The sequence below is a fragment of the Paenibacillus senegalimassiliensis genome (assembly GCF_001486585.1).
Lineage (GTDB): Bacteria > Bacillota > Bacilli > Paenibacillales > Paenibacillaceae > Fontibacillus > Fontibacillus senegalimassiliensis.
This window is the reverse complement of the sequence record NZ_LN909042.1, coordinates 1-115,343: the sequence shown is the minus strand read 5'-3', so window position 1 is coordinate 115,343 and position 115,343 is coordinate 1. Positions and strand designations below refer to the sequence as shown.

General features: G+C 48.1%; 103 protein-coding genes, 2 pseudogenes and 2 CRISPR repeat arrays (1 of these 107 running past the window's edge). Of the genes and pseudogenes, 24 read left to right on the top strand and 81 right to left on the bottom strand.

The window, feature by feature from the left end:
• Positions 1-40: a CRISPR direct-repeat array (repeat unit 32 nt; unit sequence ATTTCAATCCACGCACCCGCGTAGGGTGCGAC); it reaches 1,325 nt to the left of the window's first position.
• A gap of 194 nt (positions 41-234) precedes the next feature.
• From cas2 to BN3279_RS02775, 8 genes are all read right to left on the bottom strand, one after another.
• A complete protein-coding gene (gene cas2, locus BN3279_RS02810) occupies positions 235-525 on the bottom strand; it encodes a CRISPR-associated endonuclease Cas2 (protein WP_059049305.1) in 291 nt (96 codons plus the stop codon).
• 9 nt (positions 526-534) lie between these two features.
• Complete coding sequence (gene cas1c, locus BN3279_RS02805; RefSeq protein ID WP_059049138.1) at positions 535-1,566, bottom strand: type I-C CRISPR-associated endonuclease Cas1c; 1,032 nt, start codon at positions 1,564-1,566, stop codon at positions 535-537.
• Positions 1,563-2,222 (bottom strand): CRISPR-associated protein Cas4, encoded by a 660-nt coding sequence (gene cas4 / locus BN3279_RS02800; RefSeq protein WP_059049137.1) that lies wholly within the window; start codon positions 2,220-2,222, stop codon positions 1,563-1,565. The genes cas1c and cas4 overlap by 4 nt, the downstream gene beginning before the upstream one ends.
• Entirely contained in the window at positions 2,212-3,075 is an 864-nt protein-coding gene (gene cas7c, locus BN3279_RS02795; protein WP_059049136.1) for a type I-C CRISPR-associated protein Cas7/Csd2, read from the bottom strand. The genes cas4 and cas7c overlap by 11 nt, the downstream gene beginning before the upstream one ends.
• 13 nt (positions 3,076-3,088) lie before the next feature.
• Positions 3,089-5,023, bottom strand: coding sequence for a type I-C CRISPR-associated protein Cas8c/Csd1 (gene cas8c / locus BN3279_RS02790; RefSeq protein ID WP_059049135.1), 1,935 nt, complete (start codon positions 5,021-5,023; stop codon positions 3,089-3,091).
• Positions 5,020-5,739 (bottom strand): type I-C CRISPR-associated protein Cas5c, encoded by a 720-nt coding sequence (gene cas5c, locus BN3279_RS02785; protein WP_059049304.1) that lies wholly within the window; start codon positions 5,737-5,739, stop codon positions 5,020-5,022. Before cas5c ends, cas8c begins: the two co-directional genes overlap by 4 nt.
• 62 nt (positions 5,740-5,801) lie before the next feature.
• Positions 5,802-8,225, bottom strand: coding sequence for a CRISPR-associated helicase/endonuclease Cas3 (locus BN3279_RS02780; protein ID WP_059049134.1), 2,424 nt, complete (start codon positions 8,223-8,225; stop codon positions 5,802-5,804).
• A 326-nt stretch (positions 8,226-8,551) separates the two neighbouring features.
• A CRISPR array of direct repeats spans positions 8,552-10,250; the repeat unit is 32 nt; unit sequence ATTTCAATCCACGCACCTGCGTAAGGTGCGAC.
• A gap of 186 nt (positions 10,251-10,436) precedes the next feature.
• Positions 10,437-10,649 (bottom strand): helix-turn-helix domain-containing protein, encoded by a 213-nt coding sequence (locus BN3279_RS02775; protein ID WP_059049133.1) that lies wholly within the window; start codon positions 10,647-10,649, stop codon positions 10,437-10,439.
• Between the two features lie 148 nt (positions 10,650-10,797).
• Here BN3279_RS02775 and BN3279_RS02770 point away from each other — a divergent pair, with 148 nt between their 5' ends.
• On the top strand, positions 10,798-11,085 hold the full coding sequence (locus BN3279_RS02770) for a hypothetical protein (RefSeq protein WP_059049132.1): 288 nt from the start codon (positions 10,798-10,800) through the stop codon (positions 11,083-11,085).
• A gap of 368 nt (positions 11,086-11,453) precedes the next feature.
• Here the strand turns inward: BN3279_RS02770 and BN3279_RS02765 are convergent, their stop codons facing one another.
• The 4 genes from BN3279_RS02765 to BN3279_RS02750 form a co-directional block, all read right to left on the bottom strand.
• A complete protein-coding gene (locus BN3279_RS02765; RefSeq protein WP_059049131.1) occupies positions 11,454-13,796 on the bottom strand; it encodes an ABC transporter permease in 2,343 nt (780 codons plus the stop codon).
• A gap of 3 nt (positions 13,797-13,799) precedes the next feature.
• Complete coding sequence (locus BN3279_RS02760) at positions 13,800-14,561, bottom strand: ABC transporter ATP-binding protein (RefSeq protein ID WP_059049130.1); 762 nt, start codon at positions 14,559-14,561, stop codon at positions 13,800-13,802.
• Between the two features lie 80 nt (positions 14,562-14,641).
• A complete protein-coding gene (locus BN3279_RS02755) occupies positions 14,642-15,925 on the bottom strand; it encodes a HAMP domain-containing sensor histidine kinase (RefSeq protein WP_059049129.1) in 1,284 nt (427 codons plus the stop codon).
• Positions 15,925-16,602: a response regulator transcription factor gene (locus BN3279_RS02750; protein WP_059049128.1), complete on the bottom strand. Its 678-nt coding sequence runs from the start codon at positions 16,600-16,602 to the stop codon at positions 15,925-15,927. The genes BN3279_RS02755 and BN3279_RS02750 overlap by 1 nt, the downstream gene beginning before the upstream one ends.
• A gap of 166 nt (positions 16,603-16,768) precedes the next feature.
• Between BN3279_RS02750 and mscL the strand changes: the two genes are divergently transcribed.
• Positions 16,769-17,164, top strand: coding sequence for a large conductance mechanosensitive channel protein MscL (gene mscL, locus BN3279_RS02745; protein WP_059049127.1), 396 nt, complete (start codon positions 16,769-16,771; stop codon positions 17,162-17,164).
• Between the two features lie 114 nt (positions 17,165-17,278).
• Complete coding sequence (locus BN3279_RS02740; RefSeq protein ID WP_059049126.1) at positions 17,279-18,367, top strand: DUF4303 domain-containing protein; 1,089 nt, start codon at positions 17,279-17,281, stop codon at positions 18,365-18,367.
• Between the two features lie 117 nt (positions 18,368-18,484).
• Here BN3279_RS02740 and BN3279_RS02735 read toward each other — a convergent pair whose 3' ends face one another.
• The 7 genes from BN3279_RS02735 to BN3279_RS02705 all read right to left on the bottom strand — a co-directional run bounded on the left by BN3279_RS02735 (position 18,485) and on the right by BN3279_RS02705 (position 30,817).
• Entirely contained in the window at positions 18,485-20,653 is a 2,169-nt protein-coding gene (locus BN3279_RS02735) for a pectate lyase family protein (RefSeq protein ID WP_059049125.1), read from the bottom strand.
• Between the two features lie 384 nt (positions 20,654-21,037).
• A complete protein-coding gene (locus BN3279_RS02730; RefSeq protein ID WP_187377726.1) occupies positions 21,038-25,270 on the bottom strand; it encodes a heparinase II/III domain-containing protein in 4,233 nt (1,410 codons plus the stop codon).
• A gap of 109 nt (positions 25,271-25,379) precedes the next feature.
• Positions 25,380-26,933: an extracellular solute-binding protein gene (locus tag BN3279_RS02725; RefSeq protein ID WP_059049123.1), complete on the bottom strand. Its 1,554-nt coding sequence runs from the start codon at positions 26,931-26,933 to the stop codon at positions 25,380-25,382.
• Positions 26,934-26,977: 44 nt separating this feature from the next.
• Complete coding sequence (locus BN3279_RS02720) at positions 26,978-27,844, bottom strand: carbohydrate ABC transporter permease (protein ID WP_059049122.1); 867 nt, start codon at positions 27,842-27,844, stop codon at positions 26,978-26,980.
• Positions 27,845-27,863: 19 nt separating this feature from the next.
• Positions 27,864-28,769: an ABC transporter permease gene (locus BN3279_RS02715; RefSeq protein WP_059049121.1), complete on the bottom strand. Its 906-nt coding sequence runs from the start codon at positions 28,767-28,769 to the stop codon at positions 27,864-27,866.
• A gap of 103 nt (positions 28,770-28,872) precedes the next feature.
• The gene (locus BN3279_RS02710; RefSeq protein ID WP_059049120.1) at positions 28,873-29,826 is read right to left on the bottom strand and encodes a Gfo/Idh/MocA family protein; all 954 of its coding nucleotides are present in this window, start codon (positions 29,824-29,826) and stop codon (positions 28,873-28,875) included.
• A complete protein-coding gene (locus BN3279_RS02705; RefSeq protein ID WP_059049119.1) occupies positions 29,816-30,817 on the bottom strand; it encodes a Gfo/Idh/MocA family protein in 1,002 nt (333 codons plus the stop codon). Before BN3279_RS02705 ends, BN3279_RS02710 begins: the two co-directional genes overlap by 11 nt.
• Positions 30,818-31,058: 241 nt before the next feature.
• On the opposite strand from BN3279_RS02705, the gene BN3279_RS02700 reads away from it, so the two are divergent.
• Both BN3279_RS02700 and BN3279_RS02695 read left to right on the top strand, forming a co-directional pair.
• Positions 31,059-33,329, top strand: coding sequence for a helix-turn-helix domain-containing protein (locus BN3279_RS02700; protein ID WP_187377725.1), 2,271 nt, complete (start codon positions 31,059-31,061; stop codon positions 33,327-33,329).
• Between the two features lie 46 nt (positions 33,330-33,375).
• Positions 33,376-35,244, top strand: a complete 1,869-nt coding sequence (locus BN3279_RS02695; protein ID WP_059049117.1) for a family 20 glycosylhydrolase — start codon at positions 33,376-33,378, stop codon at positions 35,242-35,244.
• 60 nt (positions 35,245-35,304) lie between these two features.
• Here BN3279_RS02695 and BN3279_RS02690 read toward each other — a convergent pair whose 3' ends face one another.
• From BN3279_RS02690 to BN3279_RS02660, 7 genes are all read right to left on the bottom strand, one after another.
• The gene (locus BN3279_RS02690; RefSeq protein WP_082672906.1) at positions 35,305-36,267 is read right to left on the bottom strand and encodes a GNAT family N-acetyltransferase; all 963 of its coding nucleotides are present in this window, start codon (positions 36,265-36,267) and stop codon (positions 35,305-35,307) included.
• Entirely contained in the window at positions 36,236-37,450 is a 1,215-nt protein-coding gene (locus BN3279_RS02685) for a M20 metallopeptidase family protein (protein ID WP_059049115.1), read from the bottom strand. Before BN3279_RS02685 ends, BN3279_RS02690 begins: the two co-directional genes overlap by 32 nt.
• Complete coding sequence (gene sdaAA / locus BN3279_RS02680) at positions 37,447-38,334, bottom strand: L-serine ammonia-lyase, iron-sulfur-dependent, subunit alpha (RefSeq protein WP_059049114.1); 888 nt, start codon at positions 38,332-38,334, stop codon at positions 37,447-37,449. Before sdaAA ends, BN3279_RS02685 begins: the two co-directional genes overlap by 4 nt.
• A complete protein-coding gene (sdaAB, locus tag BN3279_RS02675) occupies positions 38,331-39,014 on the bottom strand; it encodes an L-serine ammonia-lyase, iron-sulfur-dependent subunit beta (RefSeq protein WP_059049113.1) in 684 nt (227 codons plus the stop codon). The genes sdaAA and sdaAB overlap by 4 nt, the downstream gene beginning before the upstream one ends.
• Before the next feature lie 5 nt (positions 39,015-39,019).
• Positions 39,020-40,102 carry a dihydrodipicolinate synthase family protein gene (locus BN3279_RS02670; RefSeq protein ID WP_059049112.1) on the bottom strand — a complete coding sequence of 361 codons (1,083 nt, stop codon included), beginning with the start codon at positions 40,100-40,102 and terminating at the stop codon, positions 39,020-39,022.
• A gap of 1 nt (position 40,103) precedes the next feature.
• The gene (locus BN3279_RS02665; protein WP_059049111.1) at positions 40,104-41,120 is read right to left on the bottom strand and encodes an NAD-dependent epimerase/dehydratase family protein; all 1,017 of its coding nucleotides are present in this window, start codon (positions 41,118-41,120) and stop codon (positions 40,104-40,106) included.
• A gap of 96 nt (positions 41,121-41,216) precedes the next feature.
• Complete coding sequence (locus BN3279_RS02660; RefSeq protein ID WP_059049110.1) at positions 41,217-42,533, bottom strand: GGDEF domain-containing protein; 1,317 nt, start codon at positions 42,531-42,533, stop codon at positions 41,217-41,219.
• Between the two features lie 195 nt (positions 42,534-42,728).
• On the opposite strand from BN3279_RS02660, the gene BN3279_RS02655 reads away from it, so the two are divergent.
• Entirely contained in the window at positions 42,729-43,880 is a 1,152-nt protein-coding gene (locus BN3279_RS02655) for a DUF4261 domain-containing protein (protein WP_187377724.1), read from the top strand.
• An 84-nt stretch (positions 43,881-43,964) separates the two neighbouring features.
• Here BN3279_RS02655 and BN3279_RS02650 read toward each other — a convergent pair whose 3' ends face one another.
• Complete coding sequence (locus BN3279_RS02650; protein ID WP_059049108.1) at positions 43,965-44,849, bottom strand: LysR family transcriptional regulator; 885 nt, start codon at positions 44,847-44,849, stop codon at positions 43,965-43,967.
• A 178-nt stretch (positions 44,850-45,027) separates the two neighbouring features.
• On the opposite strand from BN3279_RS02650, the gene BN3279_RS02645 reads away from it, so the two are divergent.
• Positions 45,028-45,894, top strand: a complete 867-nt coding sequence (locus BN3279_RS02645; protein ID WP_059049107.1) for an alpha/beta fold hydrolase — start codon at positions 45,028-45,030, stop codon at positions 45,892-45,894.
• 68 nt (positions 45,895-45,962) lie between these two features.
• Here the strand turns inward: BN3279_RS02645 and BN3279_RS02640 are convergent, their stop codons facing one another.
• Complete coding sequence (locus tag BN3279_RS02640; RefSeq protein WP_059049106.1) at positions 45,963-46,754, bottom strand: nucleotidyltransferase domain-containing protein; 792 nt, start codon at positions 46,752-46,754, stop codon at positions 45,963-45,965.
• Positions 46,755-46,940: 186 nt separating this feature from the next.
• Between BN3279_RS02640 and BN3279_RS02635 the strand changes: the two genes are divergently transcribed.
• Complete coding sequence (locus BN3279_RS02635) at positions 46,941-48,257, top strand: helix-turn-helix transcriptional regulator (protein ID WP_059049105.1); 1,317 nt, start codon at positions 46,941-46,943, stop codon at positions 48,255-48,257.
• Positions 48,244-49,074 (top strand): WYL domain-containing protein, encoded by an 831-nt coding sequence (locus BN3279_RS02630; protein WP_059049104.1) that lies wholly within the window; start codon positions 48,244-48,246, stop codon positions 49,072-49,074. Before BN3279_RS02635 ends, BN3279_RS02630 begins: the two co-directional genes overlap by 14 nt.
• A 61-nt stretch (positions 49,075-49,135) precedes the next feature.
• Here BN3279_RS02630 and BN3279_RS02625 read toward each other — a convergent pair whose 3' ends face one another.
• Positions 49,136-51,721: a metallophosphoesterase gene (locus BN3279_RS02625; protein WP_059049103.1), complete on the bottom strand. Its 2,586-nt coding sequence runs from the start codon at positions 51,719-51,721 to the stop codon at positions 49,136-49,138.
• Positions 51,722-51,724: 3 nt separating this feature from the next.
• A complete protein-coding gene (locus BN3279_RS02620) occupies positions 51,725-52,990 on the bottom strand; it encodes a class I SAM-dependent methyltransferase (protein WP_059049102.1) in 1,266 nt (421 codons plus the stop codon).
• A gap of 230 nt (positions 52,991-53,220) precedes the next feature.
• On the opposite strand from BN3279_RS02620, the gene BN3279_RS02615 reads away from it, so the two are divergent.
• On the top strand, positions 53,221-55,443 hold the full coding sequence (locus tag BN3279_RS02615) for an AraC family transcriptional regulator (protein WP_059049101.1): 2,223 nt from the start codon (positions 53,221-53,223) through the stop codon (positions 55,441-55,443).
• Between the two features lie 18 nt (positions 55,444-55,461).
• Here BN3279_RS02615 and BN3279_RS02610 read toward each other — a convergent pair whose 3' ends face one another.
• Entirely contained in the window at positions 55,462-57,399 is a 1,938-nt protein-coding gene (locus BN3279_RS02610) for a family 43 glycosylhydrolase (protein WP_232436735.1), read from the bottom strand.
• A 404-nt stretch (positions 57,400-57,803) separates the two neighbouring features.
• Between BN3279_RS02610 and BN3279_RS02605 the strand changes: the two genes are divergently transcribed.
• From BN3279_RS02605 to BN3279_RS02590, 4 genes are read left to right on the top strand one after another with little or no spacing between them, the layout of a single operon-like run.
• On the top strand, positions 57,804-58,658 hold the full coding sequence (locus BN3279_RS02605; RefSeq protein WP_059049303.1) for an ABC transporter permease: 855 nt from the start codon (positions 57,804-57,806) through the stop codon (positions 58,656-58,658).
• Between the two features lie 18 nt (positions 58,659-58,676).
• On the top strand, positions 58,677-59,552 hold the full coding sequence (locus BN3279_RS02600) for a carbohydrate ABC transporter permease (RefSeq protein WP_059049100.1): 876 nt from the start codon (positions 58,677-58,679) through the stop codon (positions 59,550-59,552).
• A 26-nt stretch (positions 59,553-59,578) separates the two neighbouring features.
• A complete protein-coding gene (locus BN3279_RS02595; RefSeq protein ID WP_059049099.1) occupies positions 59,579-61,216 on the top strand; it encodes an extracellular solute-binding protein in 1,638 nt (545 codons plus the stop codon).
• Between the two features lie 25 nt (positions 61,217-61,241).
• Complete coding sequence (locus tag BN3279_RS02590; protein WP_082672904.1) at positions 61,242-62,174, top strand: family 43 glycosylhydrolase; 933 nt, start codon at positions 61,242-61,244, stop codon at positions 62,172-62,174.
• Between the two features lie 41 nt (positions 62,175-62,215).
• Here the strand turns inward: BN3279_RS02590 and BN3279_RS02585 are convergent, their stop codons facing one another.
• The gene (locus BN3279_RS02585; RefSeq protein ID WP_059049097.1) at positions 62,216-62,995 is read right to left on the bottom strand and encodes a response regulator transcription factor; all 780 of its coding nucleotides are present in this window, start codon (positions 62,993-62,995) and stop codon (positions 62,216-62,218) included.
• A 1-nt stretch (position 62,996) separates the two neighbouring features.
• Positions 62,997-64,619, bottom strand: coding sequence for a sensor histidine kinase (locus BN3279_RS02580; protein WP_059049096.1), 1,623 nt, complete (start codon positions 64,617-64,619; stop codon positions 62,997-62,999).
• 215 nt (positions 64,620-64,834) lie between these two features.
• On the opposite strand from BN3279_RS02580, the gene BN3279_RS02575 reads away from it, so the two are divergent.
• Positions 64,835-66,640, top strand: coding sequence for a flavocytochrome c (locus tag BN3279_RS02575; RefSeq protein WP_059049095.1), 1,806 nt, complete (start codon positions 64,835-64,837; stop codon positions 66,638-66,640).
• Between the two features lie 138 nt (positions 66,641-66,778).
• On the opposite strand, the gene BN3279_RS02570 is transcribed toward BN3279_RS02575, so the two are convergent.
• The 10 genes from BN3279_RS02570 to BN3279_RS02525 form a co-directional block, all read right to left on the bottom strand.
• Positions 66,779-68,854 (bottom strand): pectate lyase family protein, encoded by a 2,076-nt coding sequence (locus tag BN3279_RS02570; protein WP_059049094.1) that lies wholly within the window; start codon positions 68,852-68,854, stop codon positions 66,779-66,781.
• Between the two features lie 333 nt (positions 68,855-69,187).
• The gene (locus BN3279_RS02565; protein ID WP_059049093.1) at positions 69,188-70,084 is read right to left on the bottom strand and encodes a glycine betaine ABC transporter substrate-binding protein; all 897 of its coding nucleotides are present in this window, start codon (positions 70,082-70,084) and stop codon (positions 69,188-69,190) included.
• 323 nt (positions 70,085-70,407) lie between these two features.
• Entirely contained in the window at positions 70,408-71,103 is a 696-nt protein-coding gene (locus tag BN3279_RS02560) for a Na-translocating system protein MpsC family protein (RefSeq protein WP_059049092.1), read from the bottom strand.
• Positions 71,104-71,387: 284 nt separating this feature from the next.
• Positions 71,388-72,926: an ATP-binding protein gene (locus BN3279_RS02555; RefSeq protein WP_187377723.1), complete on the bottom strand. Its 1,539-nt coding sequence runs from the start codon at positions 72,924-72,926 to the stop codon at positions 71,388-71,390.
• Positions 72,927-73,535: 609 nt separating this feature from the next.
• Complete coding sequence (locus BN3279_RS02550; RefSeq protein ID WP_187377722.1) at positions 73,536-75,770, bottom strand: S-layer homology domain-containing protein; 2,235 nt, start codon at positions 75,768-75,770, stop codon at positions 73,536-73,538.
• 279 nt (positions 75,771-76,049) lie between these two features.
• Complete coding sequence (locus BN3279_RS02545; RefSeq protein WP_059049090.1) at positions 76,050-77,210, bottom strand: cobalamin-independent methionine synthase II family protein; 1,161 nt, start codon at positions 77,208-77,210, stop codon at positions 76,050-76,052.
• Between the two features lie 590 nt (positions 77,211-77,800).
• A complete protein-coding gene (locus tag BN3279_RS02540) occupies positions 77,801-79,117 on the bottom strand; it encodes a BaiN/RdsA family NAD(P)/FAD-dependent oxidoreductase (protein WP_059049089.1) in 1,317 nt (438 codons plus the stop codon).
• A 33-nt stretch (positions 79,118-79,150) separates the two neighbouring features.
• Positions 79,151-80,464 (bottom strand): BaiN/RdsA family NAD(P)/FAD-dependent oxidoreductase, encoded by a 1,314-nt coding sequence (locus BN3279_RS02535; RefSeq protein WP_059049088.1) that lies wholly within the window; start codon positions 80,462-80,464, stop codon positions 79,151-79,153.
• A 255-nt stretch (positions 80,465-80,719) separates the two neighbouring features.
• Positions 80,720-81,331 (bottom strand): DUF4352 domain-containing protein, encoded by a 612-nt coding sequence (locus BN3279_RS02530; RefSeq protein WP_059049087.1) that lies wholly within the window; start codon positions 81,329-81,331, stop codon positions 80,720-80,722.
• A gap of 161 nt (positions 81,332-81,492) precedes the next feature.
• On the bottom strand, positions 81,493-82,284 hold the full coding sequence (locus tag BN3279_RS02525) for a sensor domain-containing protein (protein ID WP_059049086.1): 792 nt from the start codon (positions 82,282-82,284) through the stop codon (positions 81,493-81,495).
• 205 nt (positions 82,285-82,489) lie between these two features.
• Here BN3279_RS02525 and BN3279_RS02520 point away from each other — a divergent pair, with 205 nt between their 5' ends.
• Positions 82,490-83,626 carry a stalk domain-containing protein gene (locus tag BN3279_RS02520; protein WP_059049085.1) on the top strand — a complete coding sequence of 379 codons (1,137 nt, stop codon included), beginning with the start codon at positions 82,490-82,492 and terminating at the stop codon, positions 83,624-83,626.
• Between the two features lie 59 nt (positions 83,627-83,685).
• On the opposite strand, the gene BN3279_RS02515 is transcribed toward BN3279_RS02520, so the two are convergent.
• A complete protein-coding gene (locus BN3279_RS02515; protein ID WP_059049084.1) occupies positions 83,686-84,270 on the bottom strand; it encodes a TetR/AcrR family transcriptional regulator in 585 nt (194 codons plus the stop codon).
• An 86-nt stretch (positions 84,271-84,356) separates the two neighbouring features.
• Positions 84,357-85,346 carry an SDR family NAD(P)-dependent oxidoreductase gene (locus BN3279_RS02510; RefSeq protein WP_059049083.1) on the bottom strand — a complete coding sequence of 330 codons (990 nt, stop codon included), beginning with the start codon at positions 85,344-85,346 and terminating at the stop codon, positions 84,357-84,359.
• Positions 85,347-85,735: 389 nt separating this feature from the next.
• On the opposite strand from BN3279_RS02510, the gene BN3279_RS02505 reads away from it, so the two are divergent.
• The gene (locus BN3279_RS02505) at positions 85,736-86,206 is read left to right on the top strand and encodes a hypothetical protein (RefSeq protein ID WP_187377721.1); all 471 of its coding nucleotides are present in this window, start codon (positions 85,736-85,738) and stop codon (positions 86,204-86,206) included.
• A 351-nt stretch (positions 86,207-86,557) separates the two neighbouring features.
• Positions 86,558-86,970, top strand: a pseudogene (locus BN3279_RS24430) (stress protein).
• A 142-nt stretch (positions 86,971-87,112) separates the two neighbouring features.
• Here BN3279_RS24430 and tnpA read toward each other — a convergent pair.
• Both tnpA and BN3279_RS02495 read right to left on the bottom strand, forming a co-directional pair.
• A pseudogene (gene tnpA, locus BN3279_RS23310) lies at positions 87,113-87,572 on the bottom strand (IS200/IS605 family transposase).
• 280 nt (positions 87,573-87,852) lie between these two features.
• Positions 87,853-88,101 (bottom strand): hypothetical protein, encoded by a 249-nt coding sequence (locus BN3279_RS02495; protein ID WP_059049081.1) that lies wholly within the window; start codon positions 88,099-88,101, stop codon positions 87,853-87,855.
• A gap of 140 nt (positions 88,102-88,241) precedes the next feature.
• Between BN3279_RS02495 and BN3279_RS02490 the strand changes: the two genes are divergently transcribed.
• Positions 88,242-88,463: a helix-turn-helix domain-containing protein gene (locus BN3279_RS02490; protein ID WP_059049080.1), complete on the top strand. Its 222-nt coding sequence runs from the start codon at positions 88,242-88,244 to the stop codon at positions 88,461-88,463.
• A gap of 240 nt (positions 88,464-88,703) precedes the next feature.
• Positions 88,704-89,060 (top strand): aspartyl-phosphate phosphatase Spo0E family protein, encoded by a 357-nt coding sequence (locus BN3279_RS02485; protein WP_059049079.1) that lies wholly within the window; start codon positions 88,704-88,706, stop codon positions 89,058-89,060.
• A 79-nt stretch (positions 89,061-89,139) separates the two neighbouring features.
• Here BN3279_RS02485 and BN3279_RS23305 read toward each other — a convergent pair whose 3' ends face one another.
• Positions 89,140-89,316 carry a ribbon-helix-helix domain-containing protein gene (locus BN3279_RS23305; RefSeq protein ID WP_082672901.1) on the bottom strand — a complete coding sequence of 59 codons (177 nt, stop codon included), beginning with the start codon at positions 89,314-89,316 and terminating at the stop codon, positions 89,140-89,142.
• Between the two features lie 128 nt (positions 89,317-89,444).
• Here BN3279_RS23305 and BN3279_RS02480 point away from each other — a divergent pair, with 128 nt between their 5' ends.
• The 3 genes from BN3279_RS02480 (at position 89,445) to BN3279_RS02470 (ending at position 90,509) form a co-directional block, all read left to right on the top strand.
• Complete coding sequence (locus BN3279_RS02480) at positions 89,445-89,672, top strand: hypothetical protein (RefSeq protein WP_059049078.1); 228 nt, start codon at positions 89,445-89,447, stop codon at positions 89,670-89,672.
• Between the two features lie 151 nt (positions 89,673-89,823).
• Positions 89,824-90,141, top strand: coding sequence for a hypothetical protein (locus BN3279_RS02475; protein ID WP_059049077.1), 318 nt, complete (start codon positions 89,824-89,826; stop codon positions 90,139-90,141).
• 113 nt (positions 90,142-90,254) lie between these two features.
• A complete protein-coding gene (locus BN3279_RS02470) occupies positions 90,255-90,509 on the top strand; it encodes a hypothetical protein (RefSeq protein ID WP_059049076.1) in 255 nt (84 codons plus the stop codon).
• A gap of 31 nt (positions 90,510-90,540) precedes the next feature.
• Here the strand turns inward: BN3279_RS02470 and BN3279_RS02465 are convergent, their stop codons facing one another.
• The 7 genes from BN3279_RS02465 to BN3279_RS02435 form a co-directional block, all read right to left on the bottom strand.
• Positions 90,541-90,987 (bottom strand): hypothetical protein, encoded by a 447-nt coding sequence (locus BN3279_RS02465; protein WP_059049075.1) that lies wholly within the window; start codon positions 90,985-90,987, stop codon positions 90,541-90,543.
• A gap of 250 nt (positions 90,988-91,237) precedes the next feature.
• Entirely contained in the window at positions 91,238-91,909 is a 672-nt protein-coding gene (locus BN3279_RS02460) for a peptidoglycan recognition protein family protein (RefSeq protein WP_082672900.1), read from the bottom strand.
• Entirely contained in the window at positions 91,906-92,316 is a 411-nt protein-coding gene (locus BN3279_RS02455; RefSeq protein WP_232436732.1) for a phage holin family protein, read from the bottom strand. Before BN3279_RS02455 ends, BN3279_RS02460 begins: the two co-directional genes overlap by 4 nt.
• A 74-nt stretch (positions 92,317-92,390) precedes the next feature.
• Positions 92,391-92,573: a hypothetical protein gene (locus tag BN3279_RS02450; protein ID WP_059049073.1), complete on the bottom strand. Its 183-nt coding sequence runs from the start codon at positions 92,571-92,573 to the stop codon at positions 92,391-92,393.
• Between the two features lie 54 nt (positions 92,574-92,627).
• Positions 92,628-93,173 carry a stalk domain-containing protein gene (locus BN3279_RS02445; protein WP_059049072.1) on the bottom strand — a complete coding sequence of 182 codons (546 nt, stop codon included), beginning with the start codon at positions 93,171-93,173 and terminating at the stop codon, positions 92,628-92,630.
• Positions 93,174-93,241: 68 nt separating this feature from the next.
• A complete protein-coding gene (locus tag BN3279_RS02440) occupies positions 93,242-94,780 on the bottom strand; it encodes a prophage endopeptidase tail family protein (RefSeq protein WP_059049071.1) in 1,539 nt (512 codons plus the stop codon).
• A 13-nt stretch (positions 94,781-94,793) separates the two neighbouring features.
• Positions 94,794-95,783, bottom strand: coding sequence for a tyrosine-type recombinase/integrase (locus tag BN3279_RS02435; RefSeq protein WP_059049070.1), 990 nt, complete (start codon positions 95,781-95,783; stop codon positions 94,794-94,796).
• Positions 95,784-95,902: 119 nt separating this feature from the next.
• Here BN3279_RS02435 and BN3279_RS02430 point away from each other — a divergent pair, with 119 nt between their 5' ends.
• A complete protein-coding gene (locus BN3279_RS02430) occupies positions 95,903-96,115 on the top strand; it encodes a helix-turn-helix domain-containing protein (RefSeq protein WP_059049069.1) in 213 nt (70 codons plus the stop codon).
• Between the two features lie 49 nt (positions 96,116-96,164).
• Here BN3279_RS02430 and BN3279_RS02425 read toward each other — a convergent pair whose 3' ends face one another.
• The 26 genes from BN3279_RS02425 to BN3279_RS02310 form a co-directional block, all read right to left on the bottom strand.
• On the bottom strand, positions 96,165-97,946 hold the full coding sequence (locus tag BN3279_RS02425; protein ID WP_059049068.1) for an SGNH/GDSL hydrolase family protein: 1,782 nt from the start codon (positions 97,944-97,946) through the stop codon (positions 96,165-96,167).
• A 4-nt stretch (positions 97,947-97,950) separates the two neighbouring features.
• Entirely contained in the window at positions 97,951-98,763 is an 813-nt protein-coding gene (locus BN3279_RS02420) for a distal tail protein Dit (protein ID WP_059049067.1), read from the bottom strand.
• Positions 98,760-101,588 carry a phage tail tape measure protein gene (locus tag BN3279_RS02415; RefSeq protein WP_059049066.1) on the bottom strand — a complete coding sequence of 943 codons (2,829 nt, stop codon included), beginning with the start codon at positions 101,586-101,588 and terminating at the stop codon, positions 98,760-98,762. The genes BN3279_RS02420 and BN3279_RS02415 overlap by 4 nt, the downstream gene beginning before the upstream one ends.
• 194 nt (positions 101,589-101,782) lie before the next feature.
• Positions 101,783-102,034, bottom strand: coding sequence for a hypothetical protein (locus BN3279_RS02410; protein ID WP_059049065.1), 252 nt, complete (start codon positions 102,032-102,034; stop codon positions 101,783-101,785).
• On the bottom strand, positions 102,031-102,369 hold the full coding sequence (gene gpG, locus BN3279_RS02405; RefSeq protein WP_059049064.1) for a phage tail assembly chaperone G: 339 nt from the start codon (positions 102,367-102,369) through the stop codon (positions 102,031-102,033). The genes BN3279_RS02410 and gpG overlap by 4 nt, the downstream gene beginning before the upstream one ends.
• Positions 102,370-102,421: 52 nt before the next feature.
• Positions 102,422-103,318, bottom strand: coding sequence for a major tail protein (locus tag BN3279_RS02400; protein ID WP_059049063.1), 897 nt, complete (start codon positions 103,316-103,318; stop codon positions 102,422-102,424).
• 11 nt (positions 103,319-103,329) lie between these two features.
• The gene (locus tag BN3279_RS02395) at positions 103,330-103,683 is read right to left on the bottom strand and encodes a hypothetical protein (protein ID WP_059049062.1); all 354 of its coding nucleotides are present in this window, start codon (positions 103,681-103,683) and stop codon (positions 103,330-103,332) included.
• Complete coding sequence (locus BN3279_RS02390) at positions 103,676-104,104, bottom strand: HK97-gp10 family putative phage morphogenesis protein (RefSeq protein ID WP_059049061.1); 429 nt, start codon at positions 104,102-104,104, stop codon at positions 103,676-103,678. The genes BN3279_RS02395 and BN3279_RS02390 overlap by 8 nt, the downstream gene beginning before the upstream one ends.
• Positions 104,104-104,451, bottom strand: a complete 348-nt coding sequence (locus BN3279_RS02385; protein WP_187377720.1) for a phage head completion protein — start codon at positions 104,449-104,451, stop codon at positions 104,104-104,106. The genes BN3279_RS02390 and BN3279_RS02385 overlap by 1 nt, the downstream gene beginning before the upstream one ends.
• A 2-nt stretch (positions 104,452-104,453) precedes the next feature.
• A complete protein-coding gene (locus BN3279_RS02380) occupies positions 104,454-104,738 on the bottom strand; it encodes a hypothetical protein (RefSeq protein WP_059049059.1) in 285 nt (94 codons plus the stop codon).
• Entirely contained in the window at positions 104,731-105,045 is a 315-nt protein-coding gene (locus BN3279_RS02375) for a hypothetical protein (RefSeq protein WP_059049058.1), read from the bottom strand. The genes BN3279_RS02380 and BN3279_RS02375 overlap by 8 nt, the downstream gene beginning before the upstream one ends.
• 53 nt (positions 105,046-105,098) lie before the next feature.
• The gene (locus BN3279_RS02370) at positions 105,099-106,385 is read right to left on the bottom strand and encodes a phage major capsid protein (protein ID WP_059049057.1); all 1,287 of its coding nucleotides are present in this window, start codon (positions 106,383-106,385) and stop codon (positions 105,099-105,101) included.
• Between the two features lie 21 nt (positions 106,386-106,406).
• Complete coding sequence (locus BN3279_RS02365) at positions 106,407-107,042, bottom strand: HK97 family phage prohead protease (RefSeq protein WP_059049056.1); 636 nt, start codon at positions 107,040-107,042, stop codon at positions 106,407-106,409.
• On the bottom strand, positions 107,032-108,270 hold the full coding sequence (locus BN3279_RS02360; RefSeq protein ID WP_198343563.1) for a phage portal protein: 1,239 nt from the start codon (positions 108,268-108,270) through the stop codon (positions 107,032-107,034). The genes BN3279_RS02365 and BN3279_RS02360 overlap by 11 nt, the downstream gene beginning before the upstream one ends.
• Positions 108,271-108,286: 16 nt before the next feature.
• Entirely contained in the window at positions 108,287-109,996 is a 1,710-nt protein-coding gene (locus BN3279_RS02355; protein ID WP_059049055.1) for a terminase large subunit, read from the bottom strand.
• Positions 109,993-110,319 (bottom strand): hypothetical protein, encoded by a 327-nt coding sequence (locus tag BN3279_RS02350; RefSeq protein WP_059049054.1) that lies wholly within the window; start codon positions 110,317-110,319, stop codon positions 109,993-109,995. Before BN3279_RS02350 ends, BN3279_RS02355 begins: the two co-directional genes overlap by 4 nt.
• Positions 110,320-110,423: 104 nt before the next feature.
• On the bottom strand, positions 110,424-110,576 hold the full coding sequence (locus tag BN3279_RS23675; protein WP_157686432.1) for a hypothetical protein: 153 nt from the start codon (positions 110,574-110,576) through the stop codon (positions 110,424-110,426).
• A 5-nt stretch (positions 110,577-110,581) separates the two neighbouring features.
• Entirely contained in the window at positions 110,582-111,265 is a 684-nt protein-coding gene (locus BN3279_RS02345) for an HNH endonuclease family protein (RefSeq protein WP_059049053.1), read from the bottom strand.
• Positions 111,265-111,987, bottom strand: coding sequence for a phage terminase small subunit (terS, locus tag BN3279_RS02340; protein WP_059049052.1), 723 nt, complete (start codon positions 111,985-111,987; stop codon positions 111,265-111,267). The genes BN3279_RS02345 and terS overlap by 1 nt, the downstream gene beginning before the upstream one ends.
• A 254-nt stretch (positions 111,988-112,241) precedes the next feature.
• The gene (locus BN3279_RS02335; RefSeq protein ID WP_187377719.1) at positions 112,242-112,757 is read right to left on the bottom strand and encodes a tyrosine-type recombinase/integrase; all 516 of its coding nucleotides are present in this window, start codon (positions 112,755-112,757) and stop codon (positions 112,242-112,244) included.
• A gap of 397 nt (positions 112,758-113,154) precedes the next feature.
• Complete coding sequence (locus BN3279_RS02330) at positions 113,155-113,526, bottom strand: hypothetical protein (RefSeq protein ID WP_059049050.1); 372 nt, start codon at positions 113,524-113,526, stop codon at positions 113,155-113,157.
• A 28-nt stretch (positions 113,527-113,554) separates the two neighbouring features.
• The gene (locus BN3279_RS23670; RefSeq protein WP_157686431.1) at positions 113,555-113,722 is read right to left on the bottom strand and encodes a hypothetical protein; all 168 of its coding nucleotides are present in this window, start codon (positions 113,720-113,722) and stop codon (positions 113,555-113,557) included.
• A 162-nt stretch (positions 113,723-113,884) separates the two neighbouring features.
• Positions 113,885-114,199: a hypothetical protein gene (locus BN3279_RS02325; protein WP_059049049.1), complete on the bottom strand. Its 315-nt coding sequence runs from the start codon at positions 114,197-114,199 to the stop codon at positions 113,885-113,887.
• A 41-nt stretch (positions 114,200-114,240) separates the two neighbouring features.
• The gene (locus BN3279_RS02320) at positions 114,241-114,444 is read right to left on the bottom strand and encodes a hypothetical protein (RefSeq protein WP_059048701.1); all 204 of its coding nucleotides are present in this window, start codon (positions 114,442-114,444) and stop codon (positions 114,241-114,243) included.
• Between the two features lie 36 nt (positions 114,445-114,480).
• Positions 114,481-114,828, bottom strand: a complete 348-nt coding sequence (locus BN3279_RS02315) for a hypothetical protein (protein WP_148466784.1) — start codon at positions 114,826-114,828, stop codon at positions 114,481-114,483.
• A gap of 53 nt (positions 114,829-114,881) precedes the next feature.
• Positions 114,882-115,316, bottom strand: a complete 435-nt coding sequence (locus BN3279_RS02310; protein ID WP_059048703.1) for a hypothetical protein — start codon at positions 115,314-115,316, stop codon at positions 114,882-114,884.
• Between the last annotated feature and the right edge of the window lie 27 nt (positions 115,317-115,343).

Below are 115,343 nucleotides of genomic sequence, written 5' to 3'. Positions count from 1 at the left end.
TGAGTGGGATTTCAATCCACGCACCCGCGTAGGGTGCGACTCCGATTTTTAACATAATAAGGGTATTATTCAGTTTAAATAGCCATTTTTAGCCCTTAGACAATAAATAATCGGTAAAATAATTACTTATTTTTACATATAATCAAATGAAAGTAACTTATTTTGGTGCGAATCCCCTAGGGGAATCATGTTCGCTTCACATTCGCACCAGCACATTTTATGCTATTCTGGCCGTTAGAGAATTAGTGGACCCTCCAAATCAAGGGATGATTTCGTACCCACATGCTCTATCTTGTTCTTGTACTGGTTACCCAATTGGTAGAAGCGGATACTATCCTGCTCCGGGTCAATGAGTTCTAGCAGACGTAGTCTCAAGGATGTCCATTCGGCGGCATCCACGATGCATTCAAACACAGAATTTTGCACCCGTTGCCCACAATTGAGGCAAGTCTTGGCCACCTGTCGTAATCTACGCTGTCCGGCCGAATCCGTTGTGCTTACATCATAAGTGACAAGTACCAGTATGATCCACACCTACTTCCAAAGAAATGGAGGATATTCATCCAGATCACCGCGCAAATACCTGGCGAGCAACAGAGCCTGTACATGCGGGAGCAGGCCCCATGAAATGTTTTCACCGAGATAGGGATGCTTGATCTTCTCTTGCTTGCGGTTCTGCCAAGCGGACAGAAAGGTTTTGCGGCCTTCGTCCGTCAGCAGCACCGCCCCATTCTCTTTATGAACGAAATCATTGGCACTGACAACCCTTTTATTGATGAGTGACAACACAAAGCGATCCGCATAAATGCCCCGCAACTCCTCCATCACATCAAGCGCTAACGAGGCGCGTCCAGGGCGGTCACGATGCAGGAACCCCACGTAAGCGTCCAGCCCAACCCCTTCCAGGGCAGAGGTCATATCATGTGCCAGCAAGGTATAAGCCAGCGATAGCATAGCGTTCACCTTATCAAGCGGCGGACGACGAGAGCGGGTGTGAAATTGAAAGTCTTCTTTTTGCTGCAAAATCATATGATCCCACAGCTTATTATAGCTAAGTGCCGCTTGTCCCTCTAGCCCACGCAAGCGTTCCAGATCATCGCATTCCCAAATGGCGTCCATCGCAGCAGATAACTGGGCTGAAGCCTCTTTGAACTGGTCAACATCAATACGCAGCGGGTAATCGCGCGTCATCCGTTCTAGCATCCATTTGTGATTATATATTTTGCCAAGAATGAAGTTACGAGCCACCCTGGCCGACTGCAACTCACTCTCCGATATCGCGTATTGCTTCTTACGCAGAACGACATTACCTCGACTGGCTCCAATGACGCGGGCCAGGAACCGTCCATTCATGGTCATAAATGTGATGGATATATTCCGTTCAGCACAATAACCCATCAATGCAGGGCTGGCACCTGTATAACCAAAGGCAACGATAGATTCCAGATTATGAAGCGGAAGACGGCCCAACGTCTCCTGATCCTTCAGCAGCACAATGTTATCTCCATCCAGAGACAGATAAACGTCCGGTTGATTCACGAAGAGCGTATTTAGCAGCTTTTTCATTCCTTGATTTTCCCTTCGATATAGCTTTTGACGGAACGTTTATTCAGCACTTCAGGCACACATACGGATTGTAAAGAGCATTTAGCGCAAAAAGCACCCGTCTTCACCTTCGGCGTATGTCTTCGGTGATAATATTCACGCATCTCTCCGAAAATAGAGCGAACCCGATCCTTCAACTCTGCTGTCAGTGGCACTTCAATTCTACGCTTGATTTCATTGTAGAACATGTAGCCTACGGGAACCGGACATAGCAGCATCTCCTCCAGACATATCGCTTGCGCAGCCAACTGGAGAATATCAGCTTCATCTTTCTTGGGCTTGCCCCGCTTATATTCAACAGGACAAGCCGTGTATTTGCCTTCCGCACCCTGGATTTGTACGCCATCGTCATCCCGTGTAAACTCAACAACGTCACAGATTCCCGTAATACCAAGTTCGGCAGATTTAACCGGTAATGCCCGAACGATCAGCTTGTCTCCACGCTTCTCCCGCACGAAGGGCTGATCCGCCTTCCGGTGCAAATACTGTCCTTCGATTGTGCCTACGTTCTCTTCCCATTGCTGCTCAATATGAATGAGCGCCCACTGCCGCTTGCAGAACTGAAAATGCTGGATGCCTGACAGCATCAGCTCATCTTCGTCCCGATTACCGTCCATCCAACACTTCGACCTTCAGGCCGTCAAGTTCAGATAATTCAATGACATAATCGTCAAAAGACTGTGGCTCGTCCGTTTTGGAGCTGACCGCCAGCGAGCGGTGTACTTGAGCCGAAGAATATTGCCCCAGCTTGGAGCTATGCTCCCACCAATACAGCTTGCGTACTTCCATGCTACCTTCTGGACGAGCTGAAGACAGATCATTTTCAAACAAGGTTAAGAGTGCTTGCTTGATTTTGTCCGCATCCTCGTTACTAAATCCGGTCTTCTCCGCTAGTTGTGTGTTGATACTTCCGTAGAAGACATACACGCCAAAGTCTACCCGGTGCTTCATCCCCATGGTGTCGGAGCTACGCTTTTCTCCTGGCTCGGAATTGACACTCTTGGTGATCTGCGTACTCGTAATATCAATAGGGGCTACGCTGCGAGCTGCGTGAATTGAGACAGGACCTCTTACCCCGACAGACACACCGCCACCACTTGCTGCTCCCTTAAAGGCAAATACTTGCCCAAAGCTGCGAACATCGATCCATTCCTGACAAGCAATTTCAGCAAAATCATCACTAGTTGCCTTCTTATTCTTGGCTACTTCACTAAGCCGTGCATTTCCTTCTGCGCGTTCTCTCAAACTACTATATACGTCATTCTTACGGTCATTGGATTGTACAAAAATGGCTTCTCCCAAATCCTGTAGACGATTACGAATTTTCCGCTTAATAGCGACATCTGAAATCTCACCATAGCCATCATAATTCTGGCGTGGACGATTGCCATTGAGTGGGTCACCGTTGGGATTAGCACCCGTTACGGACAGAACTACGGCAAAATCAATTTTATGATCCAAGCTACTCATTTTCGTTCACTCCTTATTCGTTGGATTGGTTCTCATCTTCTTGGGATTTATCTGTGTCAGTGGCATTATCCTGTTGTTTGCTTTGATATAACGCATGTCTTTGACTGTAAAACCCTAGCAAATACTTCCCGGTTAATGCCTGATTGTTGAACTCCTTCGGATCGAACTTAAAGGCGATTTCATCCATAATTCTGGTCAGACCGGTGGCTTTCCACCCCAATCGGGCCTGATAAGGCTGTAGGGCAGCCTGAATTACCTTCCAGGTACGTTCCGGATGCTGAGAGAATGTATTCATATAGCGGATCGCATTCGTTGCCCGGTCTTCCTTCCCTAACGCCCGTCTCTCCAGCACATCGGCTACGGCGAGCATTCTTCCAAATAAATAACTGCGATCATCGTTCTGTTCATCTAGTGGCATGCCGATTCCCTCCCGTCGATCATATAAGTGCTTGTCTAATAAAGCACAGGTAATACTAAGCGTCTTCTCCCATTCCCAGCGCTCTAAAGCTACCGGGTTAGAGGCCCGGTTCACCAGGCTCCTGATAATATCAAGCGGTACTCTGGAGCCATCAACGATACAGGGCAGCATCCGCTCCATGAGGCCCTTTACCACTTTGTCTCCTGCACGTGGACCATAGGCTGCGAAGGCAATGTCGCGTGTCGCCGGAGCGCCATAGAAGGTCGTGAATTCCCCCTGCTCATTTTTCCGATACCGATGGAGCCAGGCGCAGGTTGTATGCCAATGCTTAAGCCGATCCAGGTACAGCTCCTTGTCCATATTCCGGTAATACAGCACCGCCATACGTCCAGTTGTGGCAGAGTCGAGGATCAGGATGTTCACGCCTGTCCTTGCCGAACTTACCTCGCCTTGCACCATTTTGCTTCTATACCCATCAAGCGCCTTGTCCACTTCAGTAGCCAGCGTCTCGTACGTATTGGACTTAAGGACCACCTCTGGATTAAGCGAATAGGTGTCCTCGCCAGGATCAGGAATATACAGGGCAGCGTTGCCCCATACCAGGAAGACCCGATCATCAATCGTCTTCCCCTGACGCTGAATAAGCCATTTCAAGGCATTATGTGCCTTTTGTGAAACCTCGTAGCTTATACTCGCCGCATCGCGACTATCCGTAAAGCGACCACGATAGGTAAAGCCTGTCTTGTCGTTGGCTGAGATCAGTTTGGCTTTGTCACCCGCATTACGTATCTTATTGGCGTGCTTGTCGGTACTAGGGAGTCGCCCTCCCGTCACATAACAGAGGTCTTCATCTCCCAGCTTCTCTTGATAATAGTTGATGAAGGAAGCGTGAACCTCAGCGTCCTTCCAGACCTCTTCAAGTCGATCGTCCGGCGAATAGACGGTGAAGCGAACAAAGGCGCTGGTCTGATCCCCTGCAATCACGCTAAATATCTCAGGCTTCACCGCGTATCGATCGCTGTATTTGTTATCCCATTTGTCAATAAGTTGTTGCTGGTCATCCACAGCCAGAATGCGACTGACTTCGACGAGATCGCGAATTAACCTTCTTTTCCTCAAATAGCGGTAAATGCTCACTACCTTGGGATGTGTATAGGTGGACTCCGCCCAATTCTGTAAATCTTGTATGTAGGTTGCGAAGGGCTCTTCTCCTTTAATCTGTCCGCCATAAGCGACATAGTCCCCTGCGACATAGCTTAACTTGTCATGCAGCGGGTAAGGGGCGATGACGGAACCCGCCCGACTGGCCGATTTCTCTGTACATGGAATCAGGGTACTGGCTTCACTCTTGTCGATTACCTTTGCTGAGTGAAACTCTCCTGCCTCAGTTACAAGCACTTCAATATGGGCATTTTGCGTGGTATGCGATACCGGAAGCAGCGTATACTCACGGTTGTATCTTAATCCTATCTCGCCTACCCTATCTAAATTGGACTCATAGGTCTCATATAAGTTAAGCAGCCAACTCACTGAACCTCCTCCTCTCCCCAACCGGCCAGTAGTTGCTCGGCAGACTGGACATTACTGTCGTCAAACACCTTTGGTTTCATTGGTGAAATTACACGTATCTGAGTGCAGCTCTCTGGCCGATCAAACGTAATAATTCCATTCTTCATCACCGGCTGCCACAGCCGCACCTCCATCTGATCCCGTCCTGTCTCATCTGGATAGTTAATACCGTGTACCATCGTGCCTAGATGAATATCTCCGTATTGATCATAGAAGCTATCCCCTTCTCCAAATACACAAGGCTCTACGTAACCCTGACACTCGCGGGTGCCGAGAAAAATGTCCCGCCGCCCCCCTGCTTTGACGCTTCGCTTGAGGATATTGTGGTGCTTATGCTCGTTGCGATCAAATTCCATATCTGGACGATTGAGATTAAACTCAAAGTGGCATCTAACCTGATAATGGACATCCTTGAGGTAAGTGTAATTAGCCAGTGTATTGCCACCACTATAATCAATAGGTCTTACTCCCTTGGATTCCATCCGAATTGCGTTCATGATACGAACCTCATCCACAACCATCAGCAGCGTTGGCTTCCAGTAGATGCTCTCCACGATGCCCTTGAGAGCCTGATAGGTGGGCACCTGATAGCTTAGCTTCTCACCCCCAAGCTTGGTTAACGGGTCTGTAAACAAGGCGTAATCACCGTAAACAGCAAACTCCACAGCATTTCTTATCATCAGCATTCACCTCCTTTCCCATGGAATCGTTGTAAAAGTTTAAGTGACCAAATCGCAGACTAGAAAATAGAGGCGCTTCCCCAGCTATCATTCTCTAAATCCAGTCCAAACTCTTCATTATAGGCTCCCTCTCGCAGCACAAGGATTTGTCCGTCGAGACAGGCCTCCAGTCCTTGATTCTGATCCAGCTTGATTTTCTCATGAGGGAACAAATTAACGGTATATTGCTGTGCCTGGCGCAGTAAGCGACCCAAATCCTCAATGCGGCTTGCTCCGTTCAATTCAGCGATAATATGAGCACCTTCCCCATAAGGAGCAATGACCGGAGTGGTCAAATCCTCTATCACGCGAAAATGATCGGCCGCTGTTCGAGGGCTATTAAACTGCTTAAGCGGCGGTTGCTTGGCGTAACTTTGACAGTAGTCCTGGAAGTATCTATTTTCCAGAGGAGGGTCAAACAGCAGTTTCATCATGTTCAGCTTTAGCTTTGGAATATCAAATTTCAATAACGGCTTAACCTCGGCATAAAAGTGCTTGAAGTAAAGCCGCATGGCCTTGTCCGATAATAGGTAGCCGCCGTGAGCTGACTCGTCCCGCAACATGTCCGTAAGCATTCGTTTGGTTATGTCTTTCCCTTTGCGAATCTCGTTAAGATGCTTCAGGTTCTCCTCGGCATGATCAATCATGTACACCTGCTGAAGCGACTCTTCACCGTGACGGTTACAGCGCCCTGCCGCCTGCGCCACAGAATCCAGCCCCGCTAAAGAGCGAACAACGCACTGGAAGCTAACATCCACCCCGGCTTCAATGAGCGGTGTGCTGATGCAGATTATCTTTTCTTTTCTGTTCAGGCACCCTCTGATTTTGTCTAATTCCTGCTTACGATGAGCCGCACACATGGACGTGCTTAAGTGGTACACCACAGCACCGTGTTCAACTCCCTTTAAGCGCTCGTACAAGTCCTTAACTACAGGCTTCGTGTTCAAAATAATCAGCATATCCCGCTTCTCTTCCAGCCTATCCAGTACCCAGTCGGCCAGGCTCTCATTGGTGAACACCCTGGAGGTCGCCTGATCGCTTAACTCCACCCGCTTGAATGCCTTAATCACATCGTCCAGGTTGCTGACCATTTCAGCATTAGGGGGTAGATGCAATTCATGTTCTACCATGTCCAGAGCAGGCTGGGTAGCCGTGCATAACACCATGCTGGATTGTCCATAGTCATTCAGAAAGTTCAAGGCCTCATTAAATAGAGAGACACAGGACACCGGAACCTTCTGCACCTCGTCGAATATAATCACTGATCCCGCAAGGTGGTGCAGCCTACGAACATTTCGATTGCTTTTGGCGTAGAACACGTTCAGAAATTGCACCATCGTCGTAAAGATAATCGGGCAATCCCAATTGTCCTTGGCCAGCTTTAATTTTTGCCGAATATGAATCAATCCATCGTCCATCTCATCATCATTAAGCTCGTCAATCACATTGGAGTGATGCTCCAAAATGTGAACATCGTCCTGCAGAATTTCCCGTACCTCCGCAGCGTTCTGTTCTATGATGGTGGTGTATGGCAGGACATATATAATGCGCTTCTTATGGTGCTCTATCGCATGTCTGAGTGCATAACGAAGACTGGCTAACGTCTTGCCGCCGCCAGTAGGGATGGACAAGGTGTAAATACCGGAAGGCTTATACGCAGCCCGCTCGCACTGTTCCGACATTTCCCTTCTTAGTTGATTAACTCGGGAGGCAGCAGAAGTATGACCCGCCAATCCCCCCAGCTTATCCATTAATTTAGCGTAATAATTCTCGAACAGTTCCTCCGTATTGAGGGCTTGCTCTTCGTTCTCTGTGATTTGCTCCTCAAATCGCCGCGTATCCGTACGATCTGCATCGATTAGAGCACTAAATACAAATTTGGTCAGATAAAGGCATTTCATTTCCATGGTGAAAGAGGACGGAACGGCGAGATAAGCATTCATCTCTTGTACCGCTTGCTCCACGTATTGTTCAAATGCTTCACGGTCCATCACGCGCTCAAAGAATAGTCTGGTGCAGGCTTCGTATTCAGGAACATCCTCCTTATCTCGAACTCTACGTAAATAAGGAGTTTCCAGTTCTGGGCTAATGTAATCGTGCAAGCTGGAATGATGTGAAATGATGGCGTTGCCGACAATCTCAGCCAAGATCCCTTTCCCCCGCTGCTTATGGTAAAGATCATAGAGCAAGCGCCCCCCGGCTGTAGAATGATCTACACTTCCCCGCTTAGCAGGAGCTTCCGGATGAGCTACAGCTTCGCGCAAATAGTCTTGAAATGCTAACGCGTATTTCCCGAGATCATGAAGTAGACCTGCCAGACCCGTAATATGCCGAATACCAAGTGGCTCCCCGGCGAACTCAGCCAATCGCATGGCTCCTAGCAAGTGATACTCCAGTGGCTGTGGCTCCCCATCACTTTCCCGCACGTGTGCAATATAGTCCAACTACCTGACCTCCCAACCCTTTTCGGGTAGTTCTTGAGAACTATCTCCTTATATTCATGTATTTCTCCGAAAAATCTCCAATCCCTTCCATGATTCAACATTTTTTATGATTTGTGGGGTTGTTTTATGTGAACAGCAAAAAGCCTTCCCGATGATGGGAGGGCTTGACTCTATACTTCTGCAGAAAGAAATTTTGATGGACACGTCTGTCCAAGGGGAGCTTGACGTTACTAATTTTGAGGGGTGGCGGTGCATGCCTTAAATTGATTGATACACCTGTGTAAGGTGCGACCCCAATTGTTGATGATCAGCATTGGGGTGCCGAGATTTCAATCCACACACCTGCATAAGGTGCGACAGGGATGTTTCTTCCTATTACATTGTGCTGCCAATTTCAATCCACGCACCTGCGTAAGGTGCGACTTCTTCCTTTTTCCATCGATCAAGGCTAACCGAGCTATTTCAATCCACGCACCTGCGTAAGGTGCGACTGGTGAGCGGGCTTTTATTTTGTCGATAGACTTGTAATTTCAATCCACGCACCTGCGTAAGGTGCGACGGGATGTATCGGTGTCCGGCATCCGGGCTATGGCCCATTTCAATCCACGCACCTGCGTAAGGTGCGACGGCTACGTTGAGCCGGTGATACATAAACATCCAAATTTCAATCCACGCACCTGCGTAAGGTGCGACGTTAACCTTTTCAGTTGATCGTCCCAATATTTTATTTCAATCCACGCACCTGCGTAAGGTGCGACGATATCAGCATCATCCGGGTTGGTTTCCTCACTCTGCATTTCAATCCACGCACCTGCGTAAGGTGCGACAAATGAGATGTTTGACACCTTGGCTGTGGGCGGTATTTCAATCCACGCACCTGCGTAAGGTGCGACCAATTTGAGATTCAACCTCGGCCAAGGTAGCCCCTATTTCAATCCACGCACCTGCGTAAGGTGCGACCAGCGGCCAGCGGACTATTAGCCAGGCCAGCTTTATATTTCAATCCACGCACCTGCGTAAGGTGCGACTTGGAGGATATCAAAGCGTTTATGAAGTCGTGGAAATTTCAATCCACGCACCTGCGTAAGGTGCGACCGAATTCTCCGGTTAAGATGGGTAGGGATACCCCATTTCAATCCACGCACCTGCGTAAGGTGCGACTCGGTGTCCGATTGCTTGTCCAGCTCCACGAGCTTGCATTTCAATCCACGCACCTGCGTAAGGTGCGACGGTAATTGCGATACGATAAATCGTAATTAGAAATTAATTTCAATCCACGCACCTGCGTAAGGTGCGACGATTATCAATAACAATGCAACTGAACTGCAATATATTTCAATCCACGCACCTGCGTAAGGTGCGACTTCAAACTCGGAAAAAAGCTATTAACGACATATATTTCAATCCACGCACCTGCGTAAGGTGCGACTCGCTGCTGCTTGCGCTCGCAACGGCCCCGAGCATGATTTCAATCCACGCACCTGCGTAAGGTGCGACTGAATTAGTTCGTTTTGCTTGTTAGTGTCAGCAATTTCAATCCACGCACCTGCGTAAGGTGCGACATTGCTGGTTCTCCCCATTGGAAATGTCCTAAAATTTCAATCCACGCACCTGCGTAAGGTGCGACTAAAGGCCAATTGAAATTGATTCGGGAATCAACTATTTCAATCCACGCACCTGCGTAAGGTGCGACGCCACCATAGGCAGCTCCACCAGCAGCCATCATGATTTCAATCCACGCACCTGCGTAAGGTGCGACGTGGACAATTATCTCAAAGGCGTCAAGGATGCGCTATTTCAATCCACGCACCTGCGTAAGGTGCGACTGAAGCAGATTGCCGATGACTTTAACCTCAAGTGGGATTTCAATCCACGCACCTGCGTAAGGTGCGACTGCTTGTGAGCTTTTGCTACAACTGCGGCGCGGGATTTCAATCCACGCACCTGCGTAAGGTGCGACGGTGTTTAACGATGATCAAACTTGCGAAATGGTATTTCAATCCACGCACCTGCGTAAGGTGCGACTCCGATTTTTAACAGATTAAGGATATTTCCAGGCATAAACAGCCTCCTGTTCACCTATCGCTGCTAGAAATCATCTTTTTATTACCTTTTAATTACATAAATTAAAATGAAAGTAACTTATTTTGGTGCGAATCTCCCAGGGAAATCGTGTTCGCTTCACATTCGCACCAGTATAAATTACGGCTACTACTCTTCCGGTACATATTCAATTAAATCAGATAACTTGCAATTAAAGGTATCGCATAACTTAATTAGGGTCTCCAGCTTAGTTGTTTCTATATTCGTTTCCCTGTATAACTTATTAATTGAATTTCGGCTTAATCCAGATTTGACCATCAACTCGGTAATATCATCTATTCGATGTTCTGCCATAAGTTCTCTTAAATAGCATTTAATCATTGTTGCACCTCCATAATGTTTATCATTTAAAAATACAGTTCCCTGAGATTGCATCGATTAACTCTATAAAGTTAAAAATTGACTTTACATTTAAACTCATAAGGTTATATAATAACTCCGTAAGGTTAAATTAGAGGGGGTCAAAAGTGTGAATAATGAATTAAAAACTATAGTTGAACCTCTGATTCGTAAACGCTTAGAACTTATGTATAGTAAACTTTTAAAAGAAGATGCGCACTATAGCCAATTCTGTGCAGAAACAAATCAACATTTTAAATTACTACGCCAAGCCCTGCCACTAGAAAGTCAACATCAAATATTTTTATATGAGGATGCTCAGCTTTCCCTTCAATCGATTCTTGAAATAAATATCTATATACAGGGCTTTAAAGATGCACTTCATATAGTTGATGAAATATATCATACGTATCAATAGAACAAACTATCATCCATAGATTTTCGACCCCAAGGCACACAATTCCTCTTACAATAAACATAACTACCCTCAGTAAATAGACTTCTATTTGTGACGTGCGCTAACTCTGATTATACTGCATTATCATCAATCTTTGATTCGCCCACTATTTTAATAATTGATTAGATAATAAACGATCAAAGTTAAAAAAACGACCCCCGCATCATGCAGAGGTCGCCGATCCTATGGTTATAAGCTGTTTCACTTAAAGCTACGTACTGGCCAATGGAGGACATGGAATCCGTCCCTCAATGCTGAGAAATCGACCTTCATACGGATACACACGATAGACAGGCGATTGGCCGCCATGTCAGCCCACCTCATCCCCCCTACTCCGTAATCAACTCATACGTGCTGATATGCCGGATTCGGGAAGAGACGAGAAGCGAGACAGCATAGGAGAGGGCGGTGATGCCCAGACCCAGGATGATGATCCCCGCCAATGGAACATTAAAGTCAACATTGAAGATGCCCGCACTTGATAGCAGGAAGGCTAGCAAGGGGTTCGTGAAGATGTAGCCTATCACGCTGCCGGCGAGAATACCGGTCACAACGACAGGGACGAAGCTTAGTGCGATCTGGTTCGTCAGTTGTAGCGTCGTATAGCCAATGGCTTTATAGATGCCAAGCTCCCTGCGGCGCTTAAGAATCATCGTCTTGATGACGAGATACAGAATCAATATAACGACAACCGAGGTAATGGTCAAAATCAGCACCATGACGGAGAACAAAGCCGTGATATAGATGCTGCTCTGGCTGTTGAATACTTCCTCCAGGTCAGTCACCGAATCCAAACGCTCTCCCCATTGGGCATTAAGCTGCTTGATAAAGTTCACTGTCGATATCTGGTCCAGATAAATATTGAACACGCTGCTCTCATAGTCCGGAGCCAATTGCTCGATGCCTTCCTTGGTGATGGATGCGACTAAGCCCAGGAAATTAATCGATTGGCTTAACCCCGTCACCAAATAGGTTTTTGTCTCTCCTTGCACAGTTACGCTCACTGTGTCACCTATGCCTTTGCCAATTTCCTTGGAAATGGCACCGGAAATGACAATTTCATTATTGTATTTCGGATAACGCCCTTCATAAACCGTATTGTTCTCCAGGCGACTGAAATCCTCAGTTACTTGCGTGTAGTAGCGGTTGCCTTCAATCTCCATCATCGTTACATCCAAGATCGTAGCCTTGACGACGCCTTCCATCGCCTCGACCTCTTTGATGAATTCAGCACTATCGGTGCCTGGCTTCGTGATGGCAACTACCTCCGCAGTCTCTGAACCCACCAGTTGAATAAAGGTCGTTCTGTCTGCCCCCACATTGTAATACAGGACCACCGCAAAGACGGAGGCAAAAGTAACCGCCGCAATAATGCAGGCAATCAGCAGGTTTTGCTTCAGGCTACCCAACACCGCTTTCCAGGCCAGCATCCATGTGAGCCCCCCACTCGACTTATCCAGTGGAACGAAGTTCTTGCGGAAGCTATGAGCAGCCAGGCCACCGCGCAACGCTTCAACCGGCTGGAGAAAATGAATACGCCGAGAGCTCCACAGGGTTACCGCCAGGACCGTCACCAAAATCAACAGGATACTAAAAGCATGTAGTCCCACGTCCACCTGCATCGTCCAAAGCAGTCCCGCCAAAGAGGAAATAATACCGCCAAATACCGGCATGATCCAATAAGACAACACGATCCCTAACAGGCTCGATAGCAAGGCAATACCAGCAAACTGGACGAGCATCGATCCGCGAATTTCCCGGCTGGTATACCCGAGCGATTTTAATATACCAATATTCACAATCCCATCCTCAATGCTGTTAGCAATGCGGAAATGAATCACGATCAAGGAAACCAAGACAACAATGGCGGCAAAAGCAACCAGGATCATTGCCACGATATTGATGGTCATCGTATTGGCTGACTTCACCATCACCACATCGCCACTCCAATATAATTCCCCGCCCCGGCTGGCTCCTGTCTCGAACTGCTTGGAATACGCCTCAATCAACTTCGGCGAATCAGCACTGTGCTCCAGACGAACCGATAACAACGAGGCCTGCGCCTCTGCGCCCAGCTTTTGCTCCAATGAATCATAAGCTGCATCGGGAAGCATGAACTTAATCAAGCCTACATCAATATTGCCGAGCAGAGCCGATTCGAAAAATCCGGCAATCCGGTAGCTATAGGTCTGGTCAGCGTAGCTGAACTCGAAGGTGTCCCCCAGCTTGTAACCCGCACCCAACTTGAAGCGGTAAGGCAAATAAATATCCTGATCTGAAATAGCGTCCAATCGCTCCGTAAATTTCAACCTTGGAAAATCCCTATCCAGTTCGGCATTCAGCAGCGCAACATCCGAAGTCATCTCGCTGGTGCTGTACTGGAACTGAGCCGAAGGCAGCAGCAAAACGTCCTCCTGCAAGGCCCCCTCTATGCCCGGATAGCCCTGCAAGAAATTCAACGGCTCTGCTACATGGCTATCTTGCTTCATAATGATAGCCGCGTGGGCTTCCTGCAATTCCTCCACCTTCTCATCATAGAAGGTCTGGATGCTGAACATGATGGTGAGCCCCACGTTCAGCAGCACTGCTGAGATCAGAATCAGCAAAGCCAGCGAAGAAGCGGCACTCTTACCCTTACGAATATTGGCGATAACCAGCTTGAGTACATGCACTCGTTACCACCCCATCTCGGAAAGAAAAGCTTTCAGCTTCTCATTTCTGGCCGTCAGTTCATCAGTGGCATACGGCTCCAGACGTAAATCCCCGCAAATAATACCATCGCACAGGTAAATTACCCGGTTCCCCCGAAGCGCAGACTTAATATCATGGGTGACCATGATCAGGCTTTGGCCACTCTGATGCACCTCTGTCAGTACGTCCAGGACCAGCGTGCTTGTCGCTGAATTCAACGCCCCTGTGGGTTCATCGGCAAATACGATCTGGGGCCGATTAATGAGCGCCCGTGCAATCGCAGCCCGCTGCGCCTCTCCCCCGGAGATTTGTGAGGGAAATTTGCCCCATGCGGTTGCCGGCAATCCTACCTGAGCCAACAGCTTTCGCGCCTCAGCGGCCACGCTACGCTTATTCTTGCTGACCAGCAATCCCCCGGCCAGTACGTTATCCAGCACACTCATGTTGTCCAAGAGGTGAATCTGCTGAAAGACAAACCCGCAATGTTGCCTTCTGAATACAGCCAGTTGATCGTTGCTTAAGCCGGATAAAGAACGTTCTCCGAAATAAATGTCGCCCATCGTCGGCTTATCCATACCGGATAACGTGTAGAGTAGTGTTGACTTGCCAGAGCCCGAGCTGCCCATAATGACCGTGAAGTCCCCGGCTTGTATTTCCAAATCCAGATTCTTCAGCACATGCTGTTGCACTCCACTGCTGGAGAAGCTCTTGCACAATTTATCTGTTCTTAGTATCGAATTTCCCATCATATGCCCTCCGTTCGGGATGTTGTGTTACCATACCCTGATTATAATGGGGCAATTCTTAGCCGATCTTTGCGCATTCCTTAACCATTTCTTAATTCGATTCGGGAAGCTAGCGGAATTTGCAAAATGACTGAAAACCCATCCTCCCGGTTCTTACATTCCAGGGCTCCACCCATCTGCTCCATGAGATAGCGGGATATGTATAAGCCAAGTCCGGCACCACTGCGCCCGGCAGCTTGCTGTCCACGATAATATTTATTCGTTAGCAGCGGGAGCTCTTCCGCAGGAACACCAGGACCGTAGTCGTCGATTTGCAGCCTGAGATAGTCTGGCAGCAGCTCACTGTGAACGTGAATGGAGGTTCCGGCATACTTCAAGGAATTGCTGATTACATTGTCCAGCACCTGCTGAAGCCGAACCCTATCTACTAGCAGCATACTACGGGGAATGGGGTCGCTACTTATCCGTTCGTCAATGTTGGCATCAGCGATCATGCCTTGCAGTACGGTGCTGTAGGCTTCCACCGGCTCAACCCTAAGCTCGCTCAATTCCTCCAGGGTAGCATGGAACATGTCCGTAATCAGGACATTAATCTGTTCCGCCTTGGCATGGATTGTGCTGACTTGCTTCACCGTCTTCTCTTCCGTTAGCCGCAGAAGCAGCAATTCGCTGATGGCTTTAATAGAAGCAATCGGCGTCTTAATATCATGACTGAGCGTAGCCACCAGTTCCTTCTTGCTACGATTAGCCTCGTATTCGCCTTGTTTGGCGGTAGCCAGTTCCTCCCGTAGCAGATCAAAGCTCTCTGTAAAAGCCCCAAACCAATTATCCCGCTTCATCTGCAATGGGGTGTCCAATTGGCCGCGGGCTATACTGCGCGCAAAGCTCTGTAACTGTTGGAACGGCCGAATGACCGTCCTATAGAGAACAAGCAGGTAACATCCACCGATCAGGGCTATCGCTAACCCGAATATCCCGGTAAAACCAGCTAACCGCTGCTGGATGCTACGGATTCCCTCTTGCACATCGTTGTACATAATGACTTGCCCTACCCGCTCATCACTCACGCTAATGTCGGCTATCGGCATTCTCTGACGAAAAGCAGCCTCCCGGCTTGTATATAGCCCCTTCTCCGATTCCATCAACAGGCTGCCGGAAGCGTCCAGAATGGCAAACGGATAGGCGATGGCTTCGTAATCTCCCTCATGCACAGCAGGCCAGTTAGCTCGGGCTGTATGAATAAGCTCGTTCAACGCGACGGTATCCACTTCCGTCCGGAGCGGGGTCTGCAACTGTACTCCTACCGCCACCGTACCTAAGATCATAATAAGCAGCAGCATGACCATTAAAGTTTTCCATTTCATCAACCAAGGTCCTCCAGCTTATATCCGATTCCCCAAACTGTTTGGATGTACTGAGGTTGGTGCGGCTGGGCCTCAATCTTCTCCCGCAAATGCCGAATATGTACATTCAAAGTTCCATCCCCGGTAAAAGAGTCCTCCCACACGCTGCGGAACAGTTCTTCCTTGGGGATTACCCGGTTCTTGTTGCGTGCCAGATAGCATAGAAGCTTGAATTCCATGGTCTTTAGCTTGATTTCCTGACCTCGAACGGTCGCGTATCCCCGATGGACGTCGATGAACACATTGCCGAATTCCAGGGTTTCTGTCTGGCTTCCACCATAACGCTTAAGGACGGCCTTCACCTTGGCCAGCAACACACTTAGGGTGTACGGCTTCTGAATATAATCGTCTCCGCCGATATTCAGCGCAATGAGGATGTCGTCATCACTGGATCTGGCGCTAATGAACAAGATGGGGATATCCGTGGTTTGGCGCAGCTTTTTGCACAATTCAAAGCCCGAGGCGTCTCCCAAATTAATATCCAGCAGGATCAACGAGGCTTCATGCTCACGTAGAAAAGCCAGGCAGGCCTCTCTACTGGTGACATAGGCGGACCGCACATCAAACATATTCAAATATTCATTCGTGGTCTCTGCGAGCACTTCCTCATCGTCCACGATCAAGCAATCGTATTTCATCGCGATTCTCCCTGCCTCTTAGGTTTCATGGTCGGGCTATATTCCTTTCCATCATAACCTATATTGCTTTGCAACTTGAAGCTTGTCCTGCTCTGCTATATAATTTTACAAAATAGAGGGAGCCCGGCTACGGCTGCTTAAGCCCCCTACACGAAGGAGAGTTATCATGTGGAAAGAGTTTAAAGCCTTTGCGCTCAAGGGCAACGTTCTCGACCTCGCCATAGGGGTTATCATCGGTGCCGCCTTCGGGAAGATTGTCACCTCGGTGGTTGAGGATTTGATTACCCCGATTATCGGCTTGCTGCTGGGCGGCGTTAATTTGGGCGGACTTCAGTTTACATATGGGGATGCCGTACTGAATTACGGTAACTTCCTGCAAACGGTCCTTGATTTCTTCATTATTGCCCTGTCCATCTTCCTGTTCGTCAAGCTGATCAGCCGCTTCAAGCACGCGGAAGAGAAGAAGCCCGCTGCCCCGCCCGCTCCGAGCAAGGAAGAGGTTTTGCTGACAGAGATCAGGGATTTGTTGAAGGAGAAGGCTGGCTTGGAGAAAGATTTTTAAAAACACCTTTTGAAGGTGTTTTTTTCTTATTTAGGGGATAGCAGGAAAATTAAATGTTGATACAGAAAGATTTAAGGTATCTAACTAAATATAATTCTGCAAGGAGTTTTTAAGATGAATACTTGGTCCTCGATGCTAGGCAGGTTGCTTAAAGAAGAAACGCCAATACATAAAGAAGGATATTATATTCTGTGTGAAGACGATATTTTCAGATATAATCCTGATCTGCCCGAACAGATTCAATGCATTTATGCCGATGATTTTGTCGATGCACTGGTAGATGGTTGCCAAGAGGTTATCTCTGCCTTCGCGCAGACACCGGACAATCGGGAAGTTTATGTGTGGAGCTTATATGTCGACCATTACAAATCAATTATCATCTATATGAATACTGTCCAAAAGTCCAGAGAATCCAGGTCAAAGCATACACTACAAGTAGAGGATCTAGCCCCTGCCGAAGATTTACAATATAATCTTGGGGATTTCCACTATCAATTCTGGAATAAGCATATGGGGCGGGCCAGCAAATTAATTGCTCAGTTCGAGAGCTTGTGTGACACTCCCGCCTTGGAGCGAGACGAAGAACCTCTACAACCTTCCGACCGCCCCATTATAGCCTTTGAAGCTGGGGTTATTGATACCGGATATTACGTCCTTATTCTAAAAGCTGTAAAAAAATTAGTCGCATTAAATGCATTCGCCCCACTAAATCGAACTCATAATTTTATAGCATTTGCTTCTACAGAATACTCGGATTTTAGACTTACTATGCCTGAAACGATCTCCCAAGATATTTTGTATGAAACTTTCCCAGAGGCGCAGGATGAACTTATTCGATTTCAAGAATGGACACAACAGAAATCCCACCTTACAGCAGGTGAGCTTTTAGATGATCTACACGATATTTTTATAAATTCCTGGCCGTTCAATCCTTCGGAATATGATTTATTTAAATTCATGTCACATCACGGAAACAACTTGGCTGTCGAATGTCTACAGCGTTTGGACAAATTAGCTGAATTGGAAGACTGGGTAATCGACCAACACCACTTGGCTTCCTGTTACATTGAAGCCCTACATTTTGCAGGAAAATTAACAGCGCCCCAACAGAAGCAATGTACCTTGCTAGCTGAGCTATTTATAGTGAGAGACGAAGATTTCGTATTCTACGCTCAGGAACTGCGTAGCTTGTCTTCTTCATAGAATATGCCACCTCCATTAGCATACAACAAAACGGCACAGGGATAATTCCCGTGCCGTTTTGTAATTCGCATTATGTCTCAATCACTCTAGCTCGTACCGGATGTGCTAACCTATCCCCTATTTCAACTCCATATAATAGAGGTTCACAGGATTATCCTTTGAGATGGTATGCTCCCCAGGAGCCAGTGGTACGCTGACTACCCCATTCGTTAGGGTATAGCTAATTCCATCAACCTCGATCTTCTTGCCTTTGGCTGCATTCGTCACCAGCGTTAAGGTAGCTTCCTCCGTGCTGGTGAACTCGATGCGAGTGGAGGTCTCGACTTTGAGACATTGGTCCAGCAGAAGGCCATTAAATTCTACTGTGCCCTTCGTGGAAGAGAGATTCCCCTTGATTGCAAAGAATTCACTCTCCATCCCGTCCAAGGTAAAGTTGTGAATCTGCGCTCCGGCAACCGGCCCCGGTTCGGGTGCTGGCTCCGGCTCTGGTGTTGGTTCCGGTGTTGGTTCCGGTTGCGGCACGGGTTCCGGTTCCGGTGTTGGCTCTGGAGTCGGCTCAGGCTCGGGCGTTGGTTCGGGCTCTGGTGTTGGATTGGTCACGCTGGAGTTGCCGCCCACAGCAACAAGCTGCGTGGTGTAGCTTCTCACCTTGGCCATCAGAGCCGAGTTGATGCTGTAAGACTTGTCGTCGACAGAATTATCGAATGTCCAGGTAAAATCGCCACGATCCAGTCTTCCCGCCTCGGCCGTGACTACATATTCCACATTATTAACGTCATCTATATCGGCGATGGATGCTCCCATATCAACTCGCGTATCGAAATTATTATAGGCCGTTCCGCCCTTTAAGGCCTGATAAGAGCCTGGGACAAGCTCCTCGCGCGACGAAGCCAGATAAGCATCAAAGGAAGTGGCATGGGCCGAAGCCGTACCTTGATCCGTATTCGCATAAATCAGGCTGGCCGCATCAATGACGATATTATCGTAGGCTTTGATGATGCCCCCCTTTTCCCCAGAGAAAATGCCATTCCCCTGAGCATCCGTACCTTGCAGCGAGCTTAACATTGGGTACTTGGTGTGTCTGAACACATTGGCTTCAACAAAAGCAGAAGCCCCCATCGTTACCCCAACACCGTATTTGGAGACACCGTCGTAATAGTTGTTATACACGTGTACGGAAGCCACCCGGATACGCGGATGACGGGAGTCCGAATGGTCGAACCAGTTATGATGGAAAGTAACGAAGAACTCGGAAGGTTCGCTTAAGCCAACCAAGGCAGCTTTGCCCGAATCCCAATAGTGGTTGTACGAGATCGTAATATAAGATGAACCCTTCTTGAGGTCTGTGGAGCCGTCCCCCTTGGCCTGGTCTGCATCTCCTCCTGCCGTTCCGTAGAAGATATCATTGTGATGCACCCAGACATTAGCATTCCCGGTATCCATGGAGATTCCGTCGTCGGGGAACAACATGAATCCCAGGTTTCTTACCTCGACATTCCCCACATATCTCAGGAGCAATCCCCATCCATAGGCATAGGCATCGTTCCCAATTCCCTCCAGGGTAATGTTCATTTCCGTGTAGTCTTTCTTACCCTTGACCTGAAGGTAGCCACTGCTATTCAGTTCACCCAGCATGTCCTCCTTCGTAACCTTACCGATAAAACGGATTGCCAGAGGCGTTGTGTCATAACCCTTTTGCCGCAAATTGAGAATTGCCCCCAAGCCCACAGCCGTTTGCGTACGTCCAGAGCTGTTCGTGATGACATCCAGGCTTACGGTTTGCGCTGTATTCGAAGTAACGTACAGAACCTGAGCTCCTGCCTTCAATGTTCCGTTATCGTTATAAGCCCCTGACCCCGTGCCAAACACAGAGCTGGAAGAGAAGGCAAACCCCGAGCGATCATGAGCAGCCACCGATATCGGAGCAGATACCGCACTGGACGTCGAGCCGTCAGGCAATCTGGCCTCTACCTTCATAACATACTCTCCGGCAGCCAGACCTACCGCATCTGCTCTCCAGTAGGACGGATATTTGCGGATTAATTCATTATCCAATTGCTGATAAGAAGAATCTGGCGTGCTTAAGGACTTAACATATACGTTATATCCCTCCGCATCCCGCTCCGGTGTCCACGTTACATACGCCGTCTCGTTCCATCCTCCTTCCTCCATCAGTACAAGACCATTCGCATAAATGATATTGTTCGGCACCACGCCTATTAACAGGGAAAATACCAGGGAACAGACAAAGATCATACTCATCATTTTGGTACTAAGCTTGCTCATCAATATTCCTCCTACAAATGGGTTGTGAAATCTATCAAGCTAGCCCACCCTGCGTGGGGTTAACAACACCTCCATAGTCAAAATCAACAGGGACCTGTTGTATATTCGTTTCTTCTAAGTAAGTTACCAAGCATAAACACCGTTATTTACGGAAAGGACAGCTCTTGCCTTCCATGCGCTATGTATAAGAACCTGTACTATAGAGAAACGTGTAAAATCCCCTAAATCCGACTTGCATCGGACAGATTCGGCAATATCCCCCTCCTTTCGACATCCTAAATAGTATCATAAATTCCAAAGTATTCCTATTAAAAAGAGAAACCCATCATTTTAAAGATGTGAGTTTCTCCATAATTTTAGTATTCTTTCAGATACATTATCATTTTACAGTGGCAGACTAACCATCACAAAGCCGTTATCCTCTGTGAAATCTACCGCTACTCCGTTCCATTGAACCGTGGTCGCAGCAGGAGCATATACTACAGCAGTTATGCTATCCAAACCTTCAGGCTGCACGGCGTTAATGGTAAGCTCACCGTTCTCAAAACTGACTGCAAGCTGGATATCCTCTGCGGTATAGCCCTGACCATCGGTGAAGTAGTATTGCAGACTTCCGGCAGTCTCTGCCTCTTTCTTATAATAGAAGACCTGAGTCTGCCCATTCAGAAGCTTCACTTCAATCTGATCTGCCTCCGTCTTGCGTACAGCTTCAATTTGGCTGGAGCCACGATAGGGCTCAAGCACGCTGACGAACTGTACATTTTGCGCTTGTATGCGGTGAATAAGCGTTGGCGTATAGACGTCCGTAAAGTTACCGGGCCCTGGCGCCTCTCCGACAATCATTTGTGAACCCTCCGTAGGAGAACTCGTCAGACTAAACAGCTTCAATCCGTTGCCCGCAGGCGTGCTCCACACCCCTTCCCATGCACCGGATACCTGTTGCACGTTGCCGTTACGGAAGAAGGGATAAGCATCCTTGGTCCCAAGAGGCCCTTCATAAGGCTCCATCTCCGATCCCGGTACAAATGCACCCATTCCGTGAAGAATCCAGTCATACTGACGTTCTGTCTGTGAATTCACACTGAACAGATCAATCAAGTAGTCCTGCGTAACGGCAACCGTTCGCTCATACCGGTCTAACCCGGCATAGGCCTTGGTGGATGTGTTGGTCATGAGCTGAATTGGCGCAGATTGCAAGAATAGCTTGGTAGGTTCATAAATCTCAACATTGTTCTCACTAGGGATCTGTTGAGTGTCCCCATCAATCAGAACCGTATTATGAGCAAAGGACTTCTTATAATAAGATTCATACATCGAATTGCTGTAAGGGGGGATGCCAAGATCGGGTGCCAAGCGCTCTCCCTTACCGAAAATCTCCAGATGCAGCTTGTCGGGATGGCCGTGATAACCTCCGTGCAACCCATAATCCATTAGAGCATACAACTGATCATCACCCTCGCCAGCACGCAGCACCGAATGACCTATGCCTGTAAAGTTCATACTGCTTGAAGGCAGAGAGGCATCACCCGGAATGACGGGATTGCCATAAAATACGGCCTGCTCGCCCGCAATTCCGGAAGAGGTGTTACCCGGCACCACAAAGCCGCCCCGCACCCTTTGGTTATCCGTATACAGCTTATGGAGCAATGCCCCATAGGATGGGTCGGCATAGTGAGCAAATACAGCTTCATAATCCATCGGTACCACTCGGCCCGGCGCTGCCAGGCTGGTCGGGTATTTCCCCGAATCGTTACCGTTGATAATTCCCAGGTCGGGAAATGCATATTGAAGCGTAACATCATACATTTTCTTGAAGTTTGGACTAGCAAACAAGTCGTATTCCGTGCCTTGCAGAGCCTGTGCATGATGATACAAGGCAGATTGGGCATAGAAATGGTAGCCAATCGCTCCCTCATACCAGAATCCATCGGACAGTACGCTATGCTCCATCTGGAAGTTGAACCCGCTACGCCCATTCACTGAGAATTCAATCAGGTCCTCATCCTCCAACAGCGCTCCAATCGAGCCGATCGCCGCGTTATGCCAGGTCTGCCAATTGGATTTGCCAGTATCATAGATTTGCAAGGTCTTGGCAGAGGCCAGCAATAAGTTCTGTTCTATGTCATACTTCTCGGCATCGCTGAGTAAGCCACTGGGCTCAATCAGGTCATAGGCATGTACAAGAGAGATAATCTGCACGGCTTCATCCAGTGATTGATAATAAATTTTGCCATTTAACGGCTGTAGCGGATAACTCGGATATAAGGCTGCATAATTCACCAGAATCTCCTTGGCCTTCGCCGCGTATTTCTCTTCTCCCGTCAGAGCGTAGACCAGCGAGAGATTACGAGCAGCTTCAATGTTCACCGTATGGGCAGTGAACCTCCACCCCGCGTCCAGATCATCACCGGTATGCCACTCCCCGTCTACCGGGCATAAATGCTCATGTGGCTTGTCATAGTTAAATATTAATGGAGTATCTCCGCATACATACAACGTACTTTCCCCGGCTGGCTTGGCCGGATAGTGCATCGGTTTGTTCACCCATTCATCTGCCTTAAGACGAATGGCGTCTACATAATCATTCGCCCAATCGTAGGTGGCTATCTTGGTTCTGGCCTCATTTAGCTGCTCCTGAGAGACCATGACATATGGATGCTGCTTCATCATTATTCGAGGCACCCCTACTGTTAGATTTAACTCAATGGTCGTTGCCTTGCCGCCTTGCAGCGGACGGACATTCAGCACTCCCCGCCGCATCTCACCGGCCTCGGCAGATGCAGGTACCGTCACCTGGACGGTAACCTCCGTCTCGGCTCCTACCGCCACCACAGGCGTTACAGTCGGAAAGCTCACCTCGTAGCCCGGCCCAAATGCCGTGCCTAGCGCAAGTTCATAAGCGGTGTCTGAACCGCCTATATTTTTGAGAGAGAGGGGATATTGAACCACGCTGTCCGAGATCACCCTCTTGTCGATTGAACGGATGGACGGCTCGATGGAATTTTTGGTTAACGCCAGACCGTCGAAGTATAGCTTATCGTCTGGATCTGGCGCAGGGTCTGAATTATACCAACGGGGGTGGATAATCAACTTCTGGATCTTCTCCAAATCAGCACCTCCGTTGGAATTCAAAAATTGATGGAAAGGCAGTTCGATCTTCTTCCAACCTTGCCAATCTACGAAAAAAGAGCTCATAAAATATTCGTTACCTGGAATACTGTCATCCGGCGCGTACATGATAAAGTAGATTTTGTTATTTGAGGCCGTCTCGGAATACAGCCAGAATTCAATCTGGTCATTACTGGTCCAGGGGGCTCCGGTAATATCCGTAATATCAATGGGTAAGGTCGGATCTTGCCACTGACCGGCAAAGCTCCCTAGCACCGCTGGCTCCGATACGGCCGTCGTATTGGTCCACCCGCTGAAGGTCTCCGTGTCGCTCACAGGTATACTGGAGCTTCCGGAATGATCGATATGGTAGGTATGCCTGATCTCTTCGCTACTTTTTCCATCCAGCTCTGCCTTGGTCAGAATCGTCTGTGAATTATCCACAGTTAGCGGCTCTGTATAAAGCTGATAAGCTGTATCTACTCCTTCGACTTGATAATAGACTGCTGCTCCAACCGTAGCCGAGCTTAACGTAACCTGCTTGGGTTCGGCATAAGTTCCGGCAGCCGGACTAGCGCTGACACTCTCCACTACATCACGGTAAACAAAGGTATAGTAGAATGTCGACTCCGTACTATCCACACCTTGAAGCGAGGTCTTGGTAGTCAGAATAGTATCGGAGTTCAATACGATAGGCCCTGTATAGAGCTGATAGCTGGTATCGATCCCTTCTCTTTGGTAATAAATCTTCGTCAGAGAAGAGGGTCTCGTCTGGCTCGACAGAGTGACCGTGACTTGATTGACGTATTCGCCGGAGGCCTTGTCTGCAGCGACCGGATATAGATCGCCGTCTCCTGTTAGCTGGAAATCATCCAGGTACATCATTAACTCAGGGTCTAGCGTAGTACCTGCAACCCCGGCCTGATCGAAGCGGACATAGTCCAGCGCTCCCCACGCCTTGACGCTCGCCGAACTCTTCTGCGTCTTCACTACATCCAGGGGAATTTCAATCTCTTGCCAGCCCGTCCAGTTCAACGGAAGCCGGTAATAATAATACTCGCTATCTCCCTTCATGAAGAATCGGAGCTGAATTGGCTTATCCGCCTGATCGCCCGTACGGGCCTTGACGTTATATGCCCAGAATTTAAGCTTGCTGTAACCGCTAAGATCAACGTTTGGTGCCAACTTCGGATAGATGAGCGCCGCCCCTGCAATATAAGCTTCAGGATGGGTTGCATCCGTATTGATGGCCAGAAGCCACTTCTTGGAGCCCACGCCCTCCTTGATATATGCCGGGTCTGCATTGGCAATCAGGGCCACGCCAGCCGTGCCAATCGTATCGCCGGTTGAGTTGGTGGCTGAATCCATATCGTTTAATGGCAAGGCATACGGTACAGCTACAGGTGTATTTGCGGCTTCTGCGCCATTCGCAAATGCAGAGGCTTGAACGCTCATAACGAACAGGAGCGCGGCGATGACCGCCGCTATTTGCTGGTTCAATCTGTTCATAACCATGTGTTCCTTCCTCCCTTTTCGATGTGGAAATAAGCAAGCCCTGCCGATCCATGAACAGGACTTGCTGTATTCAACGAACCTCTACTGCACGGTTAGCCTGTACTTATTTCACAGCGGCCTTGGCCCGTTCGTCTGCCTTCTTGTAAATATCCAGAATCTGCTCATAGCCCAGCTTCTTCTGTTCATCTACGAACTTGTCCCAATCGTCGAAGCTGCGAGTGCCCATAATGAACTTGGCAATGTTCTCGTCCCGATGGCTATTCAGCGAATCGCCCTGGGTATTGAGGATTTGCTGCTCCTCTGAGGTAAAGGCCAGTAAAGCCTGCTTCTCTCCATCATATTTAGGGGATTGTTCATAAGCCGCCTTATATTCCGGGGAGGACACCGCAATATGAGCGTCAAAATCGAACCAGGTGTACGTCCCGTCCGTGGACAAGCCCGTCTTCTTGCGCAAGTCGGTGATATCGGCATATTTCTCGATAAAGGCACTCCCGTTATAAGTCTCGCCTTCCACACCCCAACTGGCCAGCTTGCGTCCCTCTTCGGAGTAGAAGAAGTCAATAAATTTGATGATTTCCTTGACCTTCGGAGTCTTGGAGGAGATCATGAAGCCTTCCTCCATCGTTGCCGTGTAGGCATTGCGCTGTACCCCTCCAGGTCCGGCTGGTGGGGCCATGAATTGCATCGAGAAGTCCGGATTATCCGGACGGAGTGCCGTGTTGTAGAAGTCAATGCGTCCCATATAATCTAGGGTAATAAAGGCCCGGTTGGTGGACACGATATCCTGCCACATCTTGGTGTCGATGGTCAGGAAGTCCTTCGGAATCAGTCCCTCTTGATAGAACTTGTTAAAGTAGCCCAGCATCTCCTTATACTCTTGCTGGATGGGAGCGTACTTCCATTCGTTTGCCGTAGCATCGAAATAAATGCTCGCCTTGGTTACTTCGACCGGAGCCGGTACATTGAAGCCTGCACTAAAATCATAGAAAAAACGTAGCCCGCTGCGGAAGGTAAGGGGATAACTATCCGGGTGAGCCGCCTTTAACGCCTTCAGCGTCTCATAGAGCTCATCCCAGGTGGCCGGAGGACTTAAATTCAACTCCTTGAACACATCCTCACGGTACATCCAGGTCCGGCGATTTGATTCGCCCAAGCCTTCATTGGGGAACACGTACATCTTCCCATCCGCGGAAAGAACGTTTTGGGTTTCCGTAGGGTATTTCTCCATCCATGCTTTGAAATTTGGCATTTCATCAACATGCTCCAGAATATTGACCAGCGCGCCTTGCTGCCCGAATTTGTCGGCAATAGCCTTGGACTGCGTCCACATCAAGTCGGGCATATCCCCGGAGGCGACGGTCAGACTTAAGGAATCCTCCAGCAGATTACCTGCCGGTAGCTGGACATCCAGAGTGACGCCCGTGGCTTCCTTAATGTACTCCCACACCTTCCAGTTCTGATCGTAAGGCCAACTTGGATTGCTGTAGTTGAGGAAAGTAAATGTGTGCTGCCCAGACCCCTGCGATACGTTGGAGGCACCCGCCCCCTGTTCGCCAGGCGCTGTGGAATTTGTGCCCGAGCTGTTGTTCGAACACGCCCCCAGTAGCAGACTGACCCCCATAATAACGGATAACATCATTCTTAACTTCTTCTGCATTGTTGTCCCTCACTTTCTATGAACGATAGATTTTCCCTTGTATGTTATCCTTTGACTGACCCGATAAGCGCTCCCTTAGCAAAATGCTTCTGGAGAAACGGGTAGACCAGGAGAATAGGGACAGTGGTCACGATGATCGTAGCATATTTCAGCGATTCATCCACGATGAGGCTGTCGCCTCCCACATTCGAAGCGCCGTTAGCGCCGCCCGCACCCTGCAGCACCATATTACGAACGATGACTTGCAGCGGGAATAGGTCGGCATCTCGCAAATAAAGGAGTGCGGAGAAGAAATTGTTCCAGATCGAAACGCCGTAAAAAAGTCCTATCGTCGCCAAAATAGCCTTGGATAGCGGAAGCACCAGCCTGAAGAAAATCCCGATATCGGTCAGACCGTCAATCTTCCCCGATTCCTCCACCTCCTGTGGCATAGCGGAGAAGAACGTACGCATGACGATGAGATTCCAGGTGCTGATAGCGCCAGGCAGCACCATCGCCCAGATCGTATCCAGCAGATCATAACTGCGGACGACCAGGAAGGTGGGAATCATCCCTCCACTGAAGAACAACGTGATGACAACCATCACCATAAAGGTTTTGCGAAATAGCATTTCACGCTTGGAGAGCGAGTAGGCTCCCGCTGCGGTAATCAGCAGGGATATGGCCGTTCCCAGCACGGTGTACAGAATGGTATTGAAGTAAGCCCGGCCAATCGCAGGGTTATCGAATACGGCCGTGTACGTGTTGAGATTGAATTGCTTGGGCCATAGAAATACCTCCCCCTTCAGCACGGGCACCGTCCCGCTCAGCGAAACGGCGATCATATAAACGAAGGGGTACACGGCCGAGATCGTAATGGCACATAAGATGAGGTATAGCAAAATATCAAATGCGCTGAATTTGAACTTCATTCCAAGTCCTCTCCTTTCCTCACCACAGGCTCGTCCCGCTCGTTCTGCGGCTAATCCAGTTCGCTGTAAAAATGAACATGAGGTTAATGACACTGGTGAACAGATCGATCGCGGTACCGTAGCTATAGTTCATCGCCTGTATCCCTGTGCGGAATACGTAGGTACTTAGCACATCGGCTGTGGAATAGATGGAAGGATTCTGCATCAGCAGCACCTTCTCGAAGCCGATATCAAGCACATGGCCGACATTGAGAATCAGCAAAGTGACGATGGCCGGGGCAATGCCTGGCAGGGTGACATGCAGCAGTTGATGCCAGCGATTAGCACCATCGACGGTAGAAGCCTCATACAGTTGCGGATCAATGGCACTCAGCGCCGCCAAATAAATAATGGTGTCCCAACCGACATGCTGCCAAATCTCAGAGATAATATAGAGCGAACGGAAGTAATTCTCGTCTTGCATAAAATTGACCGAGGCGTAGCCCAGCCATTCAATCACCTGGTTGACGATGCCGCCTGTCGGAGACAGGAACAGGAACATCATGCTGACTACCACCACGTTGGATATAAAGTGAGGCAAATAGCTAATTGTCTGCGCCAGCTTCTTGACCATTCCCACGCGAACCTCATTCAATAGTAAGGCTAAAATGACAGGTGCGGGAAAGCTGAAAATAAGCTTGTAGACACCCAGCAAAATCGTATTCTTGATTAGCTTGAAAGAATCCGGACTGTTAAAGAACAGAGCATAGTGCTTCAACCCCACCCATTCGCTCTGCCATACTCCCTGAAAGGGATTGTAGTCCTTAAATGAGATCAGAATCCCGAACATGGGCACGTATTTGAATAGAATGTAATATACAAGAGCCGGTAAAAATAGCAGGAGCAAATGCTTGCTTCTGTGCCATCTTAGACGAAACAACCCCATGGTTAATCCTCCAGTCTTCCATAAATGTGCCTTATTCCGTATAAAGGTTCACGAACGCCTCCATGGTCACATCCGATGTGTGTTGTGAGCCAAATCCATCCATTTAAAGAATAGGCCGGGGTAGCTTGATGCTGGTTTGCCGGGCAAGGCTAAGGTTCGCCGCCTCCAGAAAGTGCATAATCGCCAGCGTCTCCTCGGGATCAATGGGAGATTGACCCGTTACCAGAAAGGAAACAACCTCCTCCAGTAGACTTGCCAGGTAAGACTTATCCGTCTCCTTAATCTCAATTGACTGCGAAGATGATGTCCAATGCAACGCCCCTCCAAATGCCTCATTGCCCGTTCGGTTGCCGCGAATAACTCCTATTCTTCCGTCTCGCCATACCCCGGTCACCACATCGTGGTCGGCGGTCCGCACTGCATGAACCTCTGCGCAATCGCTGCCCAAAGCCCGGAACAACATCTCTGCGGTATGGATGCCATACCAGAAGTAGCCTGCTTGAGTAGGCTCAAGCCCCATCGGACCGTAAAAATCTGCTCCGCTTGGTCGCTCTCCCTTGCCTGATCCCAGCCCGGAAGTCAGCCCCACGGCATACCTGAGAGCAGAACAGCTCATCCAAGGGGTTCCATAAGCTGCTGCTAGTCTGATCATCTCTTCCGCGCTGGCCGAGTCCAGGGCAAAGGGCTTGTCGACAAAGATGGGCTTGTCATAAGGAACCATCTGTGCGAACAAAGCAGCATGAGTTCTGCCGTCCACCGCCTCTAGCATCCAGGCATCACATTGCTCTGCCACCTCTTCCAGTGAGCTCAGCATAGTTACCCCCTGCCGATCCCGCAGTTCTTCCACATACCTATCCAGCCGGTTGGCACTCAGAGAGAAATCCTGTGAAGGAATTCCCGGCCAAGCCGCCGTCAGTTGTGCACCGCCGATAGAATAGGGTTCATCTTCGTGACGAAGCAGCTTAGCGAAGGAGACCACTCGCGGATTGTCCAGCCCGATCATTCCGATGCGCAGCGGCTTAGCGGGTGATGTCTGTCCTTTACGACTAGCTGGCATGCGTGCAACCTTGCTGATCCACGGTAATTTCCGCTCCCTGCTGATCCGATAGGTATAGACCCTCCACCGCAGCCACGACGCTTCGGGAATAATTCATGGAGCAATGGGGCTCCCGCTGCTCTTCAATGGCGTTTATAAGGTCTTCGAATTGGCCTACAAAAGGGTTCACCTGTTCCTCCACCAACACTTCATGGTAATCCGTACCCTCGCTAACCCATAAGCCGATGCCGGTCCGCAGCATCATGCTGCCGCGAGTAAACAGTAATTCTGTCTCGTCGACGATTGCTCCTGGATAACCCGATAATGACAAGGTCGCTGGAATGCCCGAGGACGTATGAAGAAAGGCGCATCCCCCTCCTTCAACATCTCCCCGTGTTTGCTCATACTCGATGCTCGCCGTTAATCGGGTCACGTAGCTGTCGGTTAACCATTGAATTTTATCGATGGTATGAGAGCCCAGGTTCATTAGAATCCCCCCACCAGCCTTGGACTTCTCAAAGAACCAGTCCGGCCTTCCCGGCAGATCATACTGCTGATGCCGCCTGTCATTGATCATAATGAGTCTGCCAAGACGTCCGCTTCGAATCCAGCGCCTGGCCTCCAGATTATGGCTGATATAGTGCTGGGTATGACCTACCATTAACCTGACATCATTTGTTCGAACAGTAGAGATGATATCATCGCATTCTTGCGTGTTCAGGGCCATGGGCTTCTCCAGCAGAATGTGACACCCCTGCTCCGCAGCAAACTGCGCTGCTTCCTTATGTAAATGATGAGGCAGGGTGACGATTACGATGTCCGGCTTCTCCCGGTGAATCATCTCCTTATAATCGGAGTAGGATGAAAGTCCGTTCGCCGAAGCGAGCACATCTGAACGCTCCTGCTGCACATCCGCAATCGCACACGGTTGCAGCCTGGCAAGCTTGCTCATCGCCTCCAGATGGGCGTGGGCGATTTTCCCGGCCCCAATGATAGCCACGCGATAAGTCATCTCGATCACCTCCCTATCATGTTTCGAGAGAAATCATAACAACAGATTTGGGCGGCGACCATGAGGATATCTTTCATTTCTTCACAAATCTTTAGTTCATTGATCAAAATCACTTAAAATCATGAAAAAGGATAAGTTTCCGGAGGGATGAGTATTGAGAGAAAACCTGACATGGGACTATACTTGAATTCACGGCTACTGTGATGACGATCAAGAGAAAGGAATAATCCCAATGAAATGGATGGCAAAGTCAATGAGGGGCACCGCCAAAAATCAATTGTCGTTGTTCTACACGTTATTTGGCAGTTTTATTGTGATTATCGTGCTATTAGTGTCTATCAATATGCTCGCTTACAACTTCTTCAGCAATACAATTAAGAAAGAGATTATTCTGAACAGCAGTCTGAACTTAAGCTCGACAGCTTCTAATTATGAGAAGCATATCCAGCTTGTCCGCAGCTTCATGCTGGGCTATCTGTTCGACAGCGACACAGAAATTCTGAAGAGAGACAGCCCGATGCAGCACTATGATGTAGTCATAAGGGTTCAAAAGACATTACAGCACAACCTGAGTAATACCCAACTGTTCCTGGATAATATCATCTATTACTTCAAGGACGACGACTTCGTGCTAGAGCGGGACGGAACCCGCAATGCCAACACCATGTTCTCTAAATTCTATACAAATCCAACGTATACCACAGACTTCTGGAATAAAGAAATGGAGCATGACGAGAGCTTCCGTGTCTATCCCGCCGCCGCGTTCAGTTCGGCAACGGCATTTCGTCAAGAGCCGCTAGGCACGTACATGCCGATTTTGATCAAGGGTGCTTATGATCATGAATTTGCTTTTATCGCCTTGCTGGATGGCAGCAAAACCTATGCCGCGTTCCACCAGCCCAAGCCGGATAGCAGCTTCTTTATCGTAGACCGAGATCAACAAATCATTTTCTCCTCCGATGAATTTGCGCTGCCAACCGCCGCGCTGGAGAAGAAGGGCAGCGGGTACAGCAAGATTAAAGATCACTATTATTTCTATCGAACGGGTACGGAAACCGGCTATACCTACTTCGAGGTCGTGTCAGACCGCGGGCTGACCCAGCAGCTTCAACGGCTGAATCTTACGATAGCCACGTTGCTGATTATCTCCCTGCTGATTGGACTGGCCGTGTCTTATTGGTTCTCCAAACGGTTCCACAATCCGCTGGCCAACATGATTCGATCCATCCAATCCTTGAATAGCGTAAGCGTTCCCATTGGCAAAAGCAGCCGGATTCGCGAGTTCAACCTGCTACATAACACATTAAGCGACCTGTCTCGTTCCAAGGACGAGTACCAGCAGGATTTACAGGCCAAAAATAACCTGCTGCAGCAGCTCTCTTATATGATGAGATTAAAGAAAATACATGGCAGCGGCGAGCTTCTCCCCGCCCCCATTGACACGGATGGGCCATACCGACTCGTGCTATCGCAGATTGAGTTCAAGGAACGGTTCGCTGCTGAGATTGCTAATGCGCCTCAGCGGGCCTTCAATATGTATAAAGAGCTGATCAGCGCTCATTTCTCCAGCGTATATACCAACTCGTTGACCTTTCAACTGGAGAAGGACCAAATCTTGTCTATTCTATTTGTGAAGGATAAGGCCACCAGAGAGAAGCCGGATGATCTGGACGGGCTGGTCCATCTGCTGGATAAGGATATTCCTTATTGCAACTTCACCATTGCGATTAGTCCCATCCGTCATCGTTCCGCTGACTTTGCCGAGACCTACCAGAATGTACTCGATTTGATTAAGCAACGTAGACTAGGAGAAGACGTGCAGGTCATCGGGGAATGGACGCCCCAGCCTTCGCTGATGATTCCATCACCCGCGGAAGAGCAAGAATTGACCGCCAACCTGCAATCCGGGTGTGACGAGGTGACGATTCCACTGGTGAACAGACTGCTGGAGGATCTGGAGGATGCCGGAGCTTTGGCTCAGCAATTCCAGGACTTCTCCAAGGATGTAGTGAGCCGGACCATCAAGATTATGTACGCCCAAAATATTTCATTTAATAACCTGGCTGGTGGCAGATCGCCGTATGATTTGCTCAAGTCCTGCTATACCCTCCAACAGTACAAGGATTTCTTCCAGAGCTTCTTATCGAAGTCGGCTGCGGCAATTCAGGCCAAGAAATCAGAAACGGACATTATCACCAAATTCGTGACGGAGTATGTTGAAGCTCATTATGGGGAGGATCTGTCCCTGGATATGATTGCAGGCAAGATTGGCATCACTGGGTCCTACCTCTCGACCTATTACAAGGAAAAAACAGGGACCAATTTTAGCGATTATGTGCTCTCTGTCCGGATGCGTAAAGCCACCGAGATGCTTCGGGAGACGGACCTGAAGATTCAGGAGATTGCTGCGCTGGTTGGATATTATACGGTTGCCTCGTTTAATCGTGTGTTCAAGCGTTATACAGGGGCTACCCCGGGTGAGTTCCGGCGGCAGCATCAATGGAAGAAGTAAGCCCACGGCTTCACATAGCCAGGGCCACTATGAAGGAGGAATTGACGTGAACCCTACGCTTCCGCTTGTACAATATTGGATGAACTATGAGGAGGAACCATTCGCACCGGACGATGGCTGTCCTTTCATATTGGTATGCCCTTCCCCGGACCCACGGCTGATAAAGGCGGGGCGGCTCCTGTTCCCTAATCAGGAATGGAGCCAGGAGTTAACTCTCACCACGTTATGGCCGGACCAGACGGAGGCCTCGCCCTATGCCTATATGTTGCTGTGGGGGCCTGATCATTCTCTAAGCGAGGAGTTGCAATTCTTCCTTCAGGAGACTCCATTTTCCGCACAACAACTGCCTGCCGAAGGCTATCGGTTGTCGATGCGGAAGTCCTCGGTATTCCTTGGTGCCCATGATGCCGCGGGGCTCTTCTATGGCTTGCATACCCTGCGACAGTTGCTGGATTCTGGTCGGCCACTCTCCGCTATCGAAATTGCGGATTGGCCCGATGTTCCACTCCGTTGTATGAACTATGATCTGCGGCAGACGTTCTCCAAGCCTGAGCTGTTGATCGACTATATTCCCACACTGGCCTCCTTCAAGGCAAATGCTCTGCTGGTGGAGTATGAAGATAAATTCCCGTTCTCCCGCCATCCCGACTTCCGTCACCCGAGCCATGCCCTCTCCGACCATCATCTGGAGCAGTTGCTGGAGACCGCAGAGCAACACTTCGTCGAAGTGATTCCGCTTCAGCAAACATTTGGTCATTTGGAGTATATTTTAGGCCGAAAAGAGTACCAACACCTGCGGGAATCGGCAACGTCTACAGGTGAACTGTGCCCTAGTCTCGCGCAATCCTTCACTCTTGTCTCGGAGTTGCTTGCAGAAGTGGCCGAACGCCATCCCAGGTCGCGTTATCTTCACCTAGGCTGTGATGAAGTCTACAGTTTATGCGAGTGTCCCAGATGCCGCGAGCAATATAGCGGCTCCCGAAACCTGGCTTTCCTGGACTTTGTGAACAAACTGATTGATTATACTTGCCATCTAGGCAAACAGCCGATCATCTGGCAGGATGTCCTGGCGGCCTGCTCTGACGAGGAGCTTGATCTGCTTGACCCGCGTGTCTGTGTCATGATTTGGCATTACAATGGCAAGAACATTGAAGCGTTGGTTTCTCCGCTCGCAGCCAAGCTGCAAGCCAGGGGAATCACGGTGATGGGCGCTCCATCCGTGCGTTGCTTCGACCGTAAAGATGACCAAAACTACCCGCTGGTGGAACAGCGAATGGCTAATATTAATCAATGGAGCGAAGTGGCGACGCAGCAGCAGCTATCCGGTCTGGTCGGCACGAACTGGACGGCCGTCTTCAGCCTGGGCGTACCCTACGGCCCCTTTGAAACGTCGTGGTACACCATGGCTTACTTCGCGGACGCCTGCTGGCACGCGAAGCGCTCTGAGGAAGATCGATTCATCGACCGGTTTCTGCTGAATTTTCACGGTATAGAGATCGATATGGCTAAACGCCTCTTGGGCAATTATGACGATGAGGATTATTACACCTCCATGCCAAAGCTATTGGAGGCTGTGATTAAGAACCGCAGCACGGCAGAGCTCATTGCGGCGATGCTTGAGTTTGAGACCGCTGCCGACCGCTCCAGAACCATTCATAAATATGTCTACCGCTGGCAGTTATCTCCTCAGAGCGAGGCGGAATGGCGGTCGTTGATGAACAATTACCGAATCACCCAGGCCGGGTTGCGCCGCTCCAGAGTGGCCATGGAAGAAGCGCTTCGCGTCTTCCAGCCTGATGATATGGTGGACCACTATGTCCTGTCCCGATTTTATCTGCATGATTATTTGCAGGAGACGTTGTACCAGGAAATCGGGCTTGCTAAGCCTGATCCCGCTGAAGAAGAGGAGCTTTAGCGGAGTGGTGAACAAGTTGCCAGATAGCCAGTATGGAGCCCCATTGTTCACCACTCCTGCCTAAAGCGGCTTATCATACTTGGCATAGCTTTTCCAAACGGTATAGCCCAGCTTGCCATAAAAATCCACAAACGGGGTCGTGTCAATAACGATGTGACGGACCCCACGTGTTCTCAAGAAGTGAATCGCCCCCTGCACAATCGACAGTCCGTATCGATGTCCGCGGTATGCCTCATCGATGCCCAAGGGGCCCACTCCACCAAGCTCGCCTTCAAGTAAAGGCGACCAGTACACATTTTGTGCAAGTAATGGAGCGTGTATCGTGTTCATTCTACAGAAGCCGATCAGCTTCCCCTGATGTTCCAAAAGGACATACTCTTGCCCTGTTCCTCCCCGCTCCCAATAGTCGCGATGCTGAAGATCCCACGTCCCCGGAAAGCATCTGGCCATGAATTCTGTCAGGGCATCCCGGTCAGCCGGGACAGCCACTCGCATAAATGCTTCGCCTAACGGAGGCAGATCTGTTGCTTCATCCTCCGCATAGGTTTTGATTAAATCAAAGGCCTCTTCCCGATAAAAGTAACCCCTACGCTCAAACCACTGCTTCACCGGTTCAAGCTCACTTGGAATTCCCGGGAACATCCTTAAGTGCAGATCGTTGCCCAGTGCGATCCGGCTGGCCCCGGCTCTCCGCAATGCCTCTTCCGCCTTACGGAGCAGAAGCCCCCCTGTGCCTTGATATCTCTGCGCAGACGCAACCAGCAGGGCCGAAATCCAACCCTGCCCTTGGCTAAGCCCGAAGCGTCCATCTTCAGGATGGGCAAGCTTGACCGCAACAAACCCTGTGATGCTCCCTCCCACCGTATCCCGAGCAACCCATGAGCCTTCCTTAAGAAGCCGGGGGTCCAGCGTCCAATTTTGCTGAAGGAGTCGAAGCTGCATAGGGAATGTCCTCCCCAGTTCCCTATTCCATAAGGCCACTATTTCTTCCTCATGGCTCTTCACAAATGGTTCTAAGATCATCGTCTGCCCCTCCCGAAGATGGTTGTAATCTGCTTAGTGCGATACCCGCCAATAGAGCCATACCAACGGGAATACACGCTTCGTTTAATTCGTACTGAGGATGATGCAAGCCGAAGGCTTGATCCGCAGCCTTCTCTGGACCCGATCCCAACCAGAAGAAGCAACCCGGCACTTGCGCCAAATATACCGAGAAATCCTCCCCCGCCAGCAAAGGCTCGGCTATGCGGTGATAAGAGGAACCGAGGGTTGCCTCAATCACGGCTTCGACGGCTTGCACCTGACGCTCATGGTTGACCAGCACCGGAACCTGATGAATGTACTTCAAGCTTGCTTCACAGCGATGGGCTGCGGCAATACCTCGCACGATGCGTTCGAGGGCAGCGGACAGCCCCTGCTGTACACCCGCATTGAAGGTACGAACAGTGCCGGCAAGCTGAACATACTGCGGAATTACATTATTCGCGTCCCCGGCATGGACAGAACCTATCGTAACTACCACGGGGGAGAACGGCGAGATCTCCCGGCTGACGATACTTTGCAGTGATTGAATAAGCGCAGCCGCACACACAATCGGATCGATACCTTGATCCGGAATCGCCCCGTGAGCCCCTTTGCCTTCAAGGATAATTTCAATCCGGTCCACAGAGCCCATCATCGGGCCGCTTCTTGTAGCTGCATAGTCTGCGGGTAAGGTGGGCAGGTTGTGCAAACCGTAAATCTCTGCAACGCCTTCAAGCACCTTCTCGGCAATCATCGATTTGGCTCCGGTATTCACTTCTTCGGCTGGCTGGAACAAGCAGCGCACCGTTCCCGCAAATCGCTCCCCCGCCAATAGTTCAATAACTCCCAGCAGTATCGCCGTGTGGGCGTCGTGGCCACAAGCATGCATTAGGCCGGGATTCTCCGAGGCAAAAGCCAAATTCGTCTGCTCTTGAATCGGGAGCGCGTCCATATCAGCGCGTAATGCAATAGTCGGCCCTGGCTGTCCCCCAGAGATTTCCACCACGATTCCGTATCCGCCGACATCTGAGCGATAAGAAATTCTCATATGGTCGAGCTGCTCCCTAATTTTTCGCGCCGTTTCCTCTTCCTCCAAACTCCGTTCGGGATAACGGTGAAGCTCCCGGCGGAACCAGATCCACTTGTCTGCACGCTCATGGGCAAGATCAAGCAGCCTGCTCATGTCGATGGCCCCTTACGATCCAATTCCTTCATAATTTTACGGCCCGTCGGCGTCTGAGCCAAGCCTCCCTTGGCTGTTTCCCGGTGCCCTTCGGGCATATGGCTTCCAACTTCCAGCATGACGCCAATCACCTCGTCAGAAGGAATGACGCTGGTCACCCCAGCAAGCGCCATATCCGCGGCTGCCAGGGCCGTCACCGCCCCAAAGCCGTTACGCACAATGCAGGGGATTTCAACAAGTCCCGCCACTGGATCACAGATTAGGCCCAGACAATTCTTAAGCGCCAGCCCCACAGCATGAATGGCTTGATCCGGCGTACCGCCCCGCATCTCGGTTAATGCTCCCGCTGCCATGCCGATGGCCGAGCCCACCTCGGCCTGACAACCACCCTCTGCGCCGGAGATGAACGAATTGTTGGCAATCACATACCCGATGGCTCCGGCAGCAAATAAGCCATGTACAAGCACCTCATCATCCCAGCCAAATCGTTCTTGCATGCTGACGAACACCCCGGGGATAATGCCACAGGAGCCTGCCGTCGGAGTAGCAATAATCCGACCCATCGATGCGTTCACTTCAGAGACGGCCAATGCGTAGCTCAACGCGCGGGCAGCCACGACTCCCAATGAGGGAACTTCATGATCGGCATACGCCTTCATTCGGCTCGCATCCCCCCCCGTAAGTCCGCTGCGCGATCTCGGGTTGTCCGTAAGACCTTTCTGAACGGCTTCCTTCATCACCCCATAATAACCTGCCATCTGCTCAAAGATGATCTCGCTGCTCTGCTCCGCTTCCCTTGCTTGCTCCAGGATCATCAACTGCCCGATGGACATCGACTCTTCTTCGCATAATCTCCCAAGCTCCAGCAAACTGGAAAATCTCATGCTCCCCCGTCCTCTCCTATAAGATCGATCACACGTATCTTACTTACGCTCTCCATTCGGCCAATCTTGCCCAGCACCACCCGACCAGGAGACTGATCGCACTCTATTACCGTCAGGGCCTGACCATGCCTGGACTCCCGAACAACCTGCATCAGTCCGATATTCACCCCTGCCCTTCGTAGTACACCAGACACTTCCGCAACCATACCCTGCCGATCCGTATGGAAAATGAGCAGCGTAGGCTGCATCGCCGTAAACTTCACAGAGAAACCATCCACCTTCAAGATTTCAATATTTCCCCCGCCGATGGAACACCCCTGGATGGAGATGGCATGCGCTTGATTCCGAAGCAACAAATCGACTGTATTAGGATGAGGTACCGGCTTCTTCTCGGTGTGCAGTTGTATATTAAATCCCGCTTGCTCCGCATGATGGAAGGCATCAGGAATAGCTTCATCGTCCGTGGCAAAGTCAAGCATCCCGCCAACCAGCGCAACGTCCGTGCCATGTCCCCGGTAGGTCTCGGCAAAAGAACCGTACAATCGGATGCTTGCTTCCAGGGGCATACCACCCAGCGCTTGCCGAGCCACCCGGCCGATACGCACAGCGCCCGCTGTATGTGAACTCGATGGGCCAATCATGCTTGGACCAATAATGGAGAAGACGTCCTTAAATCTCATGACAATTATGAAAGGGAGCGCCACTGCTGTAAGCCCGCAGCAACAAACGCATCGTCATTGAGCTGAGGATACTGCGAATAGACCCGGTCAATCTCTGCATTTTGGCCAGGGGAGAGTTGCTCCTCCGGATTCAGGCACCAGTTCCCCTTCATAAGTCCTTGCCTTACAAGGACCTCATGTATGCCCGGAATGCAGCCTGCAAAGGCATGAGCAGGGTCAAAGAAGGCGGCATTCGTATCGGTAACTTGCGCCGCACGTGTCAACCATTCTCGGCCCAGGGTATCTCGGCCCCGAAGTTGTTTGATTTCTTCCAGCAATTCCACCGCCTTACGCGTCCACACAGCCCAATGGCCAAGCAATCCTCCAACGATGGCTTTCTCTACAGGAACACCATCAACAACGAAGCGGAATGTAGTTAACAAATCGACCACAATGTTATCGTCGTTGCCCGTATAGAGGGCGATTTCGTCCCGGCGAGAGGAACTGCATACTGCTCTGGCAACGTCCAGCGTTTGGTATCGATTGAACGGCGCCATCTTAATCGCCACTACATTGGGAATCTCGGCAAACTGCAACCAGAACTCATAGGTGAACCGGCGCCCTCCAACGGAAGGCTGGAGGTAAAAGCCGATAACCGGCATACGCGCCGCCACCTGGCGGGTACGTTCCAGCAAATCGGCTTCAGGCCAATCCGTCAGCCCGCCCATGCTCAGTAGGGCCGCATCATAGCCAAGGGCAGCAGCCACACCGACCTCATGCAGAGCCTGCTCGGTTGGACCGCAAATTCCGGCTACCTTCAGGAAGGGACGCGTCAGCTTTGCACGCTCCACTTCTTCCGCGGCCATTCTTAACACTGCTTCAAACAAATCGTGCTCAGGGTCACGAATTTCGAATTGGGTCGAATGAACGCCCACCGCAATGCCGCCAGCTCCACTGGCGATGTAATATCGGGTTAATGCCCGCTGGCTGACTTCATCCAGCCTACGATGCTCATCTAGCGCAAGCGGATGGGCCGGTATAGCCAGGCCGTCATGGAGCGCGGCACTTAGTTGCGGAGAGAGGGTTCTCGCTTTGTCCGTATTAGGCATGTTAGAAATTCCCCTTTCGTTCCTGAAAATGGGTCGGCTTGTTCCAGGTTGCCCCGCCCTGCTTCACCCATTCCGCCGTCCAATCCACCATCTGTAATAGCGACACCCGCGGATAACCAAATAATTGATGAGACTTGGAGGCATTGTTCAACAGTGCCGTTTCCGATTCGGCCCCGGTCAGCCTCGCTTCCTTGCCCAGTCGCTTGGCGAACTCGTTCGCTGCCCAGCGAATGGACAATGTCTCGGGCCCCGTAATATTAACAATGTTCGGAGGACTGTCGCATTGCGTCAGACAGCGAAGGGCCATGGCATTTGCGTCGCCTTGCCAGATCACATTGGCGAAGCCCATCGTTAAATCAATCTCGCGTTCTTCGTTGACCGCCCTAGCTAACTCCAGCAGTACGCCATAGCGCATGTCGATTGCGTAATTCAATCGGTACATTGCCATCGGCGTACCATTCTTATGGGAATGGTATTCGAAGATTCGCTCCCGGCCCAGAGTAGATTGGGCATACTCACCAATCGGCTGCGGCGTCACCTGCTCATCTGCCCCACCTCCGGACACAGGCAGGAACGGATAAATATTACCGGATGAGAACACTACGATGCGTGAGCCCTTGAATTTATCCGCCACTCTTCCCGGCAAATACGTATTCATGGCCCAAGTAAAATGCTCCCGGCCTTTCGTTCCGAACTTGTTACCCGCCATATAGATGACATTCTCAGCATGGGGCAGCGCGCGCAGGGCCTCATCATCCAGCAGTTCGCAGGAAATGGTCTCGACACCGGCCTCCTCCAACTCCTGCCTTGCCTCGGCATTAGAGAATCGCGATACACCGATGACCCGTTTGTTCAGTCCTCCTTCGCGGATGGCATTCACCGCAAGCTTAGCCAGGCTTGGCCCCATCTTCCCCCCTACTCCCAGCAGTATAAGATCACCGGATACTCGGCCCAGGTCATTAACCAGTTCTTGTGTGGGTTCGGCCAGTTTGGCCTCCAATTGTTCTACCGTTATCATTCACGCAGCTCCCCTCTCGGTATGTTCCTCTTCAGCATACGGCTACCAAATATATAAAGACAGGAGATTAAATTGTCTTTATATAGAGGCAGGCTGCTATATTGACCTGCCCATAAGGAACTTGAACCGATAGATTTGCAGCGGGCGGCCCCGCGGCACCTTCTCGTACCCGGCAATTTCCACTAAGCCTCCATCCATCCATTGCACCAGCAAACGATGGGTGCTGCGCACGGTGATTCCCAAAAGAGCAGCCAGCTCATGAACCTTGTAATCGTATTTGTGGAATCGGGCCATATGATGAAGCAACTTGCTGAGATAGGCACTTGTCATGCCTGCCTCCTGGGCCTGTCTGATGAGTTCAGGGTCGGTGGGAGCCAGAATTGCCTGCACCGGGTCTGCCATTTCCAGCGGGCCAATCAGCGTTGAATCTTCCCGAATGATAAAGCAAGCATTGCCACCAGCCTCCTTCGCCTTACGCAAGGCACTTCTTGCATTTGTCCCGGCGTCATTAGCCGACATCCCGAAGCCGATTCCCACACTTAAGGAAATGCCGTAGGACTGATAGGCTTCCTTGGCCAGCGGGACCGTCTTGTATCCACCCGTCTCACGCTCGAAAATCCCCCGGGTGGTGAAGAACAAATACTCATCTCCACCGAGTGCTGTCAAATAGCCATCGAGTTGCTCTACATAGTGCAGAAGCATCCGATGGATATCCAGCTTCAACTTCTGTACTTCATGCTCACTGCTCCGCTTCATGGCCAGCTTGCCGAAGTCATCTACGTTAATCATACCGACTACGATCTGCGATTCCTTGCCACGACGGGATTCCGTGGAGAGAAGTGCCCGCTCCAACGTCACGATGATATCCTGATCAGAAGCGGCGATGATCTCGTTCTCAATGGAACATTGTCCTAACTGCTCCGCCACCTGCTCTACGCCTGTGAATGCCAGCGCACACATGCCCGATTCCGCCAGCTTCCGATGGTATGCTACAAGCTGCTTGGCAGACGCATACGCCGGACCGTCATAGACAAACACCTTCGTCTGTTCCAGCCCCAGATCTGACAACGTCCGGGTAACCATTGCCTTCGTTAACGAATCGATCGAAATTCCCCGATCCAGCTTGCCCGCACGGAATACCTTGAATAGCGACTTATACAAACCAGCCCCATTAAGAGGCACATAAAACACGGGGCTGCTTAGCATTGCTGCGAGCTTGACGGCACGATGAGGCAAGGCTCCTGACAACAGGAGGGCTTCAGTCTCCCTGCTCAGTTCCTCCGCTGCCGTTACGGCCTCGGCTTCATTGCCGGCCACACGCGTCATGGGCAAGAAAGTAGGAAAAGACTTGATGACCCGAAGCACCTGCTGCACAAACTCTTCCGTACCGATAACTCCGACTTTAATTTGCATCTCTGATCTCCTTTATTTTCGGGGATGAGGTCACGCTGCTTTCCATGGTTTAATTTTCATCATAATTCTAGTTCGAGGATCATTCAATGATGATTTAATAGCCCCCACGTCCGATAGTCTTCTAGTCGCCGGAACTGATATAATAAGTTAACTTATTGCACTCCTGTAGGGAGTCACTGTAAAGGAGAAGATTTGATGACGGTGCAGCAGCAGGCAGCTATGGAGTCCATGGTGGAGTGGTTGGCCCATGAGAATGAGCTAGGACGCAAGCCTCATAAAATCGAGGTGGCAGGACAATTCAAGCGACATGACATGCAATATTACATATTCAAGTACAAGAAGAACATGCTGGGAGGCTGGCTGTTGGCCGTATGTGGCGGTTACGAGAAGCCTGAGGATACGGAACATTGCGGTCACATCTTCAGCGAAATGCAGCCCTATGACCCGAATACTGCAGAGGCTGAGGCCATCAAGATGGTCGAGATGGTTCGTGAGTATTGGATGCAGCAAGCTGCCGCTTACGAGGCCGCCCAAGGTACTACGGACGGAGAAGCCGAATCAGAGACAGAGGGGGATAATCGCTCCGGCGGTGTCTTTAATGGCTTTGTCCTCCTGAATTCCTCAGCATTTGATGTTGAGCAATTAAAGGCCCATTTGCAAAACGACTGGAATATCACCGTATCGGAGACAGAGAAGGAAGAAGCTCAGACAGAAGCCGACTCCGACGGTCCTCCTCCCCTGGTCTTTGAGGCTGAGGGCTGCATGATGGCGGTCAGCTTCATCAATGCTCCTGTGCCGGATGATGAGGCCGTACGCAACGCAGCGACCAACTATCTCTGGCCGCAAGCCGTCCAAGTCACCGAGACGCATGTTGCGCAGCTCATCGTTGCCGTATTCAATCGGGAGCTGTCCCAACTGGACACTGCCGCCGTCTATACCAAGCTGGTCTCCAGTTGTCTCAAGCTGCCAAATGCGATCGGGGTCTATTCCTCCGGCACCGTGTTCCAGCCTGAATTCTTCCAGGAAGTGACGGAGAACATGAAGCAACATGATCAATTCCCGTTACTGAATGTGATCTATTTCGGCTTATTGCGCACCGAGAACGGTATCAGCGGGTATACGATTGGACTTCAAAACTTCGGCAAAGACGAAATTGAGGTGCTGGACAGCCCCTTCGAACCGGCGGAACTGCGTGACTTTCTGGCCGATATTGCCTGGTACATTATTAGCGCAGATGTTACGTTGCATGACGGCGAGACTATCGGGTTCTCGGAGGATCAGAAACTGGCGATTACCCGATCAGCAGGGGTTAACCTTGCGCATGATACACTGAAAATCCAGCTATAGACTTACATTAACCACTAACAGGCAGTTACCGATGTTTCAATCGGCGACTGCCTGTCTTTACTTTATTAGACGGATAGTTATGGATTAGAAAAAATTCAAAAGTTCTTCCTGGAAGCTTCTGGCCGTATAGCTTAGCTCACGGTTTCTATGAACAATCAGCCCATGAACAAAGCTCATTTCCGCGTCAAACGGCAGCCGCTTGAGCACTCCCGCCCCGAGCTCCTTAGTGATGGCTATTTCAGGCACCAGAGCGTAACCTCTTCCACAAATGACCATCTGCTTAATCATTTCAAGACTAGGCAATTCGAGTGCATCCCTAACCGTAATCCCTGCCTCCTTCAACACATCTATCGCCGTTGTATGGTACAAGCAGGTCATCCCGTTGCTGATGAAGAGTTCATCATTCAGAAGCTGAACGCCCTCGCGCTCTACTTTCCCAGCCAAGTCCCCTGAGGTAACAAAAACAATCGTCTCCTCCTTCATCGGATAGAAAAGCAGGTCATGCCGTTCCGGATTTGCTGGAACAATCCCGAAATCCAGGGCATAATCCAGAGCGCCATTTACAATATCCTGATGTGCTCCTTGTTCAATATGCAATTTCACATTAGGAAATTCCCTTGTATATTCTTGGACGAACGGGAGCAAGCTGGTTAGAAAAAAGGACTCCTGGACACGAAGATTCACCGTCCCGGAGGGCTGCTCCAGCTTAGCCATACTCTCTCCCAAGGATTGAGCCAAATGAGCATACTGATAGGCATATTTGGCAAATACTTGGCCTGCTTCCGTAGGCTCCACCCCTCGCGGGTACCGGTGAAACAATTTCTGTCCGCTGATCTTCTCCAACTGCTGAATATGGGTGGTGACGGTGGATTGAACATAACCCAAACGCTCCGCAGCGCGGCTGAAGCTCTTCTCTTCCAGCAGGGCAATAAAGGCCTGGAAGTAGCGCCCCTCTAGCAAATGGATCATATGAGTCACATGGATCCCCCTCTCCTTGGTGTATTTCATTTTAGAATAGTAAGCATTTAAATCATTCGTTAGTAAAATAGCTGCCTCCAGTATACAATAGGGCTACAGCAAAGCCAACTGGAGCAAGTACAGCGTATTCACGAAATATCACACTCACTTGGGAATAGGAGAGATCATGATGAACATTTCATATCAACGTCAGAAGGTTGGGGATGTCGAGGTTTTCTATCGTGAAGCGGGGCCGAAGGATGGTCAAGTCATGTTATTGTTGCATGGGTTTCCAACCTCAAGTCATATGTTCCGCGATCTGATCCCCGAATTGGCCAGCCACTACCGGGTCATTGCCCCGGATCTGCCCGGGTTCGGTCATACAACAACTCCGTCACGGAGTCAGTTTGAATTCACCTTCAACAGCCTGTTTGAGGTGATTGAAGAATTTACGGAAGCTCTATCTCTTGAACAATATATTCTTTATGTATTTGATTACGGCGCACCTGTCGGCTATCGCCTGGCCATGGCCCACCCGGAACGGGTTCTAGCCATCATCAGCCAGAATGGCAACGCCTATCTGGACGGGTTCAGTGATAATTGGGGAGATTGGGAGACCTACTGGCATTCCCCCACGCCGGAACACCGTGAGGCCTGCCGCAGTTCCTTAAGTCCCGACACGATTCGCGAATTTCAGTACCTTCACGGCACGGATGCCTGCCTGGTGTCGCCAGATGGCTATTCACTTGATATTGCCTACATGGCCCGCCCCGAGGCTGAGGAAATCCAACTGGATTTGATTCTGGATTATAAATCAAATGTAGAGCTTTATCCCGAATTTCAAGCCTATTTCCGCCAATATCAGCCTTCTTTATTAGCTGTCTGGGGCAAAAACGATCCTGCCTTTCTCCCCGCCGGCGCAGCGGCCTATAAGCGTGATATCCCATCGGCGGAAATCCATCTGCTGGACACGGGGCATTTCGCTCTTGAAACCCATGCTCTGGAAATCAGTGAATTGATTCTCGATTTTTTAAAAAGGAAATTTAAAGCTAGCTAAAAATCCACATAAGGCCTCTCCTCATCTGATGAAGGAGGGGCCTTATGCGTTGTTCGACCAACTTCGCTTTATTGCCATTGGCTCCAGGCTTCTTGAAGCGTCGTCCGAAACAGCTCATCAAGCTGATCTGGCGGAATAGGCGCCGTAGTCTTCATGGCGGACGTGTGCTGCTCGTAATAGGCGATATTCGCCTTCAGGAATTGATCAATCGCTGGAATTTGCGGCTCATAGTCGAGCTCCTCCCCCGCCTTCTTCCGCACCAGCAAGCGTTGAATTTCGCCCATCAACTCGCTATCTCGTGGAACCAGTTCGTCAACAAGTCCGTCGAATTCTACCGGCGGCATCGTCTCATATTTCTCAATCCATTGACAAGCCAGCAGCGGTCTTAGCACGTAAAAATATTTCTTGATCTTGACTTGCTCCCCTTGCAGGTATCCGCGATAATTCCCGGACGCCATGTGCATATAATGATAAACGCATGACTTGGGCGAGAACGTCCAGGGAGAGATGTCCCGCATCCGCTTGGCCCATGCTTGCTCTTCTTTGTAAATGATCGGTGAATGCAGCCATTCCAGCAGGGGTGGGTTGGACTTGCGGAACAGGTTCAACGCCTTCTTCACATCCCAGCCATGAATATCCAGCATATCGCTGATTGGGCGTTCTATGACATCCCGCTTCTCCAGAATGGATAAATACCAGGCCTGCGGCCGGACATAAATGAATCTCACATCGTAGTCACTGTCCTGGGACGGGAATCCCCATGCCCGACTGCCCGATTCGCAGGCATACAGGATTTTGACATTTTCGGTTTGTTCGATGCGGTTCAGCTCTGTTCTGATTTGCTCCTTCATGTTTGACATGAGAAAGCCCCCTTCCTTGGTGGGCGACTTGTTCACCACACTTCTTAATATCGATTATCGCTGATCACGGATCAGGCGAACATGGTGGAAGTATGACGAATGGCCTAAAAATGCCCGCATTGGGCGCTCTATTCGCTTCTCCTGTTATAATGGGATTAAGACCGCATATCAATTCGAGGGGACATTATGGCTAAGGAAAGCTTTGACAAAGAAATTCAATTTCTGCGAATGCTTGTCTTAACGAGCGGCGCGTTCAACCGCAAACAATTCGCCGAGCGGCTGGGCATTTCTGTACATACCTTTGATAAAACCACGCGCAAGCTGAAGGAAGCCGCCACTTCCCTTCATGCTTCAGCGTCCGAGGAACCAAGCAAGGAATTCGCTGATCTCTTGCACTATAGCTATCATGACTCCACCGATCCTTTATTGTTATTCTTGTTCCGCACCAAATCGGTGAAGGAATCCGAAAGTGAACGCATTTCACTACTGCTGAGCGCGATGAATGAACAAGCGCTGACTGCCATGGAACTGCTGGATTTATGCTGTGACAGCTTACCGTCTGATCTTGCTCTGCCTGACGAGAAGACTATTCGCTCTGATCTCAAATATCTGGAGGCGGTGGGTGTCGTCAAAAAGGAGCCAGGGCCACGCCCCTACAAGTATCGCATTCAGGACGACTTGGTGCGCTGCTTGTCAGACGAGGAATTAATCGATCTGTACGACTTCATCGATATTATGGCCAATACGCAGGTGCCCTCGGTTCAGGGATATCTGCTGCGCGATGGGCTGAAGAAGCACCTGCTAGAAAACCCGCAAATCGCAGGTGCGGTAGAACCCGAGGCCTTCCTGTACAAGTATCACTATTATTCACGGATTCTGGATGAAGCGCATTTGTTCACCCTGCTCCAGGCGATTCGCGACCACCGCAAGGTGCGCTTCGAGTATTTCTCGCCCAAGTCGGACCGCAGCTACAATTCGCAAAATACCAACCCTTTATTTGAACGGAATACGACCTCTAAGCGAGAGATTACCCTCCCACTGAAGCTGGTATACGATCATCAATACGGCAGATGGTATCTGCTCTCCCATGGACGGCAGGGCATACGCAAATACCGCATGGAGGGTATCACTCAACTGGAGGAAGGCGAGACCGTTGAGGGAGTTTGGCATGAGCAGAAGAAAACAGAGCTAACCGATAAGCTAAAATACAGTTGGCTAATTGATACGGGCAAGCCGATTATGGTCCGCGCCCGCTTTTACAACCCAGGGGGCTCTGAGCCTAATTTCATCAAGGAACGGGTGCTGCTGCAAGGGCAATGGGGACAGATCGTCGATGAAGATGATACTTCGTTTATCTACGAGATTATGGTCAACGGCACGATTGAAATCAAGCCCTGGCTGCGCAGCTTCGGCTCTAGTTGTGAGATTCTGGAGCCCCGCCGTTTCCGCCAGGAGATGATTGCCGAGTGGAAGGAGATTCAGAGCTATTATGAATCTATTTGAGAAGCTGTTCAGCCACCAGATTATTTCGCGTCTGGAGCATAGTGGAACGATGATGATTACCAGCCATGAACGGGCCTGGCTGAAGACGATGCTGGAGCATCCTGCGGCTAAGAATGCCTTCACCCCTGAGACCCTCATGAAGCTGCAAGAAATTTTGGAGCCTGAACAGGCTATGGACATCTCGCTTCACCTCATTCAGAAGGCAGGAAGCGTGGAGCGCCAGGTGGTTCATCCGCTTCTGCGTCCTTTACGGCGGCTCATCATGAACAAATCGGGGATTCGTCTAAGCTATACGGTGAAGAACGGGGAGGCCCGAACAGACCACCATGGCATTCCGTACAAGCTGGAGTATTCCATGGTAAAGCGAGAATGGTATTTGCTATGGTACCGCTCCCGCAATCGTGCCCTGATGAGTACCCGACTGGCCAAGATTCACGAATTGACAGAGGAAGCCGTTCCCCCCGCAGCCGTAGAAGCTATGAGGAAGAGAATGGGGACCCTTCTGGATTCACGAAAAAACCAGGTGCTCATCGAAGTGGTCCAGCTCTATAACGAGGAGCTATCTCGCATCCTGTATGCCTTCTCCAGCTTTGAGAAGCAGGTGGAATACGATGCCGAGCAGGATATCTATCGCATCCGTGTTGTCGTGTTCGGCGATGAAGCCGAATACTTGTTGTCCAAAATCCGCTTCCTTGGCAAACGTGTCCGAGTGATTGAAGGGGATTACTTGAAGAAGCGCATGCTAGAAGCTGCAACAAAGGCTCTGGCGCGGTATCAAGCTACCGAGACGGAGAGCCATGAGGAAATTTCCTCATAGGAAAGAGACTGTCCCTTAGCCATAATTTATGACTTTTTGGGACAGTCCCCCTTTTCCCCCTTTACAGTCGAGGGTCGATTTCCCGCTCCTGGGCAACCTCGAATAACAGGCTGGCGGCAATCTGCTTATAAGCCTCATGTTCAGGCGTGATTGCGCTATGCGGTACGGCAAGCATCTGCTTCCCCCATTGCGCTTCGTTCAGCGAGGTGCGGAGCTTTTTGCTTATATTTTTTTGCTTCAGCAGCTTGCGGTATTTATGCTCGAACTTATAGTCATAACCGTAAACAATCGACAGGTAATCCGAGTTCCGCACCTTCATGTAAGGCACCACCTTACCATTCCACCGTTCCGGCTTAATGACGATCCCTTCCATCTGATTCTCCAGGGTTAACTGCGAGAAATATTGCTCCGCACTCTCCAGCGCCCCCGGCTCGGACAGGTCTAGCGACCGCGCTTCATCTTCGGAAAGGAAACCGTACATCTGCGCTGTACCCCAATCAGGGAGTTCTTCCCGTGCATCAGCATAGACAAGCTTCAGCAGAGCAAATGGCTTATATTCCATATCCGCCTCTTCTCCATAAAGTTCAAGCTGTCTTTGATAGGTTTGGTAAGCCTGGACATGCTCGGACAACGGCACAAAGCTCTTGCGCAGATCATGCAAAGGCTTGTAGTTCTGATACAGGGTGGCCCCATACTTCTCGCTTAATGCCGACTTGTTCATATGATACTGGTCCTGCTCGAACCCACTGGCATCATACGCCGAGACCAGCTTATTCAGCGATTCCTCGAACCCGTTCTCCTGCAAGAAGGCAAGTTCCGTCGCCAAGGCCTGCTCAATCGGCTTAAATTGCTTGTCGATCAGTCCAGCTCCAAGCGCCTGCCACGGCAGAAGTTCTCCATCCAGAATCATCATTTCAATCTGGTTAGCTTCCATGTAGCCACCAAACTTGTGCAGCAGCTTCTCGTAAATTTCGGTCAAGTCCACTCGCTTGATCTTGTAGCCGTTACGGCTGACCGCATAACATTCCTCTACATTGGCATGCAGGTAGACATTACATCTGGAGCCCATATACTTGGGCTGCAAAACGACCTGCTGAATCCCCCGCTCTTGAAAATACTCCAGCCCAGCCTTGAGCGATTCCAACTCCTGAGTCTGTTCGTTCTTATCAGACGGGGACATCGTACCGGATATAAAATTAATCTTGTTCGCGGAGCAATAACGGAGTCTTCGCAGATCGTCCTCCTCCAAATCACGAACAGATACCTTGCGTTCTCGCTGAAATAAGGTAGGTAGAGACTCTTCGAATACACTCTGCCGTGATTTATGCGACTTCAGGAACGGCTTGAACGAGATGCTGACCGAAGTTAACTGATTGCCATGCACAGCACCCGTATCGATATGAATCTTGTTACCTATTTTAAAGGCTTGCTTGGCCGCGATATGACCAAATATATGATAAGGATGATTTTTGACGGACTCCTGACTAAGGAAAGCAAGCTGACCTTCGACCTGCTCTTCTCTGTCCAGTCTGAAATGCCGCTGATGCCGCCGGGAATGGGGATCAAGCTTACCGATATACTTGTTCCGGCACGGGGCATGAGTCACATAGAAGGACGATCCACTGCCCCCGACATATCGGAAGAAGGGCTGGGAAAGCTCGACCAGTTGCGTGAACTTCAAGAGTAACTCCGAATCATTTGCCAGTGCCTGCGTAGAATCAAAATACGTATGGACCAATTCCTGATCAATCCCTTGAAGCTCGCCCTTCATGTATTTGGAGACAAAGTTCTCGTGGTTCCCCAGTACAAAGTAGAAATGCTCTTGATGGTCGTAAAGAAATTCAATGATCTCCTTCGTTCGCTTCCCCTTATCTATCCAGTCCCCCACCAGGACCAGCTTGGTCTGCTCCAGCTTCTCCGGGACCACCAGCTTGCCCCCGGCAAATTGATAACCGTAATCCATCAGCAGCCCCTTCAAATCGTCCACACACTCATGCACGTCACCGATCATGATATAATGCTGATCCTGTGGAAAATGGGTGGCCAGATAAGCATCCCGATCCTCGATGAGAATGTTGTATTCCGGATTTGCCGTGCCCTGTTCGGGCAAGTAGAAGTCCTTCGCACGTACCTTGTGAACTTGGCCGTAGCCCTCCCGGGACAGGGAGCCCAGCACTTCCTTTTTCAGACGGTTAATATGGTTCGTAATCAGCTTCTTGGAGCGCTCGGAGGCGTAATAATCCTCCCGCTTACGGTAATCAAAGACAATTGCCTCCAGGTTATAATTGTTCTCGAAGGCAACCTCCTTTACTTTAGCCCGGAAATCCTCGGACAATCCGGTTGTATCGACGATGACAAACTCCGCATTCACCGGGAAAGAGGTGACCATCTTCAGCCTTGTGAATAACAGGTGAAATGCCTGCTCACTGGCCTCCAGCATGACTTGCTCGTATTTATCGTAATCATGCCCCAGCACCTCTTGACGGATCTGATCCGAGGACAGGTATTGAATATTGGCTTTGACCTTTCTGCCTTGGTCCTCAAATCGCAGCCCTGGCATCAGCACTTCTTGGGCAAACGTTGTTTTGCCACATTCCGTAGGCCCAATCAGCATAAATATGGTGTGCACCCGTGTTTGAAGTTCCACGATTCATTTCCCCCTTTTCTGTAAAATAACGCCTTGCGTCGTTTGAGTCCCATTGACCCCATCACCCATCGCTACAAATTCGGCGTCCAAGCCGGAGCCTGCTATCACATGCTGAACCCACTCCTGAAATGCAGTGCTTCCCATTTCCCACTTGTGGTCGTCGTGACGGAAATCCTCCAGCTCGTAATACCGGTTGAAGTCCGCATTAGGCGTCGTAATGATAAATTGCTCGAAGTCCACCTGACTGCTGATTTGGCGAATGAGCCCCGCCGCTTCCTCCTGACTCATATGCTCAATAACTTCAGTAAGAATGATGTCGACCCGTTCCCCGTTATAATCCTTCAGGAACCAGTCAATGGAAGCGAATGTGACAATGTTGTCGACCTCTCGGGTCTTGGCCTTACTATTGACCTTCTCCAGCGCTTCTTCATTAATGTCCACGGCGTAATAGCTGCCTTCGATCTTCTTCGCATACGGTAGGGCATAAAATCCCTCGCCACACCCTACATCCAATATCGACTTGTCAAAGGAAAGTCTGCCCGCAATATAGTTCCTCCGTTGCAGCGCCGTTCCTCCATACGCAAACTGGATGTCGTAGCGATCCGTCTTCTCCACGATGGTCTTGTATTTATTGAACCGATCCCGGGAAGAGAGGAAGTTGCGGACAAACAAATGCCGGATATAAAAAGGCGCGTCCATCACATGCAGGCTCTTGATGTATTTATCCAGTACACTTTCCGAGATATCAATAAATTCATTGCCGAACATCGACAGGAACAGGCACAAGACGCTGACCACATGAAGCAACTGATACAGGCTCGTTCTTGTCGTCACCTTAAGCGAATAGCTCTTATGCGCCAGAGGGGTCATTTCAAATGTAAAATCCGGCAGATGCTTCGCGAAAAATTCAATGTACCGCGGCAGCTCAATATGGATCATATTGACGAAGAAGGTATGCTCATAGCCCTCCACATCCTGCTGATGCGCTGCCTTCAGTGGAGAAGCGAAGAACTCATTGATTACGTTCAGCGGAAATAACGGCGTGTTATACCGGGATACGTTCAAATACTCGAAGCTCTCCTGCTCATGCTCCTTATATGAAATTTCATTATCGGCATCCTTGAAGTAGACGTTAAAGGTCTGTTCATCCGTGTACCAGCCGTAGGCCATGCCCTTGCGGATGGAACGAAGCATCATGCCCGAGCCTGGATTCTTGCGGATCAGGAAGGAAAACTGCGGATGATTGGATTTCACTTGCACAATAGCCATTTCTCTCGACTCCTTTTTCTAAGCTCGCTTGTTTCTATGGATTACTTTAGTGCAATAGCAGGGGCAGGAACAGGGTGAAAGTATTACAAAGAGGCTTCCAACCTCCTGTTTTATAAAAGTAAGCGCTTTCTAAAAAGGGGAGGTAATCGGTCATTAATGTCGAATGTACTAGTCAATCTCAAATGTGCAAAGGAGGCTTCGACAACATCAAGAAAAAATGGTTTTACCGTATGCTGCTGTCCTATTCCCCGATTCTGATGTTCCTTGTGCTCGTCCTTATTTTGTTGTTCTACGTGAAATGGACGTCGGAGACGAAGGTCCGCCTCCAGAATACCAATGAGCTCTTTGCCTCGCATGTGTCCAGTGTTCTGGATTCGTCTATGAAGTCGATTGAGGAATTTGTGGTCCAGCAGATGCTGACGGATGAGAAGCTTACCGAATACATGAACAGTACGGCACCTACACCGCCCTTCACCATGTACGAGCTGACGGAGCGCCTGACCGATATTCGCACTTTGTTCCCGCTCACTGGAGATATATACATATACAAAATATCAAGCCAAGAAATCATCTCCAACTTTGGCTTGATTAAGCCGAAGGATACGTTCTCCGATGAGGACTTTCTGATGAGAGCGATAGACAATCCGGAAGAGAAGAAGTGGTCTTCGCCCAGGGCGTACCGTCTCTATCAAGCGAACGCAGTTGCGAATGTCGTCACGTTAGTCAGACCTCTGCCTGTTACGTCAGTGGTTCCCAAAGGCTACGTTGTGGTCAATGTCCAGCTCTCCTCCATTCAGCAAGCACTACAGACGGTCAATTCCAATGCCTCTGGTTATCTGGAGCTTAACGATGGCGATAGCTCCTCCCTATTCCGAGAGAATACGCCGCCGCAATCAACGTGGGGGATCAGCACGATTCGCTCCGATTATACCGGGTGGCATCTCTCCGTGGGTATTCCGGAGTCCGAGCAGAAGCTGATGTCTGTCTTCCTGGACGCCTGGACACTCCCGGCGCTCATCACATTCCTGCTAAGCATCATCGTGCTGACATACGTGACTCACCGCAACTACAAGCCAATCGAAGAAATCATGATCCGCATTGACCACTATGCGCTGAGAAGAAGCTTGCAGCTCGGCAAAAGCAGCCAGCATAACGAGTTTCAGTTCATCGCGACTGCGCTGGATAACTTAATGGAGAAATCCCATGAATACGAAGCCAAGCATCAGGACGACCTTATTATTCGAAAAAGATATTGGTTCCACGAGCTGCTTACGGGCAGCCTATCCTTGTCGGAGGCAGAGTGGGAGCGCGAGGCCGACGAATTGGGCATCCCGCATTCGTTCGCATCCAGCATCGTGCTGGTGGTCATGCTGGACAATCGCCAGCAATTCAGCAAGGCCTACAATCAGCGCGACCAGGCGTTGTTCAAATTCGTTGTGCAGGGTGTGCTGGAGGAGATTTGTCGTCATCACGAGCTTGCGGTCTGGTCTGAGTGGAAGGAAGCGGACCAGCTTTGCTCCATCATCTACTTTCAGGACGCGGTCAATGAAGCCAAGATACTGAATATAGCCAACAAGCTTAAGGAGTGGGTGGCGGCTAATCTACAGTTCACAGTGTCGCTGTATATCGGCACAACCGTAAGCGAGATGGACGAGATTAGAGGGTCATACTGGGAGGCGATGCAAGCCGGCCAATACCGGGCGTTGCACGGCTATAGCCGCATCTACGCGGCATCCGACTGGAAGCTGAACGTACAAGGCGACCTTTACACCCATCTGCACATGGCCAAAGGGGTTGTGAAGCTGCTGCGAGGTGGAGATTCCGCGTGGATTGATCAGTTCGAACGACTGTTCGAAGGCATTAGAAGGGATGGGCTTTCGCAAGAGCAGACGGCAGAGGTGGTTAACTATCTGTTCTACTCGCTGAAGAGAGAGATGAACGACATGCCGGAGGAGATGATGACGGTATGGGTGGAGCCGCTCCGTCGCTATACCCCGTCCGCCATATTGGCGAAGGAGTTAATCGACGAGATTCAGCGCAGTATGGCCGAGCTGCTGCACCTGCTTGCAGAATCGCTGCACGAGTGGCGCGACCGTCAGCCGCAATTTCCAATAGTAGAGCAGATCGCCCTTTATCTACAGAGCAATTACGGCAATCCCGACATCTCCCTTGATCATCTGGGCGAGGAGTTCGGACTTGCACCGCGCGTCGTCAGCAAGCTGTTCAAAGCCGGCACCGGCGAGAGGTTCGTTGATTACGTCATGAATCTTCGCATGACGGAAGCCAAGCGGCTGCTGACGGAGACCGATTTGCCCGTTCAGACCATTGGTGAGCAGGTGGGCTACTTGCAGGTTATCTCATTTATACGAACGTTCAAGAAAAGCGAAGGAATACCGCCGGGCGAATATCGCAAGCAATATACGAGGGGTAGTAAAGAGGACGGTTCATCATAACCGTCCTCTTTACTTAGATCAATTGGGTACTAGTTTAATATAATCAAGGCCCAGAAAGTATCCGGAGCTTGCGTTATTTTTGCCTGCAACATTAAACTTGAAGGATTTTTGGCCTGCAGAGCTGAAAGTTATATTGGCTACACTTAGTTCCGCATAGCTCAATGAATTTGCATATAGGTCCTGAACCGAACCGTGATTCACACCGTTGACCGACATCTGGAACTGCCCCCGTCCGGGGCCTTTTTTCACCCTGACCTTCACACTATAGCTGCGTGCCTCGGGCACATTCACCGTGTATGTCACATAATCATGAACGGCATCGGCTTCCAGCATGACTCCATATCCACCGCTCAGATTAGGATCTGGACCGGACCCTTCTCCGAACAGGAGATGCTTGTCGCCTGAGGTTGCACTAACCATGATGTTTTCTGTTTCATATTGACTGCTTTCCACTGAAATATTATCGAATTTTGCAGCCGAATTATACGTTCTGACCCCGATCTTGCCTCCGATATAGCTTGAATCCGTAACGCTAAGCTTAGGTGTAGCCATATCGCCCACATAAACCCTAATGGATGTGTCTTGCGCAACAATTTTTATAGGATATGTTGTATTGGCTGATAGGCTCATAGGAGCCGTGGCAAGCGACGTCCAGTTGTTGTTGGCTTTCCCGATGACCACCCTCTGATTGGGAACATCGAGGCCCGCATAGTAACCCTGGTAAGCATCGGCACCCGTTCCGGGATTTGATACCCTGAATACGAGGCCCGCATTGCCGGTGGCGCCCGGCGTCACATCAGCTTCATACACCATATTGGAGAAATTGGTGTCCAGAAGAGCCTTGGCCCCCGGATTTGACGCTACATGATATTGACCTCCTGATACGGTCCATGTCCCGCCATGTTTGGTCCACCCTACATCATTTCCATCATTAAAGTTATCCCCTACTGCCATTTCGACTGGAATAATGCTATTGTCTGCACTAAACTCAAATTTATCGTAGGCTAATACGCGAGCATCCCAATCCGGCTTATTCAGGTAACGCTTATGATAGAAAATGTACCAATTCCCGGAGTCAGGCGACTTTATAATCCCGTTATGACCCGGTCCATAGGCGGTTGTAGCATCCGAATGCAGCATAATGCCTTTGGGCACAAACGGTCCTGTCACAGAGTCGGAGGTGGCATACAGGACTTTATAAGTTGAATCCACCCACAAACCGGCGGAATAAGTCATATAGTATATCCCGTTTCTCTTAAACACTTTAGGTCCTTCAAAAAAGTCATTATTGCCCGTCTTGGCAGGCGTAACCTTCTTATAGACGGTTCCGTCAGGCCATGTTCCAAGCGACTTCATGTCCGCATTCAGCTTGACAACATTAGCCTCGCCCCAGCTCCCATAATACATATAAGCCTGACCGTCATCATCAATAAATACGTCTTGATCCATGGGGCCTGCACCATTTCTGACGACATTAATAAGCGGCGCACCAATCGCATCCGTATATGGCCCTTCGGGATGATCCGCCACCGCGACGCCTATTCCGCCTAATTGACCATCGCCATTGATCGCGTTTGCAGCAAAATAAATGTAATACTTCCCATCGCGATAGGCCCCGCTCGGCGCCCATAATGCATGCGACAACCAGGATATGTTAGCCGAGCTTATTACATTTGAATACTTTGTCCAGTTGACCAGATCTGTTGAAGAGAAGATGTCCATGGATTTGGCGCCTGTGCTGGGAGGCTCGCCAACCTGGCTTGGACGAGTCGGGTACACCCAATAGGTCCCATTATAATTCTGTACATCAGGGTCTGCGTAATAGCCGTCCACAAATTGCGGACCAGAGTGAATGGGAACAGGTGCGGCATAAGTTAATCCCGGCAAAGCTGCAAACAAGCAGATGGCCATTGAAACGCGAAGAACTACCCTGCTAAGCTTCTTGCCTTTTTCCACGTGTTAACCTCCTTATTATGAAATGAGTATTTAACTTCTTCTTAAATGTATGGTAGTTGACTGTAAACTATCAATTTCCAATTTTCCCATGATTAACAATTTGGTAAATACCGAAAGATCCCATGCCCATCGTGACAGAAAGGTTTATAAGCGAAAACTGTTTATGGCCGTCGTTCCTTGATCTCAGTTGCAATGCGCTTGACGTCACACCGTAATGATTATTCGGCGAAAATTGAAAATTGATCAGCGTCCTCTCAATGCCCTATATTCAAAATGTGCTTGAGGCCATCCTGCAGGAAGCAGCACAGTAAGGCTAGTCCGGTTCTAGTCTGAATTTCAGTACCAACGACCAGGAGGTGATTGGCATCAGCCGCATCTGGAGGCGAAACTTGCCGCTCTTCTTGATGTTCATTCCCGTTATCGCATTCTTTGTCATTTTTAAATACGTGCCGATGGGCGGAGTGGTCATTGCATTCAAAAAGTACAATTTGATGGATGGCATTGTACATAGTCCGTGGGTTGGATTCGATAATTTTCGTCTCCTGTTCAGTACACCCACGACTGTTCAGATCATCCGTAATACGTTGATGCTAAGTCTTATGTCGATCATCATTGGCTTTCCATTCCCGATTATTCTCGCCATCCTGTTGAATGAGGTCCGGCACATGTGGTTCAAGCGGCTGGTGCAGACGCTCGTTTATCTGCCCCACTTCTTCTCATGGATTATCGTAAGCGGAATTATCGTAACGATCTTCTCTCAGCAAAACGGCATTGTAAGCGGATGGTGGGAGAGCCTTACCGGTCATACGTATCCTTTTTTGTATCGCGAAGGCTCCTGGCTAACCATTTTCGTTGGCTCCGGTGTCTGGAAGGAAGCGGGCTTCAGTGCCATTATTTATCTGGCGGCTCTAACTAATATTGATCCCACACTATATGAAGCAGCTAGTATCGACGGGGCCTCCAAATGGAAGCAGATTCGTCATGTGACGCTGCCGGGACTGCAGGTGACCATTGTACTCATGTTGATATTGGCGATGGGCCGGGTTATGGAGGTGGGCTTTGACCAAATTTATATGCTGCAAAATTCTACCGTGTCCGATGTATCGGAAGTGATCAGCACCTACATTTACAAGGTCGGATTGATGGGGTCGCAGTTCAGCCTGACAGCAGCGATCGGATTGTTTGAATCACTGGTTGCTCTGATCCTGGTTCTCATCACCAACGCCATTGCCAGGAGGTTCGGAAATGGATTATGGTAACAAGGAGGTGGCCGCGGGATGAAGCCGTCAATAGGAGAACGTGTCTATTTGGTCAGCGTATATGTGGTACTGTCCGCCGTTGCCCTGCTATGCCTGCTGCCGCTAGTGCATATTGCTTCGCTGTCAGCCAGTTCGCTTCAGGCCGTCTCTGCGGGAAGCGTTACCCTGTTCCCGGTAGACATGTCGTTAGCAGCTTATACGCAACTGTTTGAGAGTACCCCTATTCTGGCCTCGCTCACGAATAGCGTGATTATTACGGTCGTCGGCGTAGCACTCAGCATGGTGTTCACCATCCTTGCCGCCTACCCGCTTACACGATCCTATTTTTGGGGACGCCGGGTGTTTATGTTTGGCATTGTATTTACGATGCTGTTTAGCGGGGGATTGATCCCGACTTATTTGACCATCAGGAATCTTGAGCTGATCAATACCTATTGGTCTTTGTGGCTGCCCGGACTCGTAAGCGTATTCAATTTGATGGTTCTGCGGACGTTTATCGAAAATATCCCTGGTGAGATTGATGAAGCCTCCCGAATAGATGGATGCGGGGAATGGCGTTATCTTCTCCAGATTGTCCTGCCGCTCTCCATGCCGGTTCTCGCTACGTTAGCCTTATTCTATGGCGTTGGATATTGGAATTCCTTCTTCAGCGTTCTGATGTACATCAATGATCCTGCAAAATACAACATCGCGGTACTAGTACAACAGATGATTCAGAGCCAGATGATGCTTGCGCAGATGAATGGCCTGGAGTCGTCCGAGCAATTGATCCTGTCGCCGGAAATGGTGAATTCGGCAGCCATTATCATCATGGTGGTGCCTATGCTGGTCATTTATCCATTTCTGCAAAAGTATTTTGTCAAAGGTGTCATGATTGGCGCCGTAAAAGGGTAACTATCCGAATTAGGGGGATAAGCAAAATGAAAAAGAGGATGACAAAGCTGGCTTTGATACTGGCGGGCCTTATAGCTTGTACAGCCATAGTGGCCGCCTGCTCTAATACGAAGGAAGAGAGCGGTAATTCCGCAACGGGAACATCGGCACCCGTGTCCAAGGAGAAGCCCACTCTCTCCATTTCCATCTATGACCGAGGCAATGTCCCTCAAGAGATGGGAACCATTGATAATAATCGCTGGACCCAATGGCTTAACGAGAACGGACCCGTCAAAGGGAAATACGTGCCCATCCCGCGCGGCGAGGCCGTGCAGAAGCTAAACCTGCTGTTTGCTTCCGGAGATGCGCCTGACGTTGTATTCGAATTCGACACCGGCTTCCGCAACCAGATGTACCAGCAAAAGATGATTATGCCTGTGGATGAATTGATTGAGGAGAGCAGCACCGATTATAAGCAATTGCTGGAGAAGTACCCCGCAATCAAGAAGGCTGCCGTCAAGCCGGACGGGAAAATGTATGAATTCGGACGGGTATCGCCGCTCGTCGGCTTCCAGTCGCTGTTCATTCGCAAGGACTGGCTGGATAAGCTGGAGCTTCAGGTTCCGCAAACCTCAGAAGAACTGTTCGAGGTGGCTAAAGCCTTCACCGAGCAGGACCCTGACGGCAACGGGGTGAAGGATACCTTCGGCATCGCCCTGAGCGGTGAAACGGGCGGAACCATCAGCACGATGTTCCGCAACGTTACATGGGTCGTGGATAACGGCAAGCTGGTGCGAGGCTGGGAGCAGGAGAATGCGGCCAATGCCTTTAAGAAGCGGCTGTACGACGCCGGGCTGGTCGATAAGGATTTTCTTGCCGACAAGAATGGACAGAAGGCCCAGCAGGACTGGAACAATGGCAAAATTGGCATCTTTGTAGGCCGGACAATCGATCTGGTCAACTTCAATCAATATTATGAGCAGTTGAAGATTAACGTTCCGAGCGCCGAGGTGCAGGCGATCAAACTGCCGAGGTCCGAATTCGGTCAGTTCGCCATCGGTGTCAACAACCCGGTACAGATGACCACGATTATCAATGCCAGAACCAAAGACCCGAAAGCGGCAATGGCTTATATCGATTTCATGGCCTCTCGTACTGCCGGCGAGGTGCTTCGTTTCGGCGAAGAAGGAGTCGACTCAACCCTAGGAGCGAATGGATGCTTGCAGCCTATTCATGCCGAGGAATTCAATAAGCAGGTATCATGGAATATCGATTTTCAATTGCTGCTATCCCGGATTGAAGTGGGCGCCTGCACAGATATTCAAAGCCAGCTAGATCCTTCGAAGCCCCTGGAACAGGATTTCCTAAGGCTGATCAAGGAAAATAATGAGGCCAACCTGAGCGCCGATGTAGAATTTGCGCCCATCACCCACGGCGAGCACATGCCAACGCTGCCCGAGGACCTCAACATCATTAATACCAATGTGTCGAAAATCGCCGATATTTATAGCAAGGCCGTAGTCTCCGGTCCTTCTTACACGATCGAGCAAGCTTACAAGGATGCGCAAGCCCTATGGAACAGTTCCGGAGGCGACAAGCTCGAAGCTTTCTACGCGGATTGGTATAGCAATAACTCGGAGAATGCGTTTATGGCCAAGGACATGTGGAAATTCGTCAAAAATTAATGGCTGTTCAAGGGGAGGCAACAACATGACCATGTTATTTGCAGACACAGATCAGGGACGATCTTTTGCCAAAGATCCGGCCGTTGTCAAATTGAATGGCGTCTATTACATGTATTACACGATGGCGCCGCCTGTATCTGACCAACCAGATACGGGTTGGGGAATCGGAAGAGGAATTGGGATAGCGCGGAGCGATAATCTTCTGGATTGGGAGAAGATTGGCGAGCTGATGCCCGAACAGGATTGTGAGCGCAATGGCATATGCGCGCCAGGAGCCATCGTGCTTGAGGATAAGGTCCATCTGTTCTATCAAACCTACGGAAATGAAGCCCACGATGCGATCTGCCACGCCATATCTGGCGACGGGTTACATTTTGTGAAGGACAGCTCCAATCCGGTGTTCTCCCCGACAGGCGCATGGAATAATGGGAGGGCAATTGACGCCGACGTGATCCTATGGGACGGCCGACTGTTTATGTACTTTGCTACCCGCGACCCAAAAGGGAAAATCCAGATGCAGGGTGTAGCGATAGCTGAGCTGGACTCCGGCTTCGGCCGAGGAGCTTGGAGGCAGGCCTGCGACGAATCCATCCTGAAACCCGAGCTTCCCTGGGAGCAAGAGTGTATTGAGGCAGCGGCGGTGTGCGAGCATGAGGGCAAGCTGTTCATGTTCTATGGGGGAGCCTATAACAACTGTCCGCAGCAGATCGGCTGTGCGGTCAGCGAGGACGGGATAGGATGGACACGGCTGTCGGATGAGCCTTTCCTTCCCAACGGGGAGCCGGGCACCTGGAACGAAAGTGAGTCCGGTCATCCGTTCCTGTTCAAGGACGAGGATGGACGCACGTACTTGTTCTACCAGGGCAACAATGACATGGGCCGTTCCTGGTACTTGTCGATGACGGAGATCGGCTGGAAGGACGGATTACCTTACGTGATGCAAGGAGATGCCGGGTGAACCAATGAAGTATTAAGACATGAGGGAGGCCCTAAGCCTATTTAGGGTCTCCCCCTATTTTTATACTCCAACGGAGACAGCCCCACCTTGTTCTTGAACACGCGGCTGAAATAGTATTGGCTCTTGTAGCCTACCTTTGTGGCAAGGCTGTTTATTTTGATGTTGGAAGGGGCATGATCCATCACCTCTTTGGCCTTGGCTATTCTAAGGCCTGTCACATAATCGAGAAAGGATTGTCCGGTCTCCTGCTTCATGCGCTTGCTGAGATAGGTGGGATTCATATGAATCAAGGTGGCCACTCTGGTAATCGTCAGCTCGGGGTCCTGGTAATGGTCGTTAATATATTCTGTCACCTTGTTGATCAGCAAAGTCCCGTCTCCACCAGACAGATTTGGGCCCAGTGTAGGAGATTTTTGTGTCTCTGTGTCAGATTGGTCAGGAAATATCTGCTGCAAATGCTGGTTCAGACGAGATAAGAGCTGTTCCAGATCACTTTTGGGAACCGGCTTTAGCACGTAGTCAAAGGCATGAAGCTGCACAGCCTGACGCGCATACTCAAAATTGTCATAACCGCTAATAATGACCACGACCAGCTCTGGAAATTGCTTGTGCAGCAAGCTGATCAGATCGAGTCCGTTCATGTTTGGCATATTAATATCAATAAAGCAGACGTGAGCAGGCTGCTGCTCCAATTGCTGTATCGCTTCCCCTGCATTCTTGGCTTCTGCAGAGACGGAGAACGGATAGTGGCTGCTTTCAATAAATTGCCTCAACCCCCGGCGAATAATGGGTTCATCATCTACGAGCATGATTTTCCACATGTTACTCACTCCCTTTTATAGCATTCAACGGCAGGTGGATGGTCATGGTGGTCTGTTCCTCGCTGCTGCTTATAATCAGCCCATAACCATCCCCATGCAGCATTCGAATTCGATGGTTCACGCTATACAGGCCGAACCCGGTTACGGCTCCGTCCTGTCTGTCCTCCGCTAGCATCTCATTAATTCTGGCCAGCTTGTCTGGCGGGATCGGAAGTCCGTCATTGTGGACACACACGACAAGCTTATCCTCTTCGGTATAAGCCTGAATAGATATGGTGCATCTCCGGTCTTCCAGCGGCTTGATGCTATGATAGATGGCGTTCTCTGCCAGAGGCTGGAGCATGAAGCGTATGACCTGATATTGCGAGATTCCATCCTCGTACTCAAGCTTATAATCAAGAATTTCCTCATACCGGACACATTGAATTTGCAAGTAGCTCTCCACATGATATAATTCCTGCTCCAGCGAAATATACGTCTCTCCATTGCCAAGACTGAGTCTGAAGTAGCTGCTGAGCGCCTCCACTATCTCAACAATATTATCCGCCCCGTATTCTCCAGCCATCCATTGAATGGTATCCAGGGTATTATACAAAAAATGCGGCTTGATCTGCTCATGCACCAGTCTGAGCTCAATCGCCTGTTTCTCTTGCTCGGAACGATACAGTTGTACCAGCATTTCGTTAAAGCTGTGAGCCAGGTCGCCAATTTCATCCTGCCGCGATTCATCCGCACGGATCTCCTGATTGCCCCGCTGCACATTCTTCATCACCTGACGAAGTGCCTGAATAGGGCGAATAATCGAGGTGAGCAGCATCGTTAGCAGTAGCATAAAGATCAAGCCAAGCAGAGTTCCTACAATTAGAGCTGTTCGCTGGGTTTTCACTACAGCCACGGACAGCTCGGAGTCCGGCACCTCAAGTACGATCTTCCATCCCTTTACACTATCAATCGGGGCCTCAAATATACTGACACCCTCGCAGCCTTTGCTGTGGTTGCAATCTGCCATTTGCAGCTCCTGCTCGTCAATTCCCCCGACAATCAGCTTGCCGAGCTGATCATAGAGGGAAATGTCCTCCGCAATCTCCTTCATCTTCTCCAGCGAGACCGCAGCGGCAATGTAGGCAGCCTCTTCAGTCTTCAAAGGCTGAATGGGATAGAGAATGACGACAATCTCTACACCATTTGCCTTGGATACAATAGGATGACTGACCACGTAGTCGGCCTTCGATTCAATGAGATGCTGATAGTAGGGGCGATTCAAAATAGAGAAGGGCTTGTCCTCCATCCCCCAAGAGAAGGCATGAATATCCACGATGCGAATGGATTCATATTCTTCCTGCTTTCGACTTTCGAGTCGATGTGCCTCCTGCAGAAGCTGCTCTCTGGACCATTGATGGCTAGAAGCGAGCGCAGCCAGCGTATCGATTTCGCCAATTCTTTGATTGAACCAATAATCTACTTGATCACTGCGAGCATCCAGTACCTGCTGGGTTAAGCTTTTATTTAACGGAACTACGGTATGGTTCATTTCCATATAAATAGTGACCAAAAGAGCAAGAAACAGCAGCACAAAGCAGCCACCTGAATACAATAAGAGCTTTTTCTGTATAGAGTTCATCATGCTGTCCGGCTCCTTATCTATGGAATCGTGTAAATGGCTTGGAATAAAGCCCGAAAAGGATAAAAAATATCGCAATCGTGCAAATACTTGAGAGCACACCTATCCTATAATTACTCATGTGCACATTTTCACATGAAAGGCGGCTGTTGTCCAGAAGCCTGCTGCAAGAAGTGGATGATGGTCGTCAGAGATGAACTGAAGGGGAGAATGCAATCATGCAACGAATCTATTCTAAACGAGTAATGGCCTTGCTATTAGCTGTATGCCTGATGCTTATGGTCGCTGCTTGCGGAGGCAAGGAGACACCAGGCGCCAACAATGCCGAAGGAACCGGAAGCAAGGTGGTTGAGGGTGTTGGCCAAGGCAAGCACGGAGATATTAAGGTTAAGGTGACCTTTAAGGACAACCAAATTACCGATATTGAAGTCGTAGAGAATAAGGAAAATGAAGTGCTGGCAGAGCCTGTTTACACTCAACTGAAGGAAGTAGTTATTGCCATGAACAGCCCGGAGGTTGACGCAATTAGTGGCTCTACTGTAACGAGCAATGGCTACCTGGAGGCCATTAAGGATGCGATTGCCAAGTCTGGCTTGACCTTGGCTGTGGTTAGCGTCGCAGCTAATACTACCCAGAGCAAGGAAGCCGCCGAACAGATCTATGATGTAGTTGTCATCGGTGCCGGCGGTGCGGGCTTCAGTGCGGCTATTGAAGCCAATCTGGCTGGAGCTCAAGTCGTCCTGTTGGAGAAAATGCCGACTGTGGGTGGGAATACACTCATATCGGGCGGCGAGATGAACGCGCCTAACAACTGGGTGCAACAAAAGCTAGGAATTACGGATGATTCAGCGGATTTGTTCTATGAAGATACGCTGAAGGGCGGAGATAATTTGGGTTCACCCGAGATGGTGCGGATTTTGGCAGATCATGCTCTGGCTGCTGCCGAGTGGCTGCGCGATGAGGTGAAGGTGGAATTCCTGCCGGATCACTTGTTCCAATTTGGCGGTCACTCCAGAAAACGTGCTCTGATTCCAGTAGGTCATACAGGAGCTGAGCTGATTACAAAGCTGAAGGCCAAGACAGAGGATCTAGGCGTTACGATTAAGACAAATATGAAGGCGGATGCCCTGATTACCGATGATCAAGGTAGAGTAACCGGAGTAGAAGCTACAGATGGTAGCGGCAACAAGATTCTGTTCCATGCCAACAAGGGAGTTGTAGTCGCTACAGGCGGGTTTGGCTCTAATGTAGAGATGCGTAAGAAATACAACCCGGAAATGGATGAAAAGTACATGTCCACCGATACACCGGGAACCACAGGCGATGGAATTGTCATGGCTGAGGCTTTGGGTGCCAAGCTCAGCAATATGCAGTATATCCAGACTTATCCGGTATGTAATCCGGAGACAGGGGTTATTTCTCTGGTTGCAGACTCCCGGTTCGACGGTGCGATTCTGATTAATCAAGAGGGCGAGCGCTTTGTCGAGGAACTGGAGCGTCGGGATGTGATCTCAAAGGCCATTCTGGCTCAGACAGGTGGCTACACCTATCAGCTCTGGAATCAGAAGATTGCCGATATCGGCAAGACCATTGAAGTCCATCAGGATGAATACGATATGCTGATTAAGCAAGGCCTGTTATACAAGGCTGATACTTTGGAAGAAGCGGCGAAGTTCTTCAATGTGGATATCGATAAACTGAAGGCTACCGTGGAAAAAGTAAATCAATATGCAGACACAGGCGATGATCTTGATTTCCACCATCGCAGCGGGCTGGTCTCGCTGGAGACAGGACCTTACTATATTCAAAAGGCCGTCCCTTCTGTCCATCATACAATGGGTGGACTTGTCATCGACGAGAAGACACATGTCATTCATGAAGACGGCAGTATCATTCCCGGTCTGTATGCGGCAGGCGAGGTTACAGGTGTGCTTCACGGTACGAACCGCCTCGGAGGTAATGCCATTGCTGATATCTTTACCTTTGGCCGTATTGCAGGACAACAGGTTGTAGCCGAGAATTAATTTAGGAATAACATAGAATCATAAGAATGCTCCCCATACCGTGCAGGCATTTTGTACTTCACCTGTCTACTATATGGGGAGCATATCTATTTTTTACTTTAGTAACACTTGGCTTCGTTCAGCTCTTACAAGCTTGTTCTATTGCAGCTCGATGTAATAAAGATTAATTGAATCCGCCTTGGTGATCGTATGGGCACCAGGGGCAAGCGGTACGCTGACCACACCGTCCGTCAAGGTATAGTTAGTGCCATCGATTTTGATCTTTTTGCCACTCTCTTGGTTAAATACCAGCGTTAGCGTCGAAGCCTCTGTGGTTGTAAATTCAATACGTGTCGCTGTCTCGATCTTCAAGCATTGGGTTAAGGTTAGTCCCTTGTAAACAACCGTGCCCTTGCTGGTAGACAGATTTCCCTGAATATTGAAGAAATCACTGCTGGTTCCCGCCGTTGTGAAGTTATGGGCCAATTCCCCAGTAATCGGGCCTGTGCCTGGATTTGGTTCTGGTTCTGGCTCGGGTTCCGGTGATGTGGAAGAATTGCCACCCACGGACACAAGCTGCGTGGTATAGCTTCTTATTTTATTCATCAGTGCCGTATTCATCGCATAGGACGTATCGTCCACAGCGTTATTAAATTGCCAATCAAAGTCCCCGCCATCCAGCCGTCCGGCTTCCGCAGTGACAATTTGTTGGACCGCATTCACACTATCGATATTTGAACTGGATACCCCCAAATCGAGACGGGTATCGAAGTTATTGTAAGCCGTGCCGCCTTTTAAGGCTTTATACGAGCTGGGTACGCTTTCATTTCTGGATGAAGCCAGATACGCATCAAAGGAAGTGGCATGGGCCGATGTCGTACCACTATTGGAATTCGCGTAAATCAAGCTGTCGGCATCCACGATGATATTGTTGTATGCCTTGATGACGCCGCCATCTTCACCGGAGAAGGTGCCATCCCCCAAAGCGTCGGTGCCTTGCAGCGAGCTCATCATTGGATACTTGGCATGTCTGAAATAATTAGCCTCCACAAACGCCGAAGCCCCGGTAGTCACGCCAACGCCATATTTTGAAATACCATCATAGAAGTTGTTATAAATATGGACGGAAGCCACGCGAATCCGTGGATGACGAGAGTCAGAGTGGTCAAACCAGTTATGATGGAAGGTCACGAAGAACTCGGCAGTCTCGCTTAATCCCACCAAAGCCACCTTGCCCGATTCCCAATAGTGATTATAGGAGATCGTAATGTAGGTCGATCCCTTCTTCAGGTCGGTGGAGCCATCTCCCTTGGCCTGGTCCGCATCGCTCCCCGCAGATCCATAGAAAATATCGTTATGGTGCACCCAAACATTGACGTTTCCGGTATCCATGGAAATGCCATCATCCGGGAAGAGCATCAGCCCTAAGTTTCTCACTTCTACGTTGCCAACGGCCCGGAGCAGAAATCCCCAACCGTATGCATAAGCATCATTACCGATACCTTCCAGCGTGATATTCATTTCGGCATAGTTGTTCTTTCCCTTCACCTGAAGGTAACCGTTGCTGTTCAATTGTCCACTCAAATCGTTAGCTGTTATCTTGCCAATAAAACGAATGGCTAGCGGCGTGGTATCGTAACCCTTCTGTCTCAAATTCAGAATATCTCCCAAGCCTACTCCGGTCTGGGTGCGGCCGGAACTGTTGGTAATCACGTCAAGGGTGACGGTGCGTGCATTCTGGGAGGTGATATATAACACTTGCGCTCCGTTCTTGAGTGCCCCATTATCTTGATAGGCCCCTGATCCGCTCCCGAAGGGCGAATTCGAGGAGAAGGCAAACCCCGATCTATCATGTGAAGCTACGGATAGCGGACCAGATACAACCGCCGTCAACGAGCCATCGGCCCGTCTGGCCTCCACCTTCATCACATAACTCCCGGCGGTTAAGCCTACGGCATCCGCTCTCCAGTAAGCAGGATATTTTCGAATTAACTCATTATCTAGCTGCCGGTAGCTGGAGTCTGATGCATTCGCAGGTTTTACATACACGTTGTATCCTACGGCATTGCTCTCCGGCGCCCATTCCACATACGCCGTCTCATTCCAGCCCCCAGCCTTGGTAATAGAGAGCCCCGCCGCATGGGCGGTATGGCTCGGCAACCCTGTTGCCCCTAAGGAAATCGCTAGGGAAAACATTAAAACCAGACTTAGCGCACGACGAATCCTTTTGTTCACGCACAATCCTCCCAATTCATTTTACTTACCAACTTTTTGATGTAAGCGCTGTCCAAAAGCTGTAAAACTTCCTGTCCTACCCTCCTTTCTCCCCATATCGCCTCTATGACGCCCGATGGACGCACAACGAAGCAATACAGATTATATGTATAATGATCTAAATTATATTTTATTTACCAAAATATTCATGAATTGATCATGAAATGGACTATAAGTAAAGGGGAAGCATAACAAGCTCGCGCAGCAAGCGACGTGGCTAAAGATGACAAAAAAGTGGCCTGAAGCGGCCACTTTCCTGGTTGAGATTTATGATTTTGAGGGCGAAATAGCCGCTTAGGACTGCAAATCCTCGATGGAATTAACATCCTCCATATAAGTAGGCACAGCAAGCCCGGACTTCACATTAATCATATTCGCTCCAAGGTCATCCAGACTATCCCCGTATTTGTCCCAATAATCCGCATGGGTTACTGGAAGCCAAGCTGCTACAATGGCATCCACATCTCCATTAGCAACACCGATCCACATCGGCCCGATCTCTACCTGCAAGGCTTGTGCCTCATATCCAAGCTTCTCCTGAAGCACGTAACGAACTACATTGGTGCTTGCCATCTCGGAATCCCACGCCACATAACTGAGGGTGAAGGTATCTCCATCCACAGGCTCCAGCCCGTCTGTCCATTCCTGGACCTGAGCTTCATGTTCGTCAACCCATTTCTTGGCTGCCGCTTCCGGCTCTGCACCATTTTGAATATCGATCATAACCTCTCCCATATCCTCGGATGTCCAGAGGAATCGATCCAGGAATTCATAGGCTACGGGATGATCGTCTTGTAATCCCTGACGCGCTATAGTGCGGATCTCCTCCGGCTCTCCATAAGTCAGCTTCGGATCGTCCAGATACTTGAGATCATAGGTATTAAACATCCAATGAGGGGTCCAAGCTACAATGACAATGGGCTCTTGCTTCTTGTAGGCTCTGTCCAGCTCTGCCGTCATGCCCGCTGCCGAGCTCTCCAGCAACGTCCAGTCGGACAACTCATAATCCTCCATTGCCTGCGCTGTCAGTCTCATGAGGCCTGAGCCTGCATCGGTTCCTGTAATTTTATAGTCAACCTGCTTGCCAACAGACTCTATTCCCTCTCCCGTGGCAATATCAGACGAACATGCTCCTAACATGAGCAATCCTATCAAGCTAGTAAAAATCAACCATTTCCTCGTGTTCTTCATGCTGTATTTTCCCCTTTGTCCAGTTGTTCAGATGCCTGTATTACATTCTGCAGAAGTGTAAAACAACATTTGACGAAACGCGACAGTCGCTGTGCCGATTAACAACGTTATGATAACAAACAATGAAATTGATCACAAATTTAAAATAGCGTTTATTGCGTTTATACAGAAAAAACTTTACACAAATAACTCCAAGGTAGGGTCGTATTCGCTTGTATGCTCTCTTTTCCTACAAATTCGCTACTAAGAATAATTTTTGAAAAAAATTTATTGGGGAGGTCTTCTTGAGTACAAAAAAAGCGACCTGAATGAGCCAATTCTAATTAGTCGACAGGCATCAAAATAAGCACCATCATACTGGTGTCCGAAGCAAAATCCCAATCTACGAATACATCCACCAGCGTTGTATTTAATATTTGTTCAATGGACGTATTATTCCGTAAATACTTTTTCTCCAAGTGATTAATGGCCTGCTTCAAAGGCTCTTCAAGCTGATGCCTAATCAGTTCCTTAGTCAAATCAATGAGCACACCGGAGCGAGCAACCAATAACGTTCTATCATTAATCATGAAGGAGGCGATTTCCTCCGGCCTTTTCTGAATCTGATCACTAACCCAACCGATCTCCTGATGCAGTTTCTCCTGCCCTTTATATACCGACGGTATCTGCGGTTCATCAACCCACACTCCCGCCTGACGTGCAATTAACACACCTGAACGATTGTGTAGCTCCCAATCATAGTAGAAATCCACCGTATTTATTCCTGCCAGAAGGGTAAGATATGCTTTTATCTCAGGAATTAAAGACGCCATTACGATATCTCTGGTGTGTTGAACCAAACGAATCTGCCCTTGGCTGAGAAGAAGTTTCTCTGTCGGCGTCAGAAAGTTCCGTAAATAAATTACAATAAACGTACGGTCTATGCTCACGTAAATGGACTGCGGTCCTTTGCCAAAGGCATCGCGGAGCATTTTTCCAATATGGCTTGCTATTTTATTCTGGAAGCTGTTCTTGTTCATAGTTAGTCAATTCATCCTCAGTCTGGGTAATACAAGCTTCACCCTCATAATTTAAGTTATTTTCATATCCCGTCCTCAATTGGATTTTAATAAAAAAACCTAAATAAAAGGTTGCTAAGCAACTTTTTATTTAGGCTGATGTCCAGCGCGATCTCTGGTTCATTACGACCTACTGTATCTACGGTTAGTGGGGGAACGTGGCCATTACGACAGCTTTCTTAAGGCAATAGCATCATATCTGTTGCCCTCACCTATTTTAATTGATTTCATTTATGCTTAGCAATCTAAATGTTATTTCTGATGACATATTGATCAATAGCCTGCTGAACGGTCCCCCTCGTCTCTAACTTCTCATGTAAAGTCATACCCAATTCTACTACCATGCTCGCCATTTCCGGGCACACGCCGGTAAGCACTACTTTGCACCCCTGCAAGAAGGCACCTTGTACAATGCAATTGAAATTGGAGACAAGTCTCTGATCAATATAGGTGATGCCCGATAAATCAACGATCAGTTGCTGCAACCTTAACTCATAGATACGGGCTAAGATAAAATCCTGATTTTTCTGGGCCGATTGTGCATCCCAAATTCCTGCAGCCGGCAGCAGGGCCAATCCCTCAGCAAGGGGAACAACCTGTACAAGCAAGGGGATACTCATTTCACGTTGGGCATAGAACTGATCATTTTTCCATTCGATGTAGCTTGAAGCAAAGTGATTTTGGTAAAGGTCCAAATGATCATTGGTTTCCCGCTCCAGATCGAAGAAATAAAGCTGGGGTTGTTCACTGTCTTTGTAATAATGTAGCAGTAGCTCCCAGTAGACTCGACGTAGTATCTGAATCCATTCCAGCTTCAGGAGTAAATCCACATCATGATTGGCCCAATTCCTGCCGTGCTCCTTGGCTTGAAGAATCAACTCCTGTACATTCCGCTCATTAAGCGAGCACACCAATGCATGAGAAGATTGGAGAATATAGGCTCCGTCCAACCCTGTCGATCGAACCAAATCCAGAATTTTCTTCCCCTGCTGCTTGAGCATCTGTAAAAAGGCATTTTGATTGGACTCATAAAATTGTGAAAAGCTTTGGCCAGATTCATATCTCCATTCCACCGTAGCCCCTCCCTGTTCTTCATAGAGCGGAAGATGGACAGTAAATTCTGTGCCCCCCCCTACTTCACTTCTTACTCTGATCATACCGTGATGCTCATAAATAGCCGAGAACACCTGTGTTAAACCCATTCCTGTGCCCTCTACTTTGGATGTATAAAAGGGGGTGCCCAGCAGTTGAAGCTTTTCTTCCGGGATACCTATACCAGTATCTGAGATTACAATGACAACTTGCCCTTTAGCCTCATAGTGCTTGATCCTGATGTTCCCCTGATCGCTAATGGCCTCGAATGCATTCTTCAAGAGATTGAAAAAGGCTTTCTTGAGTTGGTTCCGTCTTCCATATACTCTTGCATCTGTATCTAGGAAATGACGTTCAATAACAATTTGATAAGACTTCTCTTGAAATAGGTAAAGCAAAGCTTCCAGCTCCGTCGTAAGATCAATGATATCAAAGGGCTCATCTTCCAAATCCGGCTTGGACACATGCAGCAAATTCTGCAAAGTGTTAATCGCGTTCTCCAGCTCTGAGTAGGCGTACTCCAAATATTTATGATTGGATTCTTCCCTAAGCAGTTGAAGGAACCCCTTCACAGCCGTCAAGGGATTCTTGACCTCATGGGCAATGCCCGCGGCGATTTGACCAACTGAAGCTAACCGGTCCAATCTAAGATCGGATTCGCTTACCTCCTGGTTTTTATTGGATACAGACACAAGAAGCACATCCTTTCGATACATAGATTGTTTTGTTATTTTTTTATAATAAAAAAGCCCAAATAAGAGCCAGCAAGCGCAGCTTTTATCCAGGCTTATGTCCAGCATGATGTCTGGAGCATTAATACCTCTTCAGAGAATGGGGCTTAGCGCAAAAAGGATTACGCTTTTGTCCAAGTGTTCCTCCCAATTCACTAAAACATTATTCATTTTTGCATTTTATCGTCTCGTATGTAAAAAATACCACAATCAACGTCAACGCATACGGACCCCTAAAGCGCCCCTAGCACCAACCTTCCGACATGACTGACCTATTCTCTTGCTCTATCAATCCTCATCCCTGCCTTGAGGTAAAAGCATCTCATCCTTTACCCACTTTCATTGTATCTTTACACAAGAAAGGGTTCAACCATTCTGACAAATTTCTTCCTTTGCATTTTATCTTATATTATTTGGATTTTTGTTATCATTCAGGAGCTGAATCGGGGGATTTTGGGGGAAGCTTATTTTGCATAACAAAAAGAAACTACTCTTTGGCAAAATGGCGGTCTAACCAACCATTCCCTAAAAGAGTAGTATCCTTTGTACCTCAATATACCTTGATTACATCTAAAGCTTACTCAAAATCGTTGCCAGTTCAGCGCGGCTCACGGTCTCCTTCATCGTACTTGGAAACAACGTATCTACCGATACACTTGATCCACTAAGTTCCACATATCTGGATAGGATCAGCTTCATCTGCTCGGTGGTCACCAGGGTATCCGGCATGAAGTTCCCTTGACCATCCCCTGTCATCAAGCCTTGCTCCACAGCCCAGCCAACATAACCACTATACCAACTGTCCTTCGCCACATCCTTGAAGGAATCCACCTGTGCCTGCTCAATTCCCAGATGTCTGCCCAGCGTGGTAATTGCTGTCGCACGGGTTACCGGTAAATCCGGTGAGAACTCACCTGCACTCGTTCCATTCATAGCCCCGGATTCATACAACTGCTTGATTGCCTCATATGAGGCATCGGTTGACTTCACATCGGTGAACGGAAGCCCTCCAATGGTAAAACGCCATTGTGACACGCCGGTGTATGTCTTATTCGAGGATACTACAGCCACTACAAGCTGATACTGACCGTCCTCCTCAGGCATAATTTGCGTAAAGTCATTCTTCAAATCGGATAAAAGATACGTTTCTGAATAGCTTTCCGAAGGAACGTCGGTTACGGTGAGTTGGATGTCACTGTCTGGAACATCTGCGGTGGCTGTAACTCCACTCAGCACAGCTTTTTTGCCAGAGACTACACTTTGGATGCCCGCTCCATCATTAACGGTGAAGGTCACCTTCGTCTTCCCACTAGTATCGGTCGCTTCAGAAATACCTGAGAAGCTATGAGTCGCTTCGGTAATGACGAAAGCGGTCGAACCTTCCCCGCCTTCAGTGGCTGTACCTTGCCCCTCGGAAGCAGGGCCACCGCCAGGTGAGGTTGGCATTCCCTCTGGCATCTGTGGAGGCGTCTCTCCGTCTGGCAGTTCAGGAGGTGTACCACCATCCGGCATTTCTGGACGTTCTCCAGCCTGTGGCGTACCTTCCATCGGTCCGTTACCACCACTTGGTGGATTGCCACCAAAGCCACCACCCATCATGCCAAAGGAGTTGCCCGTATATTGCTGCTGTACCCCATTAATATATAGATTATATTCCGTATCCTTCTGCAGATCCGCAGAGGAGAAGGTCACACTTTGGAAATTCTTTTCCGCTGTATGCTCGAAAATTTCATTGCCTTCCGTGTCCGTCAACTGGATGGTACTGCCCGCGGCCTGCGTTGAAGCAAATGACAGCTCGATAAAAGGCTGCTCCGAGGTCGACGAGGTAGCATCATTACGTGTTCCCAGTGCAATTACGGTACCTCCATTAATCGTGATATCCTTGTCGGCATCCAGACCCCCATCGGGACTACGATCATTCGCCATAGTAACCACAGTGCCGCCGTTAATCGTTAAATATCCGTTGGAATCAATGCCATCTCCTTCTGCTCCAAGACCTGCATTCACGTACAGATACCCATTATTAATGCTTGTGATTGAAATGCCATCCTCATTCGTATTAATGCCGTCATCCTGGGCTTCAATATAGACTTTGCCGCCATTAAGCGCCAGATGCAGCTCGGAATCAAGCCCCTCGTTAGCCGCGGTAATATGCAACTCTCCCGTTCCCTGCGCTTCCCCGGAAATATTCATCGACATTTTGGAATAGAACGCTCCATCATATTTGTGCAGCTTCTTGGTGGTGCCTTCTTTATAAATACGGGCCACATAAGAACCATTTACGGTATTGATAGCATCATCGGCCAGAATAACCTGTGCCCCTGCATTACTTAGATCAACAATCCCCTTCAAATCCTCCGAACTGGAATACGGCTCATATACATTATAGAAAATCACAGCCGGGGCCACCGTATTCGTAATATCTACCCCATCCAGAACAAGCGTTACGATTGCATTCGGATCAGAGGCCGCCTCCTCTCCCAGGTCAATCGCAAGCTGCCCTGCCGACAGAGTCCCCGATACGCGGTAAACGCCCGGCTCGGTAATAGTTACTACAGTATGCTTGTCCGCTTCCTCTGCACTATGCGCATCGGCAGCCGTCCCTTCACCATAACTGCTGTCTTGCCCATCCTCATAATATACAATCTCGGCTCCCGTATAGACGGCTGCCGATGAGCTTGTTGATGCGGCTTGTCCATCTACGGTCACTGCTGTATCCGACAGCTTAATGACGGTCTCCTTAGCAGTTGTACTGGCCAGAGCCGGTCCACATGCGCTGGTCATTGTCAGTGCGAATACAAACATTAAGCACATTGTACGTTTCAACATCCCCACTCACTTCCTTCCATAAGTTTTGGTTCTTGTATGCTCTTAGTCTATATGAGCTGACTTAAACTAAACTTAATCGGAGTTGAATGTTGGCTGAAAGTTGCAGGGTTAGCTTGACGGATTGTGATGTGGAGCTAGAACAGCGGGTGCAAACCCATGCCGGGCGCAAAATTTGATCATTCACCACAGCGCAAAAAAAGCCACCAACCCGTATCCCGGGTGATGACTCTGGAACTATACTTCTGAAGTTGAACGTTACTTGCTCCAATATTGCTTGGCGATTCTTTGGCCTTGGTTAATCTTCGCCCATTGCTCATCTTCCGTTAATTCATTGCCGCCATCGCAGGAAGCGAAGCCGCATTGATGGGACAGCAACAGCCGATCCTTGTCGATAATGCTCGACGCTTCGTCCAGCAAACGAAGAACACGCTCTTCATCGTCCAGCGTATTGGTCTTGGAAGACAACAAGCCCAGTACGATTTCTGTGTTCGGCTTATCCTTGAAGACAGCCAGCGCTTCCAGCGAACCGGCGCGTTCATCATCCCATTCCAGGAAGAAGCGGTCATACTTAAGCTGCTTCAAGAACAGATTGGCAATCTTCACGTAGGAGCCCCCGCCCATGTTACGGGAATCGTAGTTGCCACGGCAGTTGTGCGTCCACATTTTCAAGCCCAAGCTATGTCCAAAGTCGATTACGGTATTGTTAATGTCGATGAACTCATCAGCCAGAGCCTGTACTTCCTCTTGGTTAATATTCTCGCCCGTATACGGGGAGTTTGGATTGTCATCGGCAAATAGCTCCCACAGGCAATCGTCGAATTGCAAAATTTGCCCTCCAGCGGCAGCAAAGTCTGCGACAAATTCCTTATAGGCTTTGACAAGCCCGGCTTTAAGCTCCTGACGAGTCTGATAAACGGCATCCGTGCCACCGATATTATCGGACCAAGACAACTCACCGAAAATATGGGAAGGAGAAGGTACACACAGCTTGGTTTCCTGTTCACCCGCAAGAGTCTTCAGCTTCTTGAACACTTCAATGAAATGATGATTCTTCCCGCTCAATTCACCAGTAATACGCAGGCCGATGTCTTTCCGCGTCTCGTATTTCGAGCTTCCATCAATATCCCGGAAGAAATAACCGTGATCGGCAATATAGCGGCTAACGCCCTCAAAGCCCCAAACAAAATCCAGATGCCACATCGATTTCGAATACTCACCATCGGTAATGACCGACAATTTATTATCGATTTGTTTGCTAACTACATCTTCAATGGCCTTGGCCTCACAGTCCTGGTAACCTTGAAACTCTTGATAAAAAGGATAACTAATATCATCCCGATGCTCAATTTGCGTCTTATATGCTAATAGGTCAGACGGTCGCAACAAGCTCCCTACTGTCTGGAATCTCTCACACATTTCAATAACCTCCTCGGATGGCTCTCATGCTCACTTGTATTGCCTTGATTGTAGCATAGCAGACCATTCGGGGTGTAATACTCAAAAACCATATCTAGTTATAGTTTTTAGCTATAGCTAATAGTTAAAAATTGTGGGGTTGTTATAGTTGGGAAGTCGTGCTACCCATAGTTTTTGAAGAAAGTCGGTGTCTATTTTCAAGTTTAAAATGGATTACAAATTGCACACGGTAACAGCACTTGTTTTGGAAATCTGGTCTCTTGGAATTGCTTGGCACCGGATACAGACGCAAATGAAAACCAGCCACCATCAACTTTTTCGACCTCTTTACCCTTTAAATATGTTCCATTAGGTTTGCAGTATGAACATTCACTCTTATGTAATCTAGAAACATTGGTGGGTTTATCTACATTAAGCCAGTACACACGAATCACCTCCATATTCTCTAATTTTACAGTAAGGGATTATATTCTCTGCGATGTGATTATATTCACTATTCTAGGCTAGAATTAAGTTGGTGTACTCCTGCCAGCTTCAAAGCATAAAAAAACCGCCGAACTAAGTAATCTCAGTCAGCGGCTTATCACTCTCTATTTCTTGCCAGCAATCCGCTTGGCCAGTGCCGTTGCCGCGGTATAGCCTGAGCTCCAGGCCCATTGCAGGTTGTAGCCCCCACAATCGCCATCAACATCCATGACTTCACCGGCCAAATAAAGCCCAGGCACGAGCTTGGATTCCAGTGTTCCTTCTTGTAGGTCTGTCGTGTCGATACCCCCGGCTGTGGTTTGAGCGTTCGGGAACCCGTTGGTATCCGTCACGATGAAATCCCAATGCTTCATCAGGCGGCACAAGGCCTTTCTAGTCTTCCAAGACATATCCTGACACAGTAGATTTTGGTCCTCACCGATGCCCGCCTCTTGCAAGAGGATCGGGATCAGCTTCTTATTCAAGATGCCGATCAGAGAATTTGCAACCGTCCGGTGTCCGAACATGCCCCAATGTGTATCAAGGAAATCAGTAACCTCTTCATCCGTCTTGTCCGGCATCATATCCAGCGATAAGGTCACTGTGTGTCCTTTGGCAAGCTGAGCGGCAGCCTTCCGGCTTAACTGGAGAATGGGTGGGCCGGAGGCGCCATAATTCGTAAACAGCACCTCGCCATATTCGCTGCGGATAACTTCACCATTAGCGATGATGTGTCCCCAGCCCTCGAATTTAACTCCGGACAACTCCTTCAAGTACGGACTATCCAGCTTAAGTTGAACAATCCCGGGAACCGGGTCAATCAAGGTATGCCCCAGTCGCTGGGCCAAAGTATAACCCGAGCCATCCGTTCCGGTCTTCGGTGCAGTAAGACCCCCCGTACAGAGAAAGAGATAATTGCTGGTATAGGTGACCTGTTCCTCGCTATCCGTCTGACACACAATTGTAAAGCGCGGGTGTCCCTCGGACACCATCACGTCTAGCACCTTGGTCTTGAAATAGATCGGTGCATTGCGGTCCTCCAACGCAATCTGAAAAACCCCCAGCACAGAGGCAGCCTGCAAAGACATCGGGTACATTCGGCCATTCTCAATAGCGACCAGAGGGAGGCCAATCGTGGAGAAGAAATCCACAGTTTGCCGGACGCCAAATTGCTGCAATACAGGCAGGGGGAATTCCGCCTGATTGCTATGGTATTTGGTCGACAAATTAGCCGCTTCGTCTCCCCCCGTTGCCGTCGATTTATTCGTTATATTGCAGCGGCCATTACCGGTGGTTAGTACCTTTTTGCCGACACGGTCATTGCTCTCAATAATAGCGGTATCGATCCCCAGATCTCGCGCCGTAACAGCGGCCATAAGTCCGGAAGCCCCCGCACCAATAATGAGCAGCTCGTGATGCTTAGAAGATTGAGATTTATTCATAGGAGGTGAAACCATTCCTTTTTGTCCATATTTTCATCGGAAAATGTGCTTGCCCAGCGCCATCGCGGCCGTATAACCGGAGCTCCAGGCCCATTGCAAATTGTAGCCGCCAAAGTCTCCGTCCACATCCATTACCTCACCGGCCAAGTATAGCCCAGGCACGAGCTTGGATTCCAGCGTACCTGGGTCCAGCTCTTTCGTAGCAATCCCTCCCGCTGTCGCTTGCGCATGCTCAAAGCTATGGGTTTCGGTTACTTTGAACTCCCAGGATTTTAATAGCTTATAGAAGATTTTTTTCGTTTTCCAGGAGAGATCCTGGCACAGCAGGCCCGACTCTTGATCGATCTTTGCTTCCTTCAGCAAGACGGTGACCAGCTTCTTGTGTAAAAAGCCGATAAAAGATTCCGCGACCGTCCGGTGCGCAAATAATCCCCAGTTCGTTTCCAAAAATTCGATAACCTCATCCTCCGTGCGGTTCGGCATCAAATCGATGGATAGCGTCACGTCATCCCTTTTTGCCAGATGCACCGCTGCCTTCCGTCCAAGTTGTAAAATAGGTGGGCCGGAGAAGCCGTAGTCCGTGAAATGAATTTCGCCAGCTTCACTGCGGACGATTTTCCCATTAACAAGGAGGTGGGCTTGTCCCTGAAGCTTGATGCCTGATAGCCCCTTCTGATAGGGATACTTCACCTTCAACTGCACAATGGCCGGCAAAGGCTTGATTAAGGTATGCCCCATTCGCTCTGCCAGCGTATACCCCGATCCATCCGTTCCAGCATTCTGGCCCGTAAGTCCGCCCGTACAAAGAAACAGATATTCGCTGGTATAGACAGTCTGCTCCCCCGTATCGGTCCGGCATGTGATGGTGAATCGCGGTTGATTCGTCGATACTGTCACGTCCATCACCTTGTTGTTAAGGTATACCGGAATGTTCCGTTCCTCCAAAGCAAGCTCAAAAATATCCACCACGGATGCGGCTTGCAGCGACATCGGGTACATTAAGCCCTCTTTCAACCTGGTGAGCGGCAGTCCAAGCACATGAAAGAAATCAATGGTTTGTTGAATACCAAATTGTTGCAACACAGGTAGGGGGAACCCAGACTGGCTTCCGTAATACTTGCGTGACAAAGCCACCCCTTCGTCGTCCGTTCCCGCCCTTGTGGATTCATTTGTTATATTGCAGCGACCGTCGCCTGTCATGGCGATCTTCTTACCAATTCGGTCGTTACCCTCCAGAATGGCGGTATCTATACCTAAATCCCGCGCCGTAACAGCAGCCATAAGTCCTGATGCGCCTGCACCGATAATGATCAGCTTATGGTGCACAGCGTCATGATAATCGTACATGGTTGTTCGTTGCACCCTTTGTCCAAATAATTTATATTTTTTTAATTATAGCATAAGTAGAGGCGCCTCTTAATGCCGACAAGGAAGCAAATAGCTATGCGTTGTCCTCCATCTATCTTAGAACCATCTTTCACGAAAGTTAGAGGAATTATTCCTGCTAGAGATGTGGCACCATTCGCGCAAAAAAAACCGCAAGCTCTGGGAGAATTCCCATTACGCTTGCGGTTTCTTTTATACTAGCAACAATAACTCCACCTATCTCAAGGTAATCGTCACTTTGTCCTCATCTTGTGCGAGCTTTAATACCAAGCCATCTTCGGATTGGGCTACGATATCAGGAACTTCAATGACCACAAACCCCGTTTTCGAAGCTAGCGGCTTTACACTCTCATTGCTAAGGTCTTTATCGATCATCGTAATCGTATAATTATACTCATATTTGTCGTTAAAATAGGCCTTCATCTCAACGCCGCCAATCATGGCCGTAAAGCTATCCGCTTCCGTTCCTTGGTTGGTCACCGTATAGTTCAGAATCAGGAGCTTATTCCCTTCATCGGCGCTGGAAGCAAAGTAATCATCACTGACCTGTTGATTAAATTCAAAAGAGTTCAGCATAATCTCCCAATCACTCAAATTGAACTTGTCCCCTACTTTCAGGCTGACTTCTGCTGGTGCTTCTGGCTCCTTAACCGGTTCTTCTGTAACAACCGCTTCCGCTTGCTCATTACTTGAGTTATTCGTAGCACCTTGTTCCTGTGCCGTAGTATCCGCCTCCGGCGCTTCTGGTGATGTGGACGCAGCATTTCCACAGGCAGTAACCAGTACCAACAAAGCTATCCATAAAATACCTAAACTTGCTTTTCTCAAGATGTATCCCCCTCTATTATCTATTAGTACATATTACCATACATGAGAGTTATCTACCCATGATATAAAGGAAACTCACTTCTTAACTGGAATTGAAAAGGGAGCCTTACTATGCGGAAATGCATAGCCAAGACCCCCTCTATTTGTCACTTCAACTCGTATTAAGCAAGCCATACTTTCTCTGAACCGGGCTGATTTTCTGAAAAATCTCCTCCATAAGGTGACTCGGCAGGCACATGAAATTGCGGGGCTTCGACCGCCTCTGGCGACGGTTGCTGCATATAGGACTCATCCACATACATGATTCTGCGCTGAACCTGCATCAGACCATTCACCACACGAAGCGCGATCCAGAAAAGTACAACACCCAAGCCTACGTATAACAGATATTGCTCATTATACGACCAGTTAATATGGAAATAATGGAACAGGTTATTTTCCAGGATATCCAATTGGATTTCATTCATCAGAATGATATGCACCGCAGGAAGGGCGATGAACCCGATTCCCAAGGCTAACGCCGTCACCATTACCACAAAGAAAACGATACCTGTGACAAACCGCAGTAAGACGAGCATGACATTTCTAATGAATAATCCACCGTCAAAACCCTTCACCATACGCTTGAACCAATTTTGCCCGACTTCGGCTTGTGAATGGTTAGGAGTTGAAGCCGGAGGAGTCGGCAAGCCCAGGATATGTCGAATCAGACCCTGCTCAAAATTCACTATCCCCTGAAGCAGCTTCGCCACTCCAAAAAACATCGGTATTCCGATAAATATCGGGGTCAACACCACGGATAGAACCAACCCCGTAATCGCTAGTGTCAAATAAACAATCCCCAACGGGAGAGATAGCAATAAGTAGAGAATCGTTGCATAGGTTTTAGGATTAAACAGCACCCAACTGACCTTCCCCATCTTGGCCGTTGCAGGCGCTTCTGTTGCCTTCATCATCAAACACTCCCTTTAAGCTGTCATAATTCACGCTCTAAGTTTATAAACCCATTATATCTACCTTAGTTACGTGACATAACCGTCTTAAGGGGGTGCTCGGGCCTAGACTTTGGGCTAGGATTGGGGGAGTTATAAAAGGGAAATTATTCTGTATGTCGAATATACAACTATTGTAGTATTTTACATAAAAGGAGAAGGATTAATGAAAAATATTTTTACAAAGTATGTATTTATCTTGTCCATAATCAGTTTACTCGTTACGCTACCGTTGACGCCAATTTCTGCAGCGCCCAAGTTTACTAACCCGATACGCATCTACGTTGAGGACAAGGAAATTAAACCTACTGTTTCACCTGTTTTGAAAGGAGGGAGGGTGTACGTAGAATTCCGTAGTATCGCTTTGGCCTTAGGTTTTGCTTTTAAGTATGATACAGCTAATCAAGTTATCACCGCCGGTTCGGAAGATATATCATTTAAAATTGACATTAAGAATGGCACAACCTACATAGATGGGAAGCTGTACGAATTTAATTCGGAGGAGCCAATGACAATCGCTTCCGGGAGCAACACTTTGGTCATGATTCATTTGTTCAATGCAACGGACTATACATATGCTGATTATAACGGCGCGAACAGGACCGTGACTATTTCTGAAAACTTATGGAGAGAACCAAGAACATCAGATTTTCGCTCGATTCGCTTAGTGATTGAACAATTTTTTAAGTCAACCTATGACAATGCCACTATCACAAAATATGAAGTCTCACCTTCATGGGGAGCCGCCACCGTATGGGTTGATGCAAAAATTCCCAAAAACGAAACCATGTTGCTAAATCACTTGTTACATACGGAATTTCAATTAGAAAGACAAGAAGACAACCAGTGGGTTATTCAAGAAATGTACTCCAAAACAGAATACTTGGACTATAAATCTTTGGCGCGGAAGGAAGTAGAGGTGCCTGAACCTGATAAATCTAGTATAAAAAGGGTGATCACCTCCTATTTCAAAGCACTGGATGAGAAAAATGCGGAGGCAATTGTGAGCCTGATATCTTCCGACGAAACTAAAGAGGAGTTGCTTAAATATTACAATTGGGAATTTCAACGTGAAATGTCTAAGAATACTGGTTATAAAGTAGACGAACAACCTATCATTGTTACTTATAACTCCGATGAATCCATGGTTTACACCGTTTTTTCAATAAAAGAAAAAGTAAGTGAGAATCCTGTTCATTTTCGAGGCTACTATCTCTTGCCCATTGTTAAGGCTCCCGATGGAAAATGGTATCTTTCTTCTGATAATGAGATTATGCTTGGTTATGAAAAACTCTCTAATTAGTTAAAACCAATGGGGAGCAATGCCAAGAGGAGAGGAAAAGAGCACTTTAATTGGTGCTCTCAGAATTGATTCTGTAAAAGAGCGAAATTATGTTGAAGATAATGAGCTAATGGATAGCGGCCCTGTTCCTGTCTCCAGATATCTTGAGAAATACGAACGGTACCTATCACAATCATGGCTATGAGGCGAAGTGAAGACTGCTCCTCTGCTGGCCACAATTCACACAAAAGTTCTGCTAAAACGTTCTCCATATCCAGATTAAAGACTTCTTTCCGTTTGCGTAGCGACTCGGACGAGCTTATGACCCTGTCTAAATCAACGGTTTCCTTTGTCACGTATAGGGATGCCATTTTTAGCAGGCAGCTTTTTGCAGCATCAAATGGAGATTGGTTTATTGCTTCCTTAAGCATTACTACTCGCAACTCATCCAAGAGTTCGTCGTATTTTGCAAGCAGAACATCTTCTTTAGACTTGAAATAATAGAAAAAAGTCCGGCGTGAAATATTAGCCGCTAAAGCGATCTCATCCAAAGTCGTTTGCTCGAATCCCTTCGAAAAAAACAACCCCAAACTTTTTTCAACAATCCGTTCACGCGTTTCTCGTTTCTTTCGTTCACGAAGACCGTTAGAGATATCTTTGGACATGCCTTTTTTGCTCCTTCCGGTTCTGAGACCAAACTCGCAAAAATTGTAGCAAATATGCGGCAATCCGTCTAGTTAGACTGTATTATCTAAAGAGCTGGCGCTTCAATTGCTGTGAGAACCGCGCTACTATGCAAGAGTTCCATAGCACGCTCCTCATCATATGACTCGATGGAAGATCGGATTTCTTTTAGGCCTTCAAAGTATTTACCACTAATACCATTCAGTGCTGGATCGATGATAAGTCGTGCCAATGCTATACCAGATTCCTTGGGTGAATGGATATTTTGTGTAATGAACCTTCGCATCAGCGGTAGGACTCTAGGCATTACTAAATCCCACATAAATCGGATTAAACCCGTATACTCGCGCGCAAGGCCGGTTCCAGGCATCATACCTGGGTCAAATGCATTAACGGTGATTCCCTCGGGCAGTTGCTGAGCAAGCCCATATGTGAGGTATATACTAGCAAGCTTAGATGTAGAGTATCTGCGCCCGCGGTCAGCGTTTTCATCGTCATTGGCAGCGGAAGGTCCAAGCTCTCCTTTGGCCAAAGCGAACGTTGAGTTCCAGGCCGGCGCTGGAACGGTAGCCCCAGCGGGAAGTCCTTCCATTTGCGCTGGGTCATGTACACCGCTAGCAACAATAGCAATTCGGGCAGGCTTCATAAATGATGGAAGCAGTAGGTCAATAAGCAAATAGTGCCCGAGAATGTTTACTGCGAAGGTTGATTCAAATCCATCCACCGTAAATACCTTCTTACCCTGAACGCCTGCATTGCAGACAAGGCCATACAGAGGTGGGATTTCTTTCGCTTCCAGCCTTTGCTTAAGCTTTGCTGAGAAGGCCCGGACTGATGCGAACGATGCAAGATCCAACACCATCGCCTCCACGCTCGCTTCAGCCATAACAGACTTGCGTAGTAAATGAACTGCCTCTTCTGCACGCTCAGGGCTACGGCAGGCAAGAATGACATGATACGGCTGCGATGACATCAATAGTGTACTTGCGCAAGCGTATCCCAGACCCGAGTTACCTCCCGTAATAATGACTGTTTGCCGCGCTGTTTTATTAACCATTTGCTATTAATCCCCTTCCACCATTTAATTGCACTCAGTGTTTTTATGCACTTGGTGTAATCATATTATCGCACTTAGTGTAAAATTAAAAGAGGGAAATTTATTTAAAGAAAATGGGACAGGAATTACCCTGATTAAATAGGCAGTGATTCAACAGGAAATTTTAGTAATTGTCTGTAGAATATGCGGCATGGACCTTAAGCTTAAGATATAATGAACTCAACACTATTGCCTGTGAATACTTCAGATTTCGGAGGAGTTTTGAAAATTATTGTTTATTGCAAGCTTTCAAAGATGTTTTCAGCCAGATAGGGAAGGAAAACGGAAAATAGCTATTATCATATCGAGGTGATGAAATGAAAGCTCTATATAAATTGTTGTTTATATGTATGGGACCGCTCTTAATTTCGGCCTGCTCACAAAATGTGATAAGTAATTCTTCCTCTGCTCATTTGGATCTAAGTCCTCCAGTTGAAATTTCAATTGATGAGGCTGAAGCTAAGGTCCCGTTTAAAATCAAACAACCATCCATTCCTTTTCAAGTTACTCAAAAATCAACAAGGATTTTAGACACCAATGGTAAATTTGATGCCGTAGAAATCACTTATGCAAATACTGATGAAGGATCGAACCTCATCCTAATGATAACAAACTCAAAAGCGGACACGCCTCCGACTGGGAAAAAAAGGCTAAAATTAGCTAACAGTTCGCAAACGTGGGACCAAGGCAACGAACATATAAGTGCCATCTACTGGAGAAATGAGGGTTTAACTTACTCTCTTATTTCAGGAAAAAATAATAATCTCGATCCACTGTATGATTACCAATCACTGATTGAAATAGCAAATACGATAAATTGACCGTGGTAGTGTTCATGGTAACGAGACATGAGATTATAATAACTATCTTTTTTAGGGACAAAAAAATCCGCAACCGAATTAGGTTGTGGATTTGACATATGGAGGCGAAGGGTACCCACTAAGTGCTGAAATAAACGGCCCTGCCAACACATTTGGCGGGGCTCTCATATTCCCAAGCGCTTGGGAGTTTTAAGGAGCTTGCATACGCTCCTAATTCATAAATACCACATACGTTGATCCCACAGCGATTAATAGAATAGATACCTTCTCGACAAAATATGGTAAATAAAGCAAGGAAGACCTTTATATTTTGTGTTAGAATGTCTCTAATTTTGTTGAGGGGGAAACTGTATGAAATTTAAACTTTATTCTGCTTTGGTACTATTATTCATCCTGTCGGCGTGTACAACGTTGAGTGGAACTATCTCTGCTGATGATGTAATCTCCAAGTTTAAAAATGCTGGATTAGAGGCAGAGAATGTGACAGATGTAAAAGCAGATGATATGGGATAGCCCCTATGAGATTTAAAGAAGGAAAAAGATTATATACACCGTCAATAGGAGAAGGTGCAGGAGGAAAGGTGTTTATTTTCGAGAAAAAAACAGACATGGAAGAGTTAAAAACTTACTATGATGAACTTGGAAAATCAATGGCTATGTTGTTTTCACATACCTACGCTAAAGGTAATATATTATTGCAAATAACTGGAGAAATGGAAGAAGAACAATTCAATAAATATAAAGAAGTTATTGACGAATTGTAAATCATAACCACCCGTCCAACGGGTGGTTTGCTCTTGGGGTATAACCCCCTGTTGCCAAACTGCGCCTAAAGACGCTAGCCTGACAGCAAAACTGTTCAAGGTCAGTGTTGTTTGTCTCTTTCACTTACCAGTCGAATTGGTTTTACTTCTTGTTGCTACGATGACTACTAAATGAGCTTCTCACTCTTTTACACTCAACTTGTCTACCGCCTGATTATGTGCCTCTTGCTCACGTATATACTGCTTCGTTTAACCCCAGTGTCCTTACATAGTAGACTTCCGCCCAAAATTCCGATTCCCGTATTTGCACTTTAATTGGGTGTGCTTTTCGAAAATCATCAGTGAACTTTTCCCCTTCAGATATCCCATGAATGACGAGACAGAAATCTTTGGGGGATCGCCACCACCATGTGTACATGATCTGGCATCATATGCCCTTCTATAATCTCCGCTCCCTTGTACTTACTATAGTCGTTTCATGATTTCAATCAAGTCTTTTCTCACTTGATTATAGATTTCTTTCTGTCTATACTTCGGGGTGAACATAATGTGGTATTTGCACATCTACTTGGTGTGCGTAAGCTATAGTTCTTGTTTGCCATCTAAGACCTTTCCTTTCAATTGAGCCTGAATACCTCAATTCTATCGGCTTGGTCTTAGTGGTCAAACCCTCTTCCCCTCTACCCGCAAAGCGAGTAGTTCTTTGTTTCTCATGCTTTGCGTGCTCAACTAGCTAAAGCCTAGCAAAAACGGACACCACTTGGTGTCCGTTTTTCAGTACTTAAATGGAGGCGAACTTACACTTTTAAAAACCCTGTCAGTTAAATTCGATAAAAAAGATAATTTAAAAAGGCCCTGAGGGCCTTTAAATATTTTGTGAAGTTACGCTAATTTATTTTTTACCTCTATGCAAAGTTCAAACCCTAAAACTACGCCGCTTTTAGCGGTGCACCCAACTAAGTTGTTTAGGATATCTTCCAGTTCATAAGCATGCTGGGCGTATTGAGGGTTTTTTGTTAGGTCGTATATAATTTCTTCCAAACGAACGTAATCGCCTTTTTCATTATTCCTCACTAACTCCAAGGTTTTGTTCGTTGCAACTTCTAATAATGGATCAAAAATGTTATCCATTTATGTTTCTCCCTCTTTAGTTAATTTTATGGTGTTTTTATCTGTTACTAAGCAGGAAAAATTATTGTAACATCATTTAATTGCAACCTAGTTTTGTGATATTCTTTATTCGTAACAGAAAAACATTAAAGGAGTCTCCCATGTACTTTACCCGTGGGAGAAGCTTACTCAAAGTCCGCCTCAAGGATCGGGGTATCAAGCAAATTGAATTAGCCCATAGAACGGGCATATCCAGACAAATGATATCCCAATACGCTAACAATAGGTCCTCCATGTCCGTAGAAGTTATGAAGACAATTTCGTATGTACTCGGCTGTCACATGGAGGAACTATATCAGTGGGAGCGGCATAATAAAGAGTAAGCTCTCCCCGGTTGCTTGTAAGGTGACAACTTACAAATCTTATCCCTCTCCGAAGTCCAACACCCCTCTCTCCATCCATTATGTAACCCCTTTATTTCTATCGAACCGGTTCATATCCCTATGATAGCAACAAATCAAATGGATTATTTTGTAATGTCGAATTATTCCTAGTTACTGCATATTTAAGAACTTTATTGCTGAAAATAAATTTTAAAATATGCACAGAAGGGTATTGACACCGTGGAATATTTTAGGGAAAGAATTGAGAAAACCAGGGAAAGAATCCATCGACTAGTTAACGAGAAGGGTTTCGACCATCCAGATGTATTGCAATTAAGTAAGGTAATGGATCAAATGCTCAATGAATATGACAATTTGGTGAACAAGGGTAAAAATGAAGCTTCTCCGCCTCCTAATAAATATATTAGGATAATTCCAAATGGAAGCGGCTACACAATGGTTTTGAATGATAGGTCTAATGTAGAGGTTTTGGGACAGGCTGATTCATTTGATGATGCAAAGACTCTCGCCTTTTCCCGTTCAGACAATTTTGAAATACCCGTCTTTTATCTAGAGCAGAAACTAAAAGATAAATAAGAACTTATGTTCTTGTTTTGATTATAGTACCCCGTTGCCATTTTGGCAATACAAAATAAACGACCACTTCGGCTTATGCCTATGTGGTCGTTTTGTTGTGCTGCTCCAAAAGTAATTCAACGGCCTGATCCAATAGCTTGGACTTCGGAACTTGTGTTTCCTTGTGAAGTTTGTCAAATTTCTCAGCCAAATCATTACGCAATGAGTTTGATAGAGCCTTCCTATTTACTAGTCCTCTGTTCCCTGCCTCTTTCATTTCGATCACCTCTTGAGTATATATTAAAACAAATCCAAATTGAATGCAATTAATTTCAATTTACTACTTGCAATTGAATTCAATTTAATGTATAATAAAGACATAAAGAACAAACGGAGGTAATGGAAATGAAGGTAATCAAAATGACCCATAAAGAAAAGGTTGATATGATTCGGAACTTCATCAAGCCGGGCACAAGATGTTTTGCCTATAACCAAGATGATATATACCAAGCCGCAAGTGAGGTTGCGGGGTTTGAGGTCAAGGCGCGCATCAACATCAGAGGGGGGTGCGTATTCCTCGACAGCGAAGCATCGGCTGAAAAATATGTAGATGAAATGTGTGCAGAGCGCTAAACAGATAAAAGCCGCCTGATGCGACATCATTAAGCGGCTCGGATGGGAAAACTACCAGGGGCTCTCCCGTCCTCCATCTTATCAAATAAGTTGAGGTAACGAAGAGGTAAGTATTCAAAATGACCCATAAAAAAGAAAAGGAGATATTACAATGAAAACAGTGACGCTTTACAAGGAGACGTTGAAGAACAAAAGCACGGGGGAAATTGTACATAATTTTTCGGTATCTAAGTGTAGCTTTGAAACAACTATATTCGCCCATCTTTCGGACTTGGAACATTTGAGTTGGGATGAAGGAGCGGAGTACATTCTTCCGGAAGAGTTTGAGGTGGTGGCAGAGAGGTTTGATTGGTATGAGAAGGTAGTTTTTGTAGGAAGTAAAGACTCTATCGAGATTAATAACGTAGACGGCGAACCGATACTCAATATACCGAATCACCCCGTAAAATTAGTGAGGGCTCAAAGCTAAACGGTAATACCCTACAGTAACTTTTTCGACCGCGAAGTCGGGTGAATCGCGCCAGAGCGTTTCGATCGGTGTTCATCTAAAATATAAATATTGAATTTACGGAGGTTTTGAGAATGAATTATGGAAAATTGAAGTTTTCTCACACATGCACCAACGAAAGCGAGAAGTACATCCTCGTCGGAAGCGGGAAGGACTACATCAGTGAACACGACACACCGGAAGAAGCTGCGGAAGCGCTGGGGAAGATATCGATAGGCGAATCAAAATGGGGGCATGTTCGCGTTTTGTATCCTGGGGAAACTTATACATTCGAGTTCTCCAAGCGATTATACCCGGACGAAAGCTACGTGGATTGGAGCCTGGAATGACAATAAAGATGAGAGCGGGAAGTTTATGCTCTCATCTTATTTTTTCGGGGAAAAGCGCGGCCCAGGCGAAGCAGCGAGAAAAATCGCCAGTCCACTGTAGTGCATCTAAATGTATTGACGCGCCTACTTCAATGCGATCCACAACATAAGGCAAAGGTGCCGGTCTCTTCGCTTTGGTTGCCAGTGGTCCATTGAACGTTTCGTGCATCATTCGCCACAAAGAACCGTCGTCTTCCTTACTGCATGCTGTTGTTAGGATTGGGGCACCTTCCGGTCCATACACCGTGGTAACTGCGGTTGGGCCCACTTGGGTCGTCTTGGCTCGGTATATTTCGAATAATTTAACGCCCTCCGGTTTAAGCGCTTCTTTAAACAAGCGTCTCATTACAAAGTACATCTTTTTGTCCACTTCGCTCGCGTATGACTTGCGTGTGTGCCCTGTATTTAGTGTTACGTGGTTCAAAAATTCCGTTTCCATATTCGGCTACCGCCTTTCTCAATTCCAACTAAACTTTCTACATCTCAGATATTACCACATTTTCCGCAATCATCGAATGAAATAAAAAAAGAGCCTCGCCAGCGTAATGCTGACAGGGCTCTTTTACCTATGCTTTAGGATTTTGTACGATAATTATAACTTGCTATCCGTAAATTTTCAACCCGTTTTCCGAAGTAATCCTTATCAGTCTACGCAACCAAACACTATTTTTACGTTTATTTTGCAACCGTTATTTGGATGCAATCACAAACGTAAGCCAGGCTAACTCCGATGCCGTGAGCGTTCGATTCTCGGCCTTTTGCAACCAATTTTGATCAGTGATTACTTTACGATCCAGAAGCTTTTTAACATTGTCCTCCACTACGCCCCATTGATAATTGCTCAGAATCAATTTATCTTCATCTCCTTCTCCATCCAACTCTGCGGCCACTCTATTTTTAAACTCAATCCACCCCGTCCACTTGCCACTGTCATACATTAGGCGCGGGCATACCTTACCGGACCAATCCCAATGCCGCCGCAAACGATCTATGCCCCAGCCACGCTCCTTGAGCATTGCAGCAACCAACTTGACGGCATTGTCCAGAGACTGGCTATAATTACGCTCGCATATCTCCACGCCGATGCTGGTACGGTTACCACTCTTTGCCCTGCTGCCATCTCCGGCATGCCAGGCTGACTCATTAAGCGGCAGGCACTCAATGGCCTCTTTGTCGTCAACGACGATATGATAACTGGCTGTACGGTTGTTGCTAGGATTGGTTAGCCACGCACGCTCATTTGCGGCGGTGCTGGACGGATTGCCTGTGTTGTGGATGGTAATTGTCGTCGCTGCCATAGCAATGCCGGGACGGCGGTTGTGGGCCGTCCCTTTGGCTATATGGTCTTTGCGATAGGTCATTTACTATCACCGCCTAGTTCGGCATCCTCTCCACTTTTCCCCCTCAATACAGCGATAGCCCGTTGCAGCACCGGCGGGATGGGCGCTCCTAAACGGCCAGCATTTTCAAGCAGGCTTAGCAGCTCGTTAGATAGGTAGAAGAATATAGCGGCATCCCGAAACAGATGCGCATCCCCTAATGCCGTATCAACTAGGTGTGCCACGGCCACAATGGCAAGAATCATCACTTTTCGAGCAATTCCCCATCCTCCAATTCGGCTGCTTAACTTGCCTTCGTAGCCCGCTGCAACCACTCCTGAAATGTAGTCGAATACGATGAAAGCCAGTAGAATGCTAAGTAATGGTGACCAACCTCCAAATAAAAAGCCAGCAACGATGCTGGCCGTAGGTAAAATCGCTCTGTACACGTTATCCAATATAATCATTCCTCTCGATTTAATATAATTCTCCCGGATCAGCTCCGAGGGTAAAATAAAAACGCCTATTTGGCGTTTGGTTCTTCCTTCTTCTCTTCTGTCTCAATACTCTTTCCCAGGGCCGCATGAACTTTTTTCATGAATTCTACTTCTTCGCCCGGGTGATAGGCCATCGCCACAGAAATGACCCCGCATACATCGTGGATGGTTGGTTCAATCAATAGTTCGATTTTAGGCACTGCTTTCATGTTCGTTCCTCCCATAATAAAAACCCCGCCGTATGGAGGGGTTTAATCTTTTTCTTATGCTGCTGGAGATAAAGCTTCGTCCATTAATTTTAATGCTTCATTATACTCTTCTAGCCGCTTTTTTACCTTCTCCAATGCAGCTTTCGTTTTTTCTACATTCGTGGTACTTTTGGGATTCTGCAATTCTTCCTCATATGCATTTATAGCCGCTTCCGTTTGAGGAATCAATGTTTTTGTCATGAACGATTTTTTTTCCGAAATTTCCCTTTCTGTCAATCCATCATACGGGTTGCTCGACACAATCTCTGCATCGGTCTCATCTTGAATCGCTTCTTCTGTTGTCGTTATTTTTACAATCTTCGTATTATTATCCACGCTTATATCCCCTCCCATTTTCTCGGAAAAAGCTCGTACTGGAGCGAACGTTTTGTTTCCAGCCACTATCGCCTTATCACTTAATTCGCTACCGTTGACCAAAACGGTGTACTCTCCCGTTATTTTGTTACCTACAAGAGATAGCTGGTTCGCAAACGCGCCTACCGGTACAGACAAAACCAATCCGACGATAATCCCAATAAATAATTGCTTAAATTTCTTCAATTTTCCTTACCTCCCGATTTTAAGTTATATGACCATTATAGCGATAGAGGTATGAATTTGTCTCGCATTTACATTCCGATATGTTCCATTATATCGATGATAGTCTGTTCGACGTCAACGATACTCCCCATTCTTACAACGTCATAGAATCTAGCGTCTCCTTGAATCAATACATCTCCATAACTCCGCAGGAACAATTCATTATCCGCAATAACGTGCATCCCGCCGGATATCGAATAAACCTGTCCTTCGGATTGTCCGTTCGGTCCCCAAAATACAAAACCGCCCATGCCGGCCCCAGTGTTGTACCCAAGCGTAACTCGCTCCCGATTCGTGCTATCGAAGGACCTGAAACTATAATCATCCATTTCTATGCGTCTTCCGCTGGCCGCCGTTCGAATCAGTGCCCCGGTTACTACGCCGCCGTCAATCTCGGCTCCCTCGATGTACGAACCATATATACGCCCCCCGTTAATAATGGATGCGCTAATTTCGCCCGAGAACTCCCCTCCGACAGCCTTCATATGTCCGGATTCATCTACGGAGAAGTTGTTTCCAATCTCGATGCTGCCCCCGCGAAACTTACTGGCTGTTACAATCCCGGTAAACTCATATTCCCCGTTAATGGGATCAAAATACAGCGCATCTTGATAGCTTCCAGATCCATTCCCTTTCTGCATGCGGAATTCATCCGCGTTCCATTTGCTTCGGGCCATCTTGTCATAGCGTTCAATTACGATCCCCTCGTCCGGGCCTATCTTGACCCCATACATCCATTTGTCTTTACCTACCGTTGTGGTTCTGATGCGATAGATTTCATCTTGGATTCCTCTGATGTTGTTCGCTATAACCACTTTGCTGTTGATACGCCGTTTGGGGCTGTAACTGTATTGGATGATCCGTTGTTCTTCGTTGATGCCCAGTTCTTCATCTACGATTTGAACGACATCGCCCAGTTCGAACTCTTCCAGCCCTGCGAATTCTGGTAGTGTCCGAAGTTCGACCACATCGATTTCATAGGCCGTTTTGATCTCGCCGGACTGTCCGTTGACATCCTTGACAATTCCCTTGATGTTCTTGCCCAGGGCGAATTGCGTCCCTCGGTTCCGCCCCCTGCTGGCGAGTATCGACACATTATATCGGTCGTATCTCAATTCCCCTTCACAATGCTCCGCGATGATTCTTACCACGGCCCGAGCATCCATATTTTCTTTTATCGCTACGCTGATTATTCCGGTGGGCTCTACGCTGCCAACGCTAAACCCCGTTCCTTCCAACGCTCGGGAGAGCAATGCGGCTGGGGAGCCGGTATGAATGAAGCCTCCTTCGAATCTTGTGAGTAGCAAATCGTATCCGACTTGTTCACACTCCGCAACGATAACTACCATTCCGTCCGAGGCCCGGGTCCGACGGCTGCGGATGATGTTGAACCATTGCCCCTCCGCTTCCGCAAAGTTTCCCACCTGGATGTGCGGGCTCTTTTCTTCGTCCAGGCATATCGAGAATTTAAGGACGTAGCCTGCGTTGATACTTTCGGTAATTTCATCGTCAAAATAATTATCCAGGACAGCTACCGGTCTGCGCTGGTTATCTAATATAATGATCAAATTACTTCCTCCCTTACTGGACCAAATATCTTTTATGCTGCTCCCGCTTACGCTCTTCGGTGATCCGTGCATAGCGCAGCGTGGTTTGTGGATCGGAATGCCCCATAAGTTCCTGGACGGCAACCAGTTCCGCGCCATTATTTAAGGTTAACGTTGCAAAGGTGTGTCGAAGCACGTGCGGGCTTACCTTGCCGGATAGACCAGCAGCTTTGGCAATCACATCAATCTCCCTCTGAATGCCTCGCCGGGACAATCTACGGGATGGACGGCGCTCCGTGACCAGGAGGGCGTCACAATCATCAGTTCTTTTTGACAAGTATCTATTTAGGTGATACATCGCCTTGAAGCTGAAATACACTTCGCGCTCTTTATTGCCTTTACCAATGACACGACAACTCATAGCCTGGCGGTTAATGCTGCTTCGGTTCATGCCGTACACCTCTGACAGTCTGCACCCGGTCGCGTATAGCACTTCAATAAGCGCCCGCTGCCGGATGGTCCGGCATGCTTCCCGTAACATTTCGAGTTCAGCTACGGTCAGCGCTTTTGGGAGTCGTTTCTCCTGTTTCGGCGTCTTGAGACGTGCCGAAGGATCGCGCTGTATCAATTCCTCCGCCGCCAACCATCCGAAGAAGCTTTTGAGAACTGACAACTTACGTCCGACTGTACTCATTTTCAGATGATTGTATTCGCCGAGGTACGCCCGAATATCTGCGGCCGCTACATTATCCGTCCGCTTTGTTACTTTCCGGAAGAATGTCTTTAGTTCCAATCTGTACCCTTCGAGGGTAAGCGGGCTAAGCCCCTCCAAGCGCTTCGACGACAAGAACATTTTGACTTTCTCGTCGGCATCCGGGTGAGGTTCATCCTCTTCCACCTTCTTGATATAATATTTAGCAACAATGAATGACAGCGAGGTTTTTGTCTGCTCGATCTGCAAATCGGGAAACGATTGATACATAACAGATATGACTTCGGATAATAATTGTTCTCCTGCGTTCATCGACCTTCCGCCTCCTATTGTTACGAATTTCGTTATCATATTATCATTATACATCGTTACTATTTACGTAACAATAGTAAAATGATACTATTTTCGTATCAACCGTTGGAGGCGATGTTATGATCGAAATTAAACTGGAAAGCCTGCTTGCTGAAAAAGGGATTTCCCAGCGAGAAATTGCAAGGCGTACCGGGATACGCCACCCCACTATTAGTGAAATGTGCTTGAACAAGTCCAAGTCGCTGCCCGTTAACAACCTCTCGAAGTTATGCCAATCTTTGGAGTGTGATATCTCGGACATATTGGAATACAAAAAAGAGCCTGCGGATTAATTCCGTTGGGCTCTTTTTCTCGTTCTGTCTGCTGCGCAATATGATCCAATTATGAAGCTAATCTCCGCAATAAATCAACTATTACAGGAACGTAAAAAGTCTCGTACCCCAAGCCGTTAGGATGAGTCTTATCCCCGTGCCCCGTGCCGTAACTATCATGAGTATACAGGTCTACCATGCTTGCAATATTGGTATTAAGATTTCCTACGCGATAGATATCCGCGATGGGTACTGACCACTTTTCACACGCCGTCTTAATCAAATCGGCAAGTGTTTTTTGCACAGCGTAATCTCGTGATCCCATGTTGTGTACTGCAACAAAAATGATTTTACTCGTTGGATACGCTGCCTTAAGTTTACAGATAGCCTTTTCCATCGCCCCGATTGTGGTCGTGTCGTCAAAATCAGCCTCTACGTATGTGTTACCTACCACGCCGGCACTGATGGTATTGTTTGCAATTTGGATAATATCGTTAGTCCCGCCCTCTAGCAGTATATAATCCGGGACTGTGGTAACCACGGAAATCGCATTATCGATAAAAGTAAGTATGGATGTGGATGCGGTAGCGGTCGAAAAAGTTGTACCCCCAGCGCTATACTCATAGTTGGTCATTCCGTATTTGCTGGCAATGATATCGGCGTACCCGACACTACTATTACCGTTTCCGTAGGCAATACTATCTCCTAAATTCAGAATACTTTTACCGACCAGGCTACTATCTCCATCATCAATAAACGACATTTGGTAATCATTAAGCCTTATCCTGTCTAAAAATACTTTGTAATAGGGCTCGTATGCTGTAACAGAGGCTCCTACCTCCATCATTATTGTAGCCTCATATTGCACATGATAGCTAAACCGGATGTATCCATCAGCGGTTGGTGTGTAGATGTAATTAATTGAGTCCGCATCCACAAAGCTTGCAGATATTGGTGATTTGCTGTTAGTATACGGTAGCATCTTTCTAAATCGCGGAGAAATTATATATGAATTTCCAGCGCTGACCTTGATAAAATCAGTCGTGCGGTAGCTGGAATTATTAGTAATTACTCCGGTTGCCTCAAGATGTCCGAGAGTTACTATAGATGTGTCAACCAAGTTTTTGCCTGTTGTATATACGCCGGATACATCATTAATGTTTATCGCGGGTAAACCCATGCTTTGGTACACCCCGCCAGCCGTCCAAGCTGATCCAGACCAGTAATACCAGTTGCCATCGGCGGTAACGCAATAAATCCCGGTTGTGCCCGTTGGATACGCCGCCTGGAGCGCCGCAAGAGTCAAGTACGTACCTTTTGGCGATCCGCTGACTATGGTTGCTACTTTTGTATCCACATAACTCTTATCCGCTTTGGCTGCTACAGTGATGTTTGTACTGTCCAGACTCGTCTTGTCCGCTTTGGTATTTTGCAGATTAGTCAAACTGGCTTGCACCGTGGCTTGATCCGCTTTATCCGTCAATCGGTTCGTCACATCCGCCAACTGCGCATCAGAAGCGTTCAGCCGATCCCCGAGAACCGGGTACTCTGCCCGGGCATCCACTAGCTCTGTAATGTCGTCGCCAGATTGGGCCACAATCTCGCTGATCCGGTTATAGGTGTTATCAATTCCCTGCTTAACCGTGACTCCCGGAGCTGACCCGGAATAGGTAATGTGTTCGGCAAGGTGCGCTGCGGCTGACTGAATATGCCCATTGATCAAGTTTAGGGTGGAGGTGAACCATGCCTTAACCTTATCAAAGTTCCTGTTTACCTTTGGGTACATCTGCCGGAGCGAGTCGGGAGGATTCCCGTTGTCCGCTCCCAATATTTTTTCAAATTCTTCGGCCATATTATCACCCCGTTGTTGCATATTTTTCCCGGAATCGCAAGTCCAGGTTTATATTAAGTCCTGATCCGCTGACCATCATTTGAGATGTACCAGGCGGTAACATTCCAAATGATGCGTTTGTTTTGTGTAAGAGATTGGTTGACCCCGAATAGACCAACTTACGAGCAAATTCAATCGTAAGATTTCCTGTAAATGGCTCAAGGTATGAAAATGTTACCCCGCCAATACTGAGATTCAAGGAACTGAACGCCCCCGACAACTCTACTACTGGAGCAACCGCCAAATCGCCATAGTTATATGCGGCATACGACCCTGGGCCGCTAATTGTAAAAGTATATCCGGTATCTACCAGCACGTCAGAATCAACCAGTATGATGCTATCAACGTTAATGTCTAACGACTCATACACGCTATATGCAAACGGATCGAAGGCAATCATGGGCAAAACAAACTTCCCAAGGCCTGCGATCCGTTCTAATGAAATTTCCCCACTATACCGCGCCATAATTTGGCGGTCTGGCTGGTTGTTGAAGATAATTGGCATCGTTCGTGGTCTGCCATCCGATCCTAATAGGTAAGCAGCGAGTACGTTAATCCTTCGCTGAAGCTCGAAGGAGTTGCGAGTCCCAAACTCACATTCAAGCGCTAACGGTCTCGGCCCCATATACGCGCCAAAATCCCAAGCTCCATGCATACCCGGCACTGCAACAAAATTATCAACCGTAGGAGGGAGCACCGGGCGTTGTGTCCCTCGCGTGACACGCATGCCAAGTTCACTCGGCATCTTTTCGCCTAAATATTTAACCACATCGCTCATCCGCCGTCCCCCCTGATAGAATCTGCAACATATCCCCCTAGCTTCTGGCTAAGGCGGTCTATGTCTTCGTCCTTCCTTATAACAAATGTGTTCCCGCTAATCATGCCCTCAAAGTTATTTCTCACCGATGATCCACCAGATGCCCCTGCACTTGGACTGTTTTTAGGATCACTCTTTACAACTGGACTCACCACCAGTTCCCTGTTCATGGCATCCATCGCGGCATTGACCTGCTTGGCGCTGTCTTTGATGCCCTCGGCCATCCCGGCCGGAATCATCTTGCCGACCTGGTCCCGCATAACGCGCGATGGCGAGTGGATGCCGAGAAAGTCCTTGGCTCCATCCAGAGCAGCCTTTGCTGCATTCACCACGCTATTAGCTAGATTCTTCGCTGCGCTCTTCACGCCTTCGATAATTCCGTTGATCAGGTTGATTCCAAGTTGCCCCCACTTGCTTTCCTTAAATGCATTCCAAAGCTCCGTGAACAACTTGGGAACAACTGCAATTAGGTCAGGGACAGCACCTAGAATCCCCTTAACCAAAGCCCAAATGATCTCTATGGCTGCTTTGATGATCGTGGGCAGGTTCGTGATTATTGCCATGGCTAACTGTGCGACAATCTTAACAGCCGCAGTGATAAGCAGCGGTAGGTTGTCCACTAGCACATCGATAATAGTCTTTATGATTTCCGGGACCTTCTCGATAAGCTTCGGCAGCGCATCAATGATGCCCGTTGCCAAAGTTAGAATCAATTGAATCGCGGCTGGGATTAGCTCGGGCAACAAATCAAGTATGCCGTCAACTAAAGACAATACGATCTCCACAGCAGCCTCAATTAATTTAGGCAGATTATTGATTAAGGATCTGACTAAGGTCAAAATCAACTGAGTCGCGGCATCAATGAGCTGGGGCAGAGCAGTAATGATCCCCTCAACCAGGGTAGTAACAGCATTGACAGCCGCATCAATAAGCATGGGGCCATTTTCAGCAAGCACCCCCACAATCGTCTGCAATAGTTGCACTGCAACTGCCAAAAACCCCGGAAGGGCCTCGGGAATTGCAGTAGCCAATGCCTCCACTAATCCACCTATCAGAGATGAGGCAACCACTGCCAGATCGGGTAGAGATTCGGTCAGTTGGGTAACCATGGTCCCGACACCTTCGGTTACTGCCGTACCTACAGAAGCCCAGTCTCCGTTGCGCAGTCCCGTTACAATGCCGCTGATCATGTCTGTTGCACTATCCGTGACAGGCTTCAGTCCAGTCAATACCTGACGCTTAAGACCTTCCAGAGCAGACCCAAGGTCGTTAAACTTGACATCCTGAATCCGTTGCAGCGTATCTGCGGTCATATCTGCATGATCCTGGACATTGCCTAACGCAATAATACCTGATGCTTCAAGGTCCTCAAATTGGGTGCCAAAGAGAGCAACGCCCATCGTACTTCGCTGAATAGGGTCTTCAATTTCAGCCAGCTTCTCAATGACCCTTTGCATAGCCTCTTGCCCTTGCATCGCTCCTGTAGATATGCCTGACATGATCTCATTGCCCTCACCCATAATGCCCGTAAGAGCCTGAAAAGCGTCACCAGCATCCTTACCGCCTTTTTTGAGGTAACCAACAAGGGTCTCAGCCGTATCTGCTGATACATGCTTTAGTAGCTCCATATACTCAGCAGACGTGGTTGTCCCACTAATCAGCGCTTGAGCAAATTCTTCGATGTTATCAGGAGCAAATAACATGTTCATCGCTTCGTACGTGCTGTCACTGCCGTCCTTAATGCGGATGTTGAATTCTTTGACGGCATCGCCTACCTTGTCAATGGACCATGCGCCGTCCTGAGCCCCCTGAATCAAGATGTTAAGAAACTCATCCGCGCTATAGCCCATGGCCTTAAATTGCGGCGAATACTCATTCAGGGTATCGAGCAAATCCCCGTTCTTATCGGCTCCATTTTGGGCACCTTGGGCGATCAAGGTCATGGCTTGGTCCCCGGTAATGCCAAACTGCTTCATGAGTGTGTTTGACGTACGTACTGATTCGTTAATTTCATACCCAAACGTATCTCGCAATAGCAGTCCGTTTGAAGTCAGGTTCTTTAACTCTTCGCCAGCGGCCCCGGTCGTTCTCCTGACCTCTGACATCGCCGTTGCTACATCTTCCATCGATTCACCCAAGTTGGATGAATAAACATCGGATGCAACATCCTTAAACTCCTGCATCTCTTCGTTCGTCGCCCCGGTCGATGCCTGGAGTTGGTTGAAAGCCTTGGCAGAATCATTAGCAAATTTAACAATCCCTACGACTGCGGCAGTTGCGGCAGCTCCTGCGGCGGCAATTCCAGCAGCGGCGGCTCCAGCAGCTACTTTTCCCGCTGAAGCAAGTCCAGCCTTTAGTCCATCAAGCTTAGAGGTTAATCCTTCTGTGCTCTTTTCAACTTGACTTGACTCTTGTCCAAAGTTATCCAGGGCTGAGGTGGTTTTCTTTAACTCTGATTCATTTTTGTTAAGAGATTCCGTCTCTTTGTTTATACGGACAAGCAAATCCTGCGCTGCCTTGCTGTTCTCGCCCTTTTCCGCAGCCACCTTTTCATACTGCGCCGTGAGATTAGATACCTTCTGCCGTTGCAGGTCCGTGATGTCATTCAGGGATTTTATCCGGGCTTGCAATCCTTGCTCTGACTTACTCCAATCGTCCATGCCTGCGGCAGCAGCTTTAAACCCGGAATCAATCACCTTAATCTGCCTGTTTAGATCTGCAATATTGGCCTTAAAGTCGGTTATATCAAGACTAACTTTACCGCCAATATCATTTTCATTTGCCATATACCTCACCTGCCTTTACGACAAGGCAGGCATTGGCTCGCTACTTGTTACTGTGCGGCTCGCTCTGTTCCCTGGTATTTACCTTCACAATTTGTTTGCATCGCTGACACTTGATTTCCAAATCGGCAATCCTGGCATAAAACAGCGTCTGACCACATAACGGACATTTAATTTTCTTGATTATGTTCACCTTCTTAGAGCCAGGCTGGGGGCGCGGTAGCCCGGGTAAATGTTTTTCCGCGAATGGTGCGAGTATTAGGGTCGGCAGATTCTGGCATGAACAGAAAATCAAGCAGCAGTTCGAAATCAGTTTCATCGATCTCTTTCAGGCTCCAATTTAAGCTTCTGACGCATTTGCGATAGAGTCCGATGAAGCTTTGATAAGGATCTGATTCCGTCTCATCTGAATCATCATGTTCATGATTTTCTGCCCCGCCGACCGTCACTTTTTTGCAATCATGTTCGTGATCCCCGAAGTAATCATGTTCATCTGAAGGTCAATATCTCCATCACTTACATGATTACATAGGGTATCGATATCAAATTGATTGCCGTATGCTTTGCAGACCAGCGTTGCTTTACGGTCTTTCAACTCAAGCAGCTTATCCATCATTTCGGCGATCTTGTCGTAGTCTTCATCTCCAGCCGCTTCGGTGACGGCATCCTTCAACTTGGCCAGCTCAATTGCATCCCGGCTAATCTGCATCGCTTCACGAGATACCGATGACATGATGCTTGTGGCAGTATACGTTTTTTTATCCAACTTAATTTTCAAATTCATGATAATGCCTCCTTATCCTTAAAAGAAATAGGCGGGTTACCCCGCCCTATCGTTAAGCTGTTTCAAAGTTAATCGTAGTACGAAGTAATTCCTGACCATAAACGTCTTGGGCATTCATAAGGATTACTGCGTAGCTTGTCACTGCGGACAACGCATCAGCCGGACTAATCGTCACAGTTTTCCCATCCGTGCTGATCGATTGCAGCGTGGTAACCGGCTGCAACAATTCGTCAATGAGCATCACCGAATAGCTTTTGATTTTATTCGTGAAGGTCAATACGATGTCCTCTCCCACGTCAACAGCCGTCGCCCCTGATGCAGGTACACTCGTCACTGCAAGAACCGCTGGAGGTACTGAGGTATCTGGCGTTTGCACTTGCGCAAACCACCCTGTCGGGTCAAATGCTGGGTCAGTGGTATCACCGGAAATTTTCTTGATAGGCTTTTGCTCTCCATTAATCAAGAATTGCTTCGTCGTGGCAACAGCAGTATAGATGAGCTGATACGTCCGAATGTCCACATCACTCGTCTTTGTCGCTGCCTCTTCTGCGCCACCGCTGAACGTACCCTTCGCATACCACGTATAGCGATGATCCGCTCGACCGATATTGGCACGATACCCAATAGCAATATCGGGAGGGTTGGGGATGCCACTATCAATCAAACGCCCTGTTGCTTCATCAAAATCCTTTCCCAACAGTAGCGCCGCCTTGCGAGCGGGTACATTAGATACTGTGATGGTCACCGTTGTAACACCCTCAGATACATAATTGTTCCCAGGGACATTGTCGTAGTAAGTTGGCGTGTTGTTCGTTTCAGCTTCTGCCGCAATTTCAGCAGAAGGGGCCAAGTATTCCGGTGTGGTCGCTGAATACTCGGTTTCCGTATCGGTTACAAGCGCAAAGTGCAGGCTGTCCACGCCTACAAATTCCCCGTATTGTTTATCCATGTTTATCCTCCTTAATTTTGATCATAAAAGCGATAATCGCAGGTATATCCGTAATGCCCTGTCTGCAAGCTATAGGGCAAGTCCCGCCCACCGACACGCAAAAAGTAAGCAGGAAGCATGACGGACTTCAATGTGTCGTCTGCTCCCTGCTTGATGGCTGGATCGCGGCTATACAAATTAACTTGTACTCTGGTTGTCTGACTGGTAGGTAGATTGTCGGCAAAGCTACCGTTCGGGCTGTCGATGATTTGATACGTCACAAAGGTTTCGGGAAGCGTATCATCTGGCGCATACGTTCCCTGCTCACGGACTGGATAGCCTAGCGACTCCAAAGCGGTATAGGTTACCGCATAGACGTTAATCAATGGGCATCCCCTCCCGCTTCAACACTTCGCGCTGAATTTTTTTTACTTTGGACTTGTTATTGTCAAAAGCATTACGTATGCCCGGATCGGCTGGCTGGGTAGGTGTGCCATACTCGGTAAATACCATGTGCCAAGATCCCGGAGCCTTTTCGTCGTTGATCCCTACGGCCACGCTGATGTCATTTCCACTTTGCTCAGGATCGGATAAGTCTGCACCTTCAGCGCCCACTCCGGTACGTCTATGACGTTGCGCCCAATCCTTGATATCTTCATAAACAGGCTGCGCGCTCTCATGTACCGCCTTGGCAACTGCATCATCGACATTTCGGCCAGTATCAACAATTCGCTGTGCATACTCTTCGAGTCCCGTTAAGTTCAGATTAATTGAGCGTCGATTCGTGTATTTTTTACTCCTAGCCATCAGGTGTTCACCGCTCGTCTGACCTTGAGCACAAGGTACATATTCCGCTGCTCAACATTTTCAGGCGGCCCGATAATGTCATAGGCAAGCTCGGGATCATCGTTTAGCAGCAGCCTATCCTTTTGCGTTATGTCTGCTCTATACCACATGACAACCTCAGCAGTATCCTCGACGACAAGTGTGCCTGACTGCGTACTCTCAGTCCCGCCCTTCCCCTTCCAATTGCACAGTTCCAGCGGGTTTTCTGCATCATCAAACCTAATCTTGGGAGCACCGTTCACGCTCGTCTCAGAACGTTTGAGGATACGGACCTGGGTATTCATCTGCTGGGCCTTTGGCTTCCACATCATCAGCCATCACCTACCAAGCTACGTGCTGCCAGTTGCGTCACCAGGGTATAAAAAATGGGCGAGAATTTAATCTCACCCGCACTCAAATTCCACGTATCGGTTACTCCCACCACAATCGTTCCGATAGAAGCCGGATCACTAAGCATTTCTTCTGACACGCCCGCGCCAAGCATAAAGGACTTCACAAGCAGCATCTTCTGCCGGATTGCGCCGTCCATGGCGGTTGTCGCTGCCGACATGCCCAATCCGATACGGCACTGGATCAGGAGTTCTTCATCATTCATCGTTACCACCGTCAGTAGACGATTGCTCCTTTTGCTGCTCCTCTGTCCCTTCCGCGCTTGGAAGATTCGGCTGCTCAACTTCAACTGTTGTAGCTTGCTGCTCTTCTAATGCGGCTCCAATCTCCAATTCAACGCCATAGGGAAGCAGCATCACCTTTAATCCAGAACGTTCCTGTTCCGCTTGAAGTCTTTGCGCCACAAATTCATGTTGCTGTTCGGTTAATGGGCGCATTGATCGCCAGATAACCACCGGGACTGCCGCCTGAACGGTTACCAATTTTTCTGCGTCCTGCCTCTTTTTTGCCATTTAGTAATACTCCTTTCTGATTAGGGCGGTTTCCCGCCCATTAGTTGATGTCTTTACGCACCCTTCTTGACGATTACCACGCCGTTAGGGTCTAGTAATTTTCCGTCAGCAATTAGAATGGCCTTATCAACAATTTCATTTTTGTCATGGTCGGTATAACGGACCATCATTAACTGTAGATTGCTATTAATAGCGTAGTTCCGCAGGTTACAGTAGACAGCAATCACATCTCCATCATTCGCCAGATCATAGGGCTTAATGATATCGTCCTCGACCTGAATTACCTCTTTACCTGCAAACCGTTCCTGAATACCATTCGTAATGCCGTAGTTTACTCTGCCGATGGGTTGACCTGCATTGTCTACCATACCGTCAATGTAGGTTTCAAATGTTCCAGATGCCATGAAGAAGTTAGCTCCAGCCTTGTAGGCAAGTGGCATCGCAGAGAACACCTTCTTTTTCCAAGTATGATAATCTAAAATTTCGGTATCATTCAGAGTTACAACCTGAGTTGCTGGGACGCGAGTGTCATTTGTAACCCCAAGCGGTGCACCACTACCCGAACCACTAATAACTGCCTCGTCCATAGCCTTGATAATTGCTTCATAGATCAATTCGGTTACTGTCTGTTCGAACAGGTCGAGAGTAGTTACGCTAGTCAGCAAAGTCTGTGAAATTCTGCATTCCAATCCGTAGTAAGAGAACGATACCTTGTCGTTCATTTCCAGTTTCTGACGATCTGAAACCTGTGTTTCTGTGATCCACTTAGCAACAGGAATCAAAGAAGAGATAGGAACCTGTACGCCGCCTGGAATATTGATCTTGCGAGTCCGATTATAAACAATTCCATAGTTGGTCATCTTTCGGATAACTTCATTCAGGATCGTTGTCGGAATCACCGCTGCTGCATCCGTGGTGGTGGTGGTTGCATCTGCCCGTTTCTCAAGCTTCAAAGGCTCTCTAATTTCACCTGTGCGGACATAGGCCATGAAAGCTTTCCGATATTCTAATGTAGAATACGGATCTTCCGTTTCAGCTTGTCGCTCATTTTGTTTAAAACCAAAAGAAGCCATTACCGTTGCAAGTTGAGCAGCAGAACCACCGCCTCCTGTTGCTTGCTGGCTGCGGCCTTCTGCTGGTGGAGTCGCGCCACCTGCAATAGGCTCATCAGGCAATGCTTCAATCTGCTGTCGCAACTCTGCAATTTCCCTATCAATTTCTTCGATCTCACCAATGATGGACCGGACTACATTGACATCTTCGCTGCTGTCCCCACGCTGTTTAAGCGTTGAGCGCTTTGTTTCCTTCTGTTGGAGCAATTTCTTGAGAAAATCCTTCATAATTTAAATAGCCTCCCTTAATTATCGTAATTTTAATTTGGCCTTGAGTAATTCTAGCTCGCTTTTAGGACTCACCAGTCCAGACCGGGCACTATCCAGTGCCGCTTTCGCGCTCTCCAGCGTTTTCTGGTCACGAGCAGATATATCAGTCCCGTCATAAGCCGGGAAGGATACCGCAGATACTTCAATGACGCGAGCAATATCCGTGATTCTTCGGAGCGGCATTTCGCTGTCCAAGTCCTCCCATACTGCATCTCGTATGATAAAAATGAATGACATCCCTGTGATGTCTTGCCTATCAATAGAGGCATGCAGCGCCTTAGATTCACTGTTATTCTCGGTGTCGAGCGTTGCCCGGATATACAACCCCGCATCATCTACGGATAATTGTAGAGTAGAATTTGCATTGTTATTTCGGCTGCGGGCAAGCGGGATATTTTGCAGGTTATGATTAACCGTCATCACCACATCCCTGAAATCTGTCTTTTCAAATGCAGTTCGCTCAATGATTTCCTCGAACCACCCACCAATTGTCACTCGCTGATCAAATACAGCCGCATGACCCTGAACGATCCCACTGTCTGCTTCGGCGCGCAGATCAGGCAGCGCGAACGATCTCATCTCACGTCCGCCTGCTGCAATCAATTTACTCGTCATCCTGTATCACCGCCCTTGATTTGTTTTGCATCTGGTATTGATTTACTAGATTTACGTCAATGTAATTCAGCGATTGGGTAATGCGATCCCCGCCGGGAATTGGTGGATATCCCATGAGAGCCAACTTCTGATTATCCGAAAGCAATCCTTGCTCACCCATAGTTTTGAGTAGAGATAACTTGGATGTTGTTGACAGGTAATTCATTTCCCGGTGATACCAGACAATCTCATTACCCGTGTCCATCTCTCTCTCAGTAAAAACTGTCCTGGAGAATTTCTGACCAAAATAAATAACCAGCGGCTCAAGCGTCTTCTCGTAAAACGCTTGGTACTGGTTATCGTCGAATTCTCCGGTTAAGATGGGTAGGGATACCCCGAACCAATTCAGCACGCTTTGTTGCAAGAATGCCATTGTGTCCTTGTCAATAAATTTTGCATCGCTTCGTACGGGAATAAATTCACCTTTTAAATCAATAGGTAAAATAGCGCTGTCTCCCGAAGCAAGTAAACGTTCAAACCTTGCCCTTTCTGCACGCTGAGCATCATCGTCCATCAATGTTGCCATTTTTAGCACGGCCTGAACAGCGGCATTTATCTTCACTGCACGTTCCAGTCCCTGCCGCAGCATATGGTTAGTTTGTAGCACTTGCAGCAGGGCTGAATTATCTGGTTGTCCACTTGCCCCGCCGCCCATAAGTTCATTGACTGAGAACTTTTTGCGAAGGTGGATAATATCGCTGTAGGGAAAAGTGAAGTCAACTCCACTACTAAAATAAAAACGAATATGCATTATCCCCGTAGGGTCTTGGAGAAACTCGACCCTACTCGGATCAATCGGATAAAATCCTCGGTACGTCCTTCGCTCACTTCCCGTGCTGGAATCCGAATCAAAGATAGGAATAATAAAGGCATTGTAATTCATGAACAGCAACCAGATTATTTTCTCAATGAATTCACTGGTTGTCATGAGTGGATTAGGTCCAAATTTAAGCAACCTGTTAATATTCCCTTTGGGTAAATCCTGCCTATCTCCTGTATTGCGAATATGTCGTGGCTGCAATTTGCTCATCTCTGTTGCAATTACATTAATGCAGTTTTGGACGATATCAGACGCATAGATGTTCGATCCAAATTGGCTGAATACAGGAAGTCCACCGTTAAGCATTCGGATTAACTTCACTTCTCGCCTTCCTGTTGACCAACGACGAAGCGTATCCATTATACTCATGCATTCCCTCCTTTCTTTAGGAGCATAGGCGGAGGAAGTCGCTTCTGTTATCGATGTACACGCGATAGCAGATGATGTTTGTTACAGCACCATCGATCTTCTTCTCATCCTTGCCTTGTACTTTGATTGGCATTTGCTCCATCTTGGAATTGACCGTAATCGCCGTATTCTCAAGACAAAACTTATCAAGGCTATCATTGTTGTAATAAAGCAAGTTGCTCTTGAGGTCAGCCTCAACAAGCTTCATCGGTTCCGACATCGGTCCCCAGTTCTGCTCAACGCGAACCATATCAAAGCCAGCTTCCTCCATTTCCTTCACCCAATAGATAGCCGACCATTTGTCGTACCCAATTTTCAAAAAGCGAATTCCGTATTCCTTAACCAACCTGACAAACCATGCAGTTACAAGCCTGAAATCATTTTCGTTACCATCACTGACGGTAATTCTGCCTGCCTTGATCCAATCCTTGTACTTCTCCAGGTCTTCCTTGGAAAGTTGGGATAGCTTTGATTCAGGGATGAAGTATTGAGATATGGTGTACTTCCGTCCGTCCTTGTAGAACAAAGCCCTTGCACACGCCAAGTCACCTGATTTAGACAAGTCCACGCCGCCAACAGCAACACGCCCACGCAAATTATCGAGAGTGAATGGTTGATCATTGGCATTAACGATATCCTCAGCCATAAGCCAAGCTGCCGCATTGTTCTGCTTGACGTTGAAGTCCTTCGCCAGCACAAATATTCGGGTTGCCTTATTGGTCTTGGCTTCTTCCAGCATGTTCCGTAGAAACGACCATTTTTTGATTGTTCCAAGTCCTGGATTACTCTTGACCCAAGTCCGCTCATCCTGCCATATCTCCTGCTCACTGTCTTGAGTATAGAGCCATACCAGCCAGCGGGGACGATGTAATTCACGCTTCAGCACTTGGCGTGCTTCCTTCATGCGCTCGTCGAGATATCCGTCATTGGTGAATCCCTCAGTGGTAAGTTCGTAATATAGCGGCTCGTCCTGAGTAGAGAGTGACTGGCGAATCGGCATGACTCCAGAGTTATCCTTCATCTCATGGACTTCATCTGCCGCACCTACCGCAATATTCCGACCTTCCTTGGCCCCGGTCTTAGCTGATATTTTCTTGATGTGCCCCTTGTTTCGGTAAGAAAATTTCCCCTTTTTCTTTCGGCGCTTAGGGTTTCCGAAGTATATTCCGGTCAAATTCTTACGGGTAACCTTATCCAGTGATGGGGACTCTTCGCGCATGGCATTGATTGCGTCAAACATTAGCGCAGCTTGCTCATAGTCATTACTGGAGCAAAGGATTTTAATCCCTTCGGGTCCGCAGAAGAATTCAGCAAGGTTCATTGCACCGATCAGCGGGGTTTTCCCATTCTTCCGGCCAACGACAAAAAGCACGTCCTGGTAAAGACGCACCCACTTGTCTATTTCATCATCGAAGATTTTAAATGCATGGAGGGCCGTAATGAATGCTTTCTGAAATAGCTCCAGTTTGAACGGCTTACCTGCATATGGTGCCTCAAAGTGTCGGCATTTCTCTTCAATGAATTTGATTCGCTTGTTGGCATCATCGGGCTCAAATTTAATGTTCGGGTCACGTAGGTTCTCGTCCAGAATATCAAACATTTGCAGCAGTTCTTGCCCGACCAATATTTCTCCATTGCGGCACTTTGCCATATACTCATGCAGATAGGATGAATAAGGAGCACTCATTCGAACTCCTCCAAGTCATCGTCTTCCTCTTCGAGCATGTTTTTATTCAACACACCATTCAAGGTCTTGATAATAACGGCGTAGGCTCCGACATTTTTAAGATACTGGCGAGCTGCTTCAACCGGCTTCTGCAAATTCGGGTTTTGAGGGTGAATCTTCACGGTGCCCGTTTGCGCAAGCACTTTGCGCAGCTCCGCATTTTCAGCAAACAAAAAGGCTGCATCCTGGATAAGTCCATCCACCAGATCAGCCTTTTCAGGGTCCACTTTTGCAAAGACATCACGCAATCTCGTCAATTCTTTGTCGCACTCGGCTTTATTCACCGGATTTTTCACCTTCTTTCCGAATTTCGATTTTTTGGGTTTGCACCAAAATCGTGTCCCCTCTACGGTACCCCGCGCCTTCGAAAAAAATTTTGACCGGGGGGCTACCTGAGCAGCGGTTCTCGGAACTGACTTTCAATCTGAGCGAAGGCTTGAACTCCTGCCTTGACTCCTTCCAAAAAAATTTCCCGTTCTTCATCAGTAGGCTTTCGCCCCAACTTATTCTCTAGTGACTTCATTTCAACAACAATGTTCATTTCCATCACTCCTGATATTGTTCAAACCACTTATCAATGTATCCACGCCACTCTGCTTGCACATGCTGCCGCTGAGGATCAGTGTTAAGACGAGACATGCACTCGTCCTTAGTTGCTTCGATGTACACCAACTCAGCCCCCAGATCGTTAGCCGTACGCTCTCGCCTAAACTTATCAGGATATCCGCCGATTACCCAAGCATCTCCCCACTTGCCCATGCGAGTCTTGATGTTATCCAGTAGTAGGTTATGAATGCCCGCTACATTGTTGAACAAGTTATCCGGCTTATCATATGACGGCTGGAATGATATTGCTTCATATATCCGATCCATGTCCACCACAATATCACCGCGCATCATCCGTTCAGATACAAAGGTCTTCTTCCCAGACAGCGGCGGACCATAAACTAAATAAACGCTGCGGACTCTTTTGGCTCCAAAGCGCTTATGAATCTCATTATGGCATTTGTGGTGCACCAGCATGACCAATTCAGGATTGAGTGATATTAAATGATCATGAACATTATCCGGCGTAAGCTCGACTTTGTGGTGAGCTGTCAACTCTCTGGCCTGAGCAACGAGATTTCCGCAGTGTTCACACCGCAATCCCCTTTCAAGGATCAGAGACAAGCGGAAGTCTTGCCATGTCTTTGATGTGTAAAACGCTTGAAGTACACTGTGCCTAGCCATTACCACGCCTCCTCTTGAGCAGCCTTAACTTTGGACTTAAGCAGATCCATTTCAGCTATCCTTTTCTCGCTTACCTCAGAAGGATCAGCCTGCCTTAGCATGTCCTCATATTGCCGGATGAGCGCTCTTAACTCTCTCATTGCGCTTGCCTGTGCAGTCAAAGCTCTGCCCTGCTTATCCCAGGCATATTGCAGCTCATATTCCTCTTCGTTATATGTTTGAAAGGGGACTTCTTCTTTCTGTCCCTTTTCATCCACTCGCTTGTATACCCCGAATTGCTGCTTCTGCTTTTTCAATGTTAGGGTAGTATCGTCCTTATCCTGAACAAACATGATCTTCTGTGCCCGAACAATGTTAGTCCATTTGGTACGAATAGCAAGCCAAAGCATATCCATCCTGTTAAGGTGTTCAGACTGGTCAAAGATTTCAAGCGTCTCGGGATCGTCCGGGAGAAATTTACGAAATAAGCCATGCTTAACTGCATGGTCATTGCCCTCCGGCCCTCCACGACCTCCCTTATTGCCCAAAGCATTCTGATTCCCTTCGGGAGCTCCACGACTTCTAACGGGAGTTGCTTCCCACTGGTCAATGCTCTTCCACTTCCTGACCAGTTCAGACGATATACCTAATTGGTCGGCTATTTGCTTCGGTTTCTTCTTTCGACCGCTGCGGAGCCATATTTGTTTAGCCTTTTTCCTTAATTCGCTTGGCTGTCTTGACACATCAGACCCCACCTCCTGTTATTTGAGTTGGTTTTCACGCTAACTTTTCGTAAGTTATGCTTTTTTGGTCAAAAATGACCGTTTTTCAGGGGCAAAAAATCACCATGTTTATACCCATATTCCACTAAATAATGTTAATTGAGTGAAACATAAGTGTAGTTGTGTTGCAGTCATTTTAAGCAAATAAAAACGCGTTCCTTCATATATTGTTTCACCGTAAAAAATGATGAGTGCAATGATTGAAGGATTGTGTTTCACTTAAGGGCTTGAATTGCCTTGTCCATCATGTCTTGAGTAAGGCCAATATAGTCCAAAGTCTCTGCTGGATCGGTGTGTCCGAACATTTCCATTAGTAACGCTAGGTTCTTATGGTCCTGCATATACAGGCGATATGCCCATGTTTTTCGCAGCGTATGGCACCCTATTTCGGTCAGCCCAAATTGTCGTCCTGCTGAAACAAGGAATCTGTATGCGGTTGTCCGATCAATCGGCTGTCCTCGCATCCGGCTAACCGTCTTAATCTGCCTGCTCTGAAAAATATAGTCCGAATCCCTCATGTCCTTGATGTAATCATCCAGATCAGACCTAATGCTATGATGGACAACAAACCTTTTTGCATGCTTGTTTTTTTGCTCAATCAGATTGACATGCGAACCTCTCACCTCTGCCACGGTAAGCCTGCAAAGGTCGGATACGCGCAAACCTGAATAAATGCCGATGCAAAAGAACAAGTAATTCCTGATGTTTCGTGTGTAAAAATAGTGCTTCATGCCCTCAATAATTCTGTCATCCCTTATAGGCTGGACTTTCTTCATACCACCACCCCTGTTTAGCATAAAAAATGCCGCCCTGGTTAAGGAGCGGCTATATTAGGAGGAAAAGATCATGATACCTATGTTAGTGACCCAGGCAGGAATCGAACCTACCTATAACCATTAGGTCATATTAGAATTATTTTGAGTCGCTTTTCAGAGGGAGGAATCTGAACCCCCGAGTTACTTACGGGTACCGCGCCTACTTCCCCTGGATACTTCGCCTATTTCGGCTTTTCACACGACCTATGAAAATGTCAAGGTTCAGATATTTCCAAGGATTTCTCCCTGAGAACACTTTACCTTGACACTTCACGCAAAAAGGACGCGACTTACACGCAATTTACACGCATTTTTAATACTTGAACAGTTTCAAGCTATTAGCAACAGATGCGATGCCTTCGTATATTTTGCGATCTACAGTGCTGGGATGCATTAGACCAAATCGAAGGACCACAACCTTATGCCGTTCCCCTTTCATGTATCTAAGCTCAATCATCTTCCTGATATCTGGATCAAGGATAAGCCGAACTGCACTTTCTATATCTTGAATTAGGGTTTCATACTTTTTTAGTGTAATTTGCTGCTTGTAGTCAAGGTCCATGCCAGACATTTCCTGTACTATAGCCTTGCAACGTCTATATCTTGTCAGCAACGACTTGGCATGCAGTACTTCCTGAGGTGTCGCGCTGGGAAACAGTTCGTCTTGCCCCAAATTATCAGCCATTGCCATTCCCCCTTGCTGAATGGGATCACTAAGCCTTTTTTACCTGTTCTTGAATCACCTGCAATACTGAGCTTGCTGGAACCCGGTAACGGCGCTGATACCAAAATGCAAATTGCTCGTCCGTCTTTTCAGCATAGATCCGTCTCATATCCAGTATGCTGGCCCGAATTTCCGCTTGAGTCGTTTTCCTTGCCACTTCGATCATCCTCCCTTATACTTTCTCCGCAAAGCATCCTTGCTACATCGCTGGGAACGTTGCTGACTGCGATTGTCAATCCTTCTCTCCTGAGTATCTTCCAAGCCTCACTGTAAGCGTCGTTATTCATGTATTCCCTCCTCTTGCGATAAATTTTCGTCACTAGCATTTGTCGTATTCTTCTTGATGGGCTCTAAGAAAACATGAGCGGCACAATGTGTTCTGATCTATAAATTGCGGCCAAGGAAAGATACTTCCTTTTTTCGCTGGGTCTCTCGTTTCAACTCCACACTTCTCGCAACTCACATAGACAATTTCACTCGCGCTATAGATAGGGTCAAACTCTACTTCCACTTCAAATTCTCGCTCACAACAAGAACATTCGTGATCAAACTTATTATCGCTCGACAAATCAGTTAACCCGTCTGACATGTCGTTCTCATGTCCGCAATAAGGGCATTCTACTGTATCATTCATCCAATTCCCTTCCTTCACTATATTTTCGAACTGTGACGTTTTCACTTCATCATGGCTTGAACTTGTTGCTGAATTTTCGCCGCAATCTGCTCAATATTGCTTGCATGAGTTTCAATATGTCGCAGCCTTCCAGAGGGACGATTGCCGGCCTTTGTTCGGCCAACGGCGTAATGCTCTATCTGTACATAATTTTCATGTAGATCATCGAGCAATGAGAATAATTCTTTATTCTTCTGATTTGCCATTTAAACACTTCCTTCATTAAATGTGTCAATTATCACTTACGACTCGTTAATGTTTACTAAAATAACCTTTTCCCACTCGTAACTACCGACAATGCTTTCGGCTTTCTTTTCCGCTTCTTTGTCCGTCAACTTGTCGTCATACAACTTGTCGTAAGCTTCATTAATCAATTGTTCTTCATCATCTGAGCGGATATAAATGCGCTCTCCCATTGACACAACTTCATCGACCTGCGCCGACCCGAATACAGCCGTCCAACGATTATATCCATCATCGGCTACAATTTCGGAGTCTACCATTGGCAATACTCTCAAATCCGGATTTTCCGCTATCAATTTTAGTAACTTTGCAACATTTTCTTTTTGAATCTGCATTTCTGTCTTCACCTTCATTCACTCCTTCATTAAATGGTCATTGCGGCGTTGCCGCGGAATGTGCATTATCCCCAATGTCCATGACGCTTCAAAATATCGGCAACTTCTTTCGCATATGGTTCATCGACATTGATAACCAAGTAGGCATTCACAGGATGTTTCCCATCCCTTTTTCTGCCCATCTCAATCTTGTTGCAAAGACAGTGAAAATCGTATTTTTCTTTGTCGTTGAGGTACTTCACCGCATCTTCGCGCTTAATAACTCCACAAAATTTTTTTGCTACCCCATCCAGCCAAGCAGATTCCCTGCGCCTTGTGCTTCCGTGCACTCCCAAGTTGTCAAATGTCATAAACCATCCCGGCTCAAATCTTACTGACTTGCCAACATCATCAGTTACCAGCAAACTACCGTCAGAAACATTCAATGCGCTCTCGTATACTTTTCCATGGGTAAAACCCTCAGATGACTCACCAATATACCTTACATCTATTACGGACATTTAAAATCCTCCTTCGCTCTTTGGGTC

Coding starts and splice junctions, on each gene's coding strand:
- BN3279_RS02355 (WP_059049055.1), bottom strand. CDS start 109,996: ATGAGTGCTCCTTATTCATCCTATCTGCATGAGTATATGGCAAAGTGC.
- BN3279_RS02345 (WP_059049053.1), bottom strand. CDS start 111,265: ATGGCTAGGCACAGTGTACTTCAAGCGTTTTACACATCAAAGACATGG.
- BN3279_RS02720 (WP_059049122.1), bottom strand. CDS start 27,844: ATGAAGTTCAAATTCAGCGCATTTGATATTTTGCTATACCTCATCTTA.
- BN3279_RS02650 (WP_059049108.1), bottom strand. CDS start 44,849: ATGATCCATTTGCTAGAGGGGCGCTACTTCCAGGCCTTTATTGCCCTG.
- BN3279_RS02465 (WP_059049075.1), bottom strand. CDS start 90,987: ATGGAAACGGAATTTTTGAACCACGTAACACTAAATACAGGGCACACA.
- BN3279_RS02630 (WP_059049104.1), top strand. CDS start 48,244: ATGAATCTATTTGAGAAGCTGTTCAGCCACCAGATTATTTCGCGTCTG.
- BN3279_RS02475 (WP_059049077.1), top strand. CDS start 89,824: ATGAAAACAGTGACGCTTTACAAGGAGACGTTGAAGAACAAAAGCACG.
- BN3279_RS02665 (WP_059049111.1), bottom strand. CDS start 41,120: ATGATAACGGTAGAACAATTGGAGGCCAAACTGGCCGAACCCACACAA.
- BN3279_RS02365 (WP_059049056.1), bottom strand. CDS start 107,042: ATGACGAGTAAATTGATTGCAGCAGGCGGACGTGAGATGAGATCGTTC.
- BN3279_RS02460 (WP_082672900.1), bottom strand. CDS start 91,909: ATGACCTATCGCAAAGACCATATAGCCAAAGGGACGGCCCACAACCGC.
- BN3279_RS02310 (WP_059048703.1), bottom strand. CDS start 115,316: ATGTCCGTAATAGATGTAAGGTATATTGGTGAGTCATCTGAGGGTTTT.
- BN3279_RS02545 (WP_059049090.1), bottom strand. CDS start 77,210: ATGTGTGAGAGATTCCAGACAGTAGGGAGCTTGTTGCGACCGTCTGAC.
- BN3279_RS02725 (WP_059049123.1), bottom strand. CDS start 26,933: ATGCAGAAGAAGTTAAGAATGATGTTATCCGTTATTATGGGGGTCAGT.
- BN3279_RS02375 (WP_059049058.1), bottom strand. CDS start 105,045: ATGGCAAAAAAGAGGCAGGACGCAGAAAAATTGGTAACCGTTCAGGCG.
- BN3279_RS02705 (WP_059049119.1), bottom strand. CDS start 30,817: ATGACTTATCGCGTGGCTATCATTGGGGCCGGGAAAATCGCCCACGCC.
- BN3279_RS02505 (WP_187377721.1), top strand. CDS start 85,736: ATGGGACCGCTCTTAATTTCGGCCTGCTCACAAAATGTGATAAGTAAT.
- BN3279_RS02370 (WP_059049057.1), bottom strand. CDS start 106,385: ATGAAGGATTTTCTCAAGAAATTGCTCCAACAGAAGGAAACAAAGCGC.
- BN3279_RS02560 (WP_059049092.1), bottom strand. CDS start 71,103: ATGAACAAGAACAGCTTCCAGAATAAAATAGCAAGCCATATTGGAAAA.
- BN3279_RS02400 (WP_059049063.1), bottom strand. CDS start 103,318: ATGGATAAACAATACGGGGAATTTGTAGGCGTGGACAGCCTGCACTTT.
- BN3279_RS23305 (WP_082672901.1), bottom strand. CDS start 89,316: ATGAAAGAGGCAGGGAACAGAGGACTAGTAAATAGGAAGGCTCTATCA.
- BN3279_RS02550 (WP_187377722.1), bottom strand. CDS start 75,770: ATGTTTGTATTCGCACTGACAATGACCAGCGCATGTGGACCGGCTCTG.
- sdaAA (WP_059049114.1), bottom strand. CDS start 38,334: ATGAGATTTTCCAGTTTGCTGGAGCTTGGGAGATTATGCGAAGAAGAG.
- BN3279_RS02390 (WP_059049061.1), bottom strand. CDS start 104,104: ATGGCTAGGAGTAAAAAATACACGAATCGACGCTCAATTAATCTGAAC.
- BN3279_RS02740 (WP_059049126.1), top strand. CDS start 17,279: ATGAATACTTGGTCCTCGATGCTAGGCAGGTTGCTTAAAGAAGAAACG.
- BN3279_RS02425 (WP_059049068.1), bottom strand. CDS start 97,946: ATGGCCGAAGAATTTGAAAAAATATTGGGAGCGGACAACGGGAATCCT.
- BN3279_RS02775 (WP_059049133.1), bottom strand. CDS start 10,649: ATGATTAAATGCTATTTAAGAGAACTTATGGCAGAACATCGAATAGAT.
- BN3279_RS02755 (WP_059049129.1), bottom strand. CDS start 15,925: ATGAAATGGAAAACTTTAATGGTCATGCTGCTGCTTATTATGATCTTA.
- BN3279_RS02420 (WP_059049067.1), bottom strand. CDS start 98,763: ATGAGCGATGTGGTTAAATATTTAGGCGAAAAGATGCCGAGTGAACTT.
- BN3279_RS02385 (WP_187377720.1), bottom strand. CDS start 104,451: ATGTGGAAGCCAAAGGCCCAGCAGATGAATACCCAGGTCCGTATCCTC.
- BN3279_RS02360 (WP_198343563.1), bottom strand. CDS start 108,270: ATGAGTATAATGGATACGCTTCGTCGTTGGTCAACAGGAAGGCGAGAA.
- BN3279_RS02330 (WP_059049050.1), bottom strand. CDS start 113,526: ATGGCTGATAATTTGGGGCAAGACGAACTGTTTCCCAGCGCGACACCT.
- BN3279_RS02580 (WP_059049096.1), bottom strand. CDS start 64,619: ATGATGAACTCTATACAGAAAAAGCTCTTATTGTATTCAGGTGGCTGC.
- BN3279_RS02735 (WP_059049125.1), bottom strand. CDS start 20,653: ATGAGCAAGCTTAGTACCAAAATGATGAGTATGATCTTTGTCTGTTCC.
- BN3279_RS02325 (WP_059049049.1), bottom strand. CDS start 114,199: ATGAATGATACAGTAGAATGCCCTTATTGCGGACATGAGAACGACATG.
- BN3279_RS02495 (WP_059049081.1), bottom strand. CDS start 88,101: ATGGATAACATTTTTGATCCATTATTAGAAGTTGCAACGAACAAAACC.
- BN3279_RS02640 (WP_059049106.1), bottom strand. CDS start 46,754: ATGTCAAACATGAAGGAGCAAATCAGAACAGAGCTGAACCGCATCGAA.
- gpG (WP_059049064.1), bottom strand. CDS start 102,369: ATGAATTTGAAAATTAAGTTGGATAAAAAAACGTATACTGCCACAAGC.
- BN3279_RS02605 (WP_059049303.1), top strand. CDS start 57,804: ATGTTCATTCCCGTTATCGCATTCTTTGTCATTTTTAAATACGTGCCG.
- BN3279_RS02430 (WP_059049069.1), top strand. CDS start 95,903: ATGATCGAAATTAAACTGGAAAGCCTGCTTGCTGAAAAAGGGATTTCC.
- BN3279_RS02535 (WP_059049088.1), bottom strand. CDS start 80,464: ATGTACGATTATCATGACGCTGTGCACCATAAGCTGATCATTATCGGT.
- BN3279_RS02590 (WP_082672904.1), top strand. CDS start 61,242: ATGACCATGTTATTTGCAGACACAGATCAGGGACGATCTTTTGCCAAA.
- mscL (WP_059049127.1), top strand. CDS start 16,769: ATGTGGAAAGAGTTTAAAGCCTTTGCGCTCAAGGGCAACGTTCTCGAC.
- sdaAB (WP_059049113.1), bottom strand. CDS start 39,014: ATGAGATTTAAGGACGTCTTCTCCATTATTGGTCCAAGCATGATTGGC.
- BN3279_RS02645 (WP_059049107.1), top strand. CDS start 45,028: ATGAACATTTCATATCAACGTCAGAAGGTTGGGGATGTCGAGGTTTTC.
- BN3279_RS02490 (WP_059049080.1), top strand. CDS start 88,242: ATGTACTTTACCCGTGGGAGAAGCTTACTCAAAGTCCGCCTCAAGGAT.
- BN3279_RS02470 (WP_059049076.1), top strand. CDS start 90,255: ATGAATTATGGAAAATTGAAGTTTTCTCACACATGCACCAACGAAAGC.
- BN3279_RS02670 (WP_059049112.1), bottom strand. CDS start 40,102: ATGCCTAATACGGACAAAGCGAGAACCCTCTCTCCGCAACTAAGTGCC.
- BN3279_RS02660 (WP_059049110.1), bottom strand. CDS start 42,533: ATGCAAATTAAAGTCGGAGTTATCGGTACGGAAGAGTTTGTGCAGCAG.
- BN3279_RS02435 (WP_059049070.1), bottom strand. CDS start 95,783: ATGAACGCAGGAGAACAATTATTATCCGAAGTCATATCTGTTATGTAT.
- BN3279_RS02730 (WP_187377726.1), bottom strand. CDS start 25,270: ATGAACAGATTGAACCAGCAAATAGCGGCGGTCATCGCCGCGCTCCTG.
- BN3279_RS02585 (WP_059049097.1), bottom strand. CDS start 62,995: ATGTGGAAAATCATGCTCGTAGATGATGAACCCATTATTCGCCGGGGG.
- BN3279_RS02540 (WP_059049089.1), bottom strand. CDS start 79,117: ATGAATAAATCTCAATCTTCTAAGCATCACGAGCTGCTCATTATTGGT.
- cas7c (WP_059049136.1), bottom strand. CDS start 3,075: ATGAGTAGCTTGGATCATAAAATTGATTTTGCCGTAGTTCTGTCCGTA.
- BN3279_RS02565 (WP_059049093.1), bottom strand. CDS start 70,084: ATGAAGAACACGAGGAAATGGTTGATTTTTACTAGCTTGATAGGATTG.
- cas1c (WP_059049138.1), bottom strand. CDS start 1,566: ATGAAAAAGCTGCTAAATACGCTCTTCGTGAATCAACCGGACGTTTAT.
- BN3279_RS02600 (WP_059049100.1), top strand. CDS start 58,677: ATGAAGCCGTCAATAGGAGAACGTGTCTATTTGGTCAGCGTATATGTG.
- BN3279_RS02685 (WP_059049115.1), bottom strand. CDS start 37,450: ATGAGCAGGCTGCTTGATCTTGCCCATGAGCGTGCAGACAAGTGGATC.
- BN3279_RS02380 (WP_059049059.1), bottom strand. CDS start 104,738: ATGAATGATGAAGAACTCCTGATCCAGTGCCGTATCGGATTGGGCATG.
- BN3279_RS02690 (WP_082672906.1), bottom strand. CDS start 36,267: ATGATCTTAGAACCATTTGTGAAGAGCCATGAGGAAGAAATAGTGGCC.
- BN3279_RS02510 (WP_059049083.1), bottom strand. CDS start 85,346: ATGGTTAATAAAACAGCGCGGCAAACAGTCATTATTACGGGAGGTAAC.
- BN3279_RS02575 (WP_059049095.1), top strand. CDS start 64,835: ATGCAACGAATCTATTCTAAACGAGTAATGGCCTTGCTATTAGCTGTA.
- BN3279_RS02715 (WP_059049121.1), bottom strand. CDS start 28,769: ATGGGGTTGTTTCGTCTAAGATGGCACAGAAGCAAGCATTTGCTCCTG.
- BN3279_RS02700 (WP_187377725.1), top strand. CDS start 31,059: ATGGCAAAGTCAATGAGGGGCACCGCCAAAAATCAATTGTCGTTGTTC.
- BN3279_RS02760 (WP_059049130.1), bottom strand. CDS start 14,561: ATGGGAAATTCGATACTAAGAACAGATAAATTGTGCAAGAGCTTCTCC.
- BN3279_RS02320 (WP_059048701.1), bottom strand. CDS start 114,444: ATGGCAAATCAGAAGAATAAAGAATTATTCTCATTGCTCGATGATCTA.
- BN3279_RS02615 (WP_059049101.1), top strand. CDS start 53,221: ATGCTGCTGTCCTATTCCCCGATTCTGATGTTCCTTGTGCTCGTCCTT.
- BN3279_RS02520 (WP_059049085.1), top strand. CDS start 82,490: ATGAAAAATATTTTTACAAAGTATGTATTTATCTTGTCCATAATCAGT.
- BN3279_RS23675 (WP_157686432.1), bottom strand. CDS start 110,576: ATGAACATTGTTGTTGAAATGAAGTCACTAGAGAATAAGTTGGGGCGA.
- BN3279_RS02450 (WP_059049073.1), bottom strand. CDS start 92,573: ATGAAAGCAGTGCCTAAAATCGAACTATTGATTGAACCAACCATCCAC.
- BN3279_RS02710 (WP_059049120.1), bottom strand. CDS start 29,826: ATGCCAGCTAGTCGTAAAGGACAGACATCACCCGCTAAGCCGCTGCGC.
- BN3279_RS02655 (WP_187377724.1), top strand. CDS start 42,729: ATGACGGTGCAGCAGCAGGCAGCTATGGAGTCCATGGTGGAGTGGTTG.
- BN3279_RS02525 (WP_059049086.1), bottom strand. CDS start 82,284: ATGAAGGCAACAGAAGCGCCTGCAACGGCCAAGATGGGGAAGGTCAGT.
- BN3279_RS02480 (WP_059049078.1), top strand. CDS start 89,445: ATGAAGGTAATCAAAATGACCCATAAAGAAAAGGTTGATATGATTCGG.
- BN3279_RS02595 (WP_059049099.1), top strand. CDS start 59,579: ATGAAAAAGAGGATGACAAAGCTGGCTTTGATACTGGCGGGCCTTATA.
- cas4 (WP_059049137.1), bottom strand. CDS start 2,222: ATGGACGGTAATCGGGACGAAGATGAGCTGATGCTGTCAGGCATCCAG.
- BN3279_RS02415 (WP_059049066.1), bottom strand. CDS start 101,588: ATGGCAAATGAAAATGATATTGGCGGTAAAGTTAGTCTTGATATAACC.
- BN3279_RS02635 (WP_059049105.1), top strand. CDS start 46,941: ATGGCTAAGGAAAGCTTTGACAAAGAAATTCAATTTCTGCGAATGCTT.
- BN3279_RS02335 (WP_187377719.1), bottom strand. CDS start 112,757: ATGAAGCACTATTTTTACACACGAAACATCAGGAATTACTTGTTCTTT.
- BN3279_RS02515 (WP_059049084.1), bottom strand. CDS start 84,270: ATGTCCAAAGATATCTCTAACGGTCTTCGTGAACGAAAGAAACGAGAA.
- BN3279_RS02750 (WP_059049128.1), bottom strand. CDS start 16,602: ATGAAATACGATTGCTTGATCGTGGACGATGAGGAAGTGCTCGCAGAG.
- BN3279_RS02620 (WP_059049102.1), bottom strand. CDS start 52,990: ATGGCTATTGTGCAAGTGAAATCCAATCATCCGCAGTTTTCCTTCCTG.